This window comes from Rugosimonospora acidiphila (assembly GCF_039543385.1).
Classification (GTDB): domain Bacteria; phylum Actinomycetota; class Actinomycetes; order Mycobacteriales; family Micromonosporaceae; genus Rugosimonospora; species Rugosimonospora acidiphila.
The window spans coordinates 1-115,343 of sequence record NZ_BAABJQ010000007.1; the positions used below are offsets into that span (position 1 = coordinate 1).

Genomic DNA, 115,343 nt, shown 5'->3' on the forward strand with positions numbered 1-115,343 from the left:
TCGCACCGGCCGCCAGGGCTCCAGCGAACAGCATGGTTACCTCGGACGGGATCGGGATACACGCCGACTCGGCGAGCATCAGGATGAATACCGCGAGGTACCCGAAGGTGACAATGAAGTGCTGCACGCCGACTACGCTACAGCTTGTAGTATGGATGCGACGCTGCTATCGTCCACGCCGCGTCAGTCGAGTCACGCGATGACGAGCGCCGTCCGGGAGCCTCAGGACTCGAGGTGACAGGCCAGAGTAGCCCAGGTCGATTGCTCGTCGTGGTGTCATCCACGTCTCCGCATAGATCGCTGCGATGGAGCGGGCGCCTGTGGCTCGGACTGGGAAGAGCGGAGGCGTCGTTGTCTGTCGTCCCCTTCTTGACTCGGGGTACCCATGAGATTGACGGTATTGGTCCATCGGTCGCAAGTGGATCGGCTCGGTTCGGTCATCGGCGACCGATGGCCACGCACCGGTGGCGCACCTGGGCGACGCGTCCGTCGCAATGGCGCGAGCACCTCACTATCCTCATGGGACACCGCCGGGTACGCCATCTCGCCGGGTATGACATAGCGTCGCCACGGTGCGGGCGCCCTGCTGCTCGGGCATCGCACGGCGTGGCACCGCTACACGAACACCACGCAGCGCGGCCAGGTTCGGTTCACGCCGATCCACGATCGGGGCAACAAGGGTGCTACTCGGACTCCAGCCGGCGCAGTCCGAGCTCGGTGTGGTCGAACCGGGGATCCTCGAGTTGCTCGGCGGCCCGTTCGAACGCCGCCCGCGCGCGCTGCTGCGTGTCGCGGATCGTCCTGGTCACGACGTCGCCCAGCGTGGCCAGGTCGTAGCTGCGGAAGGTGTCCTCGCGCAGCCGTACCGTGACCGTTCGCCATCCGTCGGTGACCCGTACTTGTACCCTCTCGTCGTCGCTTCGCCCGTTAACCACGGCCCCGGCCAGCCGGCCCGTCTGCGCGGCCAGGTCGGCGAGCGCCTGATTGATCTGCTGTAGGGATTCGGCGAGGCCTTTCCGGTCGATCTCAGGCATCGGTGCCGTCCCCGGTGTGCGCCGTCGGGCCGACGGCCATCTCGATTCCCCCGTATGACTCGTCTTCTTCAGGCGCCGCGCCCAGGTGCGGGAACGCCTTTCCGACGGCGGCCCGCGCCGCGGCGTCGACCTGCCGTTGCGCCGCCTGAATCGCAGTGGCGACGGCGCGCTCGACGACCTGCGGTGCGCGGGTGACGGCGGTGCCGGCGAACCGGATGCGGGTCACCATGCCGTCGCCGTCAACTACCGCGCTGACCAGGTGCTCCGGGTCGCGTCCGGTGTAGCTGGCCGACTTCAGGCGCTCCAGTTGGGCCGGGACCTCCTGCTCCGCGTCGGCGTCGACCGGCGGAAAGTCCTCGGGCGTGAAGAAGTCGGCTAACGGATCTTCAGTTGGGTTCATCGACAACCCAGGCTCCATGGTGGAACAATATAATCCACCGTCATCTTGGATCAGGGGCTGATCATGCAACCAGATGCCTCCGTGGCGAACCTCAATCCGGCGCTGCTGACCGACTGCGACGGTGCCGCGCAGAAGGCGAAGGAGTTGTACGCTGCGGCGGATCAGTACGATCAACAGGCCACCAAGCTGCATAGCTCCGGAGCTCTCGCCGCCGCGATGAATCCAGGGTTCTCGTCGGCGTTCCAGGCGCAGCTCAACGGGGAGCAGCTCGGCCAGGTGAGCAGCACCATCGCTAAACGGATCCGTGCCCAGGCGGATGAGTTGACCCGGTTGGTCAACGAAACCCGGGCCGGCTCTGTGGAGGCGGCGAAGAAGCTTCGTCAGGTGATGGATCCGGCGCCGGCGGTCAGCTAGCTCCGGCCGGTACAAGGTGATGAGGGGTCGGCGTGTTCATAACCTTCCATGACATCTGGATGTCCAAACCGGAGACGTTCCAGGACACGGCGATGGTCAAGCTCGGGGCGTCGGCACAGGTTCTCGGCACGGCGGGCGGCCTGTTTGGTAGCGGCGCGAACCTGACCAACCAGCTCTCGGGCCGGGCGCAGACGGCCCAGAACAGTCAGGCGACCCAGCTCATCTCCCAGGGTGCGCAGCTCACCAGCGGCGTGACGCAGACCGCCAACATGATTAACTCGCAGGGTCAGACCATGAAGGCGGCCAAGGCGCGGTTGGTCAGCCTCGTCACGCTGGCCAAATCCCAGGGCTTTTTGGTCGACCTCAACACCGGTGTCGTCACGCCGGGTCCGGCGATGCTCAAGCCGACCGTCGACTCGGCCTACTACATCGCGCAGGCGGCGAAGTTCAACGAGCAGATCCAGACGGTCGTGTTCCAGGTCAACGCCCAGGACATCACGGTGAAACTCAGCCTCGCGAAGACCGCGCTGGACGTGGTGAGCTTCGTCGTCGGGGCCGCCCAGGGCACCAGCGCCACCACGACGGACCCCAACCTCGCCCCCGTACCGCCGGCCGGGACGCTGCCGACCGGCACCTTGCCGACGAGCGGCTCGTCGTCGACCAGCACACTGCCGACGAGCGGCTCGCCGTCCACGGGCACCTTGCCGACGAGCGGCTCGCTGTCGACCTCCGCTTCCATCCCCACCAGTGGGTTGGCGAACGTGTCCGCGACGGTTGGCGCGGGACACGCGACACAGCTGAGCGGGGCGACCCCGTCGTTCGGTCTGGCCAGCGCGGGGCAGCTTGGTGTCGACCCGATGGGTGGTGCCGCACAGGGCCTCGGCGCGTCGGGCATCACCCCGCTCGGTGGCGGCACCGCCGCGGCGGGTGTGTCCGCGTTGAGCGGCGCCAACCAGGCGCCGATCGCCGCGGGACCGGCGCTGATCGGCCAGTCCACGACGGGCGGCGGCTCCGTGATGGGAGTCGGTGGCGCGCCTACGGGCGCGGGTGGACGCGCGGGCGGCCAGCAGCGGGAGTCCACCGCGTGGCGCCAGCTGAGCGAGGACGACGAGGACGTCTGGGCCGCCGGCGACATCCCGGACACGAACGATGGCGTACTGGCCTGATGACCCTTCCCAGCAAGCCGACTCCGACCCGACTTCAGCAGGGGCAGTCGACGCAGTCGTTCGACCAGCTCTCAAAGAGCCTCGCCATCGACGTCACCCAACTCGCACAGGTCAGCGCCTACCTGAAAACCCTGGCGCAGATGGTTGATCGGGTGCGGGTGGAGGTGAGTGACGCGGACAAGCCGCTGCGGGTGGGTACCCGGGAGGCGAATCCGTTCGCCGACCCGCGGGCGGGGGAAGCCGCGTCCGGCGAGAATGTGGTCGACACGCTGGGCAGGAACACCGCAAGCGTGCACAACAACGTGCGCGGTAGCCTCGACGACCTGCAGACCTGCCTGAAGAACACCGCCGCCGCCATGGACCGGGTCGCCAAGTCCGTCCACGACAACAGCCAGGACAACACGAAGCGGCTGCAGCAGCAGCTGGACGCGGCGTTCAATCCCCAATCGGCCCGGCCGAGCGGCCAGACGCCGCACACGCCGCCCCTGCGTCCGGCGCCCAAGGCGTCCGGTGGTCGGCGGGCCTGATGCCGTCGTGGGAAGAGGTCGTCAGCTGGGTCGTCGTCGGCAGCAGCGGTAATCACCTCCGTGAGTCGGCGGCCAAGTGGCAGGCCGTGTTCAACGATCTCGAGACCATTCAGGACAGCGTCACCAAGCTCAAGCAGGACATCGGCCATGCGTCGTGGGCGGGCCAGGGCGCGGACGCCCTCGTCGAACACCTCGCCAAAATCAGCAATATGCTGCACACCCTGATCATGGACAATCGCCGGATCGTGGTGGGGCTGCAGGACGCCGCCGCCCATCTGGACGGCACGGTCGGCAAGATTCCGATTCCAGCCTGGGTGAAGGACGAGGCCACGCACAGGAGGACGACGTTCGACTCCTCCGGTCAGCTGACCGAGTACCAGACAAACGAGTTCTACAACCGGATGCCGTGGACCACGATCGAAGGGTCGGGCGAAGCCGAAGTCGGATTCAACCTGGGGCAACGCTTCTGGTACTGGTACCAGGACTACATGCAGACCGCGGACTCCGAGCGGGTCTCCTTGCTGGACAACTACGCGGCCGACGCCCGCCGGATCGGTACCGGCAACAGGGTCGCGCCACCGCAGGTCGGCGGGGCGAGCCGGACCGGCTCGGGCATCGGTGGCGGTGCCGGGTCGAAGCAGCTGCCCACGGACGCGCTGTCGACCGGAGTGAGCACGCCAATGATGCCGACGGCCACTCCGCCGCCCGGGCTCGATACCAGCGCGCTGAACAGCAATCTTGATCCGAACGACGTACAGATGCCGGACACCTCGGCGTTGGATTCCTCCGGCACGGATGGGGATCTGGGGCAACTCGGCGGCGTGCCCGACCTCGACACGTCCAGCCTCGGCGGTGGCGGCGCGACCGGCTTCGGCCCGCTCCCCACGGGCGGCCTCGGTCCGCTCCCCAAGGGCGGCCTCGGTCCGCTCCCCAAGGGCGGCGGGACCGGCCTGGCAGGCGTCGGCTCGCTCGGCGCCGGTGCCGGCGGGCTCGGCAGTGGCGGCCTCGGACCGCTGGTGTCGCCCGAGGCCATGGTCGGGCAACCGCCGGGCTCCACCGCGGCCGCGGGGCTGGCCGGCGCGGGCGACGGGGCGGGCCTGGCCGGTGCGGGGGCCGGCGCCATGGGCATGATGCCGGGCGGCGTCGGCGGTGGCGGGGTGCCGAGCGACGCCGCGGGTGAGACCGGGACGAGGCTTGTCGAGGACGACAAGAACATCTTCGGTTCGCGGCCTGGCGACCGTGACTTGCCGGGCGATGTGATCGGCTGAGCCGTACGGGCGGGCTCAGCCGCGGATCGCGCGCACCGCGTCGAGCACACCACTGACCCACGCGGCCAGCGGTAGCAGGGCGAGGATGAGGACGGTCTCCACGATGTCCAGAAACCGGGTCCACGGCGGGGATTGCGGGCGCTGACCGGCGAGTCCGAACCCGATGCTCGCCGCGGCCACGACCAGCGCCACGCCGAGCACCGCCAGCAGGCGCTGAACCTGACCGGCCTGGACGAACAGGGTGACCGCGACCGCGGTCAGCGCGGTGCCGCCGGTGATGAGCAGGGGAATACGCTGGGTGCGTCCGCGAAACCAGCGACTGCGTAGGATCGGCAGCAGAACCAGCACCCCGGCCATGGCGAGGCCGCGGCCGCCCGCGGAGACGACCAGGACGGCCGCGGCGGCGCTGACGATGGACAGCGTGCCGAGCATGGACGATAGGAAGAAGTCCGCGCGCTGCCCGAGGTGCAGCACCCGCGCCGCGTCCACGGTTTCGTTCTCCTGTCGCAGGTGCTCCCGGTCGGTCGGCACGGAGGGCCGGGGCAGGCCGGCGAACCGGTAGGCGAGCATCGGCATGACGGGCAGGATGGCGTACGCCAGGGCGACCGTGATCGACGCTCCGGCGGCGACACCTCGACCCATCGCGGCCGAGATGCCCAGCGCGGCGAAGACCGCCACGGCGCAGACACCCGCGCTGAGGAAGATGGGCGCGGCCGTGGGCACCCCCGCCGAGGCGAGCACCGCGGCAATCACCGCCGCGGTCACCGCGACCGCGACGTGGGCGAGCGTGAGCTGGCTCGCCGAACGGTCGCCGGCGAGCAGGAACAGCCCGCCGACCCCGGCGTACACCGTCGCGACGAGAGCGAAGGCGGTGCCGGTCCACGCCTCGCCGAGGGCGCGTGTGAAGACCATCGCCACCACGAGAAGGATGACGGTCAAAGCGAGACCGGTCACCCCGACGAACAGGTACGGCGGGCCGGCGAAGGGAAGCGCGACCGCACCGCCCGCCACCGCGAGGATCGCGGCGATGCGGCCGGCCAGGCGGGTGGTCTGCGGCACCCAGCGGCCGCGGCGGTCGCGGGTGCCGCTGGCCAGGGCGTCCACGAGGTCGTCGAAGACCATCAGCGGTCCGGCCTCGCCGCGCGGCCGCAGGTAGAGCAGCTCGCCGTCGCGGACCGACAACTGGGCCGGGGTGCGCGAGTTGTCGAACTCGTCACCGTTCATCCGCGACAGCACCCAGCCGCCGCGCCGGCCCGGGTTCTCGGCCGCGCCGCCGGATGCCTCCAGCAGCGTGGGCAACAGATCGACCAGTGGTACGTCGGCGGGCAGCGCGACGTCGACGCGACCGCGTGGCGCGACAATCGTGACCCTGCTGAGCAGGCTGGCCATGCACCCACTCCCCTCATCGGAATGCCTGCATATATTAGGCCCAGCCTGCCGTGTAGGGTGCTTACGGTTCCTTGACTGTGGGAGTGCTGGTCGTGGGTACTACGCTGTTTCGCCGGCCACCCCGGCTGCCCGTCCCGCCGCTGCCCCGCGGGGAGCTGGCGTTGGAGTCCCCACCCGAGCTCGCCGAGCCGCTGGCCCGCAACGCTCTGCAGTACCTGATGCTGCTTCCCATGCTCGGCGGGGGCGGGGCGATGGCGCTGATGTACTCCACCCGGGGCGGCGGCGCCCTGACCTATGTGGTCGGTGCGATGTTCGGCGTCTCCATGCTCGGCATGGCCGTGACGTCCTTCGCGTCGGGCCAGGGCAACAAGAAGGCGGAGGTCGACGCCCGACGCCGCGAGTATCTGCGGTATCTGGCGCAGTCGCGCCGGCAGGTGCGCCGGGCCGCGTCACAGCAGCGCACCGCGCTGCTGTGGCGCCATCCGGCACCGGACGCCCTGTGGTCGGTGCCGGTGTCCGGGCGGATGTGGGAGCGGCGCAGCAGCGACAACGACTTCGGTGAGGTCCGCGTCGCCGAGGGCGCGCAGCGGTTGTCGGTCGCCATCACGGCGCCGGAGACCCGGCCGGTGGAGGATCTGGAACCGCTGACCGCGATCGCGCTGCGCCAGTTCGTCCGGACGCACTCCGCGGTGCCGGAGCTGCCGTTGGCGATCCAGCTGCGGGCCTTCAGCCGGGTGCTGCTGCGCGGCGAGCGCGACGCCATTCTCGGCCTGACCCGAGCGATGATCTGCCAGTTCGCGACGTTTCATTCCCCGGACGACGCACGCGTGGCCGTGGTCGCCGCGCCGGAGCACATCGACGACTGGGACTGGGTGAAGTGGCTGCCCCATGCCCAGGACGAGCGCAACAGCGACGGGGCCGGGTCGGTGCGGCTCTTCTACACCTCGATGGGCGACCTCGAGGCGGCCCTCGGTGAGGAGGTCAGCGGGCGACCGCAGCATTCGCCGGACGCCATGCCGTTGACGGGCTCACCCCACCTGCTCGTGGTGCTCGACGGTGGGGAGGTGCCGGTCGCGAGCCTCCTGCAGGGCGCCGGAGTGCACGGCAGCACCGTGCTGGATCTGGCCGGCGCGGTTCCGCATGACGCCGGCCGGTGGCTGCTGACTCTGGATGTCGCCGAGGAGATGGTCACTGCCGATCGCGGCGAGCGCAGCACCCCGCTGGGCCGGCCCGACCGGCTGAGTGTCGAGCAGGCCTCCGGCATCGCCCGCGGCCTCGCACCCTACCGACTGTCGCGCTACGTGAGCGACACGGTCGAGGCGACAGCCCGCGTCATGGAGCTACCCGACCTGCTGGGTTTCGGCGATGCCGCCGCGGTCGACCCCGAGGTGTCGTGGCGGCGGCGCGCCCCGCGCGACCGGCTGCGCATCCCGTTGGGCGTGGCGCCGAACGGGTCGGCCGTGGAACTGGACCTCAAGGAGGCGGCGTTCGGCGGGATGGGGCCGCACGGCCTGGTCATCGGCGCGACCGGCTCGGGCAAGAGCGAGCTGCTGCGCACGCTGGTCACCTCGCTGGCCGTCACGCACGCCTCCGACGACCTCAACTTCGTGCTGGTGGACTTCAAGGGTGGCGCGACGTTCGCGTCGATGGACGTGCTGCCGCACGTCAGTGCGGTCATCACCAACCTGGCGGACGAACTGTCCATGGTGGACCGGATGCAGGACGCCATTTCCGGGGAGCTGGTGCGGCGTCAGGAGCTACTGCGGGCGGCGGGCAACTACGTCTCGCGGCATGAGTACGAGCTCGCCCGGCAGGCCGGTGAGCCGTTGCGGCCGCTGCCGAGCCTGCTCATCATCTGCGACGAGTTCAGCGAGCTGCTGGCCGAGAAGCCGGACTTCATCGACCTGTTCGTCATGATCGGTCGGCTCGGCCGTTCGCTCGGTGTTCATCTGCTGTTGGCCAGTCAGCAGCTCGAGGAGGGCCGGCTGCGCGGCCTGGACACGCACCTGTCGTACCGCATTGGGCTGCGCACCTTCTCGGCCATGGAAAGTCGCATCGTGCTGGGTGTGCCGGACGCCTACGAGCTGCCGAACGCGCCCGGGCACGGGTACCTCAAGGTCGGCACGCAGACGATGCAGCGCTTCCGGGCCGCCTACGTGTCCGGCCCGTACCGGGAGCAGAGCCCGTTCCGGCGACTGTCGGCCGTCAACGGTGCCGCGAGGATCGTGCCGTACAGCGTCGGGTACGTGCCCGAACAGCAGGTGGTCGAGCCGGAGGCGATGGAGCCCGGGTCGGAGCAGGACACCGGACGGTCGGTCAGCATGCTCGATGTCATCATCGGGCGGCTGCGCGGGCATGGCGTACCGGCCCACCAGGTGTGGCTGCCGGTACTGGACCAGGCGCCGCCGCTTGACATGCTGCTGGGCAACCTGGTGACCGACGAACGCACCGGGCTGATCGCGCCGGCCTGGCGGCAGGGGTACCGCCTGGTGGCGCCCGTCGGCATCGAGGACCGCCCGTTCGAGCAGCGCCGCGATCCCCTCGTGGTGAACCTCAGCGGCGCCACCGGCAACGTGGCGATCGTGGGTGGCCCGCGGGCCGGCAAGAGCACCCTGCTGCGCACGCTGATCGCCTCGCTCGCGCTGACCCACAGCCCCCGTGAGGTGCAGTTCATGTGCATCGACCTCGGCGGCGGCGCGTTGCGCGCGCTGCAGGATCTGCCGCACGTCTCCGGGGTAGCGTTGCGCCGCGACGTGGAAGCGTTGCGGCGCACCGTGGCCGAGGTGAGCGCGCTGGTCGAGGACCGGGAGGCGCGCTTCGCCGCGGCCGGTGTCGCGTCCATCGACGAGTACCGGGACCGGCGGGCGGCCGGCGAGTTCGCCGACGACCCGTTCGGCGACGTGTTCCTCATCGTGGACGGGTACGGCCTCATCCGTGAAGAGCACGACGACCTCGACGAGATCATCACCAGCCTGCTGTCGCGGTGCCTCGGCTTCGGCGTGCACATCGTGGTCACCGCCAGCCGGTGGGGCGAAATCCGTTACAACATCCGCGAGTTCTACGGGACCAAGCTGGAGCTGCGGCTGGGTGACCCGAGCGACTCGGAGATCGACCGTCGCACGGCGGTGAACGTGCCACTGAGCAGCCCCGGTCGCGGCATCTCACCCGAGCGGATGCACTTCCTCGTCGGCGTGCCGCGCATCGACGGTACGGAGGGCGATGACGGGCTGACCGAGGCCACCGCCAACCTCGTCACCCGCTCGCGTGCCGCATGGCCGCACGCGCCCGCACCGCGGGTGCGCCTGCTGCCCCGGAATCTGGCCGCCCATGAGCTGTCCGAATCGGCCGATCGGCCCGCTCCGGCGATCCCGATCGGCGTCAACGAAACCTACCTGGCCCCGGTGTATCTCGCCCCAGACGACGAGCCGCACCTGATGATCTTCGGGGATGCCGCGTCTGGCAAGACCAACCTGCTGCGGCTGATCGCCCGCGGCATCGTCGAGCGCAACACGCCGGACGAGGCGATGCTCGTCATCGTCGACTACCGGCGCACGCTGCTGGACGTGGTCACCGGCCAGCAGTTGCTGCGGTACGCGCCGTCGGCCCAGGTGGCGCAAGAGGTGATGGACGAGCTGGCGGCGGCGCTGGCCGAGCGGCTGCCCGGCCCCGACGTGACCAGCGAGCAGTTGCGCACCCACAGTTGGTGGAAGGGCCCGGACATCTATGTCCTGGTCGACGACTACGACCTGGTCGCCGGATCGTCCGGCAACAATCCCATCGCCGCGCTCGCCGACCTGCTGGCGCAGGCGCGCGACATCGGGGTGCACCTCGTCGTCGCTCGGCGCAGTGGCGGTGCCGGACGGGCGTCCTACGACGCCGTGCTCGGCAAGCTCCAGGAGCTGGACATGCCCGGGCTGGTGATGTCGGGCAACCCGCAGGAGGGTGCGATCGTCGGGAACGTCAGGCCGACGCCGCAACCCGCTGGTCGGGGTGTGCTCGTGCGGCGCAGCGATGGCATCAACCTGATTCAGACCGCCTGGCTGGAGCCGGTTGCGTGGCCTGCGACGTAGCCCTTTCCGCTGCCCATTACCAGCGGTAGCATGTAGATCGACGTGTCTGGAGTAGACGCGTTAGGTGCCGATGTGCCATCGAGGTGGAGGGGCAATGGCCAACCTCAGCTTCGCGATTCCCCAGGTTCGCGACTGCGTGAAGTTCATGGACGACTTCCAGACACAGCAGGATGGTGACCAGGCGAAGTACCAACAGATCGCCAACAACCTGCCGAACAACTGGGGAAGCACGGAGGTCGCGGTTTTCACCGACGGGATCAACGAGCTTTCGCGCAAGACAAAGCAGATGCGCGACTTTCTGACGCAGTTGCACACCACGCTGGGTGAAGCCAGCAACCAGGTGCAAGCCAGCGGTGAGCAAGCGAAGAAGAACCTGACCAACGCCATCGGCGGTAACAGCATCAGCGGCGTCATCAACAGGTAACGGGTCGCCCGCTGTCGGGCGGACGTGGCTTAGGGAGAGCAGGACCGAATGGCTATTGGACCGGACGTCGCAATCAAAGACCCGGCGGCGGCAGAGGCCGACGCGAACCAGATGGCTAAGCTCGCCACGGAGATGCACGCGCGGCTCGAGGCGCTGATCGGCCAGGTGACCGGCAAGCTCAATGAGACGGACGGCGAGACGAAGAACGCGTTCATGTCGCAGCTGCAGCAGTACCAGAAGCTCGCCATGGAACTGGAGGCGAGGAAGAACAACCTCGCGGCCGCGGCCCGGAGCATCGTCCAGGGCAACGTGAGCGACGATGTGCAGTTCGCGAAGGCATTCGGCGGCGTGAACCCCTGACCGCAGCCGTCATCGGGCCAACGTTGTAGCGTTGCGGCGTGAGCGGGTTCGTCAGCGCGCTGATGGTCGTCGGGCTGCTGGGTGCGACGGGCGGTGCACCGGTGGGTGCGCCCACGCCGGTTGAGGTTCGTGCCCAGCCGTGCGGACCGGTAGTGACGCAGCCGTTGGTCGAGGCTCCCTGGGGCCTGACCCGGCTGCGTCCTGACCTCGCGTGGCCACTGACCGAGGGCGCCGGCGTCACGGTCGCGGTCATCGACTCCGGCGTATCGCCGGCGTCGCCGAGCCTCAGCGGCAAGGTGGCGCCCGGCATCGACTACGTGGACCCCACCGCGGGCCCGGGCCAGTGCGATGAGAACGGTCACGGCACGCTCATCGCCGGCATCATCGCCGGCCGGGAAACCGTCAGCGGCGGGTTCCGTTTCTACGGCGTCGCACCCGAAGCGACGATCGTGCCGGTGCGTGTGCTGCGAGACCAGCAACGGTCATTCGAAAGCGACCTGTCCGACCGCATCGCCAACGCGATCCGCTGGGCGGTCGACGTCGGCCGCGCCGACGTCATCAACCTGTCGTTGACCACCGAGCCCAACGCGGACCTCGCGGCGGCCGTGCGGCACGCGATCGATCAGCATGTCGTGGTCGTAGCCGCGGCGGGCAACGAGGGCACCTCGCAACAGCCCGGCCAGCAGACGTACCCGGCGGCCTACCCCGGCGTGATCGGCGTGGCCGGCGTCGACATGCAGGACCGGCACGTGTCGAGTTCGACATCGGGTGACTACGTCGACGTTGCCGCGCCGGGAGTGCGGATCGCGGGACCTTCACCCCAGGGCGGCGGCTTCTTGTTCAGCGCCGACGGCGGAACCAGTTTCGCGACGGCGTACGTCTCCGGGGTCGCGGCGCTGGTACGCGCCTACTACCCGGATCTGACCCCGGATCAGGTGACCCAACGCATCGAGCAGACCGCGGAGCATCCCGCGCAGCAGTGGAATTCCGACGTCGGGTACGGCGTCGTCGATCCGGCGCGGGCGGTGGGGTCACTGGCCGAACCCGCGGGAGTGGCGCCCGGACAGGCGGGTGCGGGATCCTCGCCCAGGGCCGGCATGGCGCCCGTCGCCGCACCCGTGCAGACCGGCCAGGGGTTGACGATCGCGGCGGCGTGGATCGCCGGCGCCGGCGTTGTCGTGGTCTTCGGGGTACTCGTCGGCAGCTCGGTGGCCCGCCGGGGCCGTAAGCGCAACTGGCGAGTGAATCGTTTGTGACGTTAGACTCATCCGGCGAGTTCCTGTCGTGGGAGAGGGCCGAGATGCCGGATGAGTTCGACGACATCGCCGCCTTCGTGGAGCGCGCACAAGCCGGCCTTCCGGCCCTGCGGCGGTTGATTGACGACGCGCGGGCGAGCGTTCCTTCGCCGTTTCACGGCGCGGACAGCACCGACACCATTCGGGTCAGCCTCGGCGAGGATGGCTTGCCGCAGGCGTTCACCGTCGCCGCCAACTGGCGAAGCGCCCTCGGTGTCGACGGCTTCGCCCCGGCCGTGGACGAGGCGTGCCGCAACGCCGCCCTGGCCAGTTTCGAGGTGGCCGGAACCGCCGACGTCACTCGGTCGGTCGAGCAGATCAGGTCCGTGATGGAGTACCTGGAGGGTTCCGCCGGACCGCCGCCGGGCATTCCCATGCGCCCTCCCGCCGCACCCGCCGCCGACCGAGCCGAGCCGTCGAATGGTCCTATCTGGACAGACGCGATGCTCGATCAGCTCCTCGCGACCACGGATGCGATGGGCAGCGTCGGGGACCTCGTCGCGGCCGCGGAAGGGGAGCACCTCGGGGCCGCGGCCGCGGGGCGGTTGCGGCTCACCGCGGGTGCCATGATCACCTGCACCGCGGACTCCGACTGGCTGGGGCGCCAGGACAGCACCGAGATCGAGGCGGCTCTGGCGGTGGCCGCAGCTTCGTTGCGGGCCGCGCGCGACACCGCCGAGGCCGCGCTGTCGCAGGCACTGTCGGCACCCGAGAGGCTGCAGGCCGAGATCCAGGCGCGTCGGGCGGATGCCGCCGGCTGGGCGACGCGCCCGCCACCACACGGCCAAGGAGCATGGTGACAGGAAATGGCTGACCAGAACGACGCCGAGATCCGCGTCGACTATGAGTTCATCAAGACCAACGCGCAGTTCTGGAAAGCCCAGGTGAACTCCGAGCACGCGGACATCCAGCGCAGTAGTGGGCAGTTCGTGCTGACCGGTGGCACGAGCGGGGTCATGCCGAGACTCTTCACGCTCCACGATCAGGCGATTCAGTTCTTCCGCCAGGCCTCCGCGGAGGGCAGGACCGCGACGTACCACATCGCGCAGCGGCTGGAACTGATCCAGAAGTGGTACGAGCAGAACCAGCAAATGAGCCGGGCGCTGCTCAACACGGTCACCGGGGGCGTCCCGTCGCCGAACGCACCCGTAGCCCCGCAGGCCAACCCGGTCGCGCCCACGGCGCCTGTCGCACCGCCAGCCGCACCACAGAACCGGCCGTCGGGACCGTGACGCTGATGGAGGGCCACCGTGGCTGACCAGACCAACTACGCGAACTACGAGAAGCTGCGCGACAGCATCAAGACCGACTACCAGCAACTGCTCGCCGCCGCCGACTCGGTTCGGGCGGCGATCGACGCGACTGGCCCGTTCCAGGTGTACCTGGGCGTCGCCGGCCAGGGGTACAAGACCCTGGTCAACGCCGCCAACCTCTGGGTCAACAGGTTGACCGACTACGACTGGGAATTTCCCCGACTGGCGTCGCAGGACATGGCGACCTGGGCCCACATCAGAGACCACGCCGGCATCATGAGAGACCTCACCCGCTGGATGGAGGCGATGGGCTCGGACGAGAGCACGCGTGCGGCGCTGCGCTCGGACACCGGTGCGGACACGGTCCGAACCGCCGTGCAGGACGCCCTCGCCAACCGGCGCTCCACCGTGGACGATTCACAGTACTTCGCTAAATTCGAGGCGAACCAGCCCGTCCAGTCCAACGGTATGCGCCCGCCGATCGCCCAGATCCCCCTGCCGTACCTCGGGCAGCACGTGCCCAGCGGACAGGCGGCGCACGGCAATGCCGACGGCTCGCCCTGGGCGGGCCTCACCGGCGACTCCTACCGGGCCGCCTTCAAACCACAGCTGGACGCCACCCAACTGCTCTACGACTACGCCGACCAGGCCATGACCCTGCTACGAACCGCCCGCGGAAGCTACAACGACTTCTTCGCCGCCTTCAAAAACTGGATGTGGGCGGCCATCGCCATCCTCATCGCGTTTCGAACCGCCATCCGCAACTTCTGGCGGTCGGTCCTGGCTCTCGCCGGCATCATGCTCGCCGCGGAGGCGAGCGGGATCGGCGCCGTATTATGGGCGGCGGTGGTGGCGAACCGGGTCGCGATCGGCCTGGCCGCCATAGCGGTCGTCTTCGTCGAACGCCTCCTGGCCATCATCCAGGCCTGGGTCGGGCTCGGTAAGAACCTGGACACGCTCGCCGCCGGGGTCGACAGCTTCAACAACAAAATCCTCCAGCTGACCACGATGCCCGGGGGCTTCGTCAACGGGCACTGGCCCGATCCGACGAACACCGCCGAGTTCCCGGACATGGGCCGCAACAAGGACGGCGCGTGGCAGCCGGTGACCAACAGCGAGCAGAACGGGCGCGACGGTTTCTCCGTCCCGCCCTGGTCCAGCCCGGTACCGGCCGGGCCTCCCGCTCCCGTGGTACCGGCGCCTCCCGTGCCTGCTCCGCTGCCGGATCCGCCCAGCCCGTTTGGATATCCGCCGTACCCGTGACACCGGTCGGTGACGGCGCAGGAGTTCCCGGCCGCGCCGAAGCGTACTTGGTTGCTCGTCATTATCTGTTCACCCGCGCGCCCGAACGTTGGGTCTCGTGCAATCGAGCCCAGCTGGTGGTCGGGAGGCGCGAGGCGGGGTGGAGTCGGACCTGCACTCGCTGGTCGAGCGTCTCCACCGTGTTCTTCCCGCACTGGAGGCGCTGACGGCTGAGCCGACGGCCCAGGTGTCCGGTGTTACCCAGTCGACGGATGCGGTCAGTGTGATGCTGGCGGCGGACGGTCTGCCGCTGCGAATCGAGGTGCACCCGGACTGGCGCCGCACGGTGGGCCTGGGAGAGTTCGCCCGCGTGGTCACCGAGGTGTGCCAGGAAACGGCTCGGGCCCGTGCTGATGTGGTGGCCGATGCGGTGTCGGCGGACCAGTGGCCCGAGCGGTTCGCCGCACTGCTGGGCTACCTCACCGGTGAGGCGCCACCGCCACCAGATCTCCCACCCGCCGTAGCGCTGCCGCCGACGCGGACGCGGGAATCGGGCGCGTTGCCGGCGTTGGTGGCGGACCTGGTCCGCGCGTCCGCCGCGGTGGGTGAGGTGGCCGCCGCCGTGAACCAGCCCGGTGCCCGGGCCGTGGGAACCGGTGGACGAGGCAGGCTGGTGCTCGTCCTGCACGAGTCGGGAGCACTACGCTGCAGCGCCGATCCGGACTGGGTGGCCGGCCGCGACACCCAGGAGCTCAACGACGCCCTGGCCGCGGCCGTCGCAGAGCTGCGCGCCGCCCGCGCGGCCACCGCCGACCAGGAACTGCTCCAGACAGCGAAGGCAGTGCTCGCCGTGGACGGCCAAGCGTCCACCGGCGGCAGGTAAGGACAGGGAGGCGTCCATGGCGAGTGCGGCGGAGACCGCGATCCGGGTCGAGTACAACTACCTGCGCCGCCAGCGCGACGACTGGCACGACCTGGCCCCAGACGTGGGCAAGATCGCCGGGCTGCTGCAGCAGCTGGCGTGGCGCGGCCAGCCCGCCGCCAGCACCGACCTTCCGTCCGGCGACCTGGTCCGCGGCGCGGTCCGCGCGCTGGCACACGTGACCAACCCCCAGTGGATCTCGGACTGGCAGGCCCGCCAAGTGACCTTTCTGCGTCCCGTCCTGGAGGCGCACCAGCAGGTCGCAGACTGGGCGCAGAACCGTGCGGTCGAGGGGTGGACGGCGCAGAACAACATCGCCGAGACGCTGTCAGAGATCCTCGACTACTACGAAACGGAGACCACCCGTCATCAGGCGTTGCTGCGGACCGTGGGACGGGATTAGGACGTGACCACCGCGGAGAAACAGGCATTCGAGCAGCTCCGCCAGCAGACGCGCGACTACTACGAGCGCATCCTGCAGGCACGGGATTGGGTGAAGACGGCCCGCACCAGGACCGACGCGTTCGGGCCGCTGAAATCGGTGGCGGACCAGACCGTCCAGCCGATACTCAACGCCCTGGACGAACTGGTCAAGGTGGGCACCGACCAGTACGAGAAGTTCGCCCCGGTCGAGTGGGACTACGTCGAAATCGCCGACCACGACGCCGACATCTGGAAGCAGATCAAGGCAGCCACCAATGTGGTGAAGCAGGGCGTCGCGGACATCAACGACGACCGGGCTCGGGTGACCAGCGAGGCCGAGGCGCGGGCCAACGCGATGGACCGGGCGCGCGCCGTGGGACCAGTCGACCCGACCCAGCCCGCACCCTGGGGAGGCAGCGCCGGCAGGGCGTACACGACCCAGATCCCGGCGCAGGCGACCGCCGCCCAGTTCATCGGGGAGCTCGCGGACATCGCGGGCGAGCTCATGCGGCAGACCAGCGAGAACTTTCACTCGCTGATCTCGGCCCTGAAGAACCTCATGGAACAGATCCTGATGTTCTGGATCCTGCTCGTCGCGTCCCTCATCGACCTGGGGTACATCGTCATCGACGCCATCTTTTTCCCGCCAGTCCAGCTGGCCCTCGCGGTCAGCGCGCTGGTGGCGTTCGGCGCCACCTTCACGCAGCGGCTGACGCAGGTCGCCCCGGCGATCACCAACTACCAGACCGCCATGGACAACTTCCACAACAACACCAACCGCAGGATCCAGGACCTGAGGAACAAGCTGGCGGACGCGCCCGACGTCTTCCGCTACAGCGGCGCGTCCTCGCCGCAGTGGCCCGACCCGACCCACCACGGCGCCTTCCCGGGGGTGACGCAGTCCCGCGGGGGCAACTACGAACTGCACGTGGAGCACCACTAATATGTGGCCACAGCGCGCGAGTTCGCGCGGCACACCTGCACGCGAACTCGGGCGGCGCAAGAACGCCTGAACCGCTGGCGCGTCGGGGCAGCCCGCACCGACTCAGGCGGTTACTCGCGCCCCCGCGGTCGGATTCGCCCGCGCCGGCCCGGGCTGCTAATCGCAAGCGCGCACACGGGATGGGTGACGGGATGGCGAGCTGGAGCCGGCGCGAGCAGAACCAGGCGTACCAGTTCCTCAACCGGCGGATCGTCTCGGCGATCCTCTCCGGCGAACCGGAAACCACCGAGCTGCCGATGCGCCGGTTCGGCCTGTCCATCACCGCCAGCGCCGCCGTGGCAGTGCTCGTCATCGCCGGCTTCCTCGTCTACGGGCTGCTCGTGCCCGGCGGTCGTCGCCCCGCGGAGAACTCCATCATCCTCGAGCGCGAGACCGGAGCGACGTACATCTACCGTCAGGGCGAGCTGCACCCCGTCCTCAACTTCACCTCGGCGCGGCTGATCCTCGGCCAAGCCAATCCCCCGGTGCAGACGTTGTCCCGCGCCCCGCTGCGGGACATCCCGCGCGGCCTGCCGGTGGGCATCCCCGGGGTGCCAGACACCCTGCCGGACAAGAGTTCCCTGGTCGGCCTGCCGTGGAGTGTCTGTACCGCACCGCGGTCACCGACGTCGGTGGTCCTGGCCACCCATGTTCTCGTAGGTACCGTTCCCGACGGCGGCACCGCGCTTCCCGTCAACGAAGGTGTCCTGGTGACCGCGGGGGTGAGCACCGACCGGTACCTGGTGTGGCACGACCACCGGTTGCGGGTGAGGGACAACGCCGTCATCGCCGCCCTGGGTTGGACCGGCGTGCGCCCCGCGCCGGTCACGCCGGCATTCCTCGACGCCCTGCCGGCTGGCCCGGATCTCACGCCGCTCACCATCCCGGGGGCGGGCCAGCCGTCGCCGGTCGTGATCGCTGGCTCGCCCACCACAGTGGGCCAGTTGGTCCGCGCGCAGAACGAGTTCTACGTGGTGCTCGCCAACGGCCTGGCGCACGTGGGAGAGCTGACCGCGCAGTTGTGGTCCGCGGCCGGCCAGCGCATCACCGATGCCTCGGCCCAGGAGATCGGCCGGTTCCTGGTGGACACGAGCGTCGAGCCCACCGGACTGCCGGCTGAGGTCCCGACGGCCCACGGCATTGACGACCGGTTCGCCATGGCCTGCGCGGTGTACCGCGGTGGCACCACACTCGACCAGCCGGTCAGCGTGCTGTCCTACGCGCGCGTCGCCGCGGACATGACGTTGACGGATACCGCGGCCCCGCCGGTCGGCACCGATGGTTCACCGGTGGCCGATCGGGTGGCGCTGCCCGGTGGTCGGGGCGCGTTGGCCGCCACGTTGCTGCCGACGGGCTCGGCCGCGACCGGGAATGTGTACGTGGTCACCGACCAGGGCCTGAAGTACCCGCTGCCACCCGCGAACACGGCCACCGTGCAGTCGTCGCTCGGGTTTGCCGGCGTGCACCCTGTGCCGATACCCAGCTCGATCCTGGCCCTGATCCCGACAGGTCCGGCGCTGGATCCGAGCGCCGCGGCCCTGTTCGTCGCGCCGGACACCGTCAAGGCCACGCCGAGTCCGAGCCCCGCGTGACGGCGGTGAAGATCGCCATCACGACGCCTGATCGGCTAGACTTTCGCTAAACGAATGCACTTCTGCCGGCTTGTAATGGACGGTTCGTCATGAGCGCGGACGGAATTCTGGTCGACCTCCAGGAAATGGAGGACTTCCGTGACCACCTCACACCCCATCTGCAGCAGATCGCCAGCGCGCTGACCACGCTCACTCACAGCGACGCACCGCAACTCGGCAGCTTCTACCACGCCCAACAGGCCGAGCAGCGGTACGAGGCGCTTCGCGTCGACTTCGTCGCCCGACTGCGCCGGTTGATCCTCGCGCTAGCCGTGTCGGACGCGGGCATCGGCTCGATCCTCGACGCCTACGAGACCCGCGGCCACAACAGCGTGGCTTCGTTGAAGACCGCGGGCGACGTGCTCAACGATGACCGGGCGGCACGTGCCGCCGTGCGTTCCGACCCGGTGCTCGCGGACATCCTGCGGCAGGACCCGCAGCTCAGCAAGGTGCTCTCTGGCGGTTCGGGCGACTCGTTGACCAACGCGATCACGGACAGCAGTGCCATGATCCGGGGAGCGAACACCGATGTCTGACGAATACGTCGAACGCTACCAGGCCGTCGAGCACTCGCAGCTCTATCGCGAGCTCAGCGCCGGCGCTCCGCCGAGCCTGGACGCCCTCTCCGACGTCTGGCAGACGGCGGCACAGACCCTCCAGACGACCGCGGCCGACCTGCGCGCCGACCTCGCCAAGCTCCAAGCGTCGTGGTCCGGCGAGACCAGCAAAGAATACCAGTACCGCCTCGGGCTCGCCGCGTCGTTCGCGGAGGGCCTCGCCGAGCAGGCGATCAATCTGCACACCGGCCTGTCGACCATGTCGGTGGCGCTGACCGAGGCCCAGTCCCGCGGCACGCCGGCACCCACCAACGACACGGACTGGGAGCACGACGCGATGCTGGGAACGCTGCTCGGTCACACGGTGACCGACGCGGAGTTGGCCCAGTCGCATGACCAGCTGGTCACGGTGGTGGCCGACCTCGCCGTGTCGTACGACCTGGCCGACCGCAGCGACTGGTCCACACCGGCGCCTGATCCGTCGCCCGACCTGCCCGGGCAGGCGCTCGCCGTCGACGTCGGCGTCGCGAACGCTCAAGACGCCGGGGCCACGCCGGCCAATGCCACGGTGGTGCCGGCAGTGGTCACGCCGGTCAGCACCACGGTGGTGCCGGCTGCGGCCACGCTGGCCGCCCCTGTGGCGACGCAACTGGCGGGGACCATCGGCGGCCCGCCGCCGGCCGTGACGTCGCCGGCCATGGCGTCGCCGGCCTTGTCCGCGCCCTCGCTGGTGTCACCGCTGTCCGGGGCGGCGACCCCGTTGCCGCCGAGCCTCATCGGCACCGTGACATCGTTGCAGGGCGCCGGTACGAGTCTGGCCGCCTCCACCGGCAGCGGGCTCGCGGCGGCGCGGGGCTCCACCGCCAGTACAGCCACCGGCTCGTCCGCGTCGCTGCCGCCGCCGGTCATGGGAGGTGGCCCTGCCTCGGGGTCGGCGCAGCCCGGTCCGGTCAGCCGGTCGCTGTTCGACGACGAGACCGCGTGGGCCGGCGAGAACGACGCCTGGGCGAACCATCGTGACGAGTCACCGCCGCCCGTGCTGGGCCACCCGAACGGATCTGTCTGACCTGTGACCTGCCGGCCCGTCGTGTGCCCGCATCGCGACACACGCGAGAATCTCCGGGTCGTAGCCGATGGCGAGGTCGCGGCCCTAGAGGTCCGCGGTCGCCTTCGCCTTGACGACGGTCACCGTGGTTCCCTTCTCGTTTTCTCCTACGGCGATGAGAGGGTCATCGGTTTCTCGCGATGCCCGTCGTCGTCTAAGTTGACACCATGAGCGACGATGTCGCGCTGCTGCTGGGCAGGGCCGGCTTCGGGCCGACCGCCACCGAACTGGCCGCCGCGAGGAAGGCCGGTTACCCGGCCGCCCTGTCGGCCATGCTCCAGCCGCCCGGGCCGGACATCGGCGCCACCAGCGCACCCGTGCCCGACCTGGGACCCGACCCGTACGCGCGGCAGCCCAACCCGACGGTCAGCCAGCGCACCAGCTTCGACGCCACCCGCGCCGACCAGGTCACGCAGCTTACCCGGTGGTGGCTCGACCGCATGACGGCCGCGGACCACCAGGCCATGGAGCGGCTGGTGTTCTTCTGGGAGGGGCACTGGGCAACCTCGGTCACGAAGGTCAAGAGCGCTCAGCTCATGCTGACCCAGCACCTGACCATGCGCGGCGCGAGCGACTTCTCCGCGTTGGCGCACCAGATGATCGTCGACCCGGCGCTGGTCTACTGGCTGGACGGTCAGCTCAACACCCGGGGCGCCGCCAACGAGAACCTCGCGCGCGAGTTCTTCGAACTGTTCACCCTCGGCATCGGTAACTACACGGAGCAGGACGTCAAGGCGTCCGGCCGCGCGCTGACCGGCTGGCGCATCGATCTGGCCGGGCGGCGCTGCGTCTTCGACGCCGACGTCTTCGACGGCGGGAGCAAGACGATCCTGGGCGCCACCGCGAACTTCGGCGCCAGCAGCCTGGTTGACCTGGTGTTGCGGCGCCCGGCCTGCCCACAGTTCATCGCCTCCCGGCTGTGGTACCGCTACGGCTCGTCGACCCAGCCGATCCCGGCGCGCCTGCGCGAGGCCATGACGGCCAAGTTCCCCTCGCCCACGGCGATGCTGGCCGTCCTGTTCGCCGACGACGCCTTCCGCGCCACCCGGGCCACGATGGTCAAGCAGCCCATCGAGTGGATCGTCGGCGCCATGCGGCAGCTGAACATCCGCCCGGCCGACATCCCCGCGGCCACATTCACGGAGATCTGCGACGGGCTGGCCGGCCTGGGGCAGCGGCCGTTCACCCCGCCCAGCGTGGGCGGCTGGCCGTCCGGCGCGGCCTGGCTCACCTCGGCGGCGGCCCAGGTGAGGCTGAGCCTTGCGGGCAAGCTGGCCAATCTGGCGGTCGACACCCGGCTCACGCCGCAGGACGTGGCGTACGTGCTGGGGGTCGACACGTGGACCAACCGCACGTACGCGCTGCTGCGCGGCGAACGCAACTCGCGACTGTTGATGGTGCTCGGCATGGTGAGCCCGGAATATCTGGTGACCTGACATGGACGCACTGACTCGACGCCGGTTCCTGCGCGCCTCCGGAGTCGTCGGCGCGGCCGCGCTGGCCACCGGCGGGGCCGTGATGGGCCTGGCCGAGCTCTTGGGTACGGCGACCAACGACCAGCCGGCCTGGACCCGCCAGAAGGTCAGCCGGCTGGTCCTCGTGACCCTGTACGGCGGCAACGACGGACTCAACACCGTCATCCCGTACGCGGATCCGGCGTACCACTCGGCGCGCCCGGAGCTGGCGTACCCGCCGGAGCAGGTGCTGCACCTCGACGCCTCGCTGGGCCTGAACCCGGCCATGCGGCGCATGAAGCAGGCGTGGGACAACAAGCGGCTGGCGATCGTCCTGGGCGTGGAGTATCCGTCGCCCAACCGCAGCCATTTCCGCTCGATGGACATCTGGCAGAGCGCCACGCCGACCAAGCCCGCCACGACCGGCTGGATCGGCCGCTGGCTGGACGGGACGAAGGCGTCCCGCGAGGTCGCGGTGAGCTTCGAACCCGTGCTGCCGCCGGTGCTCGCCGGTCAGGCCCGGGTCGGTTCCTGCATCAGCTACCAGGGCTTTTCGCTGCCGACCTGGATTGACGCCGCCACCGTGTCGGCGCTGGGCCGCCCGCAGGCGGGGGAGCCGGAGATGCAGGCCCGGGCCGCGAACAGCTACGCCGACCTGGTCACCATGGAGCACGTGATTGGCGGTGCCGATAAGCCGGCCGGTTCCGTCTCGACCGATGACGGCGTGTCCGGCCCGGCCACCGGCACCGGCGGCGACAGCGAGATCGCCGGCCAGCTCGAACTCGTGGCCCGCTGCGTCGAGGTGGGCGTGCCCACCCGGGTCTACTCGGTGAGCCTCGGCGGCTTCGACCTGCACGCCGACGAGCGCGACGCGCACCAGTACCTGCTGGGGCAGCTCGACTCCGCGCTGGGTAGCTTCCTCGACCGGATGGCGCGGACCGAGGCCGGCCGGCAGGTGGTCGTGGTGGTGTACAGCGAGTTCGGCCGGCGGGTACGGGCGAACGCCTCCGACGGTACCGATCACGGTACGGCCGCCCCGATTCTCGTGGCCGGTGCCCGGGTGGCCGGCGGGTTCTACGGCGAGCAGCCGAGCCTGACCGACCTCGACGACGGCGACCTCAAGGCGTCGACCGACTTCCGCGACGTCTACGGCACCGTCCTTGCCACGGTCCTGCGTGCCGATCCGGAGCGCTACCTTGACGGCTTCCGGCCGCACCTGCTGCCGCTGTTCCCGCCCGGCTGACCGTGACCGTCCGGCGCGGTTCGATGGGGGCGCGACTGTTTCCATCGCCACCGCTCCGCCGAGCCCGCCGCCCGATTATTCCTAAGCCCAGCTCTTTGTCACATTGAAGTATTTCCCATCTTTTGCCAATCCCTGGAACTCTTCTCGTACCCACCATCCTGGTCATCGCCCGCGGGCAAGTCGCTAGGCGATCTGGCCGGTATCGGAATGGCCAAGGCCGGCCGCCGCGACGGTACACGGGGCGCCGGGTCGCCGCGGGGCCTCAGTACCATGGGCGGCATGCCACGCCGCCCAGGTCCCGCTGATCCGAGTCTGCCCAGCGTCGTCGACGGCACCTCCGACGCAAGCTCCGCGATGACACCCGCCGCCGAGGCCGGCTCCACCGAAGCCGACCCGAGCGTCGGTGAGGCCACGGTTAATGGTCAGGCCACAGAGGGTCAGGCCACAGAGGGTCAGGGCTCCGGTGGTCAGCCCATCGAGACCGCGCTCGTCGAGAAGCCGGTCCGCCGCCACCGCGCCCGGAAGGTCATCCTGATCTGCGCGCTCGTGCTCGTGGTGCTCGTCGCCGGTGGCGTCACGGCCGCGGGGCTCTACGTGCACTCGGTGGACAAGAGCGTCAAGCGGGTCAACGCCTTCTCGGGCGTCCCCGTGCAGTCGCGGCCGGTGAAGGTGGCAGCCGACGCGGAGAACCTGCTGATCCTGGGCAGTGACACCCGGGACCCGGAGAACACCTCGGGCTCGCGCAGCGACACCATCATCCTCGCCCACCTGCCCAAGGGGGGCGGCAGCGCGCAACTCATCTCCATCCCTCGCGACACCTGGGTGCACGTACCCCGCTCCGCGAACGGCAAGCACGGCAACGTGGACGCGAAGATCAACGCCGCCTACGCCTGGGGTGGCGTGCCGTTGACGGTGGAGACCATCGAGGACTTCACGGGGGTACGCATCGACCACGTCGTCCTCGTCGACTTCGCCGGCTTCGAGGAGATCATCAACGCGCTGGGCGGCGTGGACATCGACGTCGACCAGGCGTTCACCTCCCACCACTCACTCAATCCGTCGGGCATCCGACACTTCAACCAGGGCATGCAGCACATGGACGGTGCGGCGGCGCTGGACTATTCGCGCGAGCGCTACGCCTTCGCCGACGGTGACTTCGCCCGCATCCAGCATCAGCAACAGATGATCAAAGCTGTGCTGGACAAGGCGGCCTCCGGCGACCTGCTGACCAACCCGACCCGGTTGAACTCCTTCGTCAAGTCGACCGCCAAGGCCGTGCAGGTGGACCAGACGCTCTCGCTGCTCAGCCTCGCCGCCCAGCTGAGGAACCTGCGCAGCAACAACCTGTCGTTCTTCACCAGCCCGTCGAAGGGAACCGGCATGGAGGGTGACCAGAGCGTGGTGTTCGCCGACACCACCAAGGCGAAGACTCTGTTCGCCGCCGTCCGCGACGACAACGTCCCCGCCATCGTGGCCGCGGCCAAGTAACACCGGTGCCGCCGGGCACCCTGCGGCGTGGTCGGTCGTATCGTGCTTGATCGCCGTTGGGGAGCCAGCGTCCGCCGGCGGAACGGGGGAAATCATGGAGATCTCGGGCTCGGCAGCGGGGGCCTGCGGGCCGACGACCGCGCGCGGGCCGATGGCCGATCCGCCCGGCGCGGACGAGATCGCGGCCGACCAGTTCGCGGCCGAGGGGGTCCCCGGAGCCGGATCGTCGCTGCCGGACGAGACGCCGGCCGGTTCCGGGTATGACGGCGGCGGGTACGACGGGGAGTCGCGAGTCCCCCGTCCCCGTACCGGCGGGCGGGGCGTGAGCCCGGACGAGCCCGGGACGCTCGCGCCGGCCCCGCCGCGCGTGCGCCCCGGCTCGGGCAGAAGGCGGCTGCGGGCCTGGATGCTGACCGCGCCCATGGACCTCCTCGCGCTGCTCGTGCCGCTGGCTATCAGCACCCGGTACTGGCGCGGCACCCTATCCGCGGCCGCGCTGACCATGGTGTTCTTCGCCGCGGGCGGCCTCTACCGCGTGCGCCGCCACATCAGCATCCTCGACGAGCTGCCCAATCTGTGCGGCCGGCTGCTCGCCGCCGCCGCGGTCGTCGGGATCATCGCGGCCGTGCGCCACGACTCCGTCGGTTATGGGACCGGTTTCATGCAGGGTGTGGCCCTGTCGGCGGGCTCGGTCATCGTGGGGCGCATGCTGAGCCGGAACCTGGCGCTGATCGCCCGCCGGAAGCGGTGGGTCGAGCACAACGCCATCGTCATCGGCTGCGGCCCGATCGGCGTCGCGCTAGCCCGCACGCTGCAGAACTACCCGCGCTACGGCCTGCGCTTCGTGGGTTACGTCGACGCCGAGGCCCGTGGGGGTACGGCCCCCGTACGGCTGGCCGGAACCCTGGACGACCTGCCCGCCGCGGTCGCGATGACCCACTGCGACGTCATCATCATCGCGGACCCCGACTGCGGGGAGTCCACCCTCATGGAGTTCATGCGCCAGCCCGGCTGCGCCCGCTGCGAGCTGTGGGTGGTACCGCGGCTGTGGGGCTCGCGCTCGCACGGCGCGCTGTCCGACCACGTGGGTGCGATCCCGGTCGTCCAGATCGCAAACACCACGCTGTCCGGCCCGAGGTGGGCGATCAAGCGCGGCTCGGACATCGTCGTCGCGTCGCTCGCGCTGGTCCTGCTGAGCCCGGTGCTGCTGCTCTGCGCGCTCGCCACCTGGCTCGACGGCGGCCCGGGCATCCTGTTCCGGCAGGAGCGCATCGGGCGCGACGGCGTGCCCATCGAGGTCATCAAGTTCCGCACCATGCGGCCGCGGGACGACGCCGAATCCCGCACGAAATGGTCCATCGCCAACGATCAGCGGGTCAGCGCCGTGGGGCGCTTCATGCGCCGTACCTCCCTCGACGAGCTGCCGCAGTTCTGGAATGTGCTGCGCGGGGACATGACCGTGGTCGGGCCGCGCCCCGAGCGGCCGTACTTCGTGGAGAAGTTCTCCGCCGAGTACCCCGACTACGCCATGCGCCACCGGGTTCAGGCCGGATTGACCGGGCTCGCGCAGGTCAGTGGGTTCCGCGGCGACACGCCCATCCCGGACCGGGCCCGGTTCGACAACTACTACATCGAGAACTGGTCGCTCTGGTTGGACACCAAGGTGCTGCTGCGCACGATCACCGAGGTGTTCCGGCGCAGCGGCCGCTGATCCGCGCGTCGCTCGCGAAGCGGGTCAGGTCGCGTCGTCATGCAGCCACGCGGTCAGCCCGGTCCGGAACACCTCGGCGGAGAAGCCCCACGCGTGGGCGGCCACGCGCTCGCGGTCGAGCCCGTCGACGCGGGGCAGCGCCGCCGCGTACCCGGTCGGGTCCTGGTCGCCCAGTAGCACCCCGGTCTCGTCGTCGACCACCGTCTCCAGTAGCCCGCCCCGGCGCATCCCCAGCACCGGCGCGCCACACGCCTGCGCCTCGACCGGGATGATGCCGAAGTCCTCGTGGGTGGGGAAGAGCAGGGCCCGGGCGCCCCAGTACAGCTCGCGCAGGCGTTCGCGGCTCGGGCGGTGCACGAAGGTGACCGGCGTGCGGACCTTGTCCGCCGTCCGGCGCAGCGCCGCGTGCTGCGGGCCCGAACCGGCTATCACCAGCGGCGTGCGGGCGGCCTCCGCGATCTCGATCATCAGGTCGAAGTTCTTGTACGGGATCCAGCGCCCGACGCCCAACAGATACCGGCGCTCCTGGGCGCGCAGCGCGGGCGGGGCGGCGGCGAAGTATGCCACGTCCACGGGCGGGTTGATGATGCGGGCGTCGCGCCCCCAGAACCGCCGGATGCGCTCGCGCACCTCCCGCGAGTTGGCCGCATAGCTGTGCACGTGCCTGCTCAGCCGCCGGTCAGCGACCTGGAGAGCCTTGCGCGGCAGGGTGAGCAGGCCGCCGGAGCCGCGGGCGTCGTAATCCGGGCTCCACACATACCGTGCCGGCGAGTGCACGTAACTCAGGTACCGCGTGTCCGCGCCGGGCAGCTTGACCGTGTGCGCGAGGGCGTGGCTGGAGGAGATGACGACCTCGAAGCGTTCCCGCGTCAGAGTCCGCCACACCACCGGCATGACCGGCAGCGCCAACGGTTTGGCGCGGCGCAGCGGGGTGCGGGCCAGCCAGGACTCCTGGAAGCCCCGGCCGCGCTCGGCGTCGGGCTCGCGCCACAGCACGTACCGCTTCGCGTGCGGCAGCGCCTCGCCCATGGCGACGAAGACGTTCTCCGATCCGCCGGTGGCCGCGAACCACTCGTGTACCAGGGCGACGCTGCGGCCCGCCAGCGGTACGGCCTCGTCCGGCGGGGCATCGGCGTCGGTGGGCCCGCCGGGTGCGGGTGTCAGGTCCGCTGCCGCCAACGTCTCGCTCCTCAGGGTCGGTGGCCGGGTCGCTCGTCACCGGGTCGCCCCGGCGCCGGTCGAGGGGCGCCGGGCGGGGATGCATGAGCGGGAAGGGCCCGGCAGAACATGGTATACGCTGCCGGCATGAGGGCTGGCGACGAGAGCGAGCCCGCGCTGCGCGTGGTGCACGTCAACCACACCGCTCATCGTGGCGGCGCAGAACTGGCCCTGGTCCGACTGTTGGGCGCGCGGTATGACTGGCGCGCGGCGCTGTGCGCGCCGCCGGGTGGCGGCGGCCCCGAGGACAGTCACGATGCCGAGGACAGTAACGATGCCTTCGCGGGGCTCGCCGGTCGCGGCGTCGAGCTGGATCGGCGGCTGCCCGGCCTGCCGGGCGGCGGTACCCGCGGCGGCCCGGCGCTTGCCATCCGGTACCTCGCGGCCCTCCGGGCCGGTGCGCGCAGCCTCGCGTCCAGCCCGCCGTTTCGGGACGCCGACCTCGTGCACGCGAACACGGCGGCCGCCGCGATCATCGGTGCGCTGGCCAATCGTGGGCGCCCGGTCCCGCTGGTGGTCCATCTGCGGGACCTGGTGACCCCGCAGAGCCTGGGCCGGGCCGGTTTCACGGCGTTCACCAGGATCGCGCTGCGGCGGGCCAGCGGTGTCATCGCCAACTCGGCCTCGACGCTGGAGTCGGCGGCGGGCCTGATCCCGTCCGGCGTTCCGGCGGCGGTGATTCCCAGCCCGATCGGGATACACGCGCCCGACGGGCCCGACCCCGGCCGTGCGGCCCGGCCGGTGCGCCGGATCGGGGTGGTCGGGCGCCTGCAGCACTGGAAGGGCCAGCACGTCTTCCTGCACGCGTTCGCCCTCGCCTTCCGCGACACCGACGTCCGCGCGTACCTGGCCGGGGCGGCGCAGCCCGATGAGCCCGGGTACACCGACGAACTGCGCGCACTGGCGGCACGGCTGGGCATCGCCGGCCAGGTGACGTTGCTCGGGTACGTCGAGGACGTCGCGGGGCTGCTCGACTCGCTCGACATCCTGGTGCACGCCTCGATCCGGCCGGAGCCTCTGGGCCAGTCGGTCCTGCAGGGGCTCGCCTACGCGAAGCCGGTCGTCGCCTCCGAGGGCGGCGGGCCGAGCGAGTGGATCCGTTCCGGCGTCAACGGGCTGCTCGTCGCACCGGACCAGGCAGAGGCGCTCGCCGCGGCGCTGCGCTCGCTGGCCGAGGATGCCGACCTGCGGACCCGGCTGGCCGAGGCCGCCGCGCGTACCCCCGGAATCCTCGCCGACGACGAGTGCGCGCTGGCGCACGGCCGGTTCTTCCGCGAGGTCGTCGGGGCGGGCGCGCGACCGGTCCCGCGACAGCCGATCCCGCGACAGCCCGTGCGGCGGCAGGCGGAGGAGCAGCCGGCCGGGCGGCCGGAAGGGGGACTGGGCGGATGAACCGGGACGGAAGGGCCGGCGGGCCCCTGCGGATCGCGTACGTGCTGTCGCGCCCGCCGAGTTTCAGCGAAACGTTCATCGAGTCCGAGATCCGCGCGGTGCGCGCCGCGGGTGCGAGCGTCGAGGCGTTCGTGGCCAGACCCGCGGGTGGTCGCGGCGTCGAGGCCGGCCGGGTCCTGCGCGCCTGTGCCGCGCACCCCGCCCGGGTGGCCGGGCGGCTGACCGAGTTCGGGGCGTCCTACCTGCCCCGCGCGCTGCTCGCCGCGGCGTGCGCGGTCACGCTGTCCGACCGGATGGCGAGGTTCGACCCCGACGTCATCCACGCGCACTTCGTCAACCTGCCGACCGCGCTCGCCGTTCTGCTTGGCCGCGAGCTCGGCCGGCCGGTCACGGCGATGGCGCACGCCGCCGACTTTCTGCTGGACGCCGATCCGGCCGCCCTCCAGCGCCGGCTAGGCCGGCTGGACCACCTGTTCGTCATCTCGGCCGCGACCGCGCGGCAGCTGGCGGACAAGGGCGTGGACATGTCCGCGGTCCCGCACGGCGTGGTCCGCGCCGCGTTCGACGGGGAGCAGCTCGAGCGCCCGACCGGCGACGCCGCCCGGCCCGGCGGGCCGACCAGACTGGTGAGCGTCGCGCGGCTGGTCGAGAAGAAGGGCATCGACGTCGCCGTGGATGCGGTGGCCCGACTGGTCGCCTCGGGCCACGACGTACGGTATGACGTCTACGGAGACGGGCCGCTGCGGCACCGCCTCGAGCACCAGGCCGGCCTGAAGGGGGTACGCACCGTCGTGACGTTCCATGGCGCCGTGCCGCACACCGTGGCGATGGCCGCGCTCGCCGCGGCCGACGTCGCGGTCCTGCCCTGCCGGCGTGGCGCCGATGGCGACCTCGACGGCATCCCGGTGTTCCTCATGGAGGCGGCCAGCCGAGGCGTACCGGTGGTCACCACCGCCGTGTCCGGCATCCCGGAGCTGCTCGGCGAGGACGGCGGCTGGCTGGTCCCCGCGGACGACGCGGGCGCGCTGGCGGCGGCGATCGGGCAGGCCGGCGGCGATCCGGAGCTGGCACGCCGCCGCGCCGGGATGATGCGCCGCCGGATTCAGGACGAGTTCACGCCGCGGTTGCAGGCGTCCCGGCTGCTCGCGACCTGGCACCGCCTGGCGCGGCCCGCCGCTCGCCTCGCGCAGGATCCGGACGGCGACGCCGGGGCCGCCGCGAAGGCGTCGAGGTAGTGCGGGGACACGGTCGATGGAGCTGACGGTCGTCTCGACATACTTCCCGCTGCCCGCCGATCGGGGCGATCCGGTGCGGGTACTCATGATGCTGCGGGCGCTGTCGCGGGTGCGCGGGTACACCCTGTCGGTGGTCCGCCGGCCGGAGACGACCGGTGAGCAGGTCGCGCGGCTGCGGGAGCTGCTGCCCGGGGTCGAAGTACGGGACTTCCCGGCCACCCCGTACCGGCTGGGCCGGCTGGGCCCCGCGGGCCGGTACCCGGAGGCCCTCGCCGCCGGCCTGCCGCCCTGGGTGCGTACCCGCTACAGCGCGGCCCTGCACGCCGACCTGCGTACCCGCACCGGGGCGGGTCTGGCCATCGGCGAGGCTGCCGGCGCGTACTTCCCGGGTACCGGCCTGAGATGGCACTGGGACAAGGCGAACGTGCTGAGCGCCAGCGCCCGCCAGGACGCGCGGGAGGCACCCGGCTTCGTTGACCGGCTGCGCGCGCGGTACCTGACCCGGGTGTCGGGCGGCTTCGAGTCGCGCGCGCTCTCGCGCGCCGCCACGGTCTCGGTGACCAGCACCGAGGAGTCGGCCCGGCTGGCCCGGTACCACGGCCGGGCCGCCGACGTCACGCTGCCCAGCTGCGTCGAGATACCGGCCGGCCACCTGCCCCGGCCACGGGAGCGCACCCTGGTCTGGCTCGGCAGCTTCGCCTACCGTCCCAACGTGCTGGGCCTGCTGCGGTTCCTCGACGAGGGCTGGGCGGCGCTGCACCGGGTCGGGTACACCATGACCCTGGTCGGGTCGGGCCCGTCCGCGGGGCTGCGGCACGCCGTCGCGGCGCATCCGGGCGTGGAGCTGGCCGGCTATGTGGAGGACCTGGCGCCCGTGCTGGCCCCGGCCCGTGCCGCGATGGTGCCGCTGTGGAGCGGCGCGGGGGTCAAGCTCAAGACGCTGACCCTGCTGGCACACGCGGTACCCGTGTTCGCCACCCCGGCCGGTGCCGAGGGCATCCCGCCGTCGCTCGCCGTACGGGTGGCGGATTCGCCGGCCGCGCTGGCCGGGCAGCTGCTGTCCTGCACTGCCGAAGACCTGGACCGGATGGCGCACGAGGCGCCCCGGTTGATCGAGCGGGAGTTCTCCGAGCGGCGCTTCGCGCAGCGGCTGGTCGACGCGCTGGAGCGGGTGGGCGTGCTCGACCCCACCGGCCCCGTACCGCGGGAAGGCTCGTGATGTCCACCCGGAAGCTGGCCTCGGCCTCGTTCGCGAACCTGCTGGTGCCGATCAGCGGCCTGATCGTCAGCCCGTTGCTGTCCCGCGAACTGGGCCCCGACGGTCGCGGGCTGTACGCCGCGCTCACCCTGCCCGTGGTCGTGTACGGGTGGGCCGGCACCTACGGGCTCCAGGACTCGCTGAGCTACCACCTGTACCACGCCCGGCTGAGCCGGCGGGGCGCCGCCAAGGTAAGCCTGCTCGCCACGGTACCGCTGGGCCTGCTGGGCATCGGGCTGCTGGCCGCGCTGGGCCTGGGGGTTTTCGCGGGCAACGGCGGGCACTACGCCGAATTCCTCACGCTGGCGCTGCTGGCGCCGGTGCACATCCTGGCGAACCTGCTGATCGGCGCGCTGACCGGAGCCTCCGACATCCGCGGGGTCAACCTCGTCAAGGTGGTACCGGCCGCGGTGCGTACCGCCCTGCTGGTCTTCGCCTGTGTCGCCTTCGATCTGAACGCGTACTGGGCGGGGCTGCTGTTCCTGGCCTCCATGCTGCCCGCGATCGCGGTCGGCCTGGCCCGGCTGCGACACGCACCGGCCGGCCCCGACCAGCCGCCTCCCGACCACACGCCCACGGTCGACCCCATCCCCACCCGGTCGCTGGCCGGCTACGCGTTGAGGTGCCTGCCCGGGGTGCTTGCCGCGATCTCCAGCGCCCGCCTCGACCAGATCGTCGGGCTGCCGGTCATCGGCGCCAGGCAACTGGGCTACTACGCGGCCGCGGTCAGCGTCGCCGAGATCCCGATGGCCATCGCCACCGCGGCCCGCACGGTGCTCATGGGGCGCCCGTCCACGACCGACCCTCGGGGCGCCACGGCCGTGGCCCGGCTGTCGGTGGCGGTGTCGGTCGTCGCGTGCGCCCTGCTCGCCGCGGTCACCCCGTTCGCGGTCCCGTTGTTCTTCGGCTCGGCGTTCGCTCCGGCGATCGGCCCGACCGTGATCCTGTGTGCCGCCACGACGCTGTACACCTGCGTCGTGCTGCTGACCGCCGCCCTGCTGATCGGGGGACGGGCCGGCGCGTCGTCCAGTGCCCTGGTCATCGGCTCGGCCGTCGGCATCGCCCTGTTGTTCCTGTTCGCGCCGCTGGGCGCCACCGGAGCCGCCCTGGCCAGCCTGGGCGGTTACGGTGTCTCGATGGGGATCGCCGCGCTGGCGATCCGCCGTACCGGGCACATGTACTCGTTGAGGATGCTGATGTTTCCGTACCTGGACGATGTCCGACACCTGCGGGACCGGCTGCGCGCAAGCACTCTGTGGTCCGGCGACCAGGCGGCCAATGGGCTGTCGTCGGGCGGCCCGCTGCACGCGGCGATCGCCTTCGTGCGCCGGCACGGCGTCGGTACCATCGGCTCGGCCACCCTCATCGCCCTGGCCTGGCTGCGGATCGTGGCCCCCGGGCTGATCCAGGACTTCACCAGCGGCCGCCCGGCGTTCAACGCCGCCAACGCACCGGTGCCGGCCGCGGTGACCACCGCCGGCAACGCGATCAGCCTGCTGTTCATCGTCGTGGCGGCCATCCTCGCGGTGTCCGGGCTGCGCCGCTGCCGCAAGGCCCGGTTGCCGTGGCTGGCCGTGGCGGTCGCGCCCCTGGTCGCGGCGGTGGTCTCCGGCCTGGCCGACCACGAGCCGCCGGAGATCGTGTGGCTCGCGCTCCCGCTGGCCGCGGTCGCGATCTGGCTGCGGCCACCGAGCGTCCGGGTCTTCGGCGTGCTCGGCGTGCTCGCCGCCGTGAGCGCCGTCGGCTCGATGCTGCTGGCCGTTGCCCGGCCCGACCTCGGGCTGCTCACCGGCGCGAACACGGGCAGCAAGAGCGGGCTGCTCGGCGGCCTGCTCGCCGGGCCGTACGAGCACTCCAACGTGCTGGGCATCGCCCTGGCGCTCGGCCTGCCGTTCGTGTTCTGCCTGCGCAACGCGCCGCTGCGCTGGTCCTCGCTGGCCCTGGTGCTGCTCGCGCAGCTCTGGACGGGGTCGCGGACCAGCCAGCTCGCCACGGTCGTCGTTGTGGTGGCGTACCTGCTGATGACGCGCTGGCCGAAGCGGACCTGGCCGGCGTCCGTGCTGGTCGCGGCCAGCCTCGCGCTGATCGTCGTGGTGCCGCTGGTCAGCCGGGCACCCACCAGCTTCACCAACCGGGGCAGGATCTGGCACGCACTGCTGGACCGCTGGACCCAGCGGCCGATCCTCGGCTTCGGCCCGGACTTCTTCGACCGGGAGCCCGACCTCGCCAAGGCGCTGGGCGGTCAGTTCACCCACGGGCACAACATGATGGTGCAGTTCCTGGTGGTGGGCGGGCTGCTGACCGCCGTGCTGGCCGGCGTTCTGCTGTACCTGACCTTCCGCGAGTCCCTGGCGCTGGCCCGGACCGGCCAGTTCGCACCCATGCTGTTCCTGGTCGCGCTGCTGCAGGTGTCCTGGCTGGAGGCCTCGCACGTGGTCATCACGTTGGCCGGCTACCTGACCTGGCTGCCGCTGTTCCTGATCGCGCGGCTGGGCCTGAGCCTGCGCGACACCACCCAGGTACCCGCGCAGACCGCCCCGTCACCGGCGGCCCCGTCACCGGCTGCGGACGGCTCCTCGCCGGTCGTCGAGGAGCAGCCGACCGCAGCCCGCGAGGCCGCCGTCTAGAAGATCAGCGTGTCGTGCAGGTAGTTGGCGACCCGGCGTACCTGGCCGGCACCGGACGGCGGCGCGGTCATCCGTAGCACCACTTGCCGGTCCACGTCACCGTCGGTGCCGGAGCGGAAGTAGGCCACGAGAACCAGCCCGTACCGGGTGGCGCCATCGACCTGCAGCGAGCTCGACTCGGCGTAGGTCGCGTTCGGGCTGACCTGCTGCCACTGCAGGCTCCACGCCTCCTCGGCCTTGCGCATGGCCGTCTGCACCTTGGCGTCGCACGGCTTCGGGCAGTCGCGCACCACCAGATCGCCGCCGAGCTGCGTGTCGGTACCGGGGGATATCCCGCACTCGTACTCGGCGTAGTCGGCGGCCCGTCCTCCGGGCGTGCACTGCCACGTGAGTGGCACCTTGACGGTGAAGCCCAGCCCGTCAAGGCCGGTGTAGGTGCGAAGCCGGTCCGTGGTCTGGAACTTCGGCCACGAGACCGGCCACTTGGCCTGTACCGGCGGCTCCTGGCCGGGATGCACGGGCGCGGGCGTCGACAGCGGCGCCGAGCCGGGGACGCTGGGTGGCGTGGAGGCGACGGCCGCCGGCTTGGACGGGCCGCCGAGCCCCTGCCAGATGACCACTCCACCACCGGCCAGCAGGACGACGATCGCGGCCGCGATCCCGATCCACAGCCCAGTGCGGCGGCGACTCGGCGGCGTCGGCACGATGCGGGATTCCCGCGGATCGAACGGCGGCAGGCCGAGCAGGTCCGGCGGCGGGGTGGGCCTGACGGCGAACGGGTTGAGCTCGTCGCTCCTGGACCCGGCAGCGTCCGGGACCGGGGCGGCGGCGCCGAGCGTCTCCGGCGGCGCCATCGCGCCGTTGCCGAACACCGGGGTGTCGAGCACCGGCGCGCCGAACACGGGCGCGCCGAGCACCGGCGCGCCAAACACAGGCGTGCCGGATGCCGGTGACACGGGCGCCGGTGGGGCGGAGGTGGGCGCGCCGGACGCGGGTGGCCCGGACGTCGGTTCGCCGGACGCGGGCGGTGCGGAGATGGGGTCACCCGCCGGTACCGCGGATGTCGGCTCGGTGGGTGACGCGGGCTCGACGGCGGCTGGCGCGGACGTGGGTTGACCGGCCGCGGGCGGGACGGAGGTCGGTGGGGCGAAGACGATCTGCCCCGCCGGCTGCGGCGCCCACGGCTGCGGCGCCCAGAGCTGCTGCGCCGGGCTCTGCGCAGCCGGAAACTGTTGCTGCTGCGGCCCTGGCTGTTGCGGCGCGGAGGCTTGCTGCGGCACCGGCTGGGTTGCCCAGGGGCGATCCGGCGCCGGCTGCGGCGCGGCATTCGCCGGGGGCGCGAACGGGTCAAGAGTCCCCGGGGCGCTCGGCTTCGGGGTGGGCCGGTAGTCCATGCCGAGCGCGATGAACACCGCCTCCGCGCCGGGACCGTCGCCGGCACGCCAGGCCACCCACGGTGCCGCAGCGGTCAGGTCGGAGTAGGCGAAGGCGCCACGCTGGCGGGTGAGCTCGTTGCACGCCTGCGTGAACGCCTCCCGCCAGCGCGCTTCGCTCGCCACGGTGCCGTCGAGCACGGCCACGGTCAGCCGGTTGGACTGGGTGTCCACGCCCGACCAGACCTTACCCACCTGACATGCGCCCAGCGCCTCGATGAACTGGAATGGCGCGCCTGGCATGCCAACCTCCCCGTGACTATCGAGATCGTCGGCCTAGTCTGGCATCCGTCCTCCCCGTGCGCCCCAGCGACCCGGCGGTATCCAGGCGCCGTTTGGCCGGTTATCGAAGGGAATGATGGCGTCGCCGCCGGCGACGGTCATCAGTACCCGCTCGCGATGACCAGTTTCCACCCGGGCAGCAAGCCGCGGTCATGGGCGACTGCTCACCCATGACCGCTTCCCGGACCGACGGTCGTCAGTGCTGGAACTTGGCGACGTTGGCCTTCTCGCGCGCCTGCATGATTTCGGCTGACTTGAGCACCGCGCTCTTGATGCCGCTCAGCAACTGGTGCAGGTCGTTGGCGGCGTTCTGCCACTCGGTCTTGCGCTGGATGAACGCCTGCTGCGCCTCGCTCTGCCAGGTGTGCACGAGCGGCTGGACCTGCGAGTTTATCTGGTCCAACTCGGACTGCATCGACGACAGGGCGCTGTTGATGTCGTCGGCGGCCTGCTGAAGCGCGGCGAACTGGACGACGATTTCGCTGCCGGACAAATGGTCCTCCCGTGTGCGGCTCAGCTCAGTCTGAGCGCCTGCGTGATCTCGCCTGCGGACGCGCCCGCCCGCTGCATCTCCGACTTCATCTCGTCGTCGCTGACGGTGTAGTCGCGGCCCGCGGAGCCGACCGCCTCGGCGATGCTGCGAAGCGCCACGTTCAGGTTCGCGACATCGCCGTCGAAGCGCTCCTTGACCTGCTGGAATGACGAACCGCCCGCGCCCATCCAGGAGTTCTGCAACGGAGTCAGCTCGTTCATCAGCTTGTTGAACATGTTCGTGAGCCGGTCTGCCGCGCCGTCGACCTCCTGCGCGGTCTTTGCCATGACTGCGGCATCGGTGGTCACACCATCGCCTGCTGCCATCCCGGACCCACCTCCATTCGGTCTGTCCGCGCCCCCCCGAAGGGCGGCATCGCCGAATCGTGCCCGTTCAGGCACGCACTGTTGAGTACGACGGTATCGAAGTCTCGCTACATCTGGACAGATGCTTTATGAACCCGACACGGGAAGCGCGGCGTCGGCCGGGTCCAGGCTCGGCCCGCCGGGTATCCGGGAGACCAGCCAGGACGGCAGGTCCAGCGGCTTGACCGACCCGTACCCCAGCCAGGACAGCTGCTGCGCGTCCGGCACCGGGTAACGCTTGCCCTCGTCGGTCACCAGGAAGAGGGTCCCGACGCCGGAGTCCGCCGAGGACACCGACCGCACCACGGCACCGTAGCCCGGCGGTACCACGACGCGGTCGACCACGGCGGCGGTCTCGCTGCCGCCGGTCGTGATGCCCCCGACCGGTGCCGAACCGGCGTCGTACACCAGCTCCGGCGTCGAGGTGCCGTCGCGGTACTCCGCGCACACCGCGCTGCCGGTGTCCGGCCTGGCCAGGTTCGGTACCTGCGCCGGTGCGGTCTCGTCGGTGCGGGCCGGGCGGCTCGCCTTGCGCACGCCGGCAATCTCGGCAGGGTTGACCTGCCGGACGGTGGGGGTCGCGCCCGGGTACGCGTCGGCGGTGGCGGGGTTCGCGAGCTCGGCCTGCTCCTCGACGGCGGTCAACGGCAGCAGGTCGCCCGGCCGCACGAGGTAGTACTGCGTGGTGCCGCCGCCGGTCGCCGCGTAGATCTGGCCGATCAGCGCACCCCGGACCGCTGTCGACGGCCTGCCCCGATCGGCCAGCCCGATCGGCGTGATGGACTGGCCCTGGGGGACCGCGTCCAGCCAGGCCTCGTCCACCACGAGCTGCGGTGCCTGGTCGGCGCCCAGCGCGCCGAGCGTGCGCTTGTCGATGGGGAAGCGGTGACCGTTCCACACGAGGTAGGTGGTGTCGCCGGTGCGCAGCCTGACCACGAGCCCGTCCTGGCCCAGGTGGGTCGCGTCCTGCGGCGCGCGCCCGGCCCAGAGCCAGCTGGTGGCCGTGCTGGCACCGCTGGAGTCGACGTCCGGCTGCGCGCAGACCGACCACGGCGCGCCGAGGATGCGCCCGGCGGGTGGCAGCGCGTCCGGGGCGCCCACGATGCCGATGAGCGGGCCCCGGGCGACCCCGACCAGCGACTCTCGGGACACCGCGACCGTGCTCTCCGAGCCGCCCAGAGCCAGCAGGGCGGAGACGTAGTTGGCCACCGGGTACAGCGTGTCGTCGCGGTAGATGTATCGGGTGCCGGTCTCCTTCTCGATGATGACCGCCCGCTGATCGCGCCACGAGGTGTTCCCACCGTGCTTGACGAGGCCGACCACGCCGACAACGGCGACGATCAGGGCCGCGATCATGACACTGGCGAACCCGGCACCGGCCATCCTGCGCATGGGTGACAGCGGGGGGTCGGTCTGTCCGGCGACGAACGCGTTCACCACCCGCTGCATGAGGTACTGGTAGGACTGGATCTGCTCCCGGCGGGACGGCATGGTCCGCTCCACATCCTTTACACCCACAACAGGGGCCTCGGCTGCCTACGATAGGCGCCAGGCCGCCTTGAGGGCGAGACCGATCCGCGACGCCGTGTCCTCATGTCGACAGGCGGGCGGTCAACCGGGGGAGGTGCCAGGTGATCACGCCAGAAGAGGCGACGCAGTTGGCCCGGTCGTGGGCGCTGCGTGCTCTCCCGGCCGGTGGCGGTGAGGTCGGCCTGTACGAGTTCGACCTGGGCTACGTCGCCTGGGCGGTGCCGCCGCCGGCCCCGCGGCGCGACGGCCCGCCGAACACGGTCGGCGCCCCGCGCCTGGTCATCGACCGGGAGACCGGCGAGCAGTCGCTCTGGCCGTCGCTGTCCGCCAAGGCCGTGGCGCAGCGCTACCAGCTGGAACGCCGGGCCGAGCAGAGGTTCTCCGCCGAGGTCCGCGAGGTGCTGAGCGCCGCCGGTTGGCGGCCGGGCCGCGACGTGTCGAGCCGGGTGTCGCAGTGGCTGTCGGACGTGTACGAGCGGGACCCGGGCGCGCGGCGCGGGCTGACGCTGTTCCCCGCCGCCCAGGCCGCGCTGGCCGAGTTCGGGGGGCTGCGCTTCACCCAGCTCTCCCGGGTGGGCTACGCCGGCGGTGGCTTCCGAGTCGAGCTGTGGCCGGACGAGGGACGGGTAGTGATCGACCTGTTCACCGAGTTCGGCGCCGACCTCGGCGTACCGGTGTTCCCCCTGGCCTGGTACGAGGACGGCCCGAGCGACGCCGTCGTCGACGAGACCGGCCGGGTGTTCCTGCTGCACCCGGTCGGTGAGTTCCTGGTCGCGGACACCGTCGACGAGGCGATCACCGCGCTGGTACGCGGGCCGGAGCTGCGCGAAATCGACGACCACGGCAACGTGATCGGCGACTAGCGCACCGGCCGCCGCGGACCCGCCTGAACCGCCGGGCGGACGCGGCGCGCGTCAGCCGCCGATTCCCCGCACCAACCCGTAGAGCCCCATCACATCGCAGGCGACCGGTATCGTCGCCAGCACCAGCAGGATGTCCGCGATGTCGGCGAGCCGGCCCAGGTAGACCGACGGCCCGCGCCGGCTGTAGCGCAGTCCGGCCGTGATGGTGGCGGCCGCCGCGAGGAGCATCAGCAGCCCGACACCCAGCCGGATGCCGATCGCGGCCCGGTCCAGCGCCGGCAGCAGTGTGGCCAGCCCGAACACGCCCGTGACCAGCCACGGCAACCGGTGCCGGACCGTGCCGAAGACGCGTGCGCGCAGCAGGCAGACCAGCGACACGACGGCGATCAGCAGGGGCACGGCCACGCCGGAACCGCGGCTGATCAGCCACAGGCAGACCAGGTTGACCGCGGTGAAGGCGAGCATGCAGCCGGTGAGGATCTCGTCGGCCCGGGCCACCGAGGCGTACGTGGACACGGCCGGCGGGGTCGGATCCTGCCTGAGTAGGTCGTCCGCGGTGCGCGGCAGGACCGGCAGCGGCACCTTGCCCAGCCGGATCGACAGTAGCGGCAGCGCCGGGGCGAGCAGGGCCAGGGCCGCCACCGTCGCCGCGGCGGTCGCCGGCGCGCGCAGCGCGGTCAGGCCCACCAGCCCGGCCAGGATGCCCAGCAGGCCGGCCACGGTACCGGCGACGAACAGCCGCACCATCGCCGCCACGCCGAGGTAGCCCAGCAGCCCGAAGACCAGCAGCAGGGCCGAGCCGAGCAGCAGGTGCGGGGCGCCGAGGCGCCCGAGCCGGTCGTGGCCACCCAGCAGCATCAGGCCGCCGGCGAACGCGAACGCCAGGGCGACCGCCCCGACGGTGGCGCCGGCCACCGCGTCCGGCAGCGTGCGCGAGACCACCACCCCGGCGACCAGCAGGCAGACCGCCACGGCCAGCGCCGCGATCGCGGGCACCAGCCAGCCGGGGCCGGAGGCCAGCAGCAGGGCGAGCGTGCCCAGCAGCACGAGCACGCCGGTGGCAAGGCCGGCCACCCGGGTGGCGGCGTTGCTCCAGGCGACGCCGTGGTCGCGCGCCCCCGACGCGATGGCCTCGGCCACGTCGTCGTACTCCAGCTCGGGCCACTGCCGGTACCGGGGCGCCAGGTGCAGGACCTCGCCGTCGCGTACGCCCTGGGCGGCCAGCGTGCGACCCAGGTCCAGGGTGGAGCCGTCGGTACGCCGCAGGACCCAGCCACCGTGCTCCAGACCGCTGTCGGCCAGCGCCTCGTCGGCCCGGGGTAGCACGCTGGGCAGCAGCATCGCCAGCGGGATCTGCTCGGGCAGCGCCAGGTCGAGCCGGCGTCTGGGGGCGGCGATCACCACCTTGGCGAGTCCCGCACCGGGGCTGTCAGCCATTTGCTGTGCCTCCGCATCCGACTCGGTTGATCTGTGTGCCCCAAGGTAGCAGTCGCGCGACTACCATGTGTTCTGTCGTTCGCGGCACAAGATCACCTAACGTGGCCGCCGCACGACATCAGTCCGCCGCACGACATCAGAGCGCAGCACGACGACCGAGCGCAGCACGACATCAGAGCGCCGCGCGACATCAGGGCGCCGCACCTCACGGAGGTGACGCAGGGGTGAGCACCATCGTGCACCGGAGGACCTCGCGCCGGCCGGAGCCGGAGTACCCGTCGGGCGAGATCCTGCTCGACCCGCCTCCGGAGGTCCCGGCGCCGACCGGGCGCGGCTGGGCGCAGCTGATGATGATGGTGCCGATGCTCGCCGGGTCCGGCTCGATGGCGTTGATGTTCGCCGGCCAGCGCGGCGGCTCGCTGGCGTACCTGACCGGCGGCATGTTCGGGCTGTCCGCCATCGGCATGCTCGCCTCGCAGCTCGGCCAGCACAGCGGCCCGGGCAAGCAGGAGATGCTGCTGGCCCGCCGCAACTACATGCGCCACCTCAGCCAGCGCCGCCGACAGGTCCGCCGCAACGGGCAGCGCCAGCGTGCCACCCAGCTGTACCGGTACCCCGATCCCGAGTCCCTGTGGTCGATACCGACCAGCCAGCGGCTGTGGGAGCGGCGCCCCGGCGACCCCGACTTCGGCATGGTGCGCATCGCCATCGGCGCGCAGGAGCTGGCCACCCCGCTGGTCCCCCCGCAGAGCAAGCCGCTGGAGGACCTCGACCCGATGTGCGCGCTCGCGCTGCGCCGGTTCATGACCACCTACGCCAACATCGACGGCCTGCCGATGGTGATGGCGCTGGACGGCTTCGCGCGGGTATACCTGCGCGGCGAGGCCGAACGCACCCGGGCGCTGGTGCGCGCCGTCATCGCGCAGGCCGCGGTGTTCCACGCGCCGGACGACCTGCTCGTGGCGGTCTGTGCCTCGCCTGCCAACGCGCCGGCCTGGGACTGGCTCAAGTGGCTGCCGCACGGACTGCACCCCAGCCGCACCGACGCGCTGGGTCAGCTGCGGCTGCTCGCGCCGAACGTGCCGGGCGTGGAGGCGATGCTCGACGACGTGCTGGCCAACCGCCCGCGGTTCAACCCGTCCGGCAACGAGGGCAGGGTGGGCGGGCCGCACCTGATCGTCGTGCTGGACGGCGGCGACGTGCTCGGCTCCGACCACCTGCGGACCGACGGCGGTGTGGAGGGCGTGACGGTTCTGGACCTGTCCGGTACCCCGCCGCGTGTGCTCGACCAGAGCACGCTGGTCCTGGACATCGCCGCCGACGGTGCGCTGTCGAGCACCACCTTCGAGGGCCGCGCCGAGGTCGGGAAGGCCGACGGGCTGGGGCCGGTCGAGACCGAGGGGCTGGCGCTGCAGCTGGCGCCGCTGCGGCTGTCCGCCGCCTCACGCGCGGAGCTGCGCTCGATCGGCGGCGAGATCAACCTGTCCGACCTGCTGGAGATCGGCGAGCTCACCGAGTACCGTCCGGCCGACCACTGGGTACCCCGGCCGCAGCGCGACCGGCTGCGGGTACCGATCGGATGGTCGTCGGACGGCAGCGCGGTGGAGCTGGACCTCAAGGAGTCCGCGCTGGACGGCATGGGCCCGCACGGACTGCTGATCGGCGCCACTGGCTCGGGCAAGTCGGAGCTGCTACGCACCCTGGTCCTCGCGTTGGCCGTGACGCACAGCCCCGAGCTGCTCAACTTCGTGCTCGTCGACTTCAAGGGCGGCGCCACGTTCACGAAGCTGGACGCCCTGCCGCACACCAGCGCGGTCATCACCAACCTGGCCGACGAACTGCCCCTGGTCGACCGGATGACCGATGCCATCAACGGGGAGCTGCTGCGCCGGCAGGAGCTGCTGCGCAAGGCCGGCCAGTACGACAGCCAGCGCGAGTACGAGAAGGCGAGGGCGGCCGGCGCACCGCTGGCGCCGCTGCCCAGCCTGCTGATCATCTGCGACGAGTTCAGTGAGCTGCTGACCGCCAAGCCCGACTTCATCGACATGTTCGTACAGATCGGTCGGGTGGGCCGGTCGCTCGGGGTGCACCTGCTGCTGGCCAGCCAGCGGCTGGAGGAGGGCCGGCTGCGCGGCCTGGACACCCACCTGTCGTACCGGGTCGGCCTGCGCACGTTCTCCGCCGTGGAGAGCCGCATCGTGCTCGGCGACACCGCCGCGTTCGAGCTGCCCCGCTCGCCCGGCCACGGGTACCTGCGCTTCGGCACCGAGCCGCTGCGCCGCTTCCGTGCCGCGTACGTCTCCGGCGTGTACCGCCGCGACGCCCCCGCGCTGCTCGCCGCGGCCGGCGGCCCGGCCGTGCGCGACTACGTCAGTGGCTACGTCGCGCCTCCGGTCGCCGAGGAGCCGGTGGCGCAGGAGGAGGAGCAGCAGGAGGCCGTGGGGGAGAGCGTGCTGGACATCCTGGTGGACCGGATGCGCGGCCAGGGCACGCCGGCCCACCAGGTCTGGCTGCCGCCGCTGGCCGAGCCGCCCACGCTGGACGCGCTGCTGCCGCCCTTCGCCGTCGACCCGGACCGGGGCCTCAACGTGCAGGTACCTGAGTTGCAGGGCGGCCTGCTCGCGGTGGTGGGCATCGTCGACCGGCCGCTGGAACAGCGCCGCGATCCGCTGTGGTGGGAGCTGTCCGGCTCCGCGGGTCACGTGCTCGTGGTCGGCGGCCCGCAGAGCGGCAAGAGCACCCTGCTGCGCGACCTGATCCTCAGCCTCGCGCTGACCCACACCCCCCGCGAGACCCAGTTCTACTGCCTGGACTTCGGCGGCGGAGCGCTGGTCGCGCTGCGGGACGTGCCACACGTGGGCGGGGTGGCCACCAGGCTGGACACCGGAGAGGTGCGCCGGACGGTGGCCGAGATGGCGCTGCTGATGGCGGAGCGGGAGCGGCACTTCACCGCCCACGGCATCGCCTCGATGGGCGACTATCGGCGGGCGCGCCGGGCCGGGCAGTACGCCGACGACCCGTTCGGCGACGCGTTCCTGGTCATCGACGGCTGGGCGACCATCCGCAACGACTTCGACGACCTCGAAGGCACCATCAACGACCTGGCCAACCGGGGCCTGACCTACGGCATCCACGTGGTCGCCGCCGCGACCCGGTGGGGGGATCTGCGCCCGGCCGTGCGCGACCTGTTCGGTAACCGGTTGGAGCTGCGCCTCGGCGACCCCAGCGACTCGGCGATCGACCGGCGCGCCGCGATGAACGTCCCGGACCGCACGCCGGGCCGGGGCATCGTGCCGGGCGGCCTGCAGTTCCTGTCCGCGCTGCCGAGGGTCGACGGGCGGCAGGAGACCGACGATCTCGCCGACGGCGTGGACAAACTGGTACAGGAGATCCGCAACGGGTGGCAGCAGGCCGGTGCGCCACCGGTACGGCTGCTGCCAGCGACGCTGCCGTACGAGGCCCTGCCGGTCACCGACCGCGGCCGGGCCGGCCTGCCCATCGGCATCGCCGAAGCCGACCTCCGTCCGGTGTGGATCGACTTCGGCACGGAGTCGCATTTCGTACTCTTCGGCGACTCCTCGTCGGGTAAGAGCTCCTTCCTGCGGGCGGTCGGTCAGGCCATCGTCGACCGGTACGAGCTGACCGAGGCGCGGATCATCGTCGTGGACTACCGGCGCAGCCTGCTCGGCGCCATCGACAGCAAGCACCTCATCGGCACCGGTACCACGGCGGAGGGCACCGTGAAGATCGTGACCGAGGTGATCGAGGTGCTGCGCTCCCGGCTGCCCGGGCCCGACGTCACCGCCGACCAGCTGCGCAAGCGCACCTGGTGGAAGGGGCCCGAGCTGTACTTCCTGGTCGACGACTACGACCTGGTGGCGGGCGGGAACGTCAACCCGATCACGCCGCTGCTGGAGTTCCTGAGCCAGGCCAGGGACGTGGGACTGCACCTGATCGTCACCCGGCGCAGCGGCGGAGCCAGCCGCGCCATGTTCGAGTCGGTGCTCATGCGGCTGCGCGAACTCGGCTCGCCCGGCATTCTGCTCTCCGGCGACCGCGAGGAGGGCAGCCTGCTCGGCAACGTGCGCCCGTCCCCGCAGCCGCCGGGCCGCGGGTGGTTGGTGACCCGGCGCGGCGGCACCCAACTGGTACAGCTCGCGTGGCTGGCGCCGCCAGAATGAACAACCACCGTTCGTACACAATCACGCCGCAAGCCTTCAGGAGCGTTGCGGCAAGCCGGTACCATTGAGGCAAGTCGATCACGACTTCGCCACGCGCCCCGGGGGAGGCGACATGGGCAACCCGCCCACCGATAACTGGCATCCGGTCGACAAGGCGCCGATCAAGGTTGATGTCAGTGGCCTGCAGGACTTCGCCAAGCTGGTCCACGACGAGCTGACCAACGACTTCACCGTGAACTTCCAGCAGGGCGTCCAGCCCATGCTCCAGGCGATCGCGCCGTTCGGCGACGGCGGCCTGCAGGAGGGCAAGTTCTTCCGCGAGCAGCACCAGGACTGTGTGGAGGCGATCGGCGGCCTGCTGCAGGACATCGGGATGGGGATGGATTCGCTGAGCTCAGCGGCGACGTCGATCTACATCGAGTACCTGAGCGGTGACGAACTGAGCTCCGCGACGCTCGACGACGTGCTGACGGCGTTCTTCCCGACGCCGGGGATGATGACGCTGCAACAGAAGCTCGATCAGGGGGACAAGGACGGGGGCTCGGACTCGTCGGACGGAAAGACGACAGACGTCCCTCCGAAGATCCCGCAGCTCGATCCCAACGCCCCGGCGCCGCACTACGACCCGGGTGCCGGGCAGACGATCGCGCCCGGAACGCCCGGTGCGTACACCATCCCGGCCGACAGTGACCACATGAACCAGACTCCGACCGATCCGCTCCAGCGTTGACCGGTCGGGCCGGCGCGGGCGCACGCTCGGCGGCTCTCGCGGGACCCGACGATAACGGGAGACAGCGATGCCCGACGACAAGTACTACGGCTACACGCCGATACCGATTCCGGCACCGGCCGCCGCCAGCGACGACTACATTTCGGTCTCACAGATCACCAAGGAAGCGGCGTATCAGCCGACCCAGTGGGACGACGATCGTCGCGTCACCATCGACAACCTGTGGATGATGGTCCAGAGGGAGTCCGACGAGCGGGTGACCGCGACGGCGGATATGTGGCGACGCGTCGAATCGCTGCTCGAAACCACCGGGAACAATCTGCGCCGGTACGCCGACGCCCTGGCCAAGAAGTGGGACTCGGACGCGGGCCGGGCGTTCCTGCAGCAGGTCGGCAGGTCGCTCTACTCGATCGACGAGTGGAAGGGGATCGCGCAGACCAACGCCGCCGGCCTCGACCTGCTTGCCGCGAGCATCAAGAAAAACCAGGAAAAGGCGAAACCGATCTGGCAGACGTACGTCAAAGCCATCCAGCAACCCGGATCGGTACCGGGCAGTGCGCCCAAACAGCCGAACGTTCTGCTGTTCTGGGAGTCGCCGGAGTCCGAAGGGGACCGCAAAACGCGCCTGCGCAAGGAGTACGCCGACAAGATCAAGCCCTACGCGAAGGACCTCGCCGACACCTATATGGATGTCTACTTCTACCACTTGAGCAGGGGCACCAAGTTCAAGGGACCCACGGACGCGGCGTTCGCGAGCCCGCCGGTGCCCTCACCCGGCGCGCTGCCGCCCGGTACGCTCCCGACGCCGGGCGTGTTGCCCAAGCCCACGCTGCCCAAGCCCACGCTGCCCACCCAGATCTCGCCCGATCACCTCGTCGACGTACCGGCCGGGGATCTGCCCGGCGCCAACCTGCCGGGCGCCAACCTGCCCGGCAGCGACCTGCCCGGGGCCAACCTGCCCGGCAGCGACCACTCGCTGACGCTGGCCGGTCAGATGGGCCCCATGCCGCAGCTGAACCTGCCCAACGTGCCCAACCTGCCGACCGTGGGCCCGCCACCGGCCGCCGGACCGCTGCCGATGCCGGTCCTGCCGTCACTGCCGAACGTCGGTGAGCCCCCGCCGTCGGCGCCGGGTGAGCCGCGGCCGCTGGCCGGCGCGGAAGAGCCGCTGACCAGGCCGTCGATGCCCGGCCGGCCCAACCTGTCCGGACTGCGCCGGCCCGGACAGGTCCGCCCGCCGTCGCCGGGTCGTGGCACGCCGAACCTGCGTGGCGCCCGGGGGCGCGGCGGGGCACCGTCACAGGGGGCCGAGGGTTCCGACCTCAGCGAAGAGGTCGAGCACCCCAACGCGCGCGCACCGATGCCGCCCCGGCTGGGCGGTCGTCGCGCTGAGTCCGGGCCGCGGCGGCCGGGCTCCCGGGCCGAGGAGGAGCCGGCCGGGCGCGGTGTCGGCCCACGGTCCCGAAGCGACGACGAGGCCGACCGGCTGGCCGGGCGGCGCCGGCCCGGTGTGGCCGAGGAGGAGCAGGAGGCCTTCCGCCAGCAGGCCGGCGGCCGGCCGGACCTGGAGGGCCGCTCGGCGACCCTGCGCCGCGGCACGGGCGCCGAGCCGCTGGAGGAGGCGGGTCACGGCCCGGCCCTCGGCGGCAGGTCGGCGCCGCCGCCAAAGGCTCGCCGGTCCGGCGGTGCCGTGGGTGCGGAGGAGTACGAGTTTGTGCTGGAGCCCGACGGTGACGACCAGCTGTGGGAGGTCGAGCAGCCGGCGCCCACGGTCATCGACACCCCTCACGCGCCCCGCCCGGCGGATCCCGGACCGGCGCTGGGCCGCCCGGATTGAGGCACGGCCCCAGGCCAGAACACGGCGGCCGGATCCGCAGGGATCCGGCCGCCGGGTCGTCACATGGCCGATGGCGTGCCGCCCCGGGCCGCCGGCGGATCAGGCCGGGCTTCGGCGCGTCAGGCCGGGGTTCCGCGCGTCAGGCCGGACTCCGGAGCGTCAGGCCAGGGTTCCGCCCGTCGGGCCGGGGTTTGGCGCGTCAGTCCGGGGTTCGGCGCGGCAGCGCGAAGAACACCGCCTCCGGCTCGTCGACGGTCCGCTGCACGGGCGGGGGCGGCGCGTTGCCCGGCCGCCAGTCGCGCCGCCGGCCCCGGCGCAGCGCCACCGTGAGTAGGACACCACCGGCGGCGAGCAGCAGCGCGACGCCGCCAACGATCATCGCGATCCGCCCGTCGTGGTACCAGGCGGCGGCGCGGGCCACGGCCGCGGGATCGCTGGCGGCGGCCGGTATCGGGGAGGGAGCCGCCGTACCCGAGAGCGGCAGCTGTTCGGTCAGCGCACGGTACGGGTCCACCAGGCCGTACCCGTACTGTGTGCCGTGGCGCGCACCGGGCATCGGGTCGGCGGTCGCCTCCAGCCGCCACATCACGTCGGTGTTGCGCAGTCCCGGATCCGTCGACCAGAGCAGTGCCGCGGCCGCGCTGACCAGCGGCGCGGCCATGCTCGTACCGCTCCAGTACGCGTACCCGCTCACGCGCGTCGCGGCCAGCACGGTGCCGCCCGGGGCGACCAGGTCCACGTACGACCCGACCTGCGATTCGTCCAGCCGCTTGCCGGTCTGATCGATCGCGCCCACGCCCAGCACGTCGTTGTATGCCGCCGGATACGACGGCGGATCGGTGGTCGCCGACGGCGCGATGCCGGGGACGGCGGGCGTCGCGCCGGTGTCGGCCGTGTGGTGGTTGCCCACCGAGGCCACGACGATGCAGCCCTTGGTGTCCTGCGCGTACTTCACCGCCTGCGCCACGGCCGGATAGTCCGCGTCCAGAGTGAGCGAGATGTTGATGATCTTCGCACCGCTGTCCGCCGCGTACCGGATGGCATTGGCGAAGACCTGTGGGCTCACCGCGTCGCCGGTGCCGGTGTCGCTGGCAGCGGTGCCGCTGTCGTCTTCGTGCTCGCTGACCCGCACCGGCAGGATCGTCACCCCGGGGGCGAACCCCTGGAACCCGATGCCGTCGATGTGCGTACCCGCGATCAGGCTGGCCACCGCGGTGCCGTGCGAGGCACAGTCGAAGTCCCCGCCGGGAGCCCCGCGCAGGTAGTCGAAGCCGGGCAGCACGTGGCCCCTCAGCTGCGGGTGGTCCGCGTCCACGCCCGAGTCGATGACCGCGACGGTGATGCCCGCGCCGGTGCTCAACGGCTGCACGTCCGGCAGGTCGAGCAGTTGCTGCGCCCACGGGGTCTGCCGGATCGTCGTGCCGGGATCGGCCGCGTTCGGGCAGGTCGCGGCCGGTGCGGCGGCACTCGCCGCCCGCGGTACGGCGAGGCCCGCCGAAAGCACCACCACGGTGACGGCCGCGACCAGCGCGACCCGGGTGAGCCGCCGGGATCGAGGACAGAACACTCCGCGTGCCTCCCTGACGGTCCGAATAGGTCTAGTGACGGGTTGCGATATTTAAGTATCCTCCGTTACGAGGACTCGTGCGGGGGAGGCTGCGTGGACGACGGCAGAAATGACCGGATGGACAACAGCGGTCTCAAGGCGCGGGCCGAGGAGCTCATGGGTGAGTTCAACCGCATCCGCACCGGAATGCGTGACCTCCAGCAGACGCTGCGCCAGATCACCGCTACCGCCAAGTCCGCTGACGGCTACGTCACCGCCGTCGTGGGGCCGCGCGGCCAGCTCATCCGCCTGGAGCTCGACCCCCGCGTCTACCGGCGGCCGGACTCCAAGCAGCTGGCCGCGACCATCACGGAAACGATCAAGCGCGCCGCCGCCGACGCGATGGCGCAGATCTCGGAGGCGTGCAAGCCGTACATCCCCGACGAGGAGCTTCAGGCGCATCTCCAGTTCGACGTCGACGGCATGAGCCGCCGGCTCGACTCCGAACTCGACTTTCTCAATCTGGAGCGGCCATGACAGGCGAGAAGGCGACCGCGGTCGACCCGACCGAGGCTCTCAACGGTGCCGGCCAGCTCACCACCGTCGGCGACGGGGTGCTGCGCAAGTGGTTCGGCCTGGTCGACCGCATCAATGGCCTCAACGACAAGCGGCCGTGGGGCAACGACGACGTCGGCAAGAAGTTCAACCAGTACTACCTGGAGGGCGAGAATCCGCAGGCCACGCAGGCGCTCTCGGCCGGCACGGAGATGGTGGTCGCGCTGTCGATGGTGGGCGACCAGATCACGGAAGCGGTGCGGGGCACCGAGGACCTCGACCAGCTGATCGCGCAGTGGTTCGGCAAGCAGTGAGGCCGTCCCGAGCGGGCCGGATTCGATCAGTCTGGCTCGGCGCGTCCAGCGCCGCGCGACGACCCAGTCCAGTCGCCGCGGGGGGCCGGTCGGCATGGCCATTGATCGACCAGACCTGACTCCGTTCGGCTGGCTCTTCGAGGCGATCTGCATCGTCGGCGGCGGGTCCGCGTGGCCCGACGGGGACGAGGACGTGCTCCGTGACCTGGCCAATGCCTGGGGCGATCTGGCCAACCTGCTCAACACCGGGCTGGCCGACGCCGACAACGCCGCCGTACGGGTGCTCACGGCGTGGGGTGGCGAGGCGGGTCAGGCGTTCAACGACTACTGGAACGCACTCGCGATCCGGCCGGACAGCGGCCTGCCGCAGATCATCGACGCGGCACAGAACTTCAGCGACGCCATTGACGACGCCGCGATGCAGATCGAGTACGCCAAGCTCATCCTCACCATCACGCTGCTCGTCACGGTCATCACGGTCGCCATCTGCCAGATGCTGGCGGCGATCACCTTCGGCGGGTCCGAGGGGGCTGCCGCGGCCGAGGTGGCGGCTGCCCGCACGGTGGCCGGCCAGGTATTCCAGCGGCTGCTGGCCTGGATCGGCAGGAGCGTGGTCCGCAAGGTCATCGCCAAGTTCGCCGTCAAGTTCGTGGTCCACGAGGTACAGCAGGTCGTGGTGCAGGTCGGGTCGGACTACCTGGCCCAGGAGATCCAGATCCACGAAGGTACCCGCAAGAGCCTCGACACCGATTCGCTGAAGAACAGCCTCGTGTCCGCCGGCATCACGGGCGCGCTCACCTTCCCGGCCAGCATGGTCAACCTGAAGCTGCCCAAAACCTGGCAGACCATGGGCACCAAGATTCTCATCCACTCGGTGTCCAACGCCATCGCCATGCCGGCCTCCCAGGTGCTGGCCACGGGCCTGACCACCCACGACTGGAGCTGGGACAACCTCACCGAGGGCATGAGCCTGAGCACCTTCCTGGACGCGGCCGCGATGGGCGGCGGGATGGCCGGCATCGGCATCGCGACGGAGCACGCGAAGAGCCGCTCGACGCCCGTGGTGGAGGAGTTCGCCCCGGCGGCCGGCGACAAGGCCACGCTCGGGCCCACCACGACCGACGCCCCAGACGTGACCAGGACTCCGGACGTGACCAGCAGCCCGGACCTGACGGGCAGCCCGGACGTGACGGGCAGCCCGGAGCTGGCGCCGGACCTGACGGGTTCCCCGACCGAGAGGTCGACCGGGTCGCCGGACACGACCACCGCCGGCACCGACGGCGCGGCCGGCGAGCAGGGAAGCGGGGGCGCTCCGGTCGTCACGGTCACCACGCAGGAGGGTGGCTCGGGCAGCTACACCACGGCCAACGAGCCCACCACCACGAGCACCGCGGGTGCCGGTACGACCGGCGGCTCCACGAGGGCGGACACCTCGGGGGCGGGTACGGGCGGCGGGGCTCGGTCCGGGGCGCAGTCCGGGATGGGCGACAGCGCGACCCGCGCCGGTGCCGGGGACGGTACGGCCCAGTCCGCTCGGGCGTCCGCGGCCGACGACGGGCGGTCGATCGCGCCCGAGACGGACGAGCCGACCGGCGGCTCCGTGAGCGCACCGGCCGCGGGTACGGGCGTCGACGCCGGCCGGGGCGGCGTCGAGGCGGCCACGGACGGGTCCGCCGCGACCGAGAGCGCGGCGCCCGGCGACCGGACGGCGCAGTCGGCCCCGGCGCCCGCCGACCGTGCCGCGGTGCCCGCCGACGGCAGGACCGCGCCGGTCGACGGGCAGGCGGTGCCGGCCAACGGCAGGGCGGCGTCCGCAGACGGCGCCGCAGTGCCGGTCGAAGGCAGGGCGCTGTCGGCCGACGGCAGGGCGGCGTCGGTCGACGGCAGGGCGGCGTCGGTCGACGGCAGGGCTTTGCCAACCGACGGCCGGGCTGTGCCGGTCGAGGGTGAGGCGGCACCGGCGGACGGTGGCGCCGCATCCGCCGGTGGTCGTGGAGTGGCGGCTGACGCGAGCAGGGAAGCCTCCGCGCCGGGCGACCGGGCGGGCGACCCCACCAGGTCCGGTGTCCCGGCCAGCGACCGGACGGTGGACCGCCCAGCCGACGGAGCCAGGACGGATCAGCGCGCCCCCGCCTCGACCAGAACGGACTCGCCCCGGCCGGGCGACACGGGGCCGAACTCGTCGCGCCCCGCCGACTCGCGCCCCGCCGATTCCAGGCCCGCCGATTCCAGGCCTGGTGAATCCAGGCCCGGCGACACCAGGCCCGGCGACACCAGGTCGGCCGACTCCCGGTCGGGCGACAAACGGGCCGGAGGAGACAGGTCGGACTCGAAGAAGGCCGACGCGGGCCAGGTCGTGGCCGCCGCGGTGCCGCTCGTGGCGGAGCGCTCCGGCGAACTCGCGCTCGCGGGCGCCGGTTCGGGTGATCGTACCGGCCCACCGGAGCGACTGGGCGGGGCCGGCGACGGTACGACGGCGACTCACGACGGTACGGCCGCGACGCGCTCCGACGCCGGGCCGCCCGACCAGCGCACGCCGACCGGCGAGGGGCGCGACGGCGGCGGAGGCAACGGTGGCGAGGGCGGCGGTGGCGGGGGCGGCGACGAGGGCCCGCCGCCCGTCTCCGGTGAGCACCCGGGCAACGGCCTGCCCGCCCGGCCGTCGAGTACCGAGACCGCGGCCGGTACCCGCAGTTACGAGGGTCCGCCCCAGCGGTTCGAGGGGGATCCGGCCAGCGACGAGGCGAAGCGGGCGGTCACCGCGTCCTCGCGGACGTTCGCGGATTCGGTGCGCGACCGGATGAACGAGGAGGAGCTGGGGACCAAGAACCGGGTACGCGTGTCGGGCGCCATGCTCTCCGACGAGGACGGCGCGAACACCATCCGTACCCACTCCAGCATGCGCCCCATCCGGACCAGCGACGGCAGCGAACCGGTGCAGCCGCGGGTACATCCGGAGGTGCAGCGGGTTCTCGATCGGATCAAGGCGGACGCGGAGGGCGACCCGAACAACGGAATCGGCCAGAACCACGGCAAGTGCGTGGAGGTCGCGCTCATCTCCGACCGCCTCGGGGATCTGCAACGGCAGTGGGAGGAGGCCGGCAGCCCGGGCGACTTCGCCGACTACGCCCGGGAGCACCTCGACGGCAGCCTGATGTCGACGCACTGGGTCGGCGACTCGAAGTACCAGGAGCACGGCGACTACGCGCCGCCCTGCCGCAGCTGCGACCCGCTGCTGAGGGACTTCGGGGTGACGCCGGTGGATCCGCGCGACGGGACCGGGCCGCTCGGCCACGACCCGAACGGGCCGGGCGGCACGGACGACGGCCCGCCGCCCCCACTCGGATCGCAGGACCCGCACGGCCCCGGGGGAGGCGGCCGGCCGGAGCAACCCGCACCACCCGGCGACCTCGGCTCGATCGGGCACGGCGTACCCCTGGAGGACACCCGGGCGTACGGCGCGGAACTGGCCCCGCCGCACCCCCAGGACCAGGAGATCCTGGAAGCGCTGATACCCCGGGATCGCCACGGGTGGCCACAACTGCACCCCGACCCCCGTCGGGGCGACTGGGCCGGGCGGGTCAACGACGGCGGCCCGAAGGTGGCGGGGCGCTCGAACAACTGCGTCGACGTGTCCCTGTCGTTCCTGTCCAGCTGGTACGGGGACCCGACGGTGGCGGCGTCGCTGGTCGACGCGAACGTCAACGGCGAGGCTCGTGGCGCCTCCCGGATTACGGGCTGGATCCAGTCGAGCTGGGATTACCATGGCACCGATCCGGCCGGGCTCGACGAGGTGGCGGCGCGCCTGAGGCAGGCGGGTCCGGGATCCTCCGCCGTGGTGGTGGTGGAGTGGGAGTCGCGGGACACCGGCCACGCGTTCAACGCCGTCAACGTCGACGGCACGATCGTCTGGGTCGACGCGCAGGTCGATGTCGTGACCGATGCCGGACCGATCCACGGCTCGGACGTCTCCGGTGTCTGGTCGATCGTCCTGGACTCCGACGCCAACGTGTTCACCCCGGATGCGGTACCGGAGGAGTCGGCGCCGGCCCACGGGCTGCTGGACCTGAGCCTCCCGGTCGACGACGGTGCGACGGACGCGACGCTGGAGTTCACGCTCACGCCGGAGGACTCCCCGACCCTACCGAGGGCCCCCGATGCCCTGCCGACGTTGCGGTACGACGACCACGCACCGACCACCGATTCCGTGTGGGACGGGCAGCGGCCGTACAGCGAAGGCGACCGGGGCCCCTCGATACCGGCGCAGCGCGAGCCCTCCGCGGCCGAGCGGCTTGCGCCCGACGGACGGCACGCCGTGCCAGACGAGTACCTTCCTCGGCATCAACGCCCGCTGACGGATGACGGCTCGCGGCTGGAGCGCTCGCCCTGGGACGCCCGCGACCCGGCAGATCAGCGTGCTCCCTTCGACGACCGCGCCGCGTTTGATCGGCAGGGTCCGTTTGATCAACGGGGTCCGGTGGATGACCGCGGCCCGTATGACGATCGCGGTCTGCTGGATCGGCGGGGGCTCGCGCCGGATCGTGGCACGTTCGATCAGCGTGGTCCGGTCGATGATCGGGGTCCGTTCGAGGATCGCGCCGCGTTTGATCGGCAGGGTCCGTTCGATCAGCGAGGTCCGTTTGATCAGCGGGGTCCGGTGGATGACCGCGGCCCGTATGACGATCGCGGTCCGTTGGATCGGCGGGGGCTCGCGCCGGATCGTGGCACGTTCGATCAGCGTGGTCTGTTGGATGATCGGGGTCCGTTCGAGGATCGCGCCGCGTTTGATCGGCAGGGTCCGTTTGACCAGCGAGGTCCGTTCGATCAGCGAGGTCCGTTTGATCAGCGGGGTCCGGTGGATGACCGCGGCCCGTATGACGATCGCGGTCCGCTGGATCGGCGGGGGCTCGCGCCGGACCGTGGCACGTTCGATCAGCGTGGTCTGTTGGATGACCGTGGCCCGTCGGATGACCGTGGTCCGTTCGACGATCGGAGTGGGTTCGATCAGCGCGGGCCGGTCGATGACCGGGGCAGATTCGATGACCGGGGCAGATTCGATGACCGCGGGTTCGATGATCGTGGCTCGGGGGGTCGGCACGTCAGGACGGACGGGCCGCCGTTGCCGGGGCGGGAGTACGGCGGCCTGCCGCCGGAGGCGCCCGGTGGGGATCAGGAGCCGGCCGTCCAGGCCGGTGAGCTGCCCGGGTCGCAGCCAGACGCGGCGACGTGGACCGAGGCCGACCTGACCCTTACCAGCGATATGACGCCCCGGTACAGCGATCCGATGTGGCAGGACGCCCAGGGCGGGTACCACTACCCCGGTGATCGGCTGGACACCTATCGGCTCCTGGATGGACGGCTCAGGGGGCCGCATGGCGGGTTCGTCGACGATCCCCGCCCCAGCGACCTGGTCGACATCGACGTCCGGGCGGAGCTGGGACCGGCCAGCGAGCACGTGCTGTCCACGGACCCGGACTCGCTGCGGGGCGATGCGGCCGAGGGGGTACGGCGCGCGTCGCAGGCGTGGCACGAGGCCGATGACCGCCTGCGGGTCAGTGCGGCCACACGTGACGGACTCATCGACGATGTGAACACGTTCATCGCGCAGAACGCGGAGGGCGACCGGCCGCCACGGGTGTTCACCGCCGGCGACTTCAACAAGTTGAATCTCAAGGACACCATCCGAAGACTGAGAGACACGTACGACGTCGATCCCCAGGTGATCCGCGAGCTGGAGACGGCGTCGAGGGCGGCGACGCGCGCGCACGGCGACCGCACCCGGGCGACCAACGAGGCCGGCATGCACGCGGGCGTGGATTTCCTCCGGTCGATGCTGGCGGGGGAGGGCGACGAGGCGGGCCGGGTACAGGTCTTCGGCGATCCGACGGGCAAGTCCCGGGCCGGCGAGTTGGACATCGTCGGTCTGCGGTGGGACCCGGACCGGCCGGACCAGGCCCAGTTGACGATCGTCGAGGCCAAGGGCGGGGACGAGGGCAAGCTCGGTACGCGCATCGTCCTCGACGCGGGAAGGGTGCAGCAGGGCAGCGCGCCATACCTCGGGCATTTTCTCGGGGCTGACGAAATCCTGCGACAGCTGTACCGGGAAAACCCCGGTCTGGTCGAGGCGGTTCGTAGCGGTGCGGTATGGCTGACCTACTTCAAGGTCAAGCAGGAGATCGTGCCGCGCCTGCCCGGCGTCGGGCCCGACGGCCAGCCCGTGGTACCGATGCCCGAGCGGCTCATCGCCGAGGTACGGCAGTTCCTCTTCACCCGCCCGGACAACCAACTGGACCCGTCCCGGGTGCACTTTCCCGGCGACCCGGAGCCCGGAGCCGAGCCGCACCCGGCCGCGGACCAGGATGCGGCCGCCGAGTCAGGCATGACCGATCGGGAGCACGGGCAGCCGTGACGGGCGCGGTCGGCGGCGGCGCCGGTCGGAGTGCCGGACAAGCACCATGGGCTTCGATAGGGTGGGCGCGTGACCGAGCGCCGGCCGGCGCGGAAGGGGACCTTCGATGAGGGAAGGCGACGCCATCGGCGACGAGGCTGTGGTCGGCGACGAATGGGAGCGGTTCGGCGACGCGCTGGTCGACGAGGTGGCGCGGCTGCCCGTCGAAGCGATCATGGTCCTCACCGAGCGCGGACAACCGCGCCATTTCGTGCAGTTCGTGCAGACCGGCGACCACCTGAGGGCCGAGGCGACCGGGTCCGTCGGCGGGCCGGCCGAGCCCGCGCCGGTGCGCGAGCGACGGCTGCTGGAGGCGGTGGGCTGGCGGGAGCCGCCCCCCGGCGATGCCACCCCGGCGTGGCTGTACCGGCTGCCGTGGCCAGCGACCACGGAGGAGTACCGGCGGCTGACCGACGCCGCGGTGACCGCGCTGCGCGACGTGCAGGAGGTCGCCAGGCCGTCGGATCTGAGCTACCGCTCATGGGAGCGCGGCCGCCAACGTCGGGCGCTGGGGTTACCTGGACTCGAGCCGGAGCAGGGCTACGAGCCACAGGAGGGGTCTTCATGAGCTTCGATGAGGTGGGCGAGTGACCGAGAGCCGGCCGGTACCCGCGGGTGTGGGCGGGTGGCGCACGCTGAGCGCGGAGCAACTCCGCGCGCTGGCCCGGCGCATGATCGAGGTGGAGCCGCTGCTGCGCCGCGCCGACCAGGCGCAGATCCTGGACCGGCTGGGGTGGCGGCGCTGCGACCAGCAGGGCCCCAGCGACTATGTCGTGGACGCGGACTCCGGGCTGGGGCTGCAGGACCGGTCGGCCGAACTGTGGCTGGACGACGACGACCCGAGCCAGATCGTCACGGTCGTCGCGTTCCTGTGCGACAGCCAGCGTGGTGAGTGGTCCGCCTTCGACGCCTTCCGGCGGGACGTGTTCGCGGTGGCCAGCCGGGCACTGACCGAGGAGTTCGGCCCGCCCACCGAGACGGAGCCGGGCGAGGCACCCGAGGTGCGCTGGCGCCTGGGCACGCCGATCCTCCGGCTGTCGGACGCCCTCGCCACCGTGGTCCTGAAGCTGGAACGCGCCAGCGACTACGACGAGAACGTGGCGCTGTCGCGCGACGAGTCGGCCTGAACGATCGCGGCCGACCGCGCCACCGTTCGCGGACCCGTGGTGTGGGCGTCCAGCCCCGTGAAGCCGGCGTCCAGCCCGTCGTGTCGGCGTTCAGCCGCGCGGTGCCGGGGATGGCACCGGCGGCAGCAGGTCGGGGCGGTACAGCCGGACCCAGTCGCCGATCGGGCCGGTGATCCAGTTGCGGTCGATGACGACCAGGCGCACCGCGAGCGGCTCCAACTCCCGTCCGGACGGCTGCCACGCGGGCCCCTGCCCGCGCTGCCGCTCCGCCTCCGAACGGGTCAGGTGCTCCGCCCGGCCCAGCAGGCCCGGGCCGGTGTTCGCGGCCACAAAGGCGGCCATCGAGCCCGCCGCGGCCGCGCGGCCCACCCCGTAGGGCGCCAGCACGGACCGCCCCCGCTGGGCCACCACCGCGATCCGCTCGACGTCCGACCACCGCATCCGGGTGACGCCGCCGTTACGGCGTAGCAGTTCGACCCCGTACTCGGACAGGCGTACCACCTGCGACCAGCTCCGGTACCGGCTCAGGGCGACCAGTGCGGCGACGACCGCGACCGGGAGCACGACCGACACGACCGGGCCGCCGATCACGTAGCCCACGGCCCCGCCCACGAACAGGATCAGGATGTCCGTCACCAGCCACGGGCGCAGCACCGTCTGCCAGGTCTGCGCCCAGGCGGGTCGAAACACCTCCGGCCGACCGTCCCGCATCGTCATGCCGCCCACCCTTCGCGGCCGGCAGGATCAGCCGGCCCCGGTCACCGTATCGACGTCAGACTTCTCGATGATCCTCAACTCGTCGAGACTGGGTCGACGCCCGAGCACCCGCAGGCGCTGCGCCTGTGCCTTGCGAACGCCCTCGAACAGCTTGCGCGCCTCCCGGGCATTGCCGAAGTTCGCGTCCCGCTCAATGGTGTCGAAGTGTAGCAGCAGGGCGGCCTCCACCTGCGTCCCTAACACGTAGTCGTCCTCCGAACACATGCGCCGCACGATGAGTACCAGCTCCGGCGGGCTGTAGTTCTCGAACACGATCGTCTTGGAGAACCGGGACGCCAGGCCGGGGTTGGTGGACAGAAACTCGTCCATCTCGTTCGTGTACCCGGCCGCGATCACCGCTATCTCGTGGCGGTGATCCTCCATCAGCTTCACCAGCGTGTCGATCGACTCCTGGCCGAAGTCGCCGCCGGAGCCCATCGAGCGCGACAGCGTGTACGCCTCGTCGATGAACAGCACGCCGCCGCGGGCCTCCTCGAACGCGGCGGACGTCTTCTCCGCGGTGTGGCCCAGGTACTGGCCGACCAGGTCCCTGCGGGAGACCTCCTTGAAGGCGCCCTTGGGCAGCACGCCGAGCGCGGCCAGCAGCTTGCCGTACAGCCGGGCGACCGTGGTCTTCCCGGTGCCGGGCGCGCCGGCGAAGATGAGGTGGTGGCTCAGCCCGCCGACCGACAGGCCGGCGCTGCGCCGCCACTCGTTGACCTGGATCTCGTCGATCAGCCCGCGTACCTCGCCCTTCACCCCGGTCAGCCCGACCATCGAGTCGAGCTCGGCGAGCAGCGCCTCCACCACCTCCGCGTCGCCGCCGGTGGCCGGCTCGGTGTCGCCGCCGCCCAGCTTGAGCGCGGGCGCGTCCGGGCGCGCGGCGATCACGGTCGGCGTGGCGCCCTCGGCGATGTCCATCCCCGGCACGCCGGTGTTCTCCACCCGGCACTCCTCGACGGAACCGGCGCAGCCGCGCGCGAACGACAGGCCGGAGCCCTGCGTGTCGTGGATCCAGCAGCGCCGGATCGTCGGCGAGCTCTGGTGGGCCACCGCGATGCCCACGTCCCCGGTCTGGGTGACCTCGCAGCCCTCGATGGTCGGGCGGCCGAACTGGTAGACGTAGACGCCGCGCCGGCCGCAGCCCTGGATCGTGGAGGCGGTGATGACCGGGGCGGCGCCGATGCGCACGATGATGCCGTCCTCGGCCACGTCGGTGATCCGACAGTCCTCGACGGTACCGGGCGCGTCCTCCATCACGATGCCGTACTGCGCGCCGGCGATCGTGCATTTGCGCAGTTCGACGCGGCCACCGGTGACGTCGACGCCGGGTCCGAAGTGGGCCGCCAGGTCGCATCCGGTCAACGACAGGTGGGTGCCGCGCGCGGTGACGACCGGCGCGTCCCCGGAGCGCAGGGTGAACCCCTCGATCACGAGCGCCGCGTCGCGGCAGCTGACCGTGGGATGGGGCATCCTCGCCGAGTCCAGCGTGACCGAGCCGCCGGACTCGGCCGCGACCAGGCGTACCCGCTTGTTGGTGAGGTAGATGGCTTCGAAATAGGTACCGGGCGCCACCGCGATCACCGAGTCGTCGGTGGCGGCGGCGAGGGCGTCGCCGATGGTGGCGTAGGCGCCGCGCTGTGCGGGCGAGACGAGGAGGGTGCGGTTCATAGCTCCTGGCTGGGTCGAAAGGGGCGGATGGGCGTCGGGTGTGTCGCCGATTCCCGATTATCGCAGTCGATCGGGCGCAGCAGGATGGTCGTCGATGCCCTTTCGGCGTCCGTCGCGGATAAGGTGTCAGGCACGAGCGTGGATGTCAGCGAAGGCGATGTCGGTGGGGAAGGCATGGCGACAAGTCAGACACGAGGTACCCGGCGGCTGCCGCTGACCGCGGGCGCGCTGCTGGTCAACGGGGCCGTGTACCAGCACACGTCGGCGCGCGGCGACGGGCCGCCGGAACTGCACCCGCTGGTGCGGCGCTTCCTCCACGAACTACCCACCGAGCTGCGCGAGCGCTACGCGGGGTGGTGCGCGGAGACGGTACTGGTCTCCGACCGGCTCTACGCCGCCCAGCGTGCGGCCGGCGGTACCCTGGCCGCCAACGCGGCCCGCGCCGAGCTGTGGGGGGCGCAGCTGTCGCTGTGCTGGATCCGTGAGCCCGGAGACCCGGCGCACGGCCAGCCCGCGCGTCCGTGCCGTAGCTGCGCGGCCCTGTTGGAGTGGTTCGGTATCGAGGTGGTGGAGCAGTGACCGCGCCGGGCGATCGATTTCCGCCGGACGTGGCGCGGGTCCTGGCCGGCGCCGGCTGGGTGCCCGATCGGGGCGACCCGGTGCGCGCCCGCTCCTGGGCGCTGGCCCTGGCCGCCCACGCCTCGCCCGACGGGCGCCAGCACGCGGTGGTCGATCCCGCGATGCGCGCCTTCACCGAGTTCGGTGGCCTGGCGGTGCGGCAGGAGGGCGCGGGCGAGCAGGTCGCCCGGTCCAGCTTCGTGCTGGACCCGATGCGCGGCCTGCACAGCGTGGCGGTGCTCGCCGAGCTGGGCGAGCTGGTGGGTGCCAGGATGACCCCGCTGGGCGAGGAGGGCGACGGCACCGGCCTGCTGGCGATCGACGAGCGGGGCCGGGTGTTTCTCGTCGACCACACCGCGGACTGGCATCTGGGCGACACCCTCGACGAGGCGCTGTCCATCCTGGTGCGGGGCCAGCTGCCGCGACGGGTGCGGGACGACGGCGGATGGGCGTGACCCGGCCCGGGGCGCCGGTACCGGTGGGCGACTGGCGGCCGGTCACCGAGGCCGAGGTGGCCATGGCGGCCGCGGTGGACGCCGGGGACCGGGAGGCCTACCTGCGCGCCCTGGCCGGCGCCGCGCTGGTGCTGCCGGTGAGCGCCGACGCGGCGGCCGGCCGGGCGCCGGTCACCTGGGCCACCAGCGTCGCGCACGGCACCACGTACGTGGTCGCCTTCACCTCCGTGCCCGCGCTGCCGCCGGGCGCCCCGGCCGTGGTCCGGCGCAGTCCGCTGTTCGATGTGGCACGGGACATCGGGCAGCGGCAATGGGGCCTGGCCGTCGACCCGGGGCTGCCGATCCAGGGATTCCTGAGCCCGGACGCGGTGGCCGAGCTGCCCGGGCGGGAGCCGGACTGGGCGCCGGTGGACGCGGCGCTGCGCGCGGCCGTGAAGGCGGACGACCGGCGGGCGTACCTGGCCGCGCTGCTGACCGCGAGGCTCGTGCTGCCACTGCCCGCCGAGGGCGAGGCCGGCACCGGCCCGCAGGCCGAGCCGCCGCAGGAGCCGCCGGCGCCGCCCGGCGGGTACTGGACCGCGGTGCGCACCGACCCGCCCGCGCCGGTCAGCCACGACCCGACCGACCCAGACTTCCCCTGGTGGCTCGCGGAGCGGACGGACGGGGTGCGGGTGATCCTGGCCTTCACCTCGCCGGCCCGGATGCAGGCCGAACTCGGCGACCGTGAGTGGGTCGAGCCCAGCTTCGTCGAGCTGGTCGCGGCCTGGCCCGACTGGGGGTACGGGCTGCGGCTCAACCCGGGCACGCAGGCCGGCGTGGAGCTGCCCGGGGAGGCGCTGCGCCGCATCCACGAGACGTTCGCCGACGCCGCGCGGGATCGGGACGGGGCAGCGTCCGGCTGATCAGCGGTGCGGGGCGCCGTTGTACTGGCGCTCGATGGCGGTCGGTGAGAGCCACACGTACCGGTCGGCCTCGCCGTCCAACAGCGCCAGCATGTCCTCGCCCAGCCCCTGCAGCAGCCGCGCGCTCTGCTCGGGCAGACCCAACGCCGGTACCGCCACGGACGCCTCCGGGGCGGCGAGCCGTTGCATGATGAGCAGGTGGCAGTCCTGCAACGCGCGCGCGTTGTCGGCGCCCAACTGCCGCAGCACGACCATCTGGGTCTGCCACGGGCGCGGTTCCGGCAGCGGGGTGGCGCCGTACGACCCGGTGTCGTGGACGATGAGGGCCGGCTGCTCCGCGGTCGCCGGTACGACCGGCGGGCGGGGGTCGTTCCACAGCGCGACCCGGTCGGAGCGGCCCGTCGCGAGTTCGCCGAAGCCCTGCCAGGCCCCGGGGTCGGTGGTGATCAGGACGACCCGGGCGCCGAGCGCGAGCGCGCGGAAGGCGAGCAGCCGCTGTGCCCACACCCCGCCGACCAGGGTCACCTTGGTCGGCTCCGGCCGGAAGAACCGGACCAGGATCGGCCGGCGGTCCTGGTCGACGCCGAGGATGAGGCCGGTGCCCGACGACGCGCCGTTGAGCTGGGACAGCGCCTCGATGCTGACCAGGTGCCAGCCGGCGTGCAGCGGGGTGAGCCGGCGCGACAGCGCCCCCCGCCGGCCCTCGCGCGGGCCGTGCTGGCTCTGCTCGGCGGTGCCCGACGGCCGCGGGCCCTCGGAACCGGCGGTGGCCGGCGGCGCCGCCATCGCACCGGTTGCGGCGGCGGCCTCGGCCGCGGGAGTGGCGGCCGCGGCCACGGTGGCGGCGGTGCCGGCGGTGGCTGCCGTCCAGGGCTGTGCCAGCGGGGCGGGCAGCTTCTGCTGCCAGGGCTGCACCAGGGCCGGGACGGCGAAGGCCGGCTCGATCGCGGCCGGGCGCTGGGCCGGGATCTGGGGTACGGCTGGGGGTGTCACCTGCGCCGGCGACGCCGGCCCGGTCCAGGGCTGCGCCGCCACGCCGGGGTACGCCGCGGGTGCCGCCGGGGCCGGTGCGGCAGGCCCCGGGTAGGCGGCGGCCGCCGAGGCCCCGATGACCGGCGGGCGGGGCCACTGCGCCGGGGTGCCCGGACCCGGTGGTCCCGGCTCGGGCTGCCACGGATCCGGCCGCTCGTCGGGTTGGTGCTCCGACTGGTGTCCGGGCTGGGCGTCGCTCACGTCGCGCCTCCTCCGGTCGGAGCCGAGGCGTAAACGGCCGGCCCCTGCTCGCCGTCGAGCCGGAACAGCTCGGCGTTGACCGCCCGGGCGCCGTGCACCAGCGTTTCGCACACGCGCTCCAGCCCGTCCGCCGGAGCAGCCACCCGGACCAGGCAGCGCATCGCGAGCTGGTCGCCGTCGCGGGTCAGCGCCAGGGACACGGTCGTCGACGCGGGCGGTGTCGTGGACAGGTCGCCCAACATGGTCGCGGCGTCGGCCATCCGCGGCCACTGGCGCAGCCAGAACGACGCGTGCGCGGCCCGGGTCGAGTGCCACGCGGTCCACTCCTCGCGCGGCGGCTGCGCCACCCCGCCAGGGTCGAGGTCGCACGCGCGGATGAGTGCGTCGATCAGCTCGTCGGCGGGCAGGATCCGGTGCGCCAGGCCCGATTCGCGCAGCGACCGGCTCACCCTGCGGACGAGGCCAGCCACGAGCGCGGGTGCGTGCTGCGCGTCGTACCCGTCGGCGACGCCGGCCTCGGCCCGACAGCGCGCGTCCAGCCGTACCGCGACCCAGGTGGTGCGGTCGGCCGGCACCGGGCCGGCGAGGTGCTGCAACTCCTGGTACGAGTGGGCAGCCAGGGGCCGGCCGTCGATGCCGGGGTCGGGCGCCGGAACCGAGTGAGTGACCACCTGCAGCACGGTGCCGGGCTGCTCCGCGTCGTTCAGCGTGCGCACCAGGGTATCCAGCGGTACGCCCGGCCCGCCGTCCCCGCGCACGCTCGCGGCTGCCCCGATGGCGATCACCCCGTACCAGCCGGCCGCATCGCAGACGATCCCGGTCTGCGCACCACCGTTCGGCCCGACGTCGGTCGCGGTCAGGCCGGCGGAGAGCCAGTTCAGCGCCGCGAGCCGGGAATCCGGCTCCGCGACGTCGGCGGCGGCCCGGCGGCGCCGGAACTGACGGCCGACCGTCAGGCGCTCGAACCACCAACGCCCGTTGTGGCGTAGGGTCGCGGCGACTACCAGCGCGCCGCCGACCGCCGCGACGATCCCGGCCACCACGAAATTGCTGGTCAGTGCCCCCAGAATGCCTAATGCGACGGCCTCCACCAGGAGCAACTGCACCACGTGGACGGCGCCCAGATAGCCGGGCCGGCGCCTGAGCCTGGGTTCGGGAACGGGTGCCGGATCGGCGTTGGGCGCGGGTGCGGCCTTCGGGTTGGCGGTGCGCGGCACGCGCGGGGGCGCTTGCGTCATCCGATCGGCACTTCCATCGGTTCGTCCGCTCCCACCATTTCGCGATTCTGAGAAGAGCAGCTTACTGGCCCGCACCGTCTGCCGCCGGCCGTTGTCCGGCACTACCCAGAGTAGATCCTTCGCGCAGCGGCGAACAGGGGCGCCGACAAGTGCGGACCCGCGAGGAAGGCGCTTTGTAATGTCCGCGTCGAAGGGATGACGAGGGTCAGGGGAGCATCGACGGCAAGTGGAGTTGGGCCTGTCCGGCGGTGTCGGGTGACTATTAGGCTGCGACGGTGGAACGCACCTACTTTCCATCGGTCGGCCGGGTGCTCATCCGCGTGGCCTCGGTGGCGGGATGACGAACCGGATGGCGCGCCGGATCGGCCTGCTGGTCGCCGCGCTCACCGTGCCGGTGCTGGCGCCCGTGGCGACGCCCGCCTCCGCGGCGGCCTCGTGTAGCCCGCCCGCGACGGCACGGCTCACCCAGCGGTCCTGGGCGCAGAACCGGCTGGACGTCGAGCGGGTCTGGCCGCTGACCACCGGGCAGGGTCAGCAGGTGGCGGTCGTGGACACCGGTGTGGACGCGAACCACGGCGCGGCGCTCGGGTCGCGCTGCTCGGTCTGGTGGCGCGGGCGCTGATTCCGCTGGGTCGGCGCCGCGGGTGGCGCTCGGCGCTGCGCGACACCCGCTGAGAATCCGGTCTCCCGCCCATCCCGGCCGGTGCGGGCTCAGACCGCCTTGGCGGTCTGCACCAGCCGGGTACCGTGCCGGCGGTGGTGCAACCGACCCCGGCCCGGTACCAGCCGGATCGGGGCGACGTCACCGACCAGCAGACCCTCCTGAGGGCTGCCGGACAGCACGATGCCGGGAGTGCCCAGATCACGCAGGCGTTGCAGGATCGGCTCGTACATGGCCCGGCCGGCCCCGCCGCTGGCCCGCGCCAGTTGGACTTGCCCGACTCGGTGTCGCCGAAGATGAGGAAGTGCGGATCCTGGGCGAAGTCGAGGGTCGCCGGGCTCAGGTCCTCTCCGGACAGTCCGATCGCCAGCCCCGCCTCGGCCGGCGCGACCGCCTCCAACTCGGCCAGCGGCAGCACCTCGGGCAGCAGCCGAACCGGCGGGGCCGGCGCTCCCGACTCCCGGCCAGGTGCTGGCCACCGAGTCGACCAGCGCCCGCACACCGTCGGTCAGATCGTCCACGGTGGACTTGTCGTCGAGGCGCGGCAGCGCGGCGAGGAAGTGCAGGTTGTCCTTGATGATGCCGCGACCCGGAACGCCGGCCGGCACGTTCGCCGCGGCATGCCGGCTGACCTCGGACTCGAACGGGTCACCGAGGCGCAGCTCGTACCGGCTGCCGAGGGTGTCCCGCAGCGCCGGGCGCACCTCTGCCCATCGGTTCGCCGTCAGCACCACGTGAATGCCGTAGGACAGGCCGCGCACGGCGAGATTGGTGATGCCCTGCTCCAGTGGCTCGAACTCGCCGCGCAGGATGCCCCAGCCGTCCACCACCAGGAACACGTCGCCGTACGGGTCCTCGTCGGGTCGGGCCCGGCGGTACGCCGCGATCGAGTCGATGCCTCGCTCGGCGAAATCCTTTTCCCGCTGGGTCAGCAGCGCGGTCAGCTCGGCGACGATACGCCGCACCGAGTGGTCTGCGCCATCAGCCGAGCCGTCAGGTGCTGTTCGTCGAGGCCGACGGCGACCTCGTCCGGGACTGCGCGGGCCGACCAGTACGCTCCATCGCATGTCTCGCTTGTTGGCGGCGGTCGAAGCCGTCCGCGAAGCGTGGGCCGATTAGATGCCCGGTCTGGAAGCCGTGGAGTCGCGGGTGCCCGGGTGGCTCGGGTTGGTCGCCGGCGGCCGGGTCGCGGTCGGTGGTGACAAGCTGCGGCACTGGGGAATCAGCGAGACGTGGCGCATCCGGTGGGCGGCCGGACCGACGACGATCGTTAAGCGCTGCGCCGGCGAGGAGGCCCTGACGCTCGATGTCTACGAGGAGCTGTTGATCCCCTGCCGGATATCCGCGCCGCGGCTCCTTGCGGCACATCGGGGTGACGGCTTCGTCGTACTCATGTTTGAGGACCTGGGACGGGTCTCGTTGGCGGACCAACCATCCATCGACGGCTTCATCGCGTCGGCGCGGATGCTCGCACGGCTACGGCACAACGCGCAGGGTCGCGTCGCTACCGTCGACCGCTTCCGGTTCGCGACGGCCGAGATCACCGACGCGTGGGCACGGGCAACCACCGGGCTCACCGCCGTACGGCCGGACCTCGTCAACACACTGCGCCGTTGCGAACCGTTGCTCGCGCCGAATCTCCGCAGGCTGGCGGAGACGGTCCCGGACACGATCGTCCACGGCGACTTCGAGTCGAAGAATATCGTGCTGACGGACACCGGCCCAGGTGCGATCGATTGGGCGACCGGGCGGGTCGGCGCCCACCTCGGTGATCTCTACAGCCTGATTCGCGACGCCGGCCTGGTCGGCGAGCCGCCGGACGGAATAGTCGCTGGGTACGCCGACGAGTGCGCCCTGATCGGCACGCCGGTGACGGATCTGGAGTGGCAGCTCGCGCTCGGCGGGCTCGTGTGGACGCTCCGGGCGCTGCGCTGGGTACTGGAGGAGGGCATCCACGTCGTACCCGCGGCGATCACGTGGCTCGACGAGCTTGTCCAGCGCGCCGGCAACGTCACCGATAACCTGGCGAGGCTCTCCGGTACGGCAGCTCCGCTCGATGCCTGAGCGCGCAACCGTGCGGTCCCGCGAGGTGAGACCCGGCAGGTCGACCAGGCGTTGGCCTGGTCGCACACCGGTGGTGCCGCCGCACGTCGCCCACTGGTCCTGCGGCTACCGCCGTGGTCGCCGCTCATTGGTCGTCGGCTGGCGCCGCTCCTGAGGCCGCTCGCCGCTGTTCGGCAGATCGGCCGGATCAGCCTCGAACGGAGTCCGTAAGCGTCGCATGACCTCGTCATCGACCTGCGGCCGATGGGGGGCGGTCACGTCGGAGTCGAGTCCGTCCAGGAACGGACTGCCAGCATCGGATCCGGTGGCATTCATCAAGCAGCACTCCCCGTACCTCGGAATGAAATGGGAATCAGTCTCCATGACAATACGAGACAGGGGCGACACTTTTTCCCGCGCCTCACGTACGCCCAGGTTAAACCTCTGGTAGACCGTCACGGTCCGGGCTGGGCCCGGCCGGTGTACGCGTGTCCGGAGTCGGGGTCGATGGCGCGGCGCGCGGTGTGCTCGCGGCACCATCGCGTACCGGTCGCGATGGCCGGAGCGCCGCGTCGCGTTGGCCCCGCACCACCTGGGGCACGCTGCGCTGAACGCCCGGGTGAGGAGCCCCTAGGATCAGAATCCTGGCCCGGCGCGGCCGGTTCCGGCGGTAGGAGGGTACAGCGACAATGACGAACATCTCCAATGGCGCCACCGAATTCGCCGGGGACATGCTTTCCGGGTACAGCTCGGCCTACTCGCGCTATCTCAGTCTGGTCCCTGGCGCGGGAGTGGTCCGGCGCACCGTCGACGCGCGCGCCACCACCCGCCTGGTGTTGGGCGGCGGCAGTGGGCACTTCCCGTGGACGGCCGGGTTCGTCGGCGCCGGGCTCGCCGACGGTGCGGCGCTGGGTGACGTGTTCACCTCGCCGTCCGCCGAGCAGATCTACCGGGTGGCCAAGGCCCTGCCACCTGCCGGAGGCGTGCTGTTCTGCTACGGCAACTACGCCGGGGACGTGCTGCACTTCGACATGGCGCAGGCGCGGCTGCGCGGCGAGGGAGTGGACTGCCGCGGTGTCGTGGTCACCGACGACGTCGCGTCGGCCGCCGCCGACAACTCTGCCGCCCGCCGCGGCATCGCCGGGAGCCTCGCGGTGTTCAAGGTTGCCGGTGCGGCGGTCGCCCGCGGCGACGGCATCGACGACGTCGAGCGGATCGCCCGGCTGGCCAACGCCCGCACCCGCAGCCTCGGCGTGGCGTTCGCCGGTTGCACGCTTCCCGGCGCCGCCGAGCCGCTGTTCCGGGTCGAGCCCGGCTCGATCGCCATCGGGTTGGGCATCCACGGTGAGCCGGGGATCCGTACCGTGCCGTCGATGCCGGCCCGGGAGCTGGCCGCCCTCCTCGTGGGGGCGCTGCTTCCCGAGGCGCCGGCGGGCAACTCCGGCCGGGTCACGGCGATTCTCAACGGCCTGGGCGCCACCTCTCACGAGGAGCTGTACGTGCTGTGGGGCGGGATCGCCCGGCTGCTCGGCGACGCCGGGATCGAGGTCGTCATGCCGGAGGTCGGTGAGCTGGCCACCAGCCTGGACATGGCGGGCTGTTCGTTGACGCTCAGCTGGCTAGACGACGAGCTGGCGGAGTTGTGGGCCGCGCCGGCCGACACCCCGTCGTTCCGGCGCGCCGCGGGGCAGGTACCGGTGGCCGACGGCAAGCAGCTGGCCGTCGCCGTTCCGAAGGCCGAGGTGGCGGACAGCCGGGATGTGAACGGCCGGGATGCGGGCGGCCGGTTGGTGGAGCAGGGTGACGGCGGGGCCGGCCCGGAAGTCGACCTCGCCAGGGTCGCACTGGCGGCGATGCTTGCCGCGGTCAGCAAGGCGGAGCCGGAGCTGGGGCGGCTCGACGCTGTCGCCGGGGACGGTGACCATGGCAGCGGCATGGCCCGCGGCCTGCGTGCCGCCGTCGACACCGCCGGACTGGGTCACCGTGACCTGTCCTCGTTGCTGCGCGCGGCGGGCCTCGCCTGGTCGGACAAGGGCGGCGGCACCAGCGGTGCGCTGTGGGGCGTGCTGCTCGGCGGGGTCGCCGACGGGTTGGCCGACGACGGGCAGGGATACTCTGCCTCGCGCGTTGTGGCGGCGGTGAGTCTCGGTCGCGACCGGGTGGTCGAGGCCGGCCACGCGTCGGTCGGCGACAAGACCATGCTCGACGCGCTCGTCCCGTTCGTCGACGTGCTGCGCACCGCGGTCGAGTCGGGTGCGCCGCTGAGCGCGGCGTGGAGCGGCGCGGCCCAGGTCGCGACCGAGGCCGCCGCGGCGACCGCCGACCTGCGCCCGCGTGTGGGCCGGGCGCGCCCGCTGGCCGAACGCAGCCTCGGTTCGCCGGACCCGGGCGCGGTGTCGCTGGCGCTGTGCCTGACCGCGGCCGGATCCGTGCTCGCCGCGCCGCCGGCCTAGGCTCCCAGCGGCACGGCGTCCGAGGGCACAGCGCCCCACGAGGTGGGGGTTCGGCTCGGGCTGGTCCTGTCCGGGTTCTGGTCGAGCTTCCGGCGGCATGCGGCCCGACACCGGCTGGCTGCCACCCGAACTGCTCGAGCCCACCGGCGTACCGACCGCCCGGTCTCGGCTGGGCCGCATCGATGCTCTGTGTGGCGACGAATGAAATCAGCGACCACCTGTGCCGGGGGTGTCGTCGCCGAAGGCCGCCGCGAGCGCCTTCGCGATCAAGTCGGGTAGGTCGGTGCGCCCGTCGTCCTTTGCCCATCGCACCAGCGCGGTGTGCATGGCGGCCAGGCAGGCGCTGGCCGCCGCCGCGGCCTGGAAGGCCGCGTCCGGATCGACGGCCTCGTCCCCGAGTCCGTCCACGATCGCTTGTTGAAGCACGTAGTGGTTGTCCAGGTGCCGGGCACGCAGGGCGGGCGTCGAGATCATCAGCCGTAGGCGGGCCAGCAGGAACCGGTCGTCGCCGTCGGTCAGCGTCCGCGCCGAGTCGACCAGCGCGCTGCCGATGCGGCGCACCAGGGGTTGCCCGGCCGGCGTCGCGGCGATCCGGTCGGCGACCAGCGGGCCGTTCTGATCGACCAGGACCAGGTCCTCCTTCGTCGGGAAGTGCCGGTACACGGTCATCGGCGACACGCCCGCGGCCTCGGCGACGTCGTTCACGGTCGTGCCGTCGTACCCGTGCTCGACGAACAATCGCACCGCGTGCGCCTGGATCATGCGCTGCGTCTCGGCCCGTCGTTGCTCCCGCAGTGTTGAGTGCCGCTCGCTCATGTGGTAGACACTACCGCACTGGTAGTTACTAACAATAAGGGGGTAACTAACATCATGGGCGATCTGATCGGCAGGACGGCCCTGGTGACCGGCGCGTCGCGCGGCATCGGGCAGGCGATCGCGATCCGGCTGGCGGCGCGGGGAGCGGTCGTCATCGCGCACTTCGGCACGGACAAGGGCGGCGCGACGGCGACGGTCGACCAGATCGCGCGCGCCGGTGGAACGGCGCACGCGGTCGGCGCGCGACTGGGCGTGGACGGAGATGTCGAGACCCTGTTCGCGGGGGTCGAGGCCGGCCTGGCCGGGCGGCCGCTGGACATCCTCGTCAACAACGCGGCGGCGCCACCCGCGGGCCCGCTCGGCGCCACGACCCGGGCGGCGTTCGACCAGCTGTTCGCGGTCAACGTGCGAGCGCCGTACCTCATCATCGAGCGGGCCCTGCCCATGCTTCGCGACGGCGGCCGGATCATCACCATCTCGTCCGTGGCGACCCGGATGGCCAACGCCACCCAGACGTCGTTCGCCATGACCAAGGGCGCGGTCGAGACGATGACCCTGACGTTGGCCAACCAGCTCGGCGCCCGGGGCATCACCGTCAACGCGGTCGCGCCCGGCGCCACCCGGACGGCGAGCAACGGGGCGGTCTTCGAGACGCCGGGCCTGGCCGAGCTGATCACCGGGATGACGGCACTGGGCCGGCTCGGTGGGCCCGACGACGTCGCCGACGTGGTCGCGTTCCTCGCCTCCGACGCCGCCCGCTGGGTTACCGGGCAGGTCATCGACGCGAGTGGGGGTCTGTTCCTGGGTCCGCGCGCCTGACCACCAAGGCTCTCCCACAAGATCGAGCCGTCACGCACATATCATGCCGATGTGGTGGTGCCACCCAGGTGACGGTGCAGGAAGGTCGCGGCCGCGTCGGCGGCCTGTCTGACGTATGGCTCTACGTCGTAAAGATCGATGTGCTGTTCGGCGTCGAGCCAGCGAATCTCCTTCGGTCCTGTCGCGTCGGTGTAGAGCGACTCGGCGAGTTCCGGCGCGCAGTAGGCGTCGGCCCGGCCATGCACGATCTGCAGCGGGGTAGCGGTGAGCAGCGGCGCCGCGCCGAGCGCATCGAATGTCATGAGTGCGTGGAGCGAACCGTAGGTGACCCGGTTCTCCCAGTGCGCCGCCGCGGAACGCTGGGTGCCGTAATAGGCGAATGGCTCGTCGCCACCCATTGCCGCGCTGGCGCCGTCGGCGGCGACCGCGGGCAACTCCTCGTCGTAGCGCTCGATGAAGGAGGCGAGTGCCTGGCGATAGCCCACGGGGTCGCGCGCGCTGAACTGGGCAGGGCTGTTGTACGCGCCCGCGATGCCCACGACCGCGCGGATTCTCGGGTCGGTGGCGGCCGCCCGAACCGCGTAGCCGCCACCGAGACAGATCCCGACAACCGATAACCGGGCGGCGTCTACGGCCGGGTGCGCGGCAAGCAGGCTCACCGCCGCGCGTAGGTCGCTGAGCTTGCCCTGGCTGTCCTCGTGCGCACGACGCCCGCCACTCTCGCCGAAGCCGCGGTGGTCGAAGGCGAGCGTGGTCAGGCCACGCTCATGTAACCGCGCGGCGTACGTCCCGACGACCTGTTCTTTGACGCCCGTGAACGGCCCGGTCAGAACGACGGCGGGCGCCCCGGCGGCCACGGCGAGGTTGCCGACCAGCGTGACCCCGTCGGCGGTGAACGTGACACGCTCGGCGTTCACGCCGGCACCGTCTCGGTGGGCCATGCGCTGGCGGCGGTGTAGGTGTGGATGCGGTACTCGGAACTGCGGTCGTCCATGTCGGCCGTTCCTCTCAGCGTCTACTGTTGGTTCGACGCTAAGTCGCACGGCGCTCGTCGGGCAGAGGGCACTTCGCGGTGCCCTTCGACGAGCTCGGGCGGCCTCGTCCGATCCTCGGAGGTGCTCGTGTCGCTGGTCGTCCCAGACGTGCTGGAGGAGGGCTGCACGACGCGGCAGGCGATCGAGCGGCTTGCCTCGAAGTGGCGGGTCCTGCTCATCTACGCGCTGCTCGCCGGTCCCCAACGGCACGCCGAGTTGCGTCGCCGGGTCGCGGGGATCACCCAGAAGGTCCTGACCGAGACGCTGCGCGACATGGAGCGCGACGGCTTGGTCCAGCGACGGGTACTGAAGGAGACGGCGCCGCAGCACGTCGAGTACGCGCTGACCGCTTTGGGCAAGACGTTGCGGGAGCCGCTCGCCGCCATCTGCGCCTGGGCGACGGAGAACAGCGCTCAGCCCGTCGGCTGAGTCGGATCGGCCGCCCCGTCAGCCGATCCGGCCCGCCCGCCGCAGAACACCTCCTTGACGAGCCTGCGCTTCGCCTGCTCGAGCGCCCCGGCCATGGCGGCGAGGTCGAGCTCGGCGTCCCCGAAGGTCAGCGAGCCGGTCAGGGTCCTACCGCCGTCGGGCGTGCCGTACATCAGCGCCGCCCAGCCCCAGAGGCCGCCATTGTGATGGAGGATGGTGCCCCCGCGGTCCGTCTCCTCCACGAACAGCCCCAGGCCGTAGCGGTAGTCGCCGCTCTGGGGGTGCGGCGTGCGCATCTCGGCGAGCAGCGGGGCCGGAAGGAGCTTGCCGCTCATCAGCGCGGAGAAGAACGTGTGCAGATCCTCGGTGGTCGAAATCAGGTCACCGGCGGCGGACAGCACGGAGGGGTTCTGGCGGGTGGCGTCGACCGTCTTCCACTGGCCGGCATCCTGGTACTGGTAGTAGCCGTGGGCGTGCGGCTCGGGGACCTCCGGCGAGGCGCCCGGCACCGTGGTCCCCGACAGTCCGAGCGGCCGCAGGATCAGCCGCCGCAGCTCCTCGGCGTAGCGGTGGCCGGTGGCCTTCTCGATCAGCAGCTTGGCCAGCACGTAGTTGGTGTTGGAGTAGCTCCAGTCCGTGCCCGGCGCGAACCGCGCCGGCTTGGACAACGCCAACCGGACCAGCTCCTCGTCCTGGTAGGTGTGGAACTGGTTGTCCACCCACTCCTTGTCGATCGCGGGGATCCCCGGCGCGAACGTCCCGTCGTCGTAGACCTCGCCGACGAAGTTGAACACCCCGCTGGTGTGCTGCAGCAGCATCCGCACCGTGATCCGCCGGTCCAGCCCGTACTCGGGCAGGTAGTCATCCGCTGGGGCGTCCAGCCCGAGCGTGCCCTCGGCCACCAGCCGCAACACCACGGTCGCGGTGAAGGTCTTGGTGGTGCTGCCGATCCGGAACCGCCCGTTGGTCGGTGGCTTGGCGGGCTCGCCCAGCTTGCGCACCCCGGCGCTGCCGACCCACTCGCCCCGCTCATCGTGCACGCGCAGCTGCGCCCCGGCGAAACCGGCCTCGACAATCTCCTCGATGGCCTTGCGCAGCTTCGGGCGATCCTGCCCGGCGGCGCTGTCCGTGATGGTGCGGAGGGATTCGCGCACGGTGATTCCTCATCTCGCGATAGTGGGTGTTTGGCACCGGCCCCTTCGGGGCGGCCATGCGATGAGCGTGCACCCTGACCCAAGGTCAAGCTCAACTGATCCGCGCTACTCTCGCCCCTGTGATCGTCCGCAACCGATACCTCAAGGTGAGCGCGAAGGCCGCCCCCCACGATCTGGCGGCCCACGATCTGGCGGCCCACGATGTGGAGGTGCGCTGAGCCGATGGCAGACGGGCTCACGATCGGTCAGGCGGCGGCATTCGTCGGCGTCACGATCAAGACCGTGCGGCACTATCACCGCCTCGGACTGGTCCAGGAGCCGCGACGTGACGGTTCCGGCTATCGGCGGTACGGGTCGGCCGACCTGCTCCGGCTGGTCCAGGTCCGGACCCTGGCCGGGGCAGGCGTGCCGCTGGTCGAGATCGGTGACCTGCTCGACGCCGATCCCGAGCGGTTCGCCGCCGCGCTGGACGACGTCCACCATCGGCTCACCGAACGGATCGAGGACCTGATCGCGCGTCGCGACACGCTGCACCGGCTCGCCCACGGCGACCGGGTCCTGCTGCCCGACCGGGCCTGCGCGGTCCTGGACCGACTCGCTGACCTCGGCTTCGGCCCGGACTACGTGGCCACTCAACGGGAGGCGCTGGTGCTGGCCCGGGCGCTGATTCCGGCGGTCTTCGACAGTTTCCTGACCCGGCTCGAACACTCGCTCGACGATCCCGAGTTCGTCGAGCTGACCAAGCGCAGTTGCGATGCGATTTCCTGGAATCCGGGGGACCCGCGGATCGACGAGCTGGCGTCCGCACTGGCCGCCAAGCTGCTGGCCAACCGCACCCTGCTGGCAACGCCGAACGGGTTTCACCACCAGTCCGACGCCACCGCCCGGTACGGACTGGTCAACCACCACCGGGAAGACCAGGGGCCGTCCATCGTCCGGTTGAACGCGCTGGTCGAGGCGAATCTGCGCGCGGCCGGCATCGACCTGCCGCGACAGTGACATCCGCGCGACGCGACCCCCACGCGACGCGACCCCTGCCCTCCGGCGGGTTCAAGGCGCTCAGGAGGCGAGCGGGGCCAGTTCGCGCCACTGGCGCCGCGGCATGCGCGGGCCGGCGCCGACGACGTGGAGGCAGACGTGGTCGGCGCCGGCCTGGTGGTGTGCGTCGATGCGCGCGCCGATGGTCTGCACGTCTCCCCAGGCGACGACGCTGTCGATGAGGCGGTCGCTACCCCCGTTGGCCAGGTCCTCCTCGGCGAATCCCTGGCGGCGCAGGCTCCGGGCGTAGTGGTCCATGCCGAGGAACGTGCCGAGGAATTCGCGGGCCGCGGTGCGGGCCTTGTCGGGGTCGCGTTCGAGTACGACGGCCTGGTAGGGCGCGATGAGCGGGCCGTCGCCCAGCTGTTCTCTCGCCCCGGCCGAGTAATCCGGCGTGACCATGAACGGGTGAACGCCGGCGGTGCGTCGTCCGGCGAGTTCGGTCATCCTGGGGCCGAGTGCCGCCAGGAGCCGCTCCGCCGGGGGTACCGGCGCAGGGGCCCGGTCGAGTTCGTCGAGGTAGCTACCCATGTCCGCCAGTGGTCGGTATGGCTGTCCCGCGTGTCGTGCGGCGGCGGGGTCGCTGACGCCGAGGCCCAGCAGGTGCCGGCGGCCGTGGGCGTCCTGGAGGCGTGCGTGCCCTGCCGCCAGATCGGCGGCCTGGTGCCGCCACATGCTCGCGACTCCGATGGCCACCTTCGCCGTGCGCGTGGCCCGCAGCAGCCGCTGCGAGTCGCCGAGGATGTCGCCGCCCCCCAGGCCCGGTATCCACAGGGTTCCCCAACCCAGTTCGTCGAGCTCGGCCGCGGCGTCGGCGATTTCGTACGGATCGGCCATCCGCAGCTCGATACTCCAAATACCGGTCGATCCTAACCGCATTTCTCGGGTCCTCTCTTGTCCAGCGTGCGGGGGGTGAACGGCGGTCAGATCTGGTTGCGGCCGCCGTCGACGAACAGCTCGATGCCGGTGATGAAGCTGCTCTGATCCGAGGCGAGGAAGACAACGGCGCTGGCCACCTCGTCGGGGCGCCCGATACGTCCCAGCGGGATCGTGCTGGCCATGTAGGACTTGAGCTGGTCGGCCTGCTCCTGGTCGGGGGCGAGACCGTCGATCCCGGGGGTGTCGATGGTGCCGGGGCTGATGGCGTTGACCCGGATCGAGCGGCCCCTCAACTCCGCCGCCCAGGTGCGGGCGAAGGACCGTACGGCGGCCTTGGAGGCCGCGTACACGCCGAAGGCCTCGTTGCCGAGGGTGCCGGCGTTGGAGGACTGCAGGATGATCGACGCACCGTCGTTGAGCAGCGGCAAGGCCTTCTGGACCGTGAACAGCATGCCCTTGGCGTTGCGGCCGAACGTTTCGTCGAAGTGCTTCTCGGTGACCTGTTCCAGGGTGGAGAATTCGCCGCCGCCCGCGTTGGCGTACAGCACGTCGACTCGCCGGCCCTGCTTGGCCACGGTCTCGTAGAGCCGGTCCAGGTCGGCCAGGTTGGCGACGTCGCCGCGTACGCCGGTCGCGTGGTGGCCGATCCTGGCCACCGCGGCGTCGAGTGCGTCCTGCCGGCGACCGGTGATGTAGACGTGCGCGCCCTCTGCCGCGAAACGCTCCGCGGTGGCCAGGCCGATTCCGCTGGTGCCTCCGGTCACGATGGCCGTCTTGCCGTCGAACTGTCCCATGATGAGTGCTCCCTCTGTCTCTTATAGGCATGATTGGGCGGGTCGGCTGACGTCGTTTGTCGCTTTCATCCGCCCGATTCGGGCCTCGACTTGTTTTTTATCGAGCACTAAAAAACTACGTCCTGCGAAGGCTCGGCGTCAAGCGGGGTCGCGCGTGTCACTCCGCGGGCGCGCCACGCACCGGGCGCGTCACTCCGCGGGCGCCTCACCCCGCGGCACCTGATGGGTCGTCGCCTCTCACCGCACTCTCGCGGTGGGCGGTTGTGTGACGCGGGACTACCTGTTGCCGATTCCGGCCACGGCCATGGGTCGTGCCGTCACCCGGGAAAGCTGTTCAACCGGGGCCAGGGGAGAGGCCCGGGGCGTCCGCTCAGGCGTCTGCCCGCTGCGGCCAGGCGGTCATGGCCGTCTCCACGATCTGGTGCAGGTGTTCCCGGCTCGTTCCGCCGGCGGCCTGGACCGCGATGCCCTGGTAGATGGTGGTGAAGTAGCGCGCGAGACGGTCCGGATCGGTACCGGTCGGCAGTTCCCCGGAACTACGGGCCTGCCGCAACCGCTCGCGCAGGGCCGTTTCGCCGGCCGCCCGGCGTGCCACCAGTTCGTCGCGTGCGGCCTGGGCGCCGGGCGAACACGCCAGGGCGCCCTGCACCGTGATGCATCCGCGCGGGTGGTCCGGATCGGTCGTTGCGTCGGCGGCGCCGTGCAGGAGGGCCTCGACCGCCGCTCGCGCCGTCGGCTGGTCGAACGCCTCACGGATGTACCGGGCGGGGCCCTCGGCGTAGCGGTCGAGCACCTTGCTGAACAGCTGCTCCTTGTTCCCGAAGGCGTTGTAGAGGCTGGGCGCGTTGTTGATGCCCATCGCCTTCATGAGATCGGAGATCCCCGTGCCCTCATAACCCTGGCGCCAGAACACCTCCAGGGCCCGATCGAGGGCCAGGTCGCTGTCGAAGGCGCGCGGCCGTCCTCCTGCCATGATCGCCTCCGATGCCGGCCGGTATTGTAGTCACTACTAAAATACACCGTCATCAGCCATTTGCCGAAGACCGCCGCTGCCGCCCGGCCGGTCAGTCCCGCCGCACCGCGAAATACTGCGTCACGAGGGCGCTCGCCAGCGACAGGATGACGCAGACCGTCAGGTCCGCGGCGATCGGCAGCACCAGGTGGCCGGCGGGCCCGTCGCCGGACATCGACCGCAGCATGGGGTTGATCGGGGGTATCCGCACCAGCGGCAGGGCGAGCACCAACCCGAGTGCGAGGATCAGCGAGTACCCCGGACGCCCGACCACCAGGCGCGAGCAGAGCAGCCCGACCGCGATCCCGGCGAAGGCGCAGGCCAACTCCGCCTCCGCCCCGGTAACCAACCCGGCGCTGGTGATCACGTGATGACCGGACAGCAGCGGGAAGACCAGGCCCACCCCGGCCAGTACCACGCACACCAGGACCGCCAGACCGACCGACGCGGCGAGTACCCGGCGGGACCGGCCCGCGGCCGAGACCGTGATGGCCCGTTGTACGGGATCGTCGAGGTTGACGATCGTCACGGTGAGCCAGGTACCGCAGACCAGCAGCGCACCCGCGGACACCACGTACACGCCGGCCAGCGTCCCCTGGTCGTTGATCGTGAACGTGGCCAGCACGACAAGGTACAGCAGCGCCGGAGCCAGGTACCGCTGGCTGTGGATCAGGGACGCCAGCGCGTACCGGATCAGCGCGAGCACGCCGCACCCCCGTCCCGTGCCTCGCACCCGGCGGCGTCGCGCCGGACCTCCGCGACCGACCAGCCTGCGCGAAGCGCACGCAGCAGCAGGGCGTCACAGGCGTGGGCGGTTACCCGGATCCGGACACCACCCGCGACCGGCGTCAGGTCGACCACCCCGGGCAGGCCCGACCAGTCGACCTCGCGCGGCCTGGCCCGCCGCGGTGCGAACAGCACGACGCACGCGCTCGGAAGCGCCGTCCCGTCCTGCCCGCCGGGTGGACCGTCGGCCGGCTGCTGGCGCGACGCGGTCCGGTCCGCGTCCACGGGCCACCCGACGAGTTCCCGCGGGATCGTCCCGCCGCCGGCGACCGCCGTCACCCGGCCGGCCTGAATCGTGTACCTGTGGGCGGCATGTGCCCCGATGACCGACTCCCGGTGGTCGGTGAACACCACCGAGCCGCCAGCGTCGACCACCTCGGAGATGATCTCGCCGAGCACGCCGTGCGCCGCCGCGTCCAGCCCGGACCACGGCTCGTCGAGCACCAGCAACTGCGGCGCGATCATCAGTGCCTGAGCCAGTGCCACCTTCTGCGCGTTGCCCTTGGACAGGCCGCGAATCGGCGCCCGCGCCCCGCCCGCGAGTTCGAGCCGGTCCAGCAGTTCGGTTGCCCGGACCCGGGCGGTGGCGCCACGCAGGCCACGCACCCGGCCGAGGTGGGTGAGGTACTCGGTGGCCGAGAGCCGGTCGCCGGGCGGGAAGCGGTCCGGGACGTACCCGACGACCGGCGGCCGCCCGGACACCGTGCCCCTCGTCGGGCGCGACAGCCCGGCCAGGATCCGCAACAGGGTGGATTTGCCTGCACCGTTCGTCCCGGTGATCGCGACCGACTCCGCGGCGGGAACCTCCAGGCTGACGCCGGTCAGTACCCACCGGTTCGGTCCGTAGCGCTTGCTCACCGACTCCAGCCGAATCACGCCCACGAGGATCCCGGATCGGGCCGCCCCGCGCGTCTGACCAGCGCCCGAAATTCGGGGTCTGCCCGTGGTCGGAGTGGGCCGGCGAGTGCCGCCATGGGTCTGGCGACGGTCATAGGCCCGCGGTCATAGCCGGGCCTCGCGGGCGTGCTCACCGGCCCGTCGATACTGTTTTCGGGTGACGAACAACCTCGGCGCAGCCGCCGCGCACCCCTGGCGACTGAGCCGCCGAGACCTGGTCGCGCTGGATGCCGTCGCCGCGCTCGGGTACGTGCTGTTGCTGCTGTCCGCCGGTCGCGGCGGCCTCGTCGGGAACGCGCCGGCGTGGTCGCAACTCCTGATGATCGCCGGCATCGGGCTGCCGGTCGCGGTCCGGCGACTCTGGCCGGTACCGGTGTTCTGGCTCGTACTGGCGGCATCGATTCTGGCCGTGCCGCTACGCATCGGCGGATACCCGTTCGTCGCGGCGGCCTATGCCCTGTACCCGGTCGCGCTGACCCAGCCATCACCCCGCTGGGTACCAACCCGGGCCATCGGCGTGCTGACCGCCGTCGGTCTGCTCGCCGCCGTGCTGGCGCTGCCGCACTCGGCGACGCGGGCCGCGGCCGGTACCGCCCTGCTCGACGCCATGCTGCTGGGCAGCGCCTGGACCCTCGGGCACGCCGCGCGCGAGTGGCGGGCCGCCGCCGCGCGGTCGGCGGTGCGGCAGGCGGACCGGGCGGTCGCGGCAGAGCGGCTGCGCATCGCCCGGGAACTCCACGACATCGTCTCGCACAGCATCGGCCTCATCACGGTCAAGGCCGGCGTCGCCAACCATGTCCTGCACGACCACCCGGAGGAAGCGCACGACGCGCTGCGGGTGATCGAGGCCACCGGACGCAGCGCCCTGGGCGAGATGCGACGGCTCCTCGACGTTCTGCGGGCGGCCGGCTCCGGCGACGACACCAACGACCTGGCCCCGACCCCCGGGCTCGACGCGTTGCCGGCGCTGGCACGGCGAACGGCGCTGGCGGGCGTCCCGGTCGACCTGGAACTGGGCGACGTCGGCCGGCTGCCGCACGACGTCGAACTCTCCGTCTACCGGATCGTTCAGGAGGCCCTCACCAACGTGGTCAAGCACGCCGGGGCAGCGCACTGCCAGGTCCGGATAGGTACCGACGGTGACGCGGTCACCGTGGAGGTCACGGACGACGGGGAGCCCACCAGCCGCCCGGCGGACCATGGACGTACCACCGACGCGGGTGGGCGGGTCGGCCACGGACTGGTGGGCATGCGCGAACGGGTGTCGCTGTACGGCGGCGTTCTGGTCGCGGGGCCGCGTCCGGAGGGCGGGTTCGCCGTGCACGCCCGGTTGCCGTACCAGCCGGCTCCGGCGCTGCCGTGAGCCAGCAGGTACCTGCCGTGAGCCCGCCGGTACGGGTGCTCATCGCCGACGATCAGGCCCTGCTGCGCGGCAGCTTCCGGGTGCTGATCGAGACCGCGCCCGGCCTGACGGTGGTCGGCGAGGCCAGCACCGGCATCGAGGCCGTCGAGCTGACCCGGCAGGAGCGGCCCGACGTGCTGCTGATGGACATCCGGATGCCCGAAATGGACGGGGTGGAGGCCACCCGGCGAATCTGCGCCACCGCCCAGACCCCGCCCGCCCGCGTGCTCATCCTCACGATGTTCGACATCGACTCCTACGTGTACGCGGCGCTGCGCGCCGGAGCCAGCGGCTTCCTGCTCAAGGACACCCGACCGGCCGACCTCCTGGCGGCGATCCGGGTCATCGCCACGGGCGACGGCCTGCTGGCCCCGAGCGTCACCCGACGATTGATCGCCGAGTTCGTCAAGCGCGCCGAACCCGTACGACCGTTGTCCGGCGACCTCGGACGTCTCACCGAACGTGAGCGCGAAGTGCTCGTGCTGGTCGCACGTGGGCTGTCCAACGCGGAGATCGCCGAACGGCTGAGCCTCGGCATGGGCACCGTGAAGACGCACATGTCGAGACTGCTGGCCAAGCTGAAGGCGCGGGACCGGGCCCAGCTGGTCATCATCGCGTACGAAGGCGGGCTCATCACACCGTCCTCGCGATAGCTCCGACAGCGATGCTTGACAGCGGTGCCACCCTGGCGTCTAATTCGTGTCACGACATACATGTCGCGACATCTAAGGAGCTCGCCATGAGTCCGATCAACCGGGTCTCGGTCGTCAGCACCGGCACCGTCCAGATCCGTCCGCAGCACGTCGAGACGGACGGGACTCCGCTGTTGTGGTGGCTCAACACGTCACGCCGGTGGACCGAGCCCCGTCCGATCAACGTGTATGTCATCGAACACGACAACGGGCTGGTGCTGTTCGACCTCGGCCAGGATCGGCGCTCGGTCACCGACGCGGGGTACTTCCCCGGCGGCGCGGCTGGGCACATCTACCGCCGGCTGGCCAAGTTCGACATTCCCTCGGACGCGACGCTGACGGCCAGGCTCCGCCAACAGGGTTACGACATCGCGGACGTGCGGGTGGCCATCGTCTCCCACCTCCATCAGGACCACATCGGCGGCCTGCGGGAGTTGCCGAAGACGGCCCAGGTGCTGGTCAGCGCGGCGGAGTTCGCCGAGGTGGACAAGAGGCTCGCGGTCTTCGCCGGCCTGATGCGTGAGCATATCCACGTTCCGGACGTCCGGTGGAGCGCCGTCACCCCGCGGCGCGCCGAGGACCCCGCGATCGCGCCATTTACTCGCGCCCACGATGTCATGGGTGACGGGTCGCTGTTGCTGCTGCCCACCCCCGGGCACACGCCCGGTTCGATGTCGCTGCTGCTGCGCGGCGAGGGACTGCCGACGATGATGTTCGTCGGCGACCTCACCTACGACGTGCGGCTGCTGGCGGCCGACCGCATCCCCGGAGTCGGCGACGCGACCGGTCTGCACGACACCACCCGGCAGGTCAATCGGCTGGCGGCACGGTATCCGGGCATGCCGATCCTCGCCGCCCACGACCCGGCCGCCGACTCGCTCCTGACGACGGCGTTGCGACAGCACGAGACGGTGGGCGCGTGAGAGCGGCGGAGCAGCTTCGCTACCTGATCCTCGCGGCTCAACGAGAAGGCAACCGTCGGCTGACCGCGATGATGTCTGAGCTCGGTGTGACGCCGGCGCAGTCTGAGGCATTGCGCATCATCGCGGATCACGGCCCGCTCGCTCTGCGAGAACTCGGTGACATGCTGGTGTGCGACACCGGTACGAGTCCGAGCCGAATCGTGGACCGACTCGTCGCCGCGGGCTTCGTGGAGAGAACCACCGGCGAACACGACCGCCGGCAGGTCAGACTCGCGCTCACGCCACAAGGCCGCGACAAGGCCGATCGTGTCGCCGAGGTTGAAAACCGGCTCTACGACCTGATCGACCGTGCCAGTGAGGGAACGGATACCGATGCGGTCATCGAGTTCCTCCACGCATTCACCCGACAATCACCAGCCGGGCTTGCCCTCGCGAACCGCCTCGCCGCCGAGAAAGGGTAAACACAGTGACGGCTTCATTGAACGAGGCATACCCCGGGACAACCCGATGACCTTTCAGCTGAGCCTTGACATCACCGCCCCGCCCGCCGAGGTATTCGAATTCGTCGCGGACTTCACGACCATGCCGCAGTGGTATTCCGCGGTGCGACGGGTGCGTCGGGTCGATGGCACCGGCGGTCCCGGGACGCGTTACGCGGTGTACCGGGAACTCGCCGGCGGAACCGCTCTCAACGATGTGGGGATCACCAGCTATGCGGACGGCGAAGAGGTCACCTTCACGTCCCTGAGCGGTCCGACCCCGTTCGCCTACCGCTACCACGTCCAACCCATCCCGGGCGCGACGCGACTCACCCTCGACGGCACGATCAAGGCGACCGGGCTCCCGGGGCCGGCCGCGCTGCTCGGACCGCTGGCGGAGGGGTTCTTCAAACGCGGGATGCGAGACAACCTCGGCACGCTGAGGAGAATCCTGGAGCGGTAGCGGCTCTCCGCCCTGCCAACCGCGCCCGCCCGCAACAACTGCTTCGGGCCGCGGCGACTCCACCGCCCCCCGCGCCGCCGGTGGCGGTAAGATCGTGGGTGGCTCCGGGTAGGGGCGGGTGACGCCCACAGTAATCGGCCGTGGGTGTCGGCCAGTACCTGGAGGTGGACGCCGGGGATTTCCTCGCCGTTCGTGTGCCCGCTCACGCTGTTCGGAGAGCGGGAACAATGCGGGGGCAGTTGGCGTTTCGGGAGCGATACAACCTCGGGAGGATGATGCCACGATGGCGACCACCGACTACGACGCTCCACGGCGCCCCGTCGTCGAGCTTGAAGATGACAGCCTGGAGCAACTGCAGGCGCAGCGGGCCGCGGCGCAGTCGCCGACGGTAGACGTCGACGAGCCGGACGGGGATTTTGAGCTGCCCGGGGCGGACCTGTCAGACGAGGAATTGACGGTGTCCGTGGTGCCGATGCGGTCTGACGAGTTCCGTTGCGACAGCTGCTTCCTGGTCCACCACCGCAGCCAACTCGTCGTGCACGGCTCCGGCCGCAGGCTGTGCCGGGACTGCGCGTAGGACCGCCGACGGCTCTGGCCCCGTACGGGGCCGGCGCCCGAAGCCGAGAAAGTGACGGAGGCCACAGCTCGTACCACGGATAGGTGGGCGAATCTGGCGCTTAAGTCCCTTATGTCCCCCCTCATAGGGGTTGCATTTCGCTGGTCAGCGAGGCGGCGGGTATAGTTTGACTGAGCGGTCCGCGCCGGTGCGCCCGGGCCACCTGAGATGTCGTCCCCCGCGCTGCGGCTCCTGGCAGCCTGCACCAGCTGCGACGACCCCTTCCACGTTCGGAGAACCGATGGCGGCACGCCGCCCCCAAAACACCAACTCCTCAACGGCCGCCGCCACGGCGACCTTCGACGCGCTCGGGGTGCCCACCCCGCTGATCGCGGCGCTCAAGGCGCGCGACATCACCACCCCCACTCCCATCCAGGCCGCGACGCTGCCCGACACGCTTGCCGGGCGCGACGTGCTTGGCCGGGGCAAGACGGGTTCCGGCAAGACCTACGCCTTCCTGCTTCCGGTGCTGGCCCGGTTGGCCGCAACCCGCGCGCCGCGTCGGCCCGGGCGTCCGCGGGCTCTGATCCTGGCCCCGACCCGCGAGCTGGCCACCCAGATCCAGGAGTCGATGGCCCCGCTGGCCCAGGCGCTGTCGCTGGTCAGCCTGGCCGTGTTCGGCGGGGTCGCCCCAAGGCCGCAGATCTCGCGCCTACGCGCTGGGGTGGACGTGCTGGTGGCCTGCCCAGGCCGGCTGGCCGACCACCTGGCCGCCGGCCACGCCAACCTCGACGCGGTGGAGATCACCGTGCTCGACGAGGCGGACCACATGGCGGACCTGGGCTTCCTGCCGGTCGTGCGCCGGCTGCTCGACGCGACGCCGCGCACCAGCCAACGGCTGCTGTTCTCGGCGACCCTCGACGCCGGCATCGACACGCTGGCCAAGCGGTACCTGAACCGGCCGGTCACGCACAGCGTCGACGCGCCTCGCGCGACGGTCACCGCGATGTCGCACCACGTCCTGCACGTGCGCCCCGACGATCGCCTTCCGGTGCTCGTCGACCTGACCGCCGCACCTGGCCGCACGCTGGTGTTCACCCGCACCAAGCACCGCGCCAAGTCGCTGACCCGCCAGCTCGTCGCGGCCGGCGTACCGGCGGTGGAGCTGCACGGCAACCTGGCTCAGAACGCCCGCAGCCGTAACCTGACCGCCTTCGCCAACGGCACCGTGCAGACCCTGGTGGCCACGGACATCGCGGCGCGCGGTATCCACGTCGACGACATCACCCGGGTCATCCACGCCGACCCGCCGGCCGAACACAAGGCATACCTGCACCGCTCCGGCCGCACCGCCCGGGCTGGCGCGACCGGCACCGTGATCACCCTCATGACCGACGACCAGACCGGTGAGGTGCGCGCGCTGACCCGCAGCGCCGGCATCACACCCGCCACCACGCGGCTGGGCCCCGGTCACCCGCTGCTCAGCCAGCTCGCCCCCGGACAGCGCTCGTTCGTCGCGCCCCCGCCGGCAAACCCGACCCCGCCGGCTCCGGCACGAAAGCGGGCGGATGCCGACACACCGCGCCGCGGCCGGACAAGTCGAAACAGCGCGGCGCGGGCCCACTCGCCGCGCGGCGGCTCCGGGCAGCAGGCCGGTGAGCGTGGCGGTTCGGGTGCCACCACGGCCACGGCCCCAGCCCGGCAGGGTGGCGCGGCGGCCTTCTCCGCCCGCAGCCGGGCGGGAGTCCGCCGCGGCCGCTGACGGCACAGTCCGGCGCTCGGTTCTTCATCGGCCAAGACGCGTGTCAATTGTCCCGGCACTCGCTCCTGCCCGATCTTGACCGTTCGTGTGCGGTGCTCATCGGGTATAGCGACGATGGTGGGCGCCGATGCGCTCACGTCAGCGGGTGCCCGTCAGGCGTTTAACGGGCGGTGCACCCAGGTACTGATCAATCCCGCGCTTTCGACCGACACATTCGATGCCGTCCAATCGGCGGCCAGCGATGCCTCGGACGTTCTGCTGCTTCATTACTCGGGACGCGGTGCCTGGCGCGAGCAGTTCGTGACTCCCGCGATGGCCTGTTCGTATCGAAAGCGTGCGCTACCGGCACACGGCGGAGTCGTCGAATACTCGTTCTGGTCCTGACGACCCGACAGCCGACGCCCGCTTCTTCACGCTGACCACCGGTGTGTCATGCCTTCGGCGTCTCGGGCGGTGATCCCCCGGCGCGGCGGCGGAGCGCGGCCAGCAGTGGCGGGGAGTGCCACGCCGAGTCGCCGCCGAACCAGCGCGGCAGGGCGGGGGTCGGTGGACGTACTCCGCCGAGTACGTAGAGCGAGATGGCCAGCAGCGTCCCACCGACGGAAATGCCGAGGCAGACCCAGAGGCCGGTTCGGATGCCGTCGGCCGTGCGGCTCGACACGGTCGTGGCGATGTACAGCAGGATAGGTGTGACCATGAACGCGGCCACCGCTCGCAGCAACTCGACGATGGCGAACACCCGTTGCAGGGCGATGTTGCGCAGCGAGAAACCGGCGATGAACAGGGCCGGCGTCACCGAGGCGCCGACGCCGAGGCCGATCAGTGCCGTTCCGATCAGCGTCACGGCGGTGCTGGGCGGGACGGAGGCGGCGACGATGGCGATTCCCGCGCTGAGGCAGATCATCCCGGCCAGTGCGAAGTAGTGCAGCGCTCGGGTGGTGAACACGGCCGCGAACACGATAGCGGTGATCACCGCTCCGGCGAACTCGGGCAGGAAGAGTAGTCCGAGTCGCAGGGGCGAGAACCGATCCTGGAGTAGGACGCCGATCAACGCGATCGCGGAGATGGATGCGGCCGCCGCGGACATGGCACCCACGACGCCAGCCACCGGCAGCGTGCTGGTCATGGGGCGCACGCTCAGCAGTGGGCGCTTGGTGCGGTCCTGCTGGATCAGCATGATGACGATGAGCGCGAGGCCCCCCGTCAGCGGCGCGAGAGTGGAGGCGTCCAGGGACTGGTGGATCAGCAGTTGTGTGGCGCCATAGAACGCGGCCACACAGCCGGTTGACGCCAGTCCCACGGCGACGGGAGAGCGGGTGGCCGTGGGCTCCGCCGGCGGCACGTCCTGGAAGGTCAGCACGACCAGTAGCAGCGCCACGCCGGCGATACCCGCGATTATCCAGAACAGTGGCCGCCAACCGTTGGCCTCGGCCTGGATGCCCCCGATCAGCGGGCCCAGCGCGACCCCTCCGAAAATCGACAGGTTCAGGATCACCGCCGTCGGGCGTACCTTGCCTGGCGGGAACCCCGTGACCAACGGGGGTACGGCGGCGATCAGCAGGAGGCTGGTGCACAGGCCCTGCAGGATGTGACCGGAAATGAACAGGGCCGGCCCGTTGGCCGCTGCCGCGAGTACGGAGCCGATGACCAGGACGGTGGCGTATACGACCAGCAATCGGCGCTGGGGCAGGTGCTGGGCGAGTTGCACCGACAGCACGGTGCCCAACGCGTAGCCCGCGTTCGCCAGGCCGCCCGCCAGATTGATCTGCGAGTTGGTCATGTGCAGCTGCTGGCTGATGATGGGCATCACCGGTTGCAGCGCCGCCGACAGCACGAGGTACGGGGTCAGGGCCAAGACGACCATGAGCGCGACCGCCGGGTATCGGCCGGCCAGCGGTCCCCGCTCCCTCATTTCGATAGCTCCACTCGCGGGTGCGAGCCGGCGGTGAGGGCATTACCGGAGGCCGCGGCGCGGTGGTTCATCGCTGGGCGATCATGATCGATCTTCCAGCCCATCGTGTTCTCCTTGCGGTGTGAGAGGGGCTCCCTCGTTATCCGCTGTAGGCAGCCTCGACTCGTGCGAGCGTGGATTGTGGCGCCGTCCGCGTCGCGCGCCGGCGGTTCCCGCGAGGTTGGTGACGGATTCCCCGATCCGTGCCGCCGCGCCGATCGCGATGCTGGGACGGGGCCGACCCGGCCACCCCAGGCAGACGACATGGCGGCCACAGTTGCTGGCCGTAGTTCATACGCCGTAGTTCATACAGTTGTCACCGGCGCGGGCGTTCGACTCAAGCTACCTTGCGGGGCGACTCGTCCGGGCGGCATTGCGACGCGACCAATCGTGCGAGGCCAACGGCGGATCCCAGCCCTGCCCGCGCTGGCGGTCGCGCCGCGCCACCGGAGCGCACCGCCGAATTGAGCGGGGCCGTCGCGGTCGCGGTGACCGGCCTGGTCGGCTCACGCCGGCTACCGCACCGCTGACCTCGATGACGCTCGGCTCGTCAACCTGCAGGCCATCCCCGCGATGGCCGAGGGTGCTTTGCTGGCCGACGTGATCGCCGGGGGAGCTTCGTTGGACCCGGTGATGGGCGGCTGCGACCGCTGAGGAACCGGCGGCCGGGACACCGCTCGTAGCACGCGATCAACTCCGCGCGCCTGGCTGCGGAACTTCGGGTTTGACATTAGGCAGGTAAACACCTGCATAATGTCAGGCGTGAGCGAGACGGAGCTGATCTTCAAGGCGCTGGCCGACCCGACCAGGCGGCTCCTGCTGGACCGCCTCCGCGAACGCAACGGTCAGACGCTGCGCGAACTCTGCGAGCAACTGGCCATGGCCCGTCAATCGGCCACCCAGCATCTCGACCTCCTGGTGAGGGCCGACCTCGTCACCGTCGTGCGGCGGGGGCGGGAGCGCCTGCACTACCTGAATCCGGCGCCGATCCATGAGATCGAGCGGCGCTGGATCTCTGTCTTCGACAAGCCGCGCCTGCAGGCACTCAGCGCGATCAAACATCAAGCAGAGGAGTACGCCATGACCTCCGTGCCGACATACGTGTACGTCACCTACATCCACGCCACCGCCGAGCAGGTATGGCGAGCGCTCACCGACGCCGACCTGACGGCACGGTTCTGGGGCCACGCCAACGTCTCCGACTGGCAGCCCGGCTCGGCGTGGGAGCACCGGCGCGCCGACGGATCGGGTGTCGTCGACGTCGTGGGCAAGGTGCTCGCCGCCGAGCCGCCAACGCGCCTGGTCATCACCTTCGAGGACAGCCCGGACGAGGAGCGGGAGGCGTCGGCGGTCACGTTCCTCGTCGAGCCGCACGAGGACATCGTGCGCCTCACGGTGACCCACGAGAACCTCCCCAACCTCGACATGTTCAACGGCATCTCGAACGGCTGGCCGGCCGTTCTGTCGAACCTGAAGTCCCTGCTGGAGACCGGCGACGTGCTTCCGCAGTCGCCGTGGGAAATGTCCGCCGCACACGCCTGAGAGAAGTCGATCCAATGGACACCAAATCGCTCCTGCATGCCTACGACGCGCTGCTGGCCGCCGAGCCGCGCGCCGTGCCGCCGCCCGGCGAGTGGAACACCGAGCAGATCCTGGCCCACGTCTGTCTCATCGGCGCGGCCACCATCAGCACCGTTGCCGCGGTCACCTCCGGGGCGATCTCGACGTACGACAACCGTCCGTCCCAGGACCCGTGGACCCTGAACCGGGTCATCGTGCTCGCGGGCGGTGAGGCGGGCCTGCGAGAGCGCATCGGCGCGCAGGGGGAGGCGCTGCACGCCCTCGCCGCGGTGCTGAGCGAGGCCGAGCTCGCCACGAAGGTACCGGCGCTGCTGTTGTCCAACGGCACGTGCCTGGTGGACCAGCCGCTGACGCTGGGGGACATCCTCACCGGCCTCGCCGACGTGGAACTGCCCGGGCACGCCAAGCAGCTCTAGCGAGGCGACGCGGAGTCCGATCGCCGCCAGACGGTCGCGCGTTTGTCGACGAGGCTTTCCCTCGGTCATTTCGCGGCACCAGCCCAGGTGGCCGCCGCGGTGGCGTTCCTCGCCAGCCCGGACGGGCGGTACGTCACCGGCGCGACGATTAACGTCGATGGTGGTTTCACCGCCTGATCGTCGAACATCGCCGTACTCTCGCGGTTCGCATGGCTACGGCCCGTCTCTGTGCACCCCACGGCGGACGGGCCGTAGCTTTCCCGGCCGTTCGAGTCGCGAGCCGCCAGAGGCTCGAAATCCGAACCGCAGATTTCAGAGGTGGTTTGTCGGATGGGCTGAGGCGCCGCGAGCGGGCATATGTCCCGGTGGGCTCTTCATCGGTCCGCCGAAGTAACGGGCTCCGCCCGGTCGAGCCATCCCGCCACCGTGACCCCGCCGATGAGGGGTGGCTCGACCGGGCGAGGCAGGACTGCCGTACCCGACGGCACCGATCGACGCGCACGTGGACTGAGCTGACCTGTCGACGGCCGTTGTTGTCGAGGGAGCCGACTGCCCGCGTCGGCCTGACGCTGTGCGAAAATTCTGCGCGTGACGCGTCCCGTGCTGCTCGACTGCGACCCCGGCATCGACGACATGATCGCTATCCTGACGGCGGTGGCCAGCCCGGAGGTGGAGTTGGTCGGAGTCACCACCGTCGGCGGCAACGTCGGGATCGACACAACCACCCGCAACGCGTTGGATGTGCTGGCGCTGGCCGGCCGGGCCGACATCCCAGTGGCCCGTGGCGCGGACCGGCCGTACCTGCGGACGTTGGACAACCGTGCTGAGTCGGTGCACGGTGGCAACGGACTGGGCGGCGTCACCCTGCCGACCTCCGGGGCCGGACCGGTCGAAGCCACTGCGCTGGAGTTGATGGTCGAGACGGTACGGGCCGCCACCGAGCCGGTGACGCTGGTGGCGACCGGGCCGCTGACCAACGTGGCGCATCTGTTCGCGGTGTACCCCGAGGTGGCCTCGCGGTTGGCCCGGCTGGTGGTGATGGGCGGCTCGATCGGCGCAGGCAACCGCACCCCGGCCGCGGAGTTCAACATCTGGGCCGACCCAGAGGCGGCCTACCGGGTGCTGACCGAGCCAGGGCTGCCCCGGCCGGTGCCGACCACGCTGGTCGGGCTGGACGTCACGTACCGCACCGCCTACCGTCCGGACGACTTGGATCGGCTGCGCTCGGCGGGCACCGTGGCCGCTCTGTGCGCGGACGCGTTGGAGTATTACCTCGCGGCGTATCGGCGGGACATCGGGATGGACGTCGTGCCGCTGCACGATCCGCTGGTGATGGCGGAGGCGATCCGGCCCGGCCTGGTCACCGCCGAGCCGGCGTATGTCGAGGTGGACACCACGGTCGGGCCGAGCCGCGGCAATACTCTGGTGGACCTGCGCGGGGTGCGCAACCAGCCGACCGCCGAGGTCGGGGTGGACGTCGACGTGCCGTCCGCGTTGGAGTTCATCACCAGCCGGCTGGAGAACTACGCTCGCCGGTGAGCGGGCCCACTCGGAGGTTTAGGGGAGCCACCGGGCGGACGCCTCGACGATGTCGGCGATCGCTTTCAACGGGTTGTACTGGCCGATCTCCTTGGCCATGATCCCGGCCCGGGAGCGGTAGTCCGGGTCGTGCAGCACTGTCCGCACCGCGGTGCGCAGGTCGGTCACCTCCGGGGTGCCGGTGCGCAGGTTGAGACCGGTGCCGCTCCACTCGACGCGGGCGGCCACCTCTGGCTTGTCTTCGCTGGCCCCGGCGATCACCAGCGGGACTCCGTGGTACAGGGCGGTCTGCACTCCGCCGTATCCGCCGTTGGTCACCAACGCGTCGGCGTGCGGTAGCAGCCGGTCGAACGGGACGAAGCCAGCCAGCCGCACGTTGTCCGGCACCTCGGCCAGGGCATGGCGTATCAGGTCCGGCCCGTCCTCCCGTACGGTGGCGGCCACCACGAGGACGTCGAGGTCGGCGAGGGCACGCACCGTGGGGATGACCAGTTCGTTCAGGTCGGCGGTGGCGACGGTGCCCTGGGTGACGACCACCACCGGCCGGCCGGCCGACAGCTCGGGCCACCATGCCGGCTCTACGTAGTCGCCACCGGGGGCTGGCGGTAGCGTCCCGATGAACCGGAGGTGTGCCGGAAGGTCGCCGCGGGGGTACTCGAAGCTGGGCACGGTCAGCTGCAGGTAGTGGTCGGTATGGCGGAAGGGCGCGTCGAAGAGGTAGTCGGGCAGCGCCACGCCCAACGACCCGAGCGTCGCCTCGGCGAATCTCTGCAGATCGGCGAAGGCCTGACGCACCTCGGCATTCATCGCTCGGTTGCGGGCGCGGGCCTGCTCACCCGGCGTCGGCAGGATGCCGGCGCCGAACGCGGGAGTGTCCTCGCTCTGAATCAGCAGGGGAACAGAGCCCAGCGTCACGAGCGTCGGGCGTTGCTGCGGCGCCGTGGAGAGGCTGAGCACCGGTATCGACCAGAACCCAAGCTCGCCGAGCACCACGTCGGCGGGGAATTCCGCCAGCAGCGCCCGTAGACCCCGCAGCTGCGCCGGCAACTGGCCGAGGAAGAAATTCTCGAAGTCGAACGATAGCTGGGCCGGTCCCGGTGGCAGCGTGGCCCGCACCGGGAAGAGGGTGTCCAACTTCCGGTCGTCGAGGTCGGCCTCCGGCGGTACGGCCCGGAACCGCGCTCCGATCGCCCGAGCACGCTCCTCGAACCGGGATCCGGTGTAGACGACCGCCTCGTGGCCACGCCCGACCAGGTCCGCCGCGACCGTGAGGACCGGGCTCACATGCCCCTGAAAGGGAGTAGCCCCAACTATCACCTTGGCCATTCGAGTCTTTTCCCCCGCGATGAACTCTGGCCTGACCCCAGGATTTTCGGGATGCGTCGGCCTGGACCGGCTGTCCGAGCCCATGCTGCCCACCGATCGGTGCGCGGTGCCGCTCTCGTCCGGCCAGGAACCACTGACATCCGGACAGGTGAAATCACAGCCGTGCGCTCCGTCACGCGCGGTGGTACGCGGCGCCACCTCGCGCGGCCGGGCCCGGCGCGTATCGGGTCAGGTGGGCTGTCGTCGGGTTCAGGCCTGAAGGTAGGCGATGACGGCCAGCACCCGGCGGTTGTCGTCATCGGACGGGGGAAGCCCAAGTTTGGCGAAGATGTTCGAAGTGTATTTCGAGATGGCCCGTTCGGTGATGACCAGGCGTTCGGCGATCGCCGCGTTGGACCGGCCCTCGGCCATCAGCGACAGCACCTCGCGTTCGCGCGGTGTCAGGTCGGAAAGTGGGCCCTTACGCTGGTTGTGGGTGAGCAGCTTCGCGATGACTTCGGGGTCGACGACCGTGCCGCCACCGGCCACACGGCGCACCGCGTCCACGAACTGGTCGGAGTCGAAGACCCGGTCCTTGAGCAGGTAGCCGACCGCGCCCTTGCCGTCGGCCAGCAGTTCCCGCGCGTAGAGCTGCTCCACGTACTGCGACAGCACCAGCACCGGCAGGCCCGGGACCTCGCGCCGGGCCCGCAGAGCCGCCTGGAGTCCTTCGTCGGTGAAGGTCGGCGGCATCCGAACATCGACCACCGCCACGTCCGGTTTCTCCCTGACCAGGGCCTGGAGCAGGTCGGGCCCGTTGTCGACGGCGGCGACGATCTCGAAGTCGTACGCCTGGAGCAGGCGGGTCATGCCGTCCCGGAGGAGGTAGAGGTCTTCGGCGAGGACGACGCGCACGGTAACTCCATGGTGACGACGGTAGGACCACCGTGCGGGCTGCTGACGGCGATGATCCCGTCGAATGTAGCGAGTCGCCGTTCGATACCGCGCAGACCGGTCCCTGCCGAGATGCTCGCTCCGCCTATGCCGTCATCGGTCACCGCCATTCGCAGCACACCGTCGCCGTGGTGGATCTCGATCCGTACCCGCTCGGCCCGCGAGTGCTTCGCGGCGTTCGTGAGCACCTCGGCGATCGCGAAGTAGGCGGCGGCCTCCAACGGCGCCTCCAGCCGTCCCACCGGGTCGGCCCTCACCTCCACCGGCAGGGCGCTGTCCAGGGCCAGGGCCCGGACGGCGTCGACGAGCCCGCGGTCGGCCAGGACCGGCGGATGAATCCCGCGCACCAGGTCGCGGATTTCGGTCAGTGCCTTGGCGGAGGAGTCGCGCGCCTCCAACAGCAGATTCCGCGCCGTCTCGGGGTCCCGCTCCAGCAGCCGGGCGGCGGCGTTGAGGTTCATCCCCATGACGACCAGGCGCGACTGGGCCCCGTCGTGCAGGTCGCGTTCGATGCGGCGCAGTTCGGCCGCGTTGGTGTCCACGGCATCGGCCCGGGTCTCGGTCAGGTGCTGGACGCGCCGGGCCATCGTGGCCGCGGCGGTGGGGGCGAGCAGCAGGCGGGCCCAGCGGCCGTTCACGCGCAGCAGCGCCGGTGCGCAGCCGAGTCCCGCGACGACCAGTGCCGCGCCGATCGCGGACGTGGCCCAGGCGGTACCGGCGTTGGCCGGGGTGACGTGGACGAACAGGTACCAGTCGCGCAGGCCGGCCTGGGTCAGCGGCCCCCAGAGCGCGGTGATGACGAATCCGTAGATCCCTTCGAGGATCAGGGCGATCGGAAGCAAGGCCAAGGCTGCGCCGATGACGGGATCGGTGATTGACCACAGGAGGTCGCGCCAGGTCGCGGGGTCGCGCAGGACGCTCAGGCAGTGCCGCACCCGTGCGGCGGCACCGCCGCGGTGCTCCGCCGGCTCCGGTCGGTAGGGGCTCGGTACCTCGATGCCCTGCCAGGCGTGGGCCAGGCGCCTGCGCTGGTCCGCCACCCTGCGCAGCACGATGATGGCGGGCGGCACGAGCAGGAGCCCGATACCGACGCTCATCAGGGCCATCGCCAGGACGACGGCGCCGAAGGCGGCCATCGCAGGGAGGGTGAGCAGGAACAGGACGGCCCCTCGGCCCGCAGCGGTGACGCGGTCGCCGATCCGGGCACGCCGGGTGGCGGTAACGGGGTTGGTACGGGTGGCGGTGGGGCCGCTCATGGTCTGTCCGCTTTCGAATGAGGGGTCGCCGGTCAGGTGCGATCGACAGTCTGCGGGATGGCCGGCGGCCGCGCACGGGCCTTGGGCCGTCAACCCGGGGTGTAGCTGGCTACACCCCGGGTTGGGCAGGTGGAGCCATTTTATGGTGCCCCCGTTCTCGGAACGATCAGTGGTGCCACCAGGGCAAAGGGCCACGGTGGGAGGTTCAGGAGCGCAGGATGCTGAAGAAGATCGCCACCGGGGTGCTCGCCGTGAGCATGGGTCTGGGCATAGCGGCGCCCGCCCACGCCGAGACCCCGTCCGCCGCTACCGGTACGCCGGTCGACCTTTCCGGCATTGGCTCGCTGATCGACGCGACCGTGACGGGGCAACTGGCGCAGGACAGGATTCCGGGGGCCGCGGTGGTGGTTGTGCAGAACGGCACCCAGGTCTTCGCGAAGGGCTACGGGGTCGCCGACGTGAAAACCGGGACCCCGGTTGACGCCGACACGACCGAGTTCTTCACCGGCTCGGTGGCCAAGCTGTTCACCGCGACGGCCGTGACGCAGCTGATCAAGCAAGGAAGGCTGGACCCGGCCGCCGATGTGAACAGGTACCTCACCACATTCAAAATCCGCGACACCTACCCCGGCCATCCCGTCACCGCGGAGGACCTGCTCACCCACACGGCGGGCTTCGATGACAACCCGGTGGGGGCGGACGTGGCGAATCCCGCGGACGTCCCCCAACTCGGCGCGTACCTCGCCGCCCACCAGCCTCCACGGGTGCGTCCACCGGGAACAGCGACGGCCTACGACAACTATGGCGTGGCCCTGGCCGGCTACCTGGTCGAGACGGTATCCGGCGAACCGTTCGCCCAGTACGTGCGGGAGCACGAACTGGCACCACTCCACATGGACGCGACGACCTTTGCCCAGCCGCACCCGCCCGCGATCCAGGCCCAGTTGGCCCACGGCTACCGCCCCGAGGGCAACGCGCAGACCGAGGAGAACGGCCAGTACGGACCCTGGTCACCGACCGGCGCCGGCACCGTGGCCACCGCCGCCGACCTGAGCCGCTTCATGGTCGCCGAACTCGGCGACGACCCCCGCCTTGGCGCCGGCGTCGCGGCCCTGACCCAGCAGCAGCACTTCACCAACACCTCGCGACTGCCGGGGATGGGCTACCTGTTCGAGCAGCGCCCGCGAAACGGGCACCCACTGCTGTTCAAGGACGGCGACGTCCCCGGCTTCCACAGCAACCTCGCCCTGCTGCCAGACCAGGGCATCGGCATCTACGTGGTCTATAACGGCGACGGCCGAGACGGCGTCGCCAGTTGGGACGGCAAGGCGCTGATCGACGACATCGTCGACCGCTACCTGCCGGACATCCGCCCCCGGCCCGCCACCGTCGCCGACCCGAACGCCGCCGCCTACGCGGGCAGCTACGCCCCCGACCGGACCAGCCACACCTCGGTCACCAAGGCGGCCGCCCTCGTCGACGCCGCCACTGTCTCCGTCAACGCGGACGGGACCCTGACCACCACCGGGCTGTCACAGAACCCCGACGCCACGGCCCAGCACTGGACCCCGATCGGCAAGGGCGAGTTCCTGGAGCAGGGCGGCCAGGACCGCATCGTCTTCGACGGCAAGGGCAATCTGTTCACCACCATCGACCCGACCATCGACTACAACAAGCTGCCGTGGTACCTGGTTCCCGCGCTCCAGCAGTCGCTGCTGTACGGCGGCGTGGCCGTCCTGCTGCTCGGCTTCCTGGCGTTCTCCGTCATCGCCGCCACCCGCCGACTGCGCAAGCGTCCCGCACACCCCCGCGCGGCCCGGGCGGCCCGTCTGGTCGCCTGGACGACCGGCGCCCTGTCCACGCTGTTCACCATCGGCTTCGTGACGATGACCGCGGACGGCAACGCCTTCAACCGCACCATCATCCTCGGCTCAGCCTCCCTGACCGCGCTGCTCGCCCTCAACACCGCCGCCACCGCAACGACCCTGGCCATGCTCGCCGGCGCCGTCGCCGCCTGGTACAAGAGCTGGTGGACCCGCACCGGCCGCATCGGCTACAGCATCCTGACCATCGCAGCCCTCGGTTATCTCCTCGTCGCACTCACCTACAACCTGGTCGGCACCTCGTTCGCATGAGCGGCGCACTCCCTGTGCCCGCGGCGAAACAGCGAGGGTGCCGAGACTTCGGGGTGCGGGCCGGTTGGCCCGCACCCCGAAGTGCCGGTCACTCTCCGAGGTCGGTGAGGCCGTGCTGCGCACGCCATGACGCGGAGTAGAGCGTCGCCATCGCGCGGGTGCCCGTTTCGGGGAGTACCGCGACGATGTTCGTCGGCGGTCCGTCCAGGGTCTCGGCGAACTTCCGCGCGGCGGCGACCGCGCACCCCGCCGAACCGCCGACGAAGAGGCCCTCCTCCCGTTGCAGCCGCAGGCACATGAAGAAGGACTCGTGGTCGGTGACGGTGACCGCGTCGGTGATCAGGCTGGGCTCGAACAGGCCGGGCAGAAAGTCACTGCCGATCCCCTCTACCAGGTAGGAATGCGGCTCGACTGGCTCGCCGGTGACGGCACCGGCCAGGATGCTGCCCGCCGGATCGGCGAGTACGACCCGCACCGCGGGATCACGCTGGCGCAGATAGCCGCCGGCGCCCATCAACGTACCGCCGGTGCCGACCCCGGCGACGAAGGCGCCGACGTGACCATCCAGTGCCGCGTAGATTTCCGGTCCGGTGGTCCGCCGGTGTGCCTCGACGTTGCGCGGGTTGTCGAACTGACCAACCAGGTAACTGTCCGGCGTCTCGGCCGCGATGGTGCGGGCCATCGATACGAAGTGGTGGTCGCTGCCGGCCGCCGCGCGGTGGTCGCAGATCACCACCTCCGCGCCCCACGCGTGCAGCAACGCGACCTTGTCCGGACCGATCTTGTCGCTCATCGTCAGCACTACCCGATGACCGCGGGTGGCACCGACCGCGGCCAGGGCCACGCCCGTGTTGCCGCCGGTGGCCTCGACGATGGTGCCGCCGGGCCGCAGTTGCCCGTCGCGTACCGCCTCCTCGATCATGAAGTTCGCGATCCGGTCCTTGACCGAACCGAGCGGGTTCATGAACTCGCACTTCGCCCACAGCGTGTGAGTCAGCTCGGCGCTGATCGCGGACAGCCGCGTCAGCGGGGTGTTGCCGACCAGGCCGGCCACCGCGCCGCGCACCGGCGAGATCGCCCTGCTCATGGTTGCTCGCTCAACGGCCGTGCGATCTCCAACCTGGACAGTGCCAGGGAGTAGTCCTCGCCCAACACACCCTCCTCAATGAATCGTCGTGCAGCCGGTGCCCGGGTCTGTCGTTCGATTCATCCGGGCTGATCTGGTCGGGCGCATTGCCCACCACGCCATCATCGGGCCGACGCGCGTCGCTGACGAGTCGTCGCACCGGCATCGATGATGCCAAGTTCGCCGCAGAAGCCGATCTGAGCCGGCGCCGCCCGGCCCGTCGCGCTTCGAAGATGATCGTGGACGATTTGTAGCTCGACAGCCTCGCTCGGGCAATCGGTACGCGGCCACATGCCCTTGTCAGGGACGAAGCTACTGTATACAGTTTTCGCCATGGTCAATCCGCTCCCGGGGCGGGCGGCTCCGATGAGGCTCGCCGTACCGGATCTGATCTCCCCGTCGTACTTCCCGCTGATCGCGGCGGTCGAGCTGGGCTGCATCGCCGCGCGCGGCGTGGAGTGCGAACTCGAGCTGCGGTTCCCGGTGCTGGACGCGGTGCAGGACCTGCGTGCCGGCAAGCTCGACGTGCTCGGCGGCGCCGCGCACACGATGTTCCACGGCGCGCCCGACGGCGGCGGAGTCAGGCTCTTCGCCGCCCTGGCGCGGCACACCTACTGGTTCCTCGTCGTGCGCTCCGATCTCGGCCTGCGCCCGGGCGACCCGATCGAGGCGCTCTGCGGCCTTCGGATCGCGGCAGCGCCCGGCCCCGTCGACGCACTGGTGCAGCTGCTGGAGGAGTCGGGGCTACCGCCGGGTGCGGTCGCGATCGGACCGGTACCGGCCTCGACCGACGGCAACACGTCGTTCGGCGTGATGGCGGCCGAGGCGCTCGCCGCCGGGCGGATCGACGGCTTCTGGGCCAACGGCATGGGCGCCGAGGTTGCGGTCCGGGCCGGCACCGGGACTGTGCTCATCGACGCGCGCCGGGGCGATGGGCCGGCGGGGCTGGCGCGGTTCACCTTCCCCGGGCTGATGGCGCTCGAGCCGGCCAACGAGGCGGGCTCGGCGCGGCTGGCCGCGGTGCTGGCCGGCATGATGGACGCGCAGGCCAGGCTGCGGGAGGACCCGGGCCTGGCCACGGAGGTCGGGCGCCGGCTGTTCCCGGCGGCCGAGGCCGATCTCATCGCCGGCCTGATCGCCCGGGACGCGCCGTTCTACGAGCCGGCCATCGGGGCGGACGACGTCGTGGCGCTGGTCGACTTCGCCCGACGGCGCGGGCTGACGGACCTCGATCTCGGCGCCGACGAGGTGATCGCCGCCGGCGCCCGCGACCTGTGGGCCGCCGCATGAGCGGGCGGGTCCGGGTGAGCTGCCTGCAGTTGCGGCCGCTGCCCGAGACGGCGGACGGCGAACGGTACCTGGAATCGGTGCTGGGGCAGATTCGGGATGCGGCCGGCGATGGCGCCGACCTCGTCGTACTGCCGGAGCTGTGGTACCCGGGCTACTTCGCCTTCGACGGGTACGCCGCGGCGGCCACCACCCCGTCCGGCCCGCTGCCCACCCGGCTGGCCCGGCTGGCCGGAACGCTGGGCATCACGCTGCACATCGGCAGCCTGGTCGAGGCCGGCGCCACCGGCGCCGACGGCCGGCCGCGGCTGCACAACACCAGCCTGGTCTTCGGGCCGGACGGCGCACCCCTGGCCGGCTACCGCAAGGTGCACGTCTTCGGGTACGCATCCCGGGAACCCGAGCTGATCGCCGGGGGCCGAGCCACCGCCACGTTCCCGCTCGCCGGCGCCCGGATGGGCCTGGCCATCTGCTACGACCTGCGGTTTCCCGAGCTGTTCCGGGCGGTGGTCGATGAGGTGAGCGGGTACGTGGTGCCGGCGACCTGGCCGGCGGCGCGGGTGGAGCACTGGTCGGCCCTGCTGCGTGCTCGGGCGATCGAGGACCAGGCCTTCGTCATCGGCTGCAACGCCGCGGGTACCAGCCACGGTGTCGAGCTCGGGGGCCACAGCGCGGTGATCGATCCCTGGGGAGCGGTGGTCGGCGCCGCCGGCAGTGAGCCGGGGCGACTCGACGTCGAGATCGACCTGGGCGTGGCGACGGCCGCCCGGGCCACCTTCCCCGCCCTGCGCGACCGGGTCTGGACCCAGCCGATCCCGGCCGCCGGATCCGACCAGACCAGTCCCGACGCGGGTCCAACCCGCAAGGAGGGTGCGAAGTGAGTTTCCAGTTCCGGGTGGCGAGCACCGACCGGTCGCTGTCGGTACCGGTGCGGCGGGTTCTGGTCGCCGGGTTCACCGGCCGCGACAGCTCGGGCGTGCAGGCGCACATCGACGAGCTGCGCGAGCTGGGGGTGCCGGTACCGGACCGCGTGCCCATCCTCATGCCGCTGCCTGCCGAGCTGCTGACCACCGGCGACGGCATCGAGGTCGGCGGGGACTTCACCTCCGGCGAGGTCGAGGCGGTGATCGTCGTGCAGGAGGGCCGGCGCTGGCTGACGGTAGGCAGCGATCACACCGACCGGGAGTTGGAGCGGCACAGCATCTCCGGCAGCAAGGCCGCGTGCCCGAAGATCGTGGCGGACACGGTGATCCCGTTGGACGGCGTACCCGACCTGGACGCCATCGAGCTGGCGAGCTGGGCCGACGGCGAGCCGTACCAGCGCGGCACCCTCGCCGAGATCCTGCCGTTCGCCGAGATCGAGGAGTTGCTGCACCGCGAGGGCATCCTGCTCACCGACGGCGACGTGCTGTTCACCGGCAGCCTTCCGGTGACCGGCGGCCCGCTGCGGCCGGCGCAGACGTTCCGGGCCGCGCTGCGCGATCCGGCCACCGGCGCCGAGGCCGAACTGCGATACCAGGTGCGGCGCGCCAGCCGCCCGAGCCTGGCCAAGCCGGAGCTGGAGTTCACGCCCGTCGACGCGGTCGAGTGGACGCCCACCCACCCACCGGTGTCGGGTCAGACCGAGCGGATCCTGGCCCGGTACGGGGACACCTCGATCGCCACGCGGATGCTGCGGTTCCTTCCGGGTACGGACACCAGCGCGCTCGGGCCCCTGACCCACGATTTCTGGGAGGAGGTCTACATCCTCAGCGGTTCGCTGCACGACCTGCGGCTGGGGCAGACCTTCGAGGCCGGGACCTACGCCTGCCGGCCGCCGGGGATGCCGCACGGCCCCTGGGTGGCGCCGGAGGGCTGCGTGACGTTCGAGGTGCGCTACCCGGCGGTCGGCTGACCACTCGCCAGCAGCGCGGCCTGTCCCGTCGTCACAGGCTGCGGGCGGTGATGTCGACCCCGACCAGGATGCCAGCCGTCAGCCCACGTCGGATCGCGTTGCCTCGATCGGCGGAGACCGACGCGGCGACATCGGCCCGCGCGCCGGCCGCTCACCACTCCGCGAACGACCCGTCGGGGTGGGCCCACGCCGGCGATCCGGGCGCGAGGCGGCCGGCGTCGACCGCGGCCCTGACCGCGTCCTCGTCGACCTCCACGCCCAGTCCGGGTCCGGTGAGCCGGGGGATCCGGCCATCGATGGGAACCAGCACCTGCGGGTTGGTGAGCACCGTCGCCGCCGGAGAGGTTCCCAGATGCAGATCGAGCACCTGTTCCTGGGCGTAGAAGTTGGGCACCGCGAACGCCAACTGCAGGCTCGCCGCGAGGGCCACCGGCCCGAGTGGACAGTGCGGTGCCAGCTGGGCGTCGTAGGTCTCCGCCTGCGTGGCGATCCGGAAGCATTCGGTGATTCCGCCCGCGTGGCACACGTCCGGCTGCACGATCGCCACGCCCGCGTCGAGAACGCGGCGGAACTCGGCCCGCGAGTACAGCCGCTCGCCGGTCGCCACCGGGATGGGCGAGCAGCGGACGAGGTCGCCGATGAGGTCGCTGTGCTCCGGGCGCACGGGCTCTTCGACGAAGGCGATGCCGAGCGCGTCGAGCCGGGGCAGCAGCCGCCGGGACAGCGGCAGGGAGAACCGTCCGTGCAGATCGATCGCCAGATCGACGCCGGTACCGACCGCCGCCCGCAGCTGGGCGAGCTCGGCGAGCAGGGTGTCGAGGTGCTCCGGCTTCTCCAGGAACTCGATCCGGCCGTGCGGGGCCACCTTGAGCAGATCGATCCCGGCCGTGACGTGTGCCCGGGCCCGCTGCAGGTCGCCGGTGCGCTCAGGTCCGTTGGCATGCGCGTAGATCCGCGCGGCGTCCCGGGTCGGTCCGCCCAGCAACTCGTGTACGGGCACGCCGAGCCATCGGCCCTTGATGTCCCACAGCGCCTGGTCCAGCCCGGCCACCGCGGAGGACAGCACCGGGCCGCCCCGGTAGAAGCCGCCCCTGGTGAGGGTCTGCCACAGTCCGGTGATGCGCAGCGGGTCCGCGCCCACGAGGTGCTCTGACATCCGCTCGACGGCCGCCGAGGATGTGCGTACCCAGTTTTCGAGGGTGTGCTCACCCCATCCGGCGACGCCCTCGTCGGTCGACACCTTGACCAGTGCCTGCCGGTTGCTCAGGACGAACGTCTCCACAGAGGTAATTCGCATCAGTGTGTTTCTCCCTCTCCGCACCCGTTGCCCGGCGCGCTCGCGAACTCGTGAACGGACTGCGCCGGCTCGAAGCCGAGCAGCGTCCGGGCCCTGGTGGTGTCGATCAGCGCCTCGCGGTCGGCGAACCGCCGTCGCCGCGCCACGCCCGGCGCGTACCGGTCGAGCAGGTCCTCGCTCGGCAGATCGAGCAGTGTGTCCGCCGCGCTGACTCCGATGACGTGGGCCCCGGGCAGTGGTGCGCGCAGGGCGCACAGCACCGCCCGGGCGGCGTCGTCCACGGTCAGGTAGGCCCAGCCGGTACGCATCATGCTTGCCGGGTCCTGGGCGGTCTCGGCGCCGATGCTCCGCAGCTCTTCCGGCGACTTGACGAGCGGGAAGCGCAGCGCGACGACGTCCAGGCCCCAGGTGCGGGCGACCATCGCGGCCGACAGCTCGTCGACCCGCTTGGACAGCGAGTAGGCGTCGGCGATGTCGGCGGGCAGGTCCTCGTCGAGCGGGAAATAGGCGGGCGCGGGCGCGTGCGGGTTGAGGTTGATGCCCGAGGCGTTGATGCTGCTCGCGATGACCGCGCGCCCGATGCCCCCCTGCGCGGCCAGGGTCAGGACGGTGAAGGTGGATACGACGTTGTTGGTGAACACCCGCAGCGGTGTTCCGAGGGAGGGGTGCGCCAGCGCGGCGAGGTGCACGATCGCCTCGCAGCCGTCCATGGCCTCGGCCATGGCGGCCTCGTCGGTCGCGTCGATCCGCAGGCCGCGAACCGGGGCCGGCCAGTCGCCGGGCCCGTCCACCGACACTGCCGTCACCCCGATGCCGGCCTCGACGAGGGTGTCCACCGTGCGCCGGCCGATGGTGCCGCTGGCGCCGGTGACCAGGACCCGGTACGGGGGTGCGGCCGGGGGACCGGGGACGGTCACTGCTCCTCGCCGTCCACGGCCCGCAGGTGGAACATCGCGGCCTGCTCGGGACGCAACGACGGCGCGGGCAGGCCGGCATCGCGCAGCAGGGTGCCCGCCACGACCACGCCGTCCACGCCGGTGCGCGGGTGCAGGCCGTGCACCGAGGCGTCCTCGCCGGGCAGCGGTACCCGCGTCACGTGGTAGCGCAGCGACGGCCGTACCCCGCCGAGGCGTAGCGGCGCGGTCTCGTATCCGACGCCGGAGCGCAGCCGAACCAGATTGAACAGGCCCTCGCGGCCATCGGCGCTCACCACGCCGTACAGCACCGTGCCCGGATCCTCGGGCCGGTCGATCCGGACCACCTCGCCGGAGTGCACGAGCGGGCGCACCGACTTGACGAACGCCACCCACTGCTTGAATTGACCCAGCTCCTCGCTCGACAGCGAGGTGAGGTCGGATTCGATCCCCGCGTGACCGAAGGTCGCCACGGCCAGCCGCAGCGGCAGATCCTGTTGGCGACCGGTGGTGTGTGAGCGCCGCGACCCCACGTGGGCCCCGATGAGTTCGAACGGCAGCAGGGTGCTGATGCCGGCGACGATGCCGACCCGCTCCAGCGGGTCGATGCAGTCGCTGGCCCAGACCCGGTCGGTGTGTGCCAGCACTCCGTAGTCGACGCGCGAACCGCCGGACGAGCACGATTCGATCTCCAGCCCGGGGTGGCGGGTGCGCAGCTCGTCCATCAGCCGGTACACGGCGAGGGTCTGCTCGCGCAGCGCCGGGCGCCCGGCCCGGGGGCCGCCGCGGTGCACGGGGTCGGCGACGTCGCGGTTGTGGTCCCACTTCAGGTACCCGATCTGGTACTGCGCGATCAGGTCCGACATGCGGTCGCGCAGGTACGCGTACGCCTGCGGGTGGGACACGTCGAGGACCTGCTGGTGGCGCGCCGATGGTGGCATCCGCCCGTCGGTGCCGATCACCCAGTCGGGGTGGGCGCGGGCCAGGTCGGAGTCGGGGTTGACCATCTCCGGCTCGAACCACAGCCCGAAGTCCATGCCCCGCGAGCGCACGTGGTCGGCGAGCGGGCCCAGGCCGTCCGGCCACACCTCGTCGGAGACGTACCAGTCGCCCAGGCCCCGCGTGTCGTCGCGTCGGGACCCGAACCACCCGTCGTCGAGCACGAACCGCTCGGCGCCGACCTCGGCGGCCGCGTCCGCCAGCGCCGCCAGCCGCGGGAACGACTGGTCGAAATACACCGCTTCCCAGGTGTTGACCACGATCGGCCGCGGCGACGTGACGTGGCCGGGACGGCGGCGCAGCATCGCGTGCAGCCGGGCGGAGGCGCCGTCGAGTCCCCGGTCGGAGAACACGCCGTAGGCCCACGGTGTGGTCAGCGCCTCGCCGGGGGCGAGGATCACCTCGCCGGCCGCGAGGATCTCGCCGGCTCCGACCAGGGCGTACCCGTCGTTCAGCCGCTGCGCGAGGTACCGCTGGTCGGCGGACCACCCGAGGTGAATGCCCCACACCTCGCCCTCGCGGTGGGTGAAGCCCGGGGTGCCGATGCTCAGCAGCAGCGGTGAGTCGGGTCCGGTGCGGCCTCGGCGCTGCTCGCGCAGCCAGGTCCCCTGATCCAGCGTGCGGCGCTGGGGCTGCGCCTCGTTGGCCCAGCGGCCGGTGTAGTCGAGAACCTCCATCGCGCGGGACGGCACCGGCAGCACGGTCAGCAGGTCGTCGACGGTGTAGGCGGCGTCGGCGGCGACGTTGGTCAGCGTCTGGCGGTGGCGCAGCACGCCGTCGACGGTCAGCTCCAGCTCACCGTCCAGGCGCAGGCCGGCCAGGTCGTCGACGCCGGCATAGCGCAGCAGGTCGCCATCGGGCGCGGCGCCCAGCGACACCTCGGCGAGGGTGAACAGTGGCTGTGAGGCGAACCCGTCGCGGTGACCGGTCAGCCCGGGCCAGCCGTCCCAGCCCTGCGCGCGGGACGGCGACAGGGTCAGCGGCACATCGGGGTAGTTGGTGGGGGCCGCCGTGGTGTAGGGCTCGACGGCCAGCAGCCGGTACTGGTCGGCGTCCAAATCGCCCAGGTCACGGCCCCAGTACACGATCCGGGGCAGGTGCGGGCCGCCCACGTCGAGCACCACCATGACGCCCGCGCGCCGGATCGGAAGCCAACCGCCGAGGTGGGACTGGACGTCGTTCGCCATGAAGCTTTCTCTCCTCCGAAACGCGATGTCGAGCTTGTCGTCAATACGGGCGGTGCCCGCCCCGGCCCACCGGCCCTACAGGCGTGGCGCTACGACTTGACGGAGCCGGCGATGCCCTCCACGAACGTGCGCTGCAGGAGCACGAAGATGGCGACGATCGGCAGCAAGCTGATGACCGCCGCCGCGGCCAGGCCGCCCCAGTCGGTCGAGTCCTGACCGAAGAAGCTGAACATGCCCACGCCGAGCGTGCGCAGATCGGGTCGGCCGAGGGTGAAGACCAGCGGGATGAAGAAGGAGTTCCAGGCCGACATGAAGGTGAACAGCGACACGGTGCTGATGACCGGCTTGGTCAGCGGGAGCATGATGCGGAAGAACGTGCGCGGGTAGCCGGCGCCGTCGATGAGCGCGGCATCCTCCAACTCCTGCGGCATGCCGGCGAAGTAGCCCATGAACAGCAGGATGGGCACGACGTGCGCCGGCCCCGCGGTCGCCAGCACCGCGCCCAGCAGACCGTTCTGCAGGTGCACCGCGTCGACGAGCTTGAGGATCGGGATAATCGTGTACCCCTGCGGGATGAACATCGTCGCGATGAGCAACCCGACGATGATCTTCTTGCCGGGCAGATTGCCCCTGCCCAGCGCGTACCCGGCGGTCGCCGACACGAGCACCACGACGACGACGGTCGTCACGGAGAACACCACCGTGTTGGACAGGTAGGCGCCGAAGTGCGCGGTGTCCCAGGCCCGGCTGAAGTTGTCGAACGTCCACTGCTTCGGGATGACGGACACCCCGCCGAGGAAGATCTCCCGCTGCGACTTGAACGCGGTGGAAGCCATCCACACGAACGGGTACACCCAGATCAGGCAGACGGGCACCAGGAACAGATGCCACAGCTGCATACGGCGCATCAGCGGCTCCCCCTCAGGTAGTAGCGGCGCAGCAACGGCCCCTGCAGTACCGTGATCACCAGGGTGACCATGCCGAACACGACACCCGCGGCGCAGACGAAGCCGAACCGCGGCGCGTTGAGGTCGGGACTGAAGGCGTAGTGGTAGATGTAGGTCGCCACCACGTCGGTGGCGTGGTTGGGACCGCCCTGGGTCATCGCCTGGACGAGGTCGAACGGGTTCATGCTCCCCTGGAAGGTGAGCACCAGGATCACGACCGCGATCGGGGCGATGACCGGCAGCGTGACGTGCCGCAGCCGCTGCCGTCCGTTCGCGCCGTCGATGCTCGCCGCCTCGTACAGGTCACCGGGCACCGTCTGCAGGGCGGCGAGCCAGTACACGAGGGTGACACCGAACGTCTTCCAGATGTCGATCACCATCAGCGTCGGCAGGGCGTAGGACTCGGACAGGAACGTGACCGGCGCGGAGGACAGACCGCTCCAGCTCAGGATCTGGTTGAGCAGGCCACCCGACGGATCGAGCAGGATCGCGAAGATGATGCCGATGACCGGGGTACTGGTCACCACCGGCAGGAACAGCAGCAGCCGGTACAGGTTGCGCCCGCGCAGCCGAGCGCTGTTGAGCAGGATCGCGGCCAGCAGCGCGAGTGGCATCTGGACGCAGATCGCGACCAGCGAGAAGAGGAATGAGTTTCCGAAGGAGTGCCAGAACTTGGGGCTCTGCAGCACCTCGGTGTAGTTGGCGAGGCCGACCCAGTCGCTGGCCGGTCCGATTCCGTCCCAGTTGAACAGGGAGTACCACCAGCTGGCGAGCATCGGCCATACGGTGAAGGCCACGAACAGCAGCGCCATCGGGGTGAGGAAGATGTAGTGCCACATGTGTCGGCGCAGCCGGCCGGGACGTCGGCGGGTGCGCGCGGGCGCGGGCCCGGACGGGACCGGTTTGGCCGGCGCGAGGGTTGGCGTGCTCGTCACTTCGTGCCCGGTTCACAGGGCCGCGGCATCATGTCGATGCTCCTTCTTCCTGATCGGTCCCGCGGCGGGCAGGCACGCCGGCCAGCCACGCCGGGTGATGTTTCGATGAGGTGAAGCGTGCGTTGAGGACTGTAACCCTGGCCACGATGGATTTGCAATACACATCTGCAATGTGGGTATCAGATGTGTACCTCGGGGCTCCGAGCGCTAGTATCGCCATACGGAGGGCGGTGCGGCGGTCATGATCGACGACGCCTCGCGGGTTCCGCCTGCACCGCGGGCAAATGATAATATAAGATCCACAATCTGGATTTTCTCACCACGGACAGAGAGTTGGAGACGATGCCACGCTCCAGCAACACGCGCGAGGTCGGCGGCGGCACGCAGAGCGTGGAACGCGCGCTGTCACTGCTGCGCGCGTTCACCGAAGAGCACCCCGAACGGCGCGTCTCGGAGCTGGTCCAGCTCACCGGCCTGGGCCAGTCCACGGTCTCCCGGCTGATCGGCACGCTGGAAATCCTGGGCTTCGTCACCCACGACAGCCACAGCGGCCTGTACCGGATCGGGCCGACCGTGGTGGGGTTGGCCGGCATCGCCCTCAACCAGTCCCCGATCCACCTCCAGTCGCGCCAGATCGCCCAGGATCTCGCGGGCGAGCTGAACCTGGGCGCCAACGTCGCCGAACGGCAGGGCCCCGAGCTGTTCTACCTGTGCAACTTCGAGGGCCGCTCGGCACCTCGCTCCTTCACCCTGATCGGCCGACGCGGTCCGCTGCACGCCACCGCAATGGGCAAGGCACTGTTGACGGACATGGCCGCGGAGGACATCGAGGGGCTCATCGGGGCGCGGTATCCGACGTACACCCCGAAGACCATCCTCGACATCGACAACCTGCTCGCGTCCCTCGCCGAGGGACGCGAGCGGGGCTACACCACGGAGTTGGAGGAGCTGGCTTTCGGCCGGGCCTGCCTCGCGGCGCCCGTGCGGGACCGCTCCGGCCGGATAGTGGCGTCCCTGTCGGTGTCCGGGCCACTGTCGGCCATGGACCTGCCCCGCCGGCAGGACGAGTTGGCCATGAAGGTGATCGAGCAGGCCGACCGGGTCTCCAGCGGCCTCGGGTACCACGCCGCCGTACCCTCGGCGATCGCGGGCGGCTGAGCAGCGCGCACGAAGCCGGGGGGTCGGCCCGCGACGGTACGCGGGCCGACCCCCCGTTGTGTGTGCCGCGGCGCCCTCCTCAGCCGCCGACGGGCGTGAACCGGGCGGCGTCCGCCCGGTGGAACGCCGTATCGTGCACCTGCAACTGCACGTACCCGTCATCGCCGGCCGCGAAATTGAAGGTGCCCAGCACCCGCCACTGGCTCGCCTGATCCTGCTGATCGACGGTGAAGGTGTCCTCGCCGTCCGCGTGGTGCACGACGTAGACCGCGGCCCGCGTGCTGGTCGCGTTGTTGGGATACCAGACCGCCACCGTGTACGCGCCGGCGGTGTTCAGTACGGGCTGCCACGTCGCGGTGGAACCGACGGAGTTGCTGTACCGGGTGACCGTCCCGTCGAAACCCAACAGGCTGCTGGCCAGCCACTGCCCGGTCTCGACGTAGCTGGGCCACGGATCCGCGACGTCCACGGTCACGACGTTGGACGCGACCTGCACGGTGACGCTGGCGTGTGCGCCGGTGTCCAGCGTCGCGGTGACCGGGTAGGCGACCTGCCTGGCCACGCCCGCGGACGACGACACGGTGATCGGATAGGCCTGCTCGCTGCGGCCGGCGACCCGATAGTTCAGCGACGCCGGTGCGGCGGTGAAGCCGCTGGGCACGCTGATGGTCAGCGTACCGGTGCGTCGCAGCGGCCCGACGTTGAGCACGCTGACGGTGACCGTCGTGGCGTCGCCGGGGTTGGCCAGCTGGGCCGGTGCGGCGACCACCGCCGGCAGGCTCAGCGACGCGAGCACCCGCACCTGGGCCGGGGTCAGGTCCACGGCACCGCCGGCCCAGGTCGCCGAGGCGCCGATGGTCACGGTGGCGGCCGGCGCGTCGGCCGGTGCCGTCACGTCGTACGTCCACGGCGCGGAGCCACCCGCGGGTACCGTCGCCGGCGCTCGGCCCACCGGCTTCGACGTCCAGCCGGTGGGCAACGCCAGCACCACGTGCGGGTGGCCGAACGCGGCGTGGGAGCCGTTGCGCAGCACGGCGGTGACGCGCATGACGTCGCCCGCCGTGGTGTCCGCGCGGGCCGCGACCTCGCCGGCCGCGCTCACCCCCGGCGGGCACACCCCGGTGACGCTCGTCGGCACGCGCAGGGTCGCCTCGGCGGTCGAGGTCGTACCGACGGTGATGGCGTACCGGAACGAGGTGTTCAGGTCCGCCACCGGCACGGTCCACTCGTTGGGGTACACCTTGTTGGGCAGTTCCTGCCAGGTCGCGCCGTCGTCCGTGGAGTACCGCAGCGTCGCCAGCGCCTCGTTGTCGACCTGGAGGTAGGCGTCGTAGCCGCTCCGGTCGGGACGCACGAACAGCAGGCCGCGGGCGATGCCCAGCGGGCTCGCGTCGTCGAAGTGGTAGCTGGAGGTTCCGTTGTCCGTGCCGGCGGGCAGCCGGTGCAGCGGCACCTTGAGGCTCACGCCGGACACGATGACCGCGGTGATTCCCCGAGCGGACACCGTGACGTCGAGCCGGCCGTTGCGCAGCCGGTCGCTGACCCGAGCGCCGTTGTCCCGGATGACCTCGACGCGGTAGGTCTTCGCCCGGTCGATGCCGGCCAGCGCCGGGTCGAAGGTCACCGTCGCGGTCTGTGCGCTTTCGGCCTCGTTGGTCAGGCTCAGGTAGAGGTTGCCGTTGCCCTCGGCGGTGAGCCAGTTGAGCTGCGGGTTGGACACCGTCGCGATGCCCTTGGGCAGGTACGGCCACACGTTGTCCGCGCCGTAGAAGCGGCCGGGCGCGTGGCCGTAGGTGCGGAACTTGAAGTAGACGTAGTTGGTCTCGAACTGGCCCGGGAATTCGATGTTGAAGTGGGAGCGGTAGGTGTGCTCCGTGACGAGGTAGTCGATGGTGAGGCCGAGCTGCCCGGGGATGTGGCTGTAGTAGATCGAGCTCTCACCGGGCGGGCCGACCAGCGGGAAGTCCGGGTGGATGTGCCAGGACCCGAACTGCCGGTTGTAGTACCCCGGGTAGTTGGTGTATCTGCCGACGACCAGGTTGTGCGCGACGTCCGCGAGCAGCGTGTCGCCGGTGTGGTGCGCCAGGCGCAGGAAGAACGGCGCCCAGCACGGCAGCATGACGAATCCGCCGACGGGATTGGCCAGCTTGAACGTGGAGAGCTGCTCGAAGGTCATGCCGTTGGTGGCCACCAGCCACGCCGGTACGTTCTCGCTCGGCACGTCGCTGAGCGGATAGTCCCAGATGCCGGGGCTCTCGACCCACCCGTTGAACTGGTTGTCCAGGAACGGCTGGTTCGGTACCTCCAACCGGGTCTCGGGCACGGGCCGCACCTGGGTCTGGGTGATGAACCGCTGCGCTTCTCGGTAGGCGGCGTCGAGGAACGACCGTTCACCGCTGGCCTCGTACAGCATCAGCAGCTCGGTCCAGGCCTTCACGTAGTTGTACTGGAAGCCGCTGTCCGGCTGATTGGTGGTGTAGGGCGGCTCGATCTGCGCGGCGATATACCGTGCCCCCTCGGCCTTCGCCTCCGCCAGGTACGCCGGGTTGCCGGTCAGCTCGTACGCCTGCAACGGAGTGCTCATCGGGGTTCGCGAGTCGCGGACCGGCCGCTGCTGGATCATGAGCATCGCCAGGGCGTGCAGCCCACCGCTGCGCCCGCCGGTCTGCCGGTACAGCGGCACCAGGGTGGACGCGTCCCCGGGGACGCTGCCCAGCCGGTACAGGCCGGCGACGCCGTAGATCGACTTGGTCTTGTCCGGCGTGTAGCCGATGTTGCCGCGCGATACCTGGTACTCCATGATGGGCCGGGCCCGCTGCTGGTAGATGTCCTCGTCGCCGGTCAGCAGGTAGGCGCTGAGCAGGACGCCCGCCGTGGCGGTGCGCACGGCCTGGTCGTTCTCGACGTCGATGAATCCCTTGGCGCGGTTCCACCAGCCCGACGGGGACGGCACGAACGTCGTGCTGTCGTCGCCGTCCGGTCCCCGCATGGCCAGGTCGATCAGGTTGAACATCGTCGTGGTCAGCGAGGTGTCGTAGGCGTTGCGCCGGTAGGCGCTGTACCGGTACTCGTGACGAACCAGGTCGGTGTATGCCGCAGGCATCGCCGCCGCCGAGGCGTAGATGGCGAAGCTGTACTGCTTGGTGTCGCCCGCGCTCATCGCCGACAGATCGCCGGCCTGCGGGGCGTAGACGACCGGCTGGACGTCGCGGTTCTGGTTGCGCAGGCTCATCGCGAACGGCTGGCGCGTCGCGTTCTGCTCGCGCTCGTGCTCGAAGGTGATGACCGACGCGGGGATGTAGACGCCCGTGGTGAACGTGGTGCCGGCGATGCCGTGCTGGGTCAGGCACATCGGCGCCATCAGTTCCCAGGCGCCCAGCGCCTCCACGCCGTTGACGACCCGGGCGTGCTGGCGGGTGCCGCACAGCACCTCGTCCACCTCGTCGAGGGAGGCGGCGTCCAGCGCCTGGTACCCGACCACGAAGTGGCCGTCCTGGTTGGCGGTCAGTGTCCAGTGCACTTGCGGGTGCTCCCCGCCGAGCGACCACTGCACCGTGAACGCGTACGCCTCGGTGGTGACCGCCTCCAGCGTGACGGTGTGCGCGTCCACCTGGTGCAGCGACTCGAACGCCACCCACTGCGGGGTGCTGGAGGTGTAGTAGTCGCCGGGGAAGGCCGGCTGCGTCCCGGTCAGGATGACCCATTGCTCGTCGAAGAGGTGGTCCGGGGCGGTGATCTGCTGCCACCCACCACGGGCGCGGCGCCACAGTTCGCGCAGGTAGGTTAAGCCACCGTCCCAGGTGGCCTGGTAGAACGACACGCGATAGTTGGTGCTTTCGATGGTCGCCGACGGGACCGTGGCCACCGACAGGTTCGGTTTGTCCAGGGCGCTCAGTGGTTGCGGCAGCGGCACGCCGGTGGCCGGCGCCGCCGCCGCCGGGCTGGCGCCCAGGCCGGCGGCCGCCGTCGCGGCGACCGTGCCCGCGCCAGCCAGTTGAAGGAGCGAGCGTCGGGACAGTTCGATTTTCTCCATGTCACCTTTCCCTCGTATCTCAGGACCAGCCGGCCCAGCGCGCAGGCCAGGTGCGGCGTCACGCGGCTGCGGGTCAGCGAACCGGCCCAGCCAGGGCGGTGAAGACCCGCAGCGACACCAGCATGGCCAGCACGGCCGGCACGCTGGGCAGGAAGAACGGGATGGCGATCGGCGCCACCAGCACCATCACGACGAGCAGCGCGGCCACCGTCAGGCCCAGCCCGACCGTCCACAGTGGCGACCGCCAGGCCGCCACCGCCGCGAGCCGCCAGGACTTCGCGGCCGACAGGTCGAAGTGCACGAGGACCCCGGGCAGGTAGGCCAGCGCGGCGAGGTAGAGGGCGCCCAGCACGGCGACCGGAACGGCTACCGGGGTTCCCCTGGCCATGGCTAGATAGAACGCCGCGACCCACAGGGTCAGCAGCGGCACCCCCAGCCGCAGCTGAGCCCGCACGAACTCGGCGCGCCAGTGCCCCCAGAAGTCGCGCCACGGCCGTACCGGGCGGCCGAGAAGGTACTCGCGCAGCACGGCGAACAGCGCGACGCTCGCCGGTGACACCCCGGCGAGCACCCCGCCCGCGAGCACCCCGACCATCCAGAGCAGGTTGAGCCCCAGCAGTCGCAGCGGCCAGTCGAGCAACCGGTAGAGCCGGGCGAACCGGCCGCCGATCTCCACCCCGGAGGCACTCACGCGGCGCCATCCGGCCGCAGCATGGCCAGGCGCTGCGTCAGGTCAGCGCGGGCGAATGTCGCGGGGGACGTGATCGACAGCCCGCCATCGACGGGTAGCACGACGCCGGTGATGCCGCTGGCCGCGTCCGAGGCGAGAAAGTACACCGCCTCGGCGACCTCGCGCGGGCGCAGCGTGCGTCCGATCGGGTATCCGCCCGCCGCGTCGGGAAAGTGCTCGCCGCCCACCATGCCCGGGGCCACCGCGTTGACGCGGATGCCCCGCGCGGCGTAGTCCAGCGACACCTGCCGTACGAGGGCCTCGACCGCGCCCTTCGCGGCCGCGTACGCCGCCACCCAGGGCGCGGCGAGGAAGGCGTTCACCGACGAGACGGCGACCACCGTTCCCCCGGCGGGCAGCAGCGGGAGGGCGGCGCGCAGCGGGAAGAACAGGGTGTCCAGGCAGCCTCCAAGGGCCGAGCGCCACTGCTCGTCGGTGGTCTGGTGCGCCGGAGCGATCGGCATCGCCCCGGCCGCGGCGACCAGCACATCGAGCCCGCCCAGCAGGTCATATGCGGTCGCCACGGCGCCCGCGGCCCCGGCCGCGGTGGAGCAGTCGCCGGCCAGGTCGGCCAGCAGGTCGGGGTGCCCGGCCGGCTGCAGACTGTAGCCGACCACCCGGTCGCCGGCCTGCGCGAACCGGGTGGCGATCGCGGCGCCGATCGGCGTGGAGGCGCCGATGAGCAGTACCCGGCTCACGAGGTTGCCCAGGTGCAGTATTTGGCCACCGCGTCCTCGTCCACCGTTATGCCCAGGCCCGGCCCGGCGGGCAGGGGAATCGAGGTCGGGGTGCAGTCGATCGGTACGGCCAGGATGTCGTTGACCGCTGTGAACAGGCTCGGATGCCACTCGAACGCGACGAGGTTGGGGCAGGCGGCGGCGACGTGCAGCCCGGCCGCGAGGGCGATGCCCAGGCCGGCGGAGTGGTGCGGCGCGACCGGGAGGTGGTGCGTCTCGGCGAACTGCGCAATGGCAAAGCCCTCGGTGATGCCGGTGCGGCCGATGTCCGGCTGCAGGATGCCCGCCGCCCGGGCCGCTACGTAGGGCTGGAACTCCCAGCGGTGACGCAGGCTCTCGCCCAGTGCCACCGGCAGATCCAGCCTGGAGGCGAGGTCGGCGTGCCCGGCCACGTCCTCGAAGGCCAACGGTGCCTCCAGGAACCAACCGGCGCGCTCGGCCAGCCCGCGGCCCAACCGGAGGGCGTCGGACAGGCCGTAGACGCCGTGCACGTCCACCGCGACCCGCAGCCCGGCGTCGAGCTGACGCAGCGCGTCGACGGTTTCCAGGTCTGCGTCCACGCCGTGCCCGAGGCCGACCTTCACCTGCCGGACGTCCTGCCCGAGCAGGTCCCGCGCGTGCGCGACCCGCTCGGCGTCGTCGCGACCGGGCAGACCGGAGACATAGGTCGGCACCTGCGTGCGGAACGCGCCGCCCAGCAGTTCGACGACCGGAAGGCCAGCGAGCTTTCCCGCCAGATCCCACAGCGCGATGTCCACCGCCGCGATCGCGTCGGCCTGGTGCCCGCCGAGGTGCCCCCGTTCGCGCATCAACTGCGTCAGTTGGTGGCGCAGCGGGCGCACGTGCCGGGGGTCGGCCCCGAGCAGGACCGGTGCCAGCAGCCGGCGCACGATCTCCCCGGGTACCTCCGGCGCGACCGGTGCCAGCGCCTCGCCCCAGCCGACGGTGCCGTCGTCGGCCACCAGCCGCACGACCAGGGTTTCGCGGTGGTTGCCGTAGATGCTCGGCCAGGGCGGCTGGGTGGCATAGCCGCGCGGGCCGGTCTGTGGATTCGCCAGGGCGAGCGGGAACACGTCCACGCCGATGATCTTCACCATGTGGGTCAGCCTCTCACGCCCTGCCACGAGGGCAGGGGCACCAGCCGCAGGATGAGATCCAGCGCCGCACGGCTGCCGTCGTCGAGCGCGGCGGCGGGAACGCGTACCCGGGCGCAGTCGATGATGCCCCGCCGCACCAGTACCTCCTTGTGGACCGCCCAGGCCAGGCGGGGCTGCAGGCCGAAGCGGATCAGTGGCAGCAGCAGGTTGAACGCCTGGTGCGCCCGGACCTGGTGGCCGGCGTGCCAGTCGGCCAGGATCGGCGCGAGCAGGTCGCTGAACTCGCACGCCGGCATGGTGCCGACCGCTCCCCGGGCGTACTCCTCCAGCAAGAACAGCGAGTTCTGGCCGCCCAGCACGTCGAACATCCCGTCGACCGCGGCCGTCACCTCGCCGACCTTCGGCGCGGTGGGTTGCGCCTCGACCTTCACCGAGTCGACGCCCGGCAGCTTGCTCAGCTCCACGATCGCGGACACCGGCATGGTCACGCCCGTCGTAGCGGGCGCGTCCTGCACCATGACGTGCAGCCCGGTGCGTTCGGCGATGGTGGCGTAGAAGTCCACGAGTTGGGCGCCGGAGGGTTTCGCCAGGTACGGCGGCAGCACCATCAGTGCGTCTGCCCCACCGTCGCA

At 71.3% G+C, this 115,343-nt stretch carries 98 protein-coding genes and 1 pseudogene (1 of these 99 running past the window's edge); 61 read left to right on the forward strand and 38 right to left on the reverse strand.

Translation table 11 applies throughout. The features are described from left to right. Window positions 1–683 precede the first annotated feature (683 nt). Both ABEA87_RS14030 and ABEA87_RS14035 read right to left on the reverse strand, forming a co-directional pair. A complete protein-coding gene (locus ABEA87_RS14030) occupies window positions 684–1,034 on the reverse strand; it encodes a YbaB/EbfC family nucleoid-associated protein (protein ID WP_345629620.1) in 351 nt (116 codons plus the stop codon). Then, the gene (locus ABEA87_RS14035) at window positions 1,027–1,434 is read right to left on the reverse strand and encodes a YbaB/EbfC family nucleoid-associated protein (RefSeq protein ID WP_345629622.1); all 408 of its coding nucleotides are present in this window, start codon (window positions 1,432–1,434) and stop codon (window positions 1,027–1,029) included. The genes ABEA87_RS14030 and ABEA87_RS14035 overlap by 8 nt, the downstream gene beginning before the upstream one ends. 45 nt (window positions 1,435–1,479) lie before the next feature. Between ABEA87_RS14035 and ABEA87_RS14040 the strand changes: the two genes are divergently transcribed. The 4 genes from ABEA87_RS14040 to ABEA87_RS14055 are packed head-to-tail and all read left to right on the forward strand — an operon-like array spanning window position 1,480 to window position 4,809. Beyond that, a complete protein-coding gene (locus ABEA87_RS14040; RefSeq protein WP_345629624.1) occupies window positions 1,480–1,848 on the forward strand; it encodes a hypothetical protein in 369 nt (122 codons plus the stop codon). A 59-nt stretch (window positions 1,849–1,907) separates the two neighbouring features. Beyond that, on the forward strand, window positions 1,908–3,014 hold the full coding sequence (locus ABEA87_RS14045) for a hypothetical protein (protein WP_345629626.1): 1,107 nt from the start codon (window positions 1,908–1,910) through the stop codon (window positions 3,012–3,014). Then, window positions 3,014–3,541: a hypothetical protein gene (locus tag ABEA87_RS14050; protein ID WP_345629627.1), complete on the forward strand. Its 528-nt coding sequence runs from the start codon at window positions 3,014–3,016 to the stop codon at window positions 3,539–3,541. Before ABEA87_RS14045 ends, ABEA87_RS14050 begins: the two co-directional genes overlap by 1 nt. Continuing rightward, window positions 3,541–4,809 (forward strand): hypothetical protein, encoded by a 1,269-nt coding sequence (locus ABEA87_RS14055; RefSeq protein ID WP_345629629.1) that lies wholly within the window; start codon window positions 3,541–3,543, stop codon window positions 4,807–4,809. The genes ABEA87_RS14050 and ABEA87_RS14055 overlap by 1 nt, the downstream gene beginning before the upstream one ends. Before the next feature lie 15 nt (window positions 4,810–4,824). Here ABEA87_RS14055 and eccD (ABEA87_RS14060) read toward each other — a convergent pair whose 3' ends face one another. Beyond that, window positions 4,825–6,198 carry a type VII secretion integral membrane protein EccD gene (gene eccD, locus ABEA87_RS14060; RefSeq protein ID WP_345629631.1) on the reverse strand — a complete coding sequence of 458 codons (1,374 nt, stop codon included), beginning with the start codon at window positions 6,196–6,198 and terminating at the stop codon, window positions 4,825–4,827. 92 nt (window positions 6,199–6,290) lie between these two features. Here eccD (ABEA87_RS14060) and eccCa (ABEA87_RS14065) point away from each other — a divergent pair, with 92 nt between their 5' ends. From eccCa (ABEA87_RS14065) to ABEA87_RS14145, 17 genes are all read left to right on the forward strand, one after another. Beyond that, window positions 6,291–10,268: a type VII secretion protein EccCa gene (gene eccCa, locus ABEA87_RS14065; protein WP_345629633.1), complete on the forward strand. Its 3,978-nt coding sequence runs from the start codon at window positions 6,291–6,293 to the stop codon at window positions 10,266–10,268. A 94-nt stretch (window positions 10,269–10,362) separates the two neighbouring features. Continuing rightward, window positions 10,363–10,692 (forward strand): hypothetical protein, encoded by a 330-nt coding sequence (locus ABEA87_RS14070; RefSeq protein ID WP_345629635.1) that lies wholly within the window; start codon window positions 10,363–10,365, stop codon window positions 10,690–10,692. Between the two features lie 48 nt (window positions 10,693–10,740). Beyond that, window positions 10,741–11,052, forward strand: a complete 312-nt coding sequence (locus ABEA87_RS14075) for a hypothetical protein (RefSeq protein WP_345629636.1) — start codon at window positions 10,741–10,743, stop codon at window positions 11,050–11,052. Between the two features lie 38 nt (window positions 11,053–11,090). After that, complete coding sequence (gene mycP, locus ABEA87_RS14080; RefSeq protein WP_345629638.1) at window positions 11,091–12,308, forward strand: type VII secretion-associated serine protease mycosin; 1,218 nt, start codon at window positions 11,091–11,093, stop codon at window positions 12,306–12,308. Window positions 12,309–12,352: 44 nt separating this feature from the next. Next, a complete protein-coding gene (locus ABEA87_RS14085; protein WP_345629640.1) occupies window positions 12,353–13,147 on the forward strand; it encodes a hypothetical protein in 795 nt (264 codons plus the stop codon). Window positions 13,148–13,153: 6 nt separating this feature from the next. After that, complete coding sequence (locus tag ABEA87_RS14090; RefSeq protein WP_345629642.1) at window positions 13,154–13,579, forward strand: hypothetical protein; 426 nt, start codon at window positions 13,154–13,156, stop codon at window positions 13,577–13,579. Between the two features lie 18 nt (window positions 13,580–13,597). After that, window positions 13,598–14,863 (forward strand): hypothetical protein, encoded by a 1,266-nt coding sequence (locus tag ABEA87_RS14095; RefSeq protein WP_345629644.1) that lies wholly within the window; start codon window positions 13,598–13,600, stop codon window positions 14,861–14,863. 139 nt (window positions 14,864–15,002) lie between these two features. Beyond that, window positions 15,003–15,725 (forward strand): hypothetical protein, encoded by a 723-nt coding sequence (locus ABEA87_RS14100; RefSeq protein WP_345629646.1) that lies wholly within the window; start codon window positions 15,003–15,005, stop codon window positions 15,723–15,725. Between the two features lie 16 nt (window positions 15,726–15,741). After that, window positions 15,742–16,167: a hypothetical protein gene (locus ABEA87_RS14105; protein WP_345629648.1), complete on the forward strand. Its 426-nt coding sequence runs from the start codon at window positions 15,742–15,744 to the stop codon at window positions 16,165–16,167. 3 nt (window positions 16,168–16,170) lie between these two features. Then, entirely contained in the window at window positions 16,171–17,130 is a 960-nt protein-coding gene (locus tag ABEA87_RS14110; RefSeq protein WP_345629650.1) for a hypothetical protein, read from the forward strand. Between the two features lie 191 nt (window positions 17,131–17,321). Continuing rightward, window positions 17,322–18,761 (forward strand): type VII secretion protein EccB, encoded by a 1,440-nt coding sequence (eccB, locus tag ABEA87_RS14115; RefSeq protein ID WP_345629652.1) that lies wholly within the window; start codon window positions 17,322–17,324, stop codon window positions 18,759–18,761. A gap of 89 nt (window positions 18,762–18,850) precedes the next feature. Continuing rightward, window positions 18,851–19,336 (forward strand): hypothetical protein, encoded by a 486-nt coding sequence (locus tag ABEA87_RS14120; protein WP_345629653.1) that lies wholly within the window; start codon window positions 18,851–18,853, stop codon window positions 19,334–19,336. Continuing rightward, window positions 19,329–20,423, forward strand: a complete 1,095-nt coding sequence (locus ABEA87_RS14125; protein ID WP_345629655.1) for a WXG100 family type VII secretion target — start codon at window positions 19,329–19,331, stop codon at window positions 20,421–20,423. The genes ABEA87_RS14120 and ABEA87_RS14125 overlap by 8 nt, the downstream gene beginning before the upstream one ends. A gap of 206 nt (window positions 20,424–20,629) precedes the next feature. After that, entirely contained in the window at window positions 20,630–21,898 is a 1,269-nt protein-coding gene (locus ABEA87_RS14130; RefSeq protein WP_345629657.1) for a DUF1800 domain-containing protein, read from the forward strand. 1 nt (window position 21,899) lies between these two features. After that, on the forward strand, window positions 21,900–23,159 hold the full coding sequence (locus tag ABEA87_RS14135) for a DUF1501 domain-containing protein (protein WP_345629659.1): 1,260 nt from the start codon (window positions 21,900–21,902) through the stop codon (window positions 23,157–23,159). Window positions 23,160–23,438: 279 nt separating this feature from the next. Next, window positions 23,439–24,647, forward strand: a complete 1,209-nt coding sequence (locus ABEA87_RS14140; protein ID WP_345629661.1) for an LCP family protein — start codon at window positions 23,439–23,441, stop codon at window positions 24,645–24,647. Window positions 24,648–24,741: 94 nt separating this feature from the next. Further along, the gene (locus ABEA87_RS14145) at window positions 24,742–26,358 is read left to right on the forward strand and encodes a sugar transferase (protein WP_345629663.1); all 1,617 of its coding nucleotides are present in this window, start codon (window positions 24,742–24,744) and stop codon (window positions 26,356–26,358) included. A gap of 24 nt (window positions 26,359–26,382) precedes the next feature. On the opposite strand, the gene ABEA87_RS14150 is transcribed toward ABEA87_RS14145, so the two are convergent. After that, entirely contained in the window at window positions 26,383–27,537 is a 1,155-nt protein-coding gene (locus ABEA87_RS14150) for a glycosyltransferase (RefSeq protein WP_345629665.1), read from the reverse strand. A 126-nt stretch (window positions 27,538–27,663) separates the two neighbouring features. Between ABEA87_RS14150 and ABEA87_RS14155 the strand changes: the two genes are divergently transcribed. Genes ABEA87_RS14155 through ABEA87_RS14170 form a run of 4 tightly spaced genes read left to right on the forward strand, consistent with a single transcriptional unit; the run spans window position 27,664 to window position 34,088 of the window. After that, window positions 27,664–28,968 (forward strand): glycosyltransferase, encoded by a 1,305-nt coding sequence (locus tag ABEA87_RS14155; RefSeq protein ID WP_345629667.1) that lies wholly within the window; start codon window positions 27,664–27,666, stop codon window positions 28,966–28,968. Further along, window positions 28,965–30,203 carry a glycosyltransferase gene (locus ABEA87_RS14160; protein WP_345629669.1) on the forward strand — a complete coding sequence of 413 codons (1,239 nt, stop codon included), beginning with the start codon at window positions 28,965–28,967 and terminating at the stop codon, window positions 30,201–30,203. The genes ABEA87_RS14155 and ABEA87_RS14160 overlap by 4 nt, the downstream gene beginning before the upstream one ends. Before the next feature lie 16 nt (window positions 30,204–30,219). After that, window positions 30,220–31,422 (forward strand): glycosyltransferase, encoded by a 1,203-nt coding sequence (locus ABEA87_RS14165; RefSeq protein ID WP_345629671.1) that lies wholly within the window; start codon window positions 30,220–30,222, stop codon window positions 31,420–31,422. After that, a complete protein-coding gene (locus ABEA87_RS14170; protein ID WP_345629673.1) occupies window positions 31,422–34,088 on the forward strand; it encodes an O-antigen ligase family protein in 2,667 nt (888 codons plus the stop codon). Before ABEA87_RS14165 ends, ABEA87_RS14170 begins: the two co-directional genes overlap by 1 nt. Here ABEA87_RS14170 and ABEA87_RS14175 read toward each other — a convergent pair. The 4 genes from ABEA87_RS14175 to eccB (ABEA87_RS14190) form a co-directional block, all read right to left on the reverse strand. After that, window positions 34,085–35,764 (reverse strand): hypothetical protein, encoded by a 1,680-nt coding sequence (locus ABEA87_RS14175; RefSeq protein ID WP_345629675.1) that lies wholly within the window; start codon window positions 35,762–35,764, stop codon window positions 34,085–34,087. The genes ABEA87_RS14170 and ABEA87_RS14175 overlap by 4 nt on opposite strands. Before the next feature lie 235 nt (window positions 35,765–35,999). After that, window positions 36,000–36,296, reverse strand: a complete 297-nt coding sequence (locus ABEA87_RS14180) for a WXG100 family type VII secretion target (protein ID WP_345629677.1) — start codon at window positions 36,294–36,296, stop codon at window positions 36,000–36,002. A 20-nt stretch (window positions 36,297–36,316) separates the two neighbouring features. Further along, window positions 36,317–36,661 (reverse strand): WXG100 family type VII secretion target, encoded by a 345-nt coding sequence (locus tag ABEA87_RS14185; RefSeq protein ID WP_345629679.1) that lies wholly within the window; start codon window positions 36,659–36,661, stop codon window positions 36,317–36,319. A 126-nt stretch (window positions 36,662–36,787) separates the two neighbouring features. Next, window positions 36,788–38,191, reverse strand: coding sequence for a type VII secretion protein EccB (eccB, locus tag ABEA87_RS14190; RefSeq protein ID WP_345629681.1), 1,404 nt, complete (start codon window positions 38,189–38,191; stop codon window positions 36,788–36,790). A 140-nt stretch (window positions 38,192–38,331) separates the two neighbouring features. Between eccB (ABEA87_RS14190) and ABEA87_RS14195 the strand changes: the two genes are divergently transcribed. Next, a complete protein-coding gene (locus ABEA87_RS14195; RefSeq protein WP_345629683.1) occupies window positions 38,332–39,093 on the forward strand; it encodes an SUKH-3 domain-containing protein in 762 nt (253 codons plus the stop codon). Window positions 39,094–39,144: 51 nt separating this feature from the next. On the opposite strand, the gene eccD (ABEA87_RS14200) is transcribed toward ABEA87_RS14195, so the two are convergent. Next, on the reverse strand, window positions 39,145–40,530 hold the full coding sequence (gene eccD / locus ABEA87_RS14200) for a type VII secretion integral membrane protein EccD (protein ID WP_345629685.1): 1,386 nt from the start codon (window positions 40,528–40,530) through the stop codon (window positions 39,145–39,147). 224 nt (window positions 40,531–40,754) lie between these two features. On the opposite strand from eccD (ABEA87_RS14200), the gene eccCa (ABEA87_RS14205) reads away from it, so the two are divergent. The 3 genes from eccCa (ABEA87_RS14205) (at window position 40,755) to ABEA87_RS14215 (ending at window position 47,278) form a co-directional block, all read left to right on the forward strand. Continuing rightward, a complete protein-coding gene (gene eccCa / locus ABEA87_RS14205; protein WP_345629687.1) occupies window positions 40,755–44,711 on the forward strand; it encodes a type VII secretion protein EccCa in 3,957 nt (1,318 codons plus the stop codon). A gap of 112 nt (window positions 44,712–44,823) precedes the next feature. After that, the gene (locus ABEA87_RS14210) at window positions 44,824–45,441 is read left to right on the forward strand and encodes a hypothetical protein (RefSeq protein WP_345629689.1); all 618 of its coding nucleotides are present in this window, start codon (window positions 44,824–44,826) and stop codon (window positions 45,439–45,441) included. Between the two features lie 67 nt (window positions 45,442–45,508). Continuing rightward, a complete protein-coding gene (locus tag ABEA87_RS14215) occupies window positions 45,509–47,278 on the forward strand; it encodes a hypothetical protein (protein ID WP_345629691.1) in 1,770 nt (589 codons plus the stop codon). A gap of 199 nt (window positions 47,279–47,477) precedes the next feature. Here ABEA87_RS14215 and mycP (ABEA87_RS14220) read toward each other — a convergent pair whose 3' ends face one another. Further along, entirely contained in the window at window positions 47,478–48,845 is a 1,368-nt protein-coding gene (mycP, locus tag ABEA87_RS14220; RefSeq protein ID WP_345629693.1) for a type VII secretion-associated serine protease mycosin, read from the reverse strand. A 93-nt stretch (window positions 48,846–48,938) separates the two neighbouring features. Between mycP (ABEA87_RS14220) and ABEA87_RS14225 the strand changes: the two genes are divergently transcribed. From ABEA87_RS14225 to ABEA87_RS14245, 5 genes are all read left to right on the forward strand, one after another. Then, complete coding sequence (locus ABEA87_RS14225; protein ID WP_345629695.1) at window positions 48,939–49,361, forward strand: YbaB/EbfC family nucleoid-associated protein; 423 nt, start codon at window positions 48,939–48,941, stop codon at window positions 49,359–49,361. Then, entirely contained in the window at window positions 49,358–49,693 is a 336-nt protein-coding gene (locus ABEA87_RS14230) for a hypothetical protein (protein WP_345629697.1), read from the forward strand. Before ABEA87_RS14225 ends, ABEA87_RS14230 begins: the two co-directional genes overlap by 4 nt. Window positions 49,694–49,787: 94 nt before the next feature. Beyond that, window positions 49,788–56,102, forward strand: a complete 6,315-nt coding sequence (locus tag ABEA87_RS14235) for a WXG100-like domain-containing protein (protein WP_345629699.1) — start codon at window positions 49,788–49,790, stop codon at window positions 56,100–56,102. Between the two features lie 106 nt (window positions 56,103–56,208). Next, window positions 56,209–56,709: a TY-Chap domain-containing protein gene (locus ABEA87_RS14240; protein ID WP_345629701.1), complete on the forward strand. Its 501-nt coding sequence runs from the start codon at window positions 56,209–56,211 to the stop codon at window positions 56,707–56,709. Window positions 56,710–56,728: 19 nt separating this feature from the next. Next, window positions 56,729–57,268: a DUF6301 family protein gene (locus tag ABEA87_RS14245; RefSeq protein ID WP_345629703.1), complete on the forward strand. Its 540-nt coding sequence runs from the start codon at window positions 56,729–56,731 to the stop codon at window positions 57,266–57,268. A 90-nt stretch (window positions 57,269–57,358) separates the two neighbouring features. On the opposite strand, the gene ABEA87_RS14250 is transcribed toward ABEA87_RS14245, so the two are convergent. Together ABEA87_RS14250 and ABEA87_RS14255 are read right to left on the reverse strand one after the other, a co-directional pair. Then, entirely contained in the window at window positions 57,359–57,985 is a 627-nt protein-coding gene (locus ABEA87_RS14250; protein ID WP_345629705.1) for a hypothetical protein, read from the reverse strand. A gap of 27 nt (window positions 57,986–58,012) precedes the next feature. Continuing rightward, window positions 58,013–59,695, reverse strand: a complete 1,683-nt coding sequence (locus ABEA87_RS14255; RefSeq protein WP_345629707.1) for a right-handed parallel beta-helix repeat-containing protein — start codon at window positions 59,693–59,695, stop codon at window positions 58,013–58,015. A 138-nt stretch (window positions 59,696–59,833) separates the two neighbouring features. Here ABEA87_RS14255 and ABEA87_RS14260 point away from each other — a divergent pair, with 138 nt between their 5' ends. From ABEA87_RS14260 to ABEA87_RS14270, 3 genes are read left to right on the forward strand one after another with little or no spacing between them, the layout of a single operon-like run. Continuing rightward, window positions 59,834–60,274: a YwqJ-related putative deaminase gene (locus ABEA87_RS14260; RefSeq protein ID WP_345629709.1), complete on the forward strand. Its 441-nt coding sequence runs from the start codon at window positions 59,834–59,836 to the stop codon at window positions 60,272–60,274. Further along, window positions 60,271–60,768, forward strand: coding sequence for an SUKH-3 domain-containing protein (locus ABEA87_RS14265; protein WP_345629712.1), 498 nt, complete (start codon window positions 60,271–60,273; stop codon window positions 60,766–60,768). Before ABEA87_RS14260 ends, ABEA87_RS14265 begins: the two co-directional genes overlap by 4 nt. Continuing rightward, window positions 60,759–61,670, forward strand: coding sequence for an SseB family protein (locus tag ABEA87_RS14270; protein ID WP_345629714.1), 912 nt, complete (start codon window positions 60,759–60,761; stop codon window positions 61,668–61,670). Before ABEA87_RS14265 ends, ABEA87_RS14270 begins: the two co-directional genes overlap by 10 nt. Here ABEA87_RS14270 and ABEA87_RS14275 read toward each other — a convergent pair whose 3' ends face one another. Both ABEA87_RS14275 and ABEA87_RS14280 read right to left on the reverse strand, forming a co-directional pair. After that, a complete protein-coding gene (locus ABEA87_RS14275; RefSeq protein WP_345629716.1) occupies window positions 61,671–62,903 on the reverse strand; it encodes a hypothetical protein in 1,233 nt (410 codons plus the stop codon). Then, complete coding sequence (locus ABEA87_RS14280) at window positions 62,900–64,141, reverse strand: type VII secretion protein EccE (RefSeq protein ID WP_345629718.1); 1,242 nt, start codon at window positions 64,139–64,141, stop codon at window positions 62,900–62,902. The genes ABEA87_RS14275 and ABEA87_RS14280 overlap by 4 nt, the downstream gene beginning before the upstream one ends. A 337-nt stretch (window positions 64,142–64,478) precedes the next feature. Between ABEA87_RS14280 and ABEA87_RS14285 the strand changes: the two genes are divergently transcribed. Further along, window positions 64,479–64,763 carry a hypothetical protein gene (locus ABEA87_RS14285; protein ID WP_345629719.1) on the forward strand — a complete coding sequence of 95 codons (285 nt, stop codon included), beginning with the start codon at window positions 64,479–64,481 and terminating at the stop codon, window positions 64,761–64,763. An 89-nt stretch (window positions 64,764–64,852) separates the two neighbouring features. Here the strand turns inward: ABEA87_RS14285 and ABEA87_RS14290 are convergent, their stop codons facing one another. Beyond that, window positions 64,853–65,767, reverse strand: a complete 915-nt coding sequence (locus ABEA87_RS14290) for an FtsK/SpoIIIE domain-containing protein (RefSeq protein WP_345629721.1) — start codon at window positions 65,765–65,767, stop codon at window positions 64,853–64,855. A gap of 184 nt (window positions 65,768–65,951) precedes the next feature. Between ABEA87_RS14290 and ABEA87_RS14295 the strand changes: the two genes are divergently transcribed. Continuing rightward, a complete protein-coding gene (locus ABEA87_RS14295; RefSeq protein WP_345629723.1) occupies window positions 65,952–66,866 on the forward strand; it encodes a phosphotransferase in 915 nt (304 codons plus the stop codon). A gap of 668 nt (window positions 66,867–67,534) precedes the next feature. After that, window positions 67,535–69,298 carry a dihydroxyacetone kinase family protein gene (locus ABEA87_RS14300; protein WP_345629725.1) on the forward strand — a complete coding sequence of 588 codons (1,764 nt, stop codon included), beginning with the start codon at window positions 67,535–67,537 and terminating at the stop codon, window positions 69,296–69,298. A gap of 207 nt (window positions 69,299–69,505) precedes the next feature. On the opposite strand, the gene ABEA87_RS14305 is transcribed toward ABEA87_RS14300, so the two are convergent. Beyond that, the gene (locus ABEA87_RS14305; protein WP_345629727.1) at window positions 69,506–70,114 is read right to left on the reverse strand and encodes a TetR/AcrR family transcriptional regulator; all 609 of its coding nucleotides are present in this window, start codon (window positions 70,112–70,114) and stop codon (window positions 69,506–69,508) included. A 54-nt stretch (window positions 70,115–70,168) separates the two neighbouring features. Here ABEA87_RS14305 and ABEA87_RS14310 point away from each other — a divergent pair, with 54 nt between their 5' ends. Continuing rightward, window positions 70,169–70,933, forward strand: coding sequence for an SDR family oxidoreductase (locus ABEA87_RS14310; protein WP_345629729.1), 765 nt, complete (start codon window positions 70,169–70,171; stop codon window positions 70,931–70,933). Window positions 70,934–70,974: 41 nt separating this feature from the next. Here the strand turns inward: ABEA87_RS14310 and ABEA87_RS14315 are convergent, their stop codons facing one another. Next, window positions 70,975–71,850 carry an alpha/beta hydrolase gene (locus tag ABEA87_RS14315; RefSeq protein WP_345629731.1) on the reverse strand — a complete coding sequence of 292 codons (876 nt, stop codon included), beginning with the start codon at window positions 71,848–71,850 and terminating at the stop codon, window positions 70,975–70,977. A 204-nt stretch (window positions 71,851–72,054) separates the two neighbouring features. Between ABEA87_RS14315 and ABEA87_RS14320 the strand changes: the two genes are divergently transcribed. Further along, window positions 72,055–72,396 (forward strand): winged helix-turn-helix transcriptional regulator, encoded by a 342-nt coding sequence (locus tag ABEA87_RS14320; protein WP_345629733.1) that lies wholly within the window; start codon window positions 72,055–72,057, stop codon window positions 72,394–72,396. On the opposite strand, the gene ABEA87_RS14325 is transcribed toward ABEA87_RS14320, so the two are convergent. Continuing rightward, window positions 72,381–73,550: a serine hydrolase domain-containing protein gene (locus tag ABEA87_RS14325; protein WP_345629735.1), complete on the reverse strand. Its 1,170-nt coding sequence runs from the start codon at window positions 73,548–73,550 to the stop codon at window positions 72,381–72,383. The two genes, ABEA87_RS14320 and ABEA87_RS14325, sit on opposite strands and share 16 nt — an antisense overlap. A 222-nt stretch (window positions 73,551–73,772) precedes the next feature. On the opposite strand from ABEA87_RS14325, the gene ABEA87_RS14330 reads away from it, so the two are divergent. Beyond that, the gene (locus ABEA87_RS14330) at window positions 73,773–74,549 is read left to right on the forward strand and encodes a MerR family transcriptional regulator (protein ID WP_345629736.1); all 777 of its coding nucleotides are present in this window, start codon (window positions 73,773–73,775) and stop codon (window positions 74,547–74,549) included. 60 nt (window positions 74,550–74,609) lie between these two features. Here the strand turns inward: ABEA87_RS14330 and ABEA87_RS14335 are convergent, their stop codons facing one another. From ABEA87_RS14335 to ABEA87_RS14355, 5 genes are all read right to left on the reverse strand, one after another. Then, window positions 74,610–75,467 carry a TIGR03620 family F420-dependent LLM class oxidoreductase gene (locus ABEA87_RS14335; protein ID WP_345629737.1) on the reverse strand — a complete coding sequence of 286 codons (858 nt, stop codon included), beginning with the start codon at window positions 75,465–75,467 and terminating at the stop codon, window positions 74,610–74,612. A 44-nt stretch (window positions 75,468–75,511) separates the two neighbouring features. After that, window positions 75,512–76,261, reverse strand: coding sequence for a glucose 1-dehydrogenase (locus ABEA87_RS14340; RefSeq protein ID WP_345629738.1), 750 nt, complete (start codon window positions 76,259–76,261; stop codon window positions 75,512–75,514). A 370-nt stretch (window positions 76,262–76,631) separates the two neighbouring features. Next, a complete protein-coding gene (locus ABEA87_RS14345; protein WP_345629740.1) occupies window positions 76,632–77,234 on the reverse strand; it encodes a TetR/AcrR family transcriptional regulator in 603 nt (200 codons plus the stop codon). A 91-nt stretch (window positions 77,235–77,325) separates the two neighbouring features. After that, complete coding sequence (locus tag ABEA87_RS14350) at window positions 77,326–77,979, reverse strand: hypothetical protein (RefSeq protein WP_345629742.1); 654 nt, start codon at window positions 77,977–77,979, stop codon at window positions 77,326–77,328. Continuing rightward, on the reverse strand, window positions 77,967–78,935 hold the full coding sequence (locus tag ABEA87_RS14355) for an ABC transporter ATP-binding protein (RefSeq protein ID WP_345629744.1): 969 nt from the start codon (window positions 78,933–78,935) through the stop codon (window positions 77,967–77,969). The genes ABEA87_RS14350 and ABEA87_RS14355 overlap by 13 nt, the downstream gene beginning before the upstream one ends. 178 nt (window positions 78,936–79,113) lie before the next feature. Here ABEA87_RS14355 and ABEA87_RS14360 point away from each other — a divergent pair, with 178 nt between their 5' ends. The 8 genes from ABEA87_RS14360 to ABEA87_RS14395 all read left to right on the forward strand — a co-directional run bounded on the left by ABEA87_RS14360 (window position 79,114) and on the right by ABEA87_RS14395 (window position 85,617). Then, entirely contained in the window at window positions 79,114–80,319 is a 1,206-nt protein-coding gene (locus ABEA87_RS14360; protein WP_345629746.1) for a sensor histidine kinase, read from the forward strand. Between the two features lie 17 nt (window positions 80,320–80,336). Further along, window positions 80,337–81,011, forward strand: a complete 675-nt coding sequence (locus ABEA87_RS14365) for a response regulator transcription factor (protein WP_345629748.1) — start codon at window positions 80,337–80,339, stop codon at window positions 81,009–81,011. Window positions 81,012–81,097: 86 nt separating this feature from the next. Then, complete coding sequence (locus ABEA87_RS14370; RefSeq protein ID WP_345629750.1) at window positions 81,098–81,973, forward strand: MBL fold metallo-hydrolase; 876 nt, start codon at window positions 81,098–81,100, stop codon at window positions 81,971–81,973. Continuing rightward, window positions 81,970–82,434, forward strand: a complete 465-nt coding sequence (locus tag ABEA87_RS14375; protein WP_345629752.1) for a MarR family winged helix-turn-helix transcriptional regulator — start codon at window positions 81,970–81,972, stop codon at window positions 82,432–82,434. Before ABEA87_RS14370 ends, ABEA87_RS14375 begins: the two co-directional genes overlap by 4 nt. A 46-nt stretch (window positions 82,435–82,480) precedes the next feature. After that, window positions 82,481–82,915, forward strand: coding sequence for an SRPBCC family protein (locus ABEA87_RS14380; protein ID WP_345629755.1), 435 nt, complete (start codon window positions 82,481–82,483; stop codon window positions 82,913–82,915). A 283-nt stretch (window positions 82,916–83,198) separates the two neighbouring features. Next, window positions 83,199–83,492: a DUF4193 domain-containing protein gene (locus ABEA87_RS14385; RefSeq protein ID WP_345629757.1), complete on the forward strand. Its 294-nt coding sequence runs from the start codon at window positions 83,199–83,201 to the stop codon at window positions 83,490–83,492. Between the two features lie 280 nt (window positions 83,493–83,772). Continuing rightward, window positions 83,773–85,233 (forward strand): DEAD/DEAH box helicase, encoded by a 1,461-nt coding sequence (locus ABEA87_RS14390; protein ID WP_345629759.1) that lies wholly within the window; start codon window positions 83,773–83,775, stop codon window positions 85,231–85,233. Window positions 85,234–85,350: 117 nt separating this feature from the next. Further along, window positions 85,351–85,617 carry a hypothetical protein gene (locus tag ABEA87_RS14395; RefSeq protein WP_345629761.1) on the forward strand — a complete coding sequence of 89 codons (267 nt, stop codon included), beginning with the start codon at window positions 85,351–85,353 and terminating at the stop codon, window positions 85,615–85,617. 46 nt (window positions 85,618–85,663) lie between these two features. On the opposite strand, the gene ABEA87_RS14400 is transcribed toward ABEA87_RS14395, so the two are convergent. Then, complete coding sequence (locus tag ABEA87_RS14400; RefSeq protein WP_345629762.1) at window positions 85,664–87,145, reverse strand: MFS transporter; 1,482 nt, start codon at window positions 87,143–87,145, stop codon at window positions 85,664–85,666. A gap of 588 nt (window positions 87,146–87,733) precedes the next feature. On the opposite strand from ABEA87_RS14400, the pseudogene ABEA87_RS14405 reads away from it, so the two are divergent. The 5 genes and pseudogenes from ABEA87_RS14405 to ABEA87_RS14425 all read left to right on the forward strand — a co-directional run. Continuing rightward, window positions 87,734–87,838, forward strand: a pseudogene (locus tag ABEA87_RS14405) (NADH-quinone oxidoreductase subunit D-related protein); the annotation flags it as partial. Between the two features lie 108 nt (window positions 87,839–87,946). Beyond that, on the forward strand, window positions 87,947–88,726 hold the full coding sequence (locus tag ABEA87_RS14410) for an ArsR/SmtB family transcription factor (RefSeq protein WP_345629763.1): 780 nt from the start codon (window positions 87,947–87,949) through the stop codon (window positions 88,724–88,726). A 14-nt stretch (window positions 88,727–88,740) separates the two neighbouring features. Further along, window positions 88,741–89,181: a hypothetical protein gene (locus tag ABEA87_RS14415; RefSeq protein ID WP_345629765.1), complete on the forward strand. Its 441-nt coding sequence runs from the start codon at window positions 88,741–88,743 to the stop codon at window positions 89,179–89,181. A 42-nt stretch (window positions 89,182–89,223) separates the two neighbouring features. After that, complete coding sequence (locus ABEA87_RS14420; RefSeq protein WP_425570885.1) at window positions 89,224–89,358, forward strand: SDR family oxidoreductase; 135 nt, start codon at window positions 89,224–89,226, stop codon at window positions 89,356–89,358. A 411-nt stretch (window positions 89,359–89,769) separates the two neighbouring features. Next, window positions 89,770–90,720: a nucleoside hydrolase gene (locus ABEA87_RS14425; RefSeq protein ID WP_345629767.1), complete on the forward strand. Its 951-nt coding sequence runs from the start codon at window positions 89,770–89,772 to the stop codon at window positions 90,718–90,720. 18 nt (window positions 90,721–90,738) lie between these two features. Here the strand turns inward: ABEA87_RS14425 and ABEA87_RS14430 are convergent, their stop codons facing one another. The 3 genes from ABEA87_RS14430 to ABEA87_RS14440 form a co-directional block, all read right to left on the reverse strand. Continuing rightward, window positions 90,739–92,004 (reverse strand): nucleotide disphospho-sugar-binding domain-containing protein, encoded by a 1,266-nt coding sequence (locus ABEA87_RS14430; protein WP_345629768.1) that lies wholly within the window; start codon window positions 92,002–92,004, stop codon window positions 90,739–90,741. Between the two features lie 291 nt (window positions 92,005–92,295). Beyond that, window positions 92,296–92,940, reverse strand: coding sequence for a response regulator transcription factor (locus ABEA87_RS14435; RefSeq protein ID WP_345629770.1), 645 nt, complete (start codon window positions 92,938–92,940; stop codon window positions 92,296–92,298). Next, on the reverse strand, window positions 92,892–94,235 hold the full coding sequence (locus ABEA87_RS14440; protein ID WP_345629772.1) for a sensor histidine kinase: 1,344 nt from the start codon (window positions 94,233–94,235) through the stop codon (window positions 92,892–92,894). Before ABEA87_RS14440 ends, ABEA87_RS14435 begins: the two co-directional genes overlap by 49 nt. Before the next feature lie 218 nt (window positions 94,236–94,453). Here ABEA87_RS14440 and ABEA87_RS14445 point away from each other — a divergent pair, with 218 nt between their 5' ends. Then, entirely contained in the window at window positions 94,454–96,370 is a 1,917-nt protein-coding gene (locus tag ABEA87_RS14445) for a serine hydrolase domain-containing protein (protein WP_345629774.1), read from the forward strand. Between the two features lie 88 nt (window positions 96,371–96,458). Here ABEA87_RS14445 and ABEA87_RS14450 read toward each other — a convergent pair whose 3' ends face one another. Continuing rightward, entirely contained in the window at window positions 96,459–97,457 is a 999-nt protein-coding gene (locus ABEA87_RS14450; RefSeq protein ID WP_345629775.1) for a PLP-dependent cysteine synthase family protein, read from the reverse strand. A 372-nt stretch (window positions 97,458–97,829) separates the two neighbouring features. Here ABEA87_RS14450 and ABEA87_RS14455 point away from each other — a divergent pair, with 372 nt between their 5' ends. From ABEA87_RS14455 to ABEA87_RS14465, 3 genes are read left to right on the forward strand one after another with little or no spacing between them, the layout of a single operon-like run. Then, window positions 97,830–98,786, forward strand: coding sequence for an ABC transporter substrate-binding protein (locus tag ABEA87_RS14455; protein ID WP_345629777.1), 957 nt, complete (start codon window positions 97,830–97,832; stop codon window positions 98,784–98,786). Next, window positions 98,783–99,664, forward strand: coding sequence for a nitrilase-related carbon-nitrogen hydrolase (locus ABEA87_RS14460; protein WP_345629779.1), 882 nt, complete (start codon window positions 98,783–98,785; stop codon window positions 99,662–99,664). Before ABEA87_RS14455 ends, ABEA87_RS14460 begins: the two co-directional genes overlap by 4 nt. Beyond that, window positions 99,661–100,677: a DUF2848 family protein gene (locus ABEA87_RS14465; protein WP_345629781.1), complete on the forward strand. Its 1,017-nt coding sequence runs from the start codon at window positions 99,661–99,663 to the stop codon at window positions 100,675–100,677. Before ABEA87_RS14460 ends, ABEA87_RS14465 begins: the two co-directional genes overlap by 4 nt. 151 nt (window positions 100,678–100,828) lie before the next feature. Here the strand turns inward: ABEA87_RS14465 and dgoD are convergent, their stop codons facing one another. From dgoD to ABEA87_RS14490, 5 genes are all read right to left on the reverse strand, one after another. Next, window positions 100,829–101,974 (reverse strand): galactonate dehydratase, encoded by a 1,146-nt coding sequence (dgoD, locus tag ABEA87_RS14470; protein ID WP_345629782.1) that lies wholly within the window; start codon window positions 101,972–101,974, stop codon window positions 100,829–100,831. Next, window positions 101,974–102,891: an NAD-dependent epimerase/dehydratase family protein gene (locus ABEA87_RS14475; protein WP_345629783.1), complete on the reverse strand. Its 918-nt coding sequence runs from the start codon at window positions 102,889–102,891 to the stop codon at window positions 101,974–101,976. The genes dgoD and ABEA87_RS14475 overlap by 1 nt, the downstream gene beginning before the upstream one ends. After that, on the reverse strand, window positions 102,888–105,074 hold the full coding sequence (locus ABEA87_RS14480) for an alpha-galactosidase (RefSeq protein WP_345629785.1): 2,187 nt from the start codon (window positions 105,072–105,074) through the stop codon (window positions 102,888–102,890). The genes ABEA87_RS14475 and ABEA87_RS14480 overlap by 4 nt, the downstream gene beginning before the upstream one ends. 89 nt (window positions 105,075–105,163) lie before the next feature. Further along, window positions 105,164–105,982 (reverse strand): carbohydrate ABC transporter permease, encoded by an 819-nt coding sequence (locus tag ABEA87_RS14485; RefSeq protein ID WP_345629786.1) that lies wholly within the window; start codon window positions 105,980–105,982, stop codon window positions 105,164–105,166. Next, entirely contained in the window at window positions 105,982–106,956 is a 975-nt protein-coding gene (locus ABEA87_RS14490; protein WP_345629787.1) for a carbohydrate ABC transporter permease, read from the reverse strand. Before ABEA87_RS14490 ends, ABEA87_RS14485 begins: the two co-directional genes overlap by 1 nt. Before the next feature lie 342 nt (window positions 106,957–107,298). Between ABEA87_RS14490 and ABEA87_RS14495 the strand changes: the two genes are divergently transcribed. Beyond that, window positions 107,299–108,114: an IclR family transcriptional regulator gene (locus ABEA87_RS14495; protein WP_345629788.1), complete on the forward strand. Its 816-nt coding sequence runs from the start codon at window positions 107,299–107,301 to the stop codon at window positions 108,112–108,114. A 79-nt stretch (window positions 108,115–108,193) separates the two neighbouring features. Here the strand turns inward: ABEA87_RS14495 and ABEA87_RS14500 are convergent, their stop codons facing one another. From ABEA87_RS14500 to ABEA87_RS14520, 5 genes are all read right to left on the reverse strand, one after another. Beyond that, complete coding sequence (locus ABEA87_RS14500) at window positions 108,194–112,147, reverse strand: golvesin C-terminal-like domain-containing protein (RefSeq protein WP_345629790.1); 3,954 nt, start codon at window positions 112,145–112,147, stop codon at window positions 108,194–108,196. A gap of 73 nt (window positions 112,148–112,220) precedes the next feature. After that, window positions 112,221–112,838 (reverse strand): YesL family protein, encoded by a 618-nt coding sequence (locus tag ABEA87_RS14505; RefSeq protein ID WP_345629791.1) that lies wholly within the window; start codon window positions 112,836–112,838, stop codon window positions 112,221–112,223. Beyond that, on the reverse strand, window positions 112,835–113,575 hold the full coding sequence (locus tag ABEA87_RS14510; protein WP_345629792.1) for an SDR family NAD(P)-dependent oxidoreductase: 741 nt from the start codon (window positions 113,573–113,575) through the stop codon (window positions 112,835–112,837). The genes ABEA87_RS14505 and ABEA87_RS14510 overlap by 4 nt, the downstream gene beginning before the upstream one ends. Further along, a complete protein-coding gene (locus ABEA87_RS14515; RefSeq protein ID WP_345629793.1) occupies window positions 113,572–114,711 on the reverse strand; it encodes a mandelate racemase/muconate lactonizing enzyme family protein in 1,140 nt (379 codons plus the stop codon). Before ABEA87_RS14515 ends, ABEA87_RS14510 begins: the two co-directional genes overlap by 4 nt. Window positions 114,712–114,716: 5 nt before the next feature. Next, window positions 114,717–115,343 carry the 3' portion of a dihydrodipicolinate synthase family protein gene (locus ABEA87_RS14520; protein ID WP_345629794.1) on the reverse strand. The gene runs 300 nt beyond the window's last position, so the window shows 627 of its 927 coding nt (coding positions 301–927); its start codon lies off the right edge, out of view — the gene reads right to left on this strand; it ends in the stop codon at window positions 114,717–114,719.

Bases quoted from the DNA above. Each gene is read 5' to 3' on its own strand.
- ABEA87_RS14030 (WP_345629620.1), bottom strand. From the start codon at position 1,034: ATGCCTGAGATCGACCGGAAAGGCCTCGCCGAATCCCTACAGCAGATC.
- ABEA87_RS14035 (WP_345629622.1), bottom strand. From the start codon at position 1,434: ATGAACCCAACTGAAGATCCGTTAGCCGACTTCTTCACGCCCGAGGAC.
- ABEA87_RS14045 (WP_345629626.1), top strand. From the start codon at position 1,908: ATGTCCAAACCGGAGACGTTCCAGGACACGGCGATGGTCAAGCTCGGG.
- ABEA87_RS14050 (WP_345629627.1), top strand. From the start codon at position 3,014: ATGACCCTTCCCAGCAAGCCGACTCCGACCCGACTTCAGCAGGGGCAG.
- ABEA87_RS14055 (WP_345629629.1), top strand. From the start codon at position 3,541: ATGCCGTCGTGGGAAGAGGTCGTCAGCTGGGTCGTCGTCGGCAGCAGC.
- eccD (WP_345629631.1), bottom strand. From the start codon at position 6,198: ATGGCCAGCCTGCTCAGCAGGGTCACGATTGTCGCGCCACGCGGTCGC.
- ABEA87_RS14070 (WP_345629635.1), top strand. From the start codon at position 10,363: ATGGCCAACCTCAGCTTCGCGATTCCCCAGGTTCGCGACTGCGTGAAG.
- ABEA87_RS14075 (WP_345629636.1), top strand. From the start codon at position 10,741: ATGGCTATTGGACCGGACGTCGCAATCAAAGACCCGGCGGCGGCAGAG.
- ABEA87_RS14085 (WP_345629640.1), top strand. From the start codon at position 12,353: ATGCCGGATGAGTTCGACGACATCGCCGCCTTCGTGGAGCGCGCACAA.
- ABEA87_RS14090 (WP_345629642.1), top strand. From the start codon at position 13,154: ATGGCTGACCAGAACGACGCCGAGATCCGCGTCGACTATGAGTTCATC.
- ABEA87_RS14105 (WP_345629648.1), top strand. From the start codon at position 15,742: ATGGCGAGTGCGGCGGAGACCGCGATCCGGGTCGAGTACAACTACCTG.
- eccB (WP_345629652.1), top strand. From the start codon at position 17,322: ATGGCGAGCTGGAGCCGGCGCGAGCAGAACCAGGCGTACCAGTTCCTC.
- ABEA87_RS14120 (WP_345629653.1), top strand. From the start codon at position 18,851: ATGAGCGCGGACGGAATTCTGGTCGACCTCCAGGAAATGGAGGACTTC.
- ABEA87_RS14125 (WP_345629655.1), top strand. From the start codon at position 19,329: ATGTCTGACGAATACGTCGAACGCTACCAGGCCGTCGAGCACTCGCAG.
- ABEA87_RS14130 (WP_345629657.1), top strand. From the start codon at position 20,630: ATGAGCGACGATGTCGCGCTGCTGCTGGGCAGGGCCGGCTTCGGGCCG.
- ABEA87_RS14135 (WP_345629659.1), top strand. From the start codon at position 21,900: ATGGACGCACTGACTCGACGCCGGTTCCTGCGCGCCTCCGGAGTCGTC.
- ABEA87_RS14140 (WP_345629661.1), top strand. From the start codon at position 23,439: ATGCCACGCCGCCCAGGTCCCGCTGATCCGAGTCTGCCCAGCGTCGTC.
- ABEA87_RS14145 (WP_345629663.1), top strand. From the start codon at position 24,742: ATGGAGATCTCGGGCTCGGCAGCGGGGGCCTGCGGGCCGACGACCGCG.
- ABEA87_RS14155 (WP_345629667.1), top strand. From the start codon at position 27,664: ATGAGGGCTGGCGACGAGAGCGAGCCCGCGCTGCGCGTGGTGCACGTC.
- ABEA87_RS14160 (WP_345629669.1), top strand. From the start codon at position 28,965: ATGAACCGGGACGGAAGGGCCGGCGGGCCCCTGCGGATCGCGTACGTG.
- ABEA87_RS14165 (WP_345629671.1), top strand. From the start codon at position 30,220: ATGGAGCTGACGGTCGTCTCGACATACTTCCCGCTGCCCGCCGATCGG.
- ABEA87_RS14170 (WP_345629673.1), top strand. From the start codon at position 31,422: ATGTCCACCCGGAAGCTGGCCTCGGCCTCGTTCGCGAACCTGCTGGTG.
- ABEA87_RS14175 (WP_345629675.1), bottom strand. From the start codon at position 35,764: ATGCCAGGCGCGCCATTCCAGTTCATCGAGGCGCTGGGCGCATGTCAG.
- ABEA87_RS14185 (WP_345629679.1), bottom strand. From the start codon at position 36,661: ATGGCAGCAGGCGATGGTGTGACCACCGATGCCGCAGTCATGGCAAAG.
- eccB (WP_345629681.1), bottom strand. From the start codon at position 38,191: ATGCCGTCCCGCCGGGAGCAGATCCAGTCCTACCAGTACCTCATGCAG.
- eccD (WP_345629685.1), bottom strand. From the start codon at position 40,530: ATGGCTGACAGCCCCGGTGCGGGACTCGCCAAGGTGGTGATCGCCGCC.
- ABEA87_RS14210 (WP_345629689.1), top strand. From the start codon at position 44,824: ATGGGCAACCCGCCCACCGATAACTGGCATCCGGTCGACAAGGCGCCG.
- ABEA87_RS14215 (WP_345629691.1), top strand. From the start codon at position 45,509: ATGCCCGACGACAAGTACTACGGCTACACGCCGATACCGATTCCGGCA.
- ABEA87_RS14230 (WP_345629697.1), top strand. From the start codon at position 49,358: ATGACAGGCGAGAAGGCGACCGCGGTCGACCCGACCGAGGCTCTCAAC.
- ABEA87_RS14235 (WP_345629699.1), top strand. From the start codon at position 49,788: ATGGCCATTGATCGACCAGACCTGACTCCGTTCGGCTGGCTCTTCGAG.
- ABEA87_RS14240 (WP_345629701.1), top strand. From the start codon at position 56,209: ATGAGGGAAGGCGACGCCATCGGCGACGAGGCTGTGGTCGGCGACGAA.
- ABEA87_RS14250 (WP_345629705.1), bottom strand. From the start codon at position 57,985: ATGACGATGCGGGACGGTCGGCCGGAGGTGTTTCGACCCGCCTGGGCG.
- ABEA87_RS14255 (WP_345629707.1), bottom strand. From the start codon at position 59,695: ATGAACCGCACCCTCCTCGTCTCGCCCGCACAGCGCGGCGCCTACGCC.
- ABEA87_RS14270 (WP_345629714.1), top strand. From the start codon at position 60,759: ATGGGCGTGACCCGGCCCGGGGCGCCGGTACCGGTGGGCGACTGGCGG.
- ABEA87_RS14280 (WP_345629718.1), bottom strand. From the start codon at position 64,141: ATGACGCAAGCGCCCCCGCGCGTGCCGCGCACCGCCAACCCGAAGGCC.
- ABEA87_RS14285 (WP_345629719.1), top strand. From the start codon at position 64,479: ATGACGAACCGGATGGCGCGCCGGATCGGCCTGCTGGTCGCCGCGCTC.
- ABEA87_RS14300 (WP_345629725.1), top strand. From the start codon at position 67,535: ATGACGAACATCTCCAATGGCGCCACCGAATTCGCCGGGGACATGCTT.
- ABEA87_RS14305 (WP_345629727.1), bottom strand. From the start codon at position 70,114: ATGAGCGAGCGGCACTCAACACTGCGGGAGCAACGACGGGCCGAGACG.
- ABEA87_RS14310 (WP_345629729.1), top strand. From the start codon at position 70,169: ATGGGCGATCTGATCGGCAGGACGGCCCTGGTGACCGGCGCGTCGCGC.
- ABEA87_RS14330 (WP_345629736.1), top strand. From the start codon at position 73,773: ATGGCAGACGGGCTCACGATCGGTCAGGCGGCGGCATTCGTCGGCGTC.
- ABEA87_RS14335 (WP_345629737.1), bottom strand. From the start codon at position 75,467: ATGCGGTTAGGATCGACCGGTATTTGGAGTATCGAGCTGCGGATGGCC.
- ABEA87_RS14340 (WP_345629738.1), bottom strand. From the start codon at position 76,261: ATGGGACAGTTCGACGGCAAGACGGCCATCGTGACCGGAGGCACCAGC.
- ABEA87_RS14345 (WP_345629740.1), bottom strand. From the start codon at position 77,234: ATGGCAGGAGGACGGCCGCGCGCCTTCGACAGCGACCTGGCCCTCGAT.
- ABEA87_RS14370 (WP_345629750.1), top strand. From the start codon at position 81,098: ATGAGTCCGATCAACCGGGTCTCGGTCGTCAGCACCGGCACCGTCCAG.
- ABEA87_RS14380 (WP_345629755.1), top strand. From the start codon at position 82,481: ATGACCTTTCAGCTGAGCCTTGACATCACCGCCCCGCCCGCCGAGGTA.
- ABEA87_RS14385 (WP_345629757.1), top strand. From the start codon at position 83,199: ATGGCGACCACCGACTACGACGCTCCACGGCGCCCCGTCGTCGAGCTT.
- ABEA87_RS14390 (WP_345629759.1), top strand. From the start codon at position 83,773: ATGGCGGCACGCCGCCCCCAAAACACCAACTCCTCAACGGCCGCCGCC.
- ABEA87_RS14400 (WP_345629762.1), bottom strand. From the start codon at position 87,145: ATGAGGGAGCGGGGACCGCTGGCCGGCCGATACCCGGCGGTCGCGCTC.
- ABEA87_RS14415 (WP_345629765.1), top strand. From the start codon at position 88,741: ATGGACACCAAATCGCTCCTGCATGCCTACGACGCGCTGCTGGCCGCC.
- ABEA87_RS14440 (WP_345629772.1), bottom strand. From the start codon at position 94,235: ATGAGCGGCCCCACCGCCACCCGTACCAACCCCGTTACCGCCACCCGG.
- ABEA87_RS14445 (WP_345629774.1), top strand. From the start codon at position 94,454: ATGCTGAAGAAGATCGCCACCGGGGTGCTCGCCGTGAGCATGGGTCTG.
- ABEA87_RS14450 (WP_345629775.1), bottom strand. From the start codon at position 97,457: ATGAGCAGGGCGATCTCGCCGGTGCGCGGCGCGGTGGCCGGCCTGGTC.
- ABEA87_RS14455 (WP_345629777.1), top strand. From the start codon at position 97,830: ATGGTCAATCCGCTCCCGGGGCGGGCGGCTCCGATGAGGCTCGCCGTA.
- ABEA87_RS14460 (WP_345629779.1), top strand. From the start codon at position 98,783: ATGAGCGGGCGGGTCCGGGTGAGCTGCCTGCAGTTGCGGCCGCTGCCC.
- dgoD (WP_345629782.1), bottom strand. From the start codon at position 101,974: ATGCGAATTACCTCTGTGGAGACGTTCGTCCTGAGCAACCGGCAGGCA.
- ABEA87_RS14480 (WP_345629785.1), bottom strand. From the start codon at position 105,074: ATGGCGAACGACGTCCAGTCCCACCTCGGCGGTTGGCTTCCGATCCGG.
- ABEA87_RS14485 (WP_345629786.1), bottom strand. From the start codon at position 105,982: ATGCGCCGTATGCAGCTGTGGCATCTGTTCCTGGTGCCCGTCTGCCTG.
- ABEA87_RS14495 (WP_345629788.1), top strand. From the start codon at position 107,299: ATGCCACGCTCCAGCAACACGCGCGAGGTCGGCGGCGGCACGCAGAGC.
- ABEA87_RS14500 (WP_345629790.1), bottom strand. From the start codon at position 112,147: ATGGAGAAAATCGAACTGTCCCGACGCTCGCTCCTTCAACTGGCTGGC.
- ABEA87_RS14515 (WP_345629793.1), bottom strand. From the start codon at position 114,711: ATGGTGAAGATCATCGGCGTGGACGTGTTCCCGCTCGCCCTGGCGAAT.